This is a genomic window from Mesorhizobium sp. CNPSo 4684, assembly GCF_057784315.1.
In genome coordinates, this window is sequence record NZ_JBWLUX010000016.1 from 1 (window position 1) to 113,795 (window position 113,795).

Below are 113,795 nucleotides of genomic sequence, written 5' to 3' on the forward strand. Positions count from 1 at the left end.
ATGGGCGTTTCACAAGAGCGCATGCCGGCCTTGTTCTGCCAGCGCCTTGGCGAAGGGATACGCAGCGGGCGGATCAGCTACTCCGACTTGAACCGGCTGCAGCTCGACCAATCGACCGAGATATGGCTGGTCATCAAGGGCAAGTCCAAAGCTGCGGCTACGGCCACGCCGGCGCCACGGAACCCCAACTTCCGTACCTGCAAAGGTACTGCAGGCATCTTCCAGGTTCCCGCTTCCCGGAAATGCCCGTTGAGCGGCTACGCGCAGTTCGACCAACCGACCAAAATCGATATGAAGGGCAGGCCAAAGGCGGCTCCTCCAACGCCGCGGAACTCCAAGTTCCGTACCTGCTCGAATCTTTACGGCGGCTTCTTCGAGGTTCCCGCTTCCGAGAAATGCCCCTTGGGCGGCGGCTAATTGAGAACCCAGGCGCTCGCCGCTCTTGGCATGCCATACGCACCGACAAAAAGCCCGGCACATGGCCGGGCTTTCCGTTGAATGGGATTGTCGCTCAACCGCCGTCGATTGCATCCGCGATCTGGGCGATGGCCTGCTGGTAGACGCTCGCCGAATTCCAGCCGGCAATGGCGCCCATATTTGCACTTGCACTGGCTCCCGCCCGCCAGCCATGGGCCTTGAGGAAGTTGGCGGTGGACGCCAGCGCGGTCGCCTTGTCGCGCAGGTTTGCGCTGCCGACGCCGTACTTCAGGACATTTCCGGGCAGGAACTGGGTATGGCCGATCTCGCCATGCGCGGCGCCGACCGACGAGGCGCTCAGCGCACCGCGATCGACCAGCTTCAGCGCCGCAATGGCGTGCGGGTAGAAGAACCCCGGACGGCGGCAATCATAGGCCAGCGTCAGGATGGCGGAGACCGTGTTCTGGTTGCCCAGGGAGGCACCGAAGCCCGTCTCCATGCCCCAGATGGCGAGCAGCACGCCCGGCGAGACGCCGTAATTGCTCTCGATCCTCTCGAACATTGCCGCGTTCGACTTCTTCAGCGCACGGCCCTTGGAAATGATCGCAGCCCCGCCACGGCGCTTCATGAAAGCGTCCACCGAGCCGCTGAATGCCTTGTGGATGGCGCGGTCGACGGAGATCGTCTTGGTCGCGTAGTTGGCACCGGCCAGAGCAGCCAGACCCTTCCCGCCGACACCCTCGGACCTGGCCTGTGCGGCGAAGTCCGACTTCCACGCGTCAAAGCCCGCGCCGGTCTTGCCGCAGCTGGCGGCCGCCTGCGCGCCCGTCGCCAGCGCAAATACCGCCACTGCCGCGGCCACAAAAACTCTTCCCTTGGCAAACAATGCCATGCTTCTCTCCTGATTGCCTGAATCACGTCCCGGTTGTGAACTTGCCAGTGAAACGCGCCATTGTCACCGTAGCCCCGGCGCCACGCTGGCCAATGCAGCGGAATTTGCCTACGATCAAGTGCTTATTGTGGCGGGGAAACCATGGAAGACGTTGATGTCGTCATCATCGGCGCCGGCTCAGCTGGCTTAGCTGCCGCCAGGACCATTCGTGCCGCAGGCCTTTCCTTCAAGCTGCTCGAAGCCATGGGCCGCATCGGCGGCCGCGCCTGGACCAGCGACCAGCATTTCGGCATCCCGTTCGACATCGGCTGCGCCTGGCTGCACGCCGCCGACCGCAATCCCTATTTTCCCGAAGCGCAGGCTGCCGGCTGGACGCTGCATCACCACGACATGAATGTCGACCATCTCTATTACCGCCAGCGCAAGGCGAGCGAGCAGGAGGAGGCAGAGATGAAGGCCGCCGATGCGCGGCTGTTCGAGCTGCTGGCCACGCATCAGGTCGAAGAGGGCGACGACGACCGGCTGTCGACGCTTCTGGCCAAGGGCCAGGCGCCGCGCGCCGCCGCCACTTTCGCCGGACCGATGGATTTCGGCGCCGACGAGGACGAGATCTCGATCCGCGACTTCCAGGCCGCCGCCGATCTCGACCCGAACTATTTCAGCAAAGAAGGCTTCGGCGCGCTGGTCGCCCGCTTCGGCGCCGACCTGCCGGTCGAACTGTCAACGCCGGTGCGCAAGATCCTGTGGGATGTGCCGGGCGTCGCCTGCGTCACCGATCGCGGCACCGTGCGCGCCAAGGCGGTGATCGTCACCGCCTCGCCGGCCGTCCTCGCCTTCGAGGAGATCGAATTCTCGCCTGCACTTCCCGACGCGCATTTTGGCGCCTTCTTCGACCTGCCGATGGGCATGCTGACCAAGCTGCCGGTGGAGATCCGCGGCACCAGGCTCGGTCTGGAGCCCTTCGACGACCTGTTGATCGAACGCATGGCCCGGCACGACATCTATTTCCTGTGCTTCCCCTTCGACCTCGACCTGATGGTCGGTTTTGTCGGCGGCGACTTCGCCTGGGAAATGTCGGCGGCGGGCGAGGCGGCCGGCATCGACTTCGTCGTCGACCGGCTGTGCGGCATTTTCGGCAGCGACACCAGAAAGCATGTGGCACGCGCCATGATGACCAATTGGGGTGGCGAGCGCTTTGTGCGCGGCGCCTATGCCGCGGCCCGTCCCGGACGCTCGGAGGCCCGCGCAACGCTAATGCAGCCGGTGGCGGACAAGATCTTCTTCGCCGGCGAGCATCTGGCCGGACCGCTGATCCAGACCTGCGGCGGCGCGCGCCTGTCGGGCGAGAACGTGGCGCGGCAGGTCGCCGCACGGCTGGCCGTGAAATAGCGTCGGAAAAGCGGAACGCCCGCCGGTCACTGGCGTTTTGGGCCGCGCGCCGCGCGTACCATATAACTGCCGTGACGATTTGAGGCCGAGATGAAACTGTTCGACTGTCCGCATTGCGGCCACCGGCTCTATTTCGAAAACGCGCAGTGCCTGAGCTGCTCGAACCTCGTGCTCTACGACCCAGAGCATGCGCGCTTCGCCCTGTCTGATATCGACGGCATCTTCCACTGCACCAATGCCGATGAATGCGCCTGCAACTGGATGGCCGAGCCGGGCCACCCCTTCTGCCGCGCCTGCATGCTGAATCAGCTGATCCCCGACCTCTCCGTCGACGGCAACCGCCGCCGCTGGATCCGCGTCGAGGCGGCCAAGAAGCGCGCCATCTATTCGCTGCTGGCCTTCGGCCTGCCGGTGGCGCCCAAGCAGAACCCCGGCGACGAGATCGGGTTGGCCTTCGACTTCCTGGCCGACCCGATCGGCGGTGGCCCCGGCGGCGAACGCATCCTGACCGGTCACGACAACGGCCTGATCACGCTCAATGTCGCCGAGGCGGACTCGGCCGAGCGCGAGCGACGGCGCGTCGAGATGGGCGAGAACTACCGCACGCTGCTCGGCCATTTCCGCCATGAGCTCGGCCACTATTATTGGGACCGGCTGATCCGCGATGACCCGCAACGGCTTGACGCGTTCCGGGCGCTGTTCGGCGACGAGCGCGCCGACTATGAGCAGGCGCTGAAGACCTACTACGCCAGTGGCGCGGCGCCCGACTGGCAGCAGAACCACATCTCGGCCTATGCGACATCGCATCCGTGGGAGGACTGGGCGGAGACCTGGGCGCACCATCTGCACATCACCGACACGCTGGAGATGGTGCACGCGTTGAACTTTCCGCTCGGCCAGCTGGAGACGATGGAGGCCAATGTGCTGCCGCAGGGCGACACAGGCGGCCGCCTGCAGCCCGCCCCAGCCGAGCCTGACGCCCGGCCCGAGCCGTTCGAAAAGATCCTCGCCCGCTGGCTGGTGCTGTCGGAAGCCTCCAACTCGATCAACCGCTGCATGGGCCTGCCCGACCTCTATCCCTTCGTCATTTCGGACGTGACGGCGCAGAAACTCGCCTTCGTACATGAGCTTCTGACGGGTTTGCCGAAAGAAACCGGAATAAATCGTGAGCCGGCACAGGCATTTTAGCCGGAACGCATAAGGCCCGGTTTCGTTTCGGCTCGCGAGGGACCAACGAAAACGGAGCGAAATCATGAGACGCATATTGTTTCCGGCCGTCGCCGGGGCGCTTGTCGCCATGTCGGGTGCGGCACTCGCCGATACCGCCGTCTCGGCCGTCACCGATCTTAACGTGCGCGCCGGCCCCGGCCCGCAATATCCGGTGATCGGCGTGCTTGCCGCCGGCCAGTCGGCGACGCTCAATGGCTGCATCGAAAACAGCAAATGGTGCACCATCGCCGAAGCCGGCGGCCAGGGCTGGGTCTATTCCGACTACGTGACGGCCGATTTCGGCGGCAACCGGGTCGTGCTGACGCGCCGCCCTGCCGACGCCGCCATCACCGTCGTTGCACCGCCGCAGGATGACTATCCCGACACCTATACCGGTGCGATCCTTTCCGACGACGGCCCCATCGACGCCATCGACAGGCCGCCGGCGGAAGTCGGCACCTATGTCAGCACGCACCGGCTCGACCCGGTCTATCTCGACGGCGAGGTGGTGACAGGCGCGACCTTGCCTGACACCGTCGAACTGCGCGAAATCCCCGATTACCGCTACCGCTATGTCTATGTGAACGGCCAGCCTGCGCTGGTCGACCCGCAGACACGGCGCATCATGTATGTTGTGCGCTGATCGAGTCCCCCGAAGGCGGTCCCCATCCGGCGGCCGCCTTCTCCCCGGTGTCGGCCTGGTCAGGCCGCTTGGAGCTGCTCTGTCGATCTCGGCCTTCCTGGCCTTGCTCCCGACGGCGAGGTCATTAGCTCGCCTGCATGTTCATCCAGAACCGCCGTCGCGGATCGATTATTCCGCACTGCAGCGAACGTTGCGCCGGCTTCGGGCCGGCCCCTAATCGATTGAAGCAATCGCCAGCCTTTTTGTCAGACTAAATGACGTTTCCAAAACGATTTTCTGGCTTTGACGCGGTGCAAAAAGAGCATTAGAAACCGGCTGTCTGAAGTCACACATGAAGGCGGCAAACGCCGCATTCCATTGCGGCTCCGGACTTCGAACTGGGGCAGCCATGAGCAAATCACCAGCCACCCGAACCGCCAGACGTGAACGGCCGCTCTCGCCGCATCTGACGATCTACCGCCCGCCGATCACCATGACGATGTCGATCATTCATCGCATCACCGGCGGCGCGCTGTATTTCGGCACGCTCCTGGTCGCGGCCTGGCTGATGGCGGCGGCGAGTTCGCAAGCGACTTTCGATTGGGTCAATTGGGCCTTCGGCACCTGGCTCGGCCGCCTCATCCTGTTCGGCTACACCTGGGCGCTGATGCACCATATGCTGGGCGGCGTGCGCCACCTCGTCTGGGACACCGGCGCCGGGCTCGAGAAACATACGGCATCGAAGATCGCCTGGACGACGCTCGCCGGCTCGGTTGCGCTCACGCTGCTGATCTGGGCCGCCGGCTATATGGCGCGGGGAGCCCTGTGATGAGTGGCAGCAACAACGACATGCGCACGCCGCTGGCAAAAGTCCGTGGTCTCGGCTCGTCCCACGAGGGGACACAGCATTTCTGGCGCCAGCGGCTGACGGCGCTCGCCAACATTCCACTGACACTGTTCTTCGTCGGCTTCCTCATCGCGCTCAACGGCGCCGGCTATACCGAGGTGCGGGCAGCGCTCGCCAATCCGTTCGTGGCGCTGGTGATGATCCTTTTCCTGATTTCCGGGCTTTACCATATGCGGCTCGGCATGCAGGTGATCATCGAGGACTATGTGATCAGCGAAGGCCTGAAGCTGCTGACGATCGCGCTCAGCACATTTTTCACCATAGCGGTCGGCGTCGCCTCGATCTTCGCCCTGCTCAAGCTCGCATTTGGAGGCTGAGTTGGCCAAGAACGCAATATCAGCCAACCCGGCTTACACCTTTGTCGACCACAAATTCGATGTGGTGGTCGTCGGCGCCGGCGGCGCCGGCTTGCGCGCCACGCTCGGCATGGCCGAACAGGGCCTGCGCACCGCCTGCATCACCAAAGTGTTCCCGACCCGCTCGCACACGGTGGCGGCCCAAGGCGGCATTGCCGCCTCGCTGTCCAATATGGGTCCGGATTCCTGGCAGTGGCACATGTACGACACCGTCAAGGGCTCGGACTGGCTGGGCGATGTCGACGCCATGGAATATCTGGTGCGCGAAGCGCCGGCCGCGGTCTACGAACTCGAACATTACGGCGTGCCGTTCTCGCGCACCGAAGAGGGCAAGATTTATCAGCGGCCGTTCGGCGGCCACATGATGAACTATGGCGACGGCCCGCCGGTGCAGCGCACCTGTGCTGCGGCCGACCGCACCGGCCACGCCATCCTGCACACGCTCTACGGCCAGTCGCTGAAGAACAACGCGCAGTTCTTCATCGAGTATTTCGCGCTCGACCTGATCATGGAGCCGGACGGCACCTGCACCGGCGTCGTCGCCTGGAACCTCGACGACGGCACCATCCACCGCTTCTCGGCCAAGATGGTGGTGCTGGCGACCGGCGGCTACGGCCGCGCCTATTTCTCGGCGACCTCGGCGCACACCTGCACCGGCGACGGCGGCGGCATGGCCGCACGCGCCGGCTTCCCGCTGCAGGACATGGAATTCGTGCAGTTCCATCCGACCGGCATCTACGGCGCCGGCTGCCTGATCACCGAGGGAGCGCGCGGCGAGGGCGGCTATCTCGTCAACTCCGAAGGCGAGCGCTTCATGGAACGCTACGCGCCGTCGGCCAAGGACCTTGCCTCGCGCGACGTCGTCTCGCGCTGCATGACGCTGGAAATCCGCGAGGGCCGCGGCGTCGGCAAGAAGAAGGACCACATCTTCCTGCATCTCGATCATCTCGATCCGGCGGTGCTGCATGAGCGGCTGCCGGGCATTTCGGAATCGGCAAAAATCTTTGCCGGCGTCGACCTGACCAAGGAGCCGATCCCGGTGCTGCCGACGGTCCACTACAATATGGGCGGGGTGCCGACCAATTACTGGGGCGAGGTGCTGAACCCGACGGCAGAGAGCCCTGATCAGGTGTCGCCCGGGTTGATGGCGGTGGGCGAGGCCGGCTGCGCCTCGGTGCACGGCGCCAACCGGCTGGGTTCGAACTCGCTGATCGATCTGGTGGTGTTCGGCCGCGCCGCGGCGATCCGCGCCGGCCAGGTCATCGACCGCAATTCGGCGATCCCCGCGCCCAATGAAGCCTCGGTCGAAAGGATCATGGACCGCTTCGACCGGCTGCGTCATGCCAACGGCTCGACGCCGACCGCCGTGCTGCGTGAAAAGATGCAGAAGGCGATGCAGGAAGATGCCGCCGTGTTCCGCACCCAGGAATCGCTGGAGAACGGCTGCAAGCGCATTTCGGAGATCTGGACCGAGCTCAAGGACGTCAAGGTCTTCGACCGTTCAATGATCTGGAACTCGGACCTGGTCGAGACGCTGGAGCTGGAAAACCTGATGGCCAATGCCATCACCACGGTCTACGGCGCCGAAGCCCGCAAGGAGAGCCGTGGCGCGCACGCGCGAGAGGATTTCTCGGCCCGCGACGACAAGGTCTGGCGCAAGCACACGCTGGCGCGGCTCAGCGAAGACGGCAAGGTGACACTCAGCTACCGTCCGGTGCACACCGAGCCGCTGCAGGCGGAAAAGGACGGCGGCATCAGTCTCGCCAAGATCGCGCCCAAGGCCAGGGTGTACTGACCATGGCGCTGGCGGCCTCGGGATATTCGAGTACGCCGCTTCAGGCCAAGCTTGGCCTGAAGGATGGGATGGTCGCGGCGTTCATCGCGCTGCCCGACGATCTCAGCGATCTCACGGAGGCCGCCGATTTCGCCCTGGTCGACCGGCTGGGCGACTGGTCTGACATTTCGGGAACGACCCTGAAATACGATGCCGTCCACGCCTTCACCCGGCAGCGCACCGAGATCGAGGATCGTCTCGGCGATGTCGAAGCGGCGATCAAGCGCGATGGCATGGTCTGGGTGTCCTGGCCGAAAAAGGCATCGAAAGTGCCGACCGATGTCACCGAAAGCGTCGTTCGCGCTGAAGCGCTGAAGCGCGACCTGGTCGACGTCAAGGTCGCTGCCGTCAACGAAATCTGGTCCGGGCTGAAGCTCGTCATCCGAAAGGACCTGCGGTAATGGTCGAACTCACGCTTCCCAAGAACTCGAAGGTGCAGCCGGGCAAGACCTGGCCCAAGCCGGAGGGCGCCACCAACCTGCGGGAATATCGGATCTACCGCTGGTCGCCTGACGATGACGAGAACCCGCGCATCGACACCTATTTCGTCGACATGGACGATTGCGGACCGATGGTGCTCGACGCGCTGCTCTACATCAAGAACAAGATCGACCCGACGCTGGCCTTGCGCCGCTCCTGCCGCGAAGGCATTTGCGGCTCCTGCGCCATGAACATAGACGGCTCCAACACGCTGGCCTGCACCAAGGGCTGCGACGATATTTCCGGCGCCGTCAAAGTCTATCCGCTGCCGCATATGCAGGTGGTCAAGGATCTGGTGCCCGACCTCACCAATTTCTACGCCCAGCATGCTTCTATCCAACCCTGGCTGCAGACGGTTTCGCCGATGCCGGCCAAGGAATGGCTGCAAAGCCATGAGGACCGCGAAAAACTCGACGGGCTCTACGAATGCATCCTGTGCGCCTGCTGTTCGACCTCGTGCCCGAGCTACTGGTGGAATGGCGACCGCTATCTCGGCCCGGCAACGCTGCTGCAGGCCTATCGCTGGCTGATCGACAGCCGCGACGAAGCCAAGGGCGAGCGGCTCGACAATCTCGAAGACCCGTTCCGGCTCTATCGCTGCCACACCATCATGAACTGCGCCCAGACCTGTCCGAAGGGGTTGAACCCGGCCAAGGCGATTGCCGAAATCAAGAAGATGATGGTGGAGAGAAGGGTTTAGGCCTGGCGGGCCGCTCGCGGCGATCTCGGACGCAGCGATCCTTCGCGCCCCTCTGTCCTGCCGGACATCTCCCCCACAGGTGGGGAGATTGGCTGTCATCCCGTCGTTCGCCAATCTCCCAGGTTGAAGGATGGCGCGCTGTCGGCGAAGCTGGCGATCTCCCCCATGTGGGGGAGATGTCCGGCAGGACAGAGGGGGCTGTGCCGACAGCCTCAGAAAGGATTGCAACCCAATTAGCGCAGACCTTCCCATCCTTAATCCCGTCGAAGCCCGCGTTCTCGGCTGCCTGATCGAAAAGAAGGAGCTGACGCCTGACGTCTATCCGCTGACGCTGAATGCGGCACTTGCCGCAGCCAATCAGAAGACGGCGCGCGAGCCTGTCATGGCGCTGGAGCAGACGGAGGTGCACCGCGGGCTGAAGCTGCTCGAGCAGAAGGGTTTGGTGCGGCTGATGTTCGGCTCGCGCGTCGAGCGCTATGAGCATCAGATGGCGCAGCGCTTCTCGCTGACCACACCGCAGACCGCCTTGCTCGGGCTGCTCCTGTTGCGTGGACCGCAGACGGCGCATGAGCTCCTGGCGCGAGCTGAGCGCATGGCGCGTTTTTCTTCAATCGAGAATCTGCGCGCCGAACTCGACATGCTGATCGGCCGCCGGCCGCCGCTGATCCAGGAAATCCCACGGGGGCCAGGCCAGCGCGAGGACCGCTACGTGCATCTGCTCGCTGGAGCGGTGGACGTCGCAGCACTATCGGTACAGCGCAGCGCGCAAGCCATGCCTGCTTCCGACCTGGAAGAGCGCGTGAGGGTGCTGGAAGAAGATGTTGCCGCGCTGCGCGCCCGGCTCGAAGCGCTGGGCGGGTAAGATTTCCGAAGTTAGCGCTGCCCCTCATCGCCCTGCCGGGCACTTCTCCCCGTATAGTGACGGGGAGAAGGAGGCCGGCCGCAACCGTGACGCATTTCTTGCAACGTTAGCGGTTGGCGAAACCGTCGATAACAGCATCCCTCGCCCCGTTTACGGGGAGAGGATGGCGGCAGCCAGGTGAGGGGCGGCGCTGACGGCGAAAGTACGGTGCAGGCCCTGCCGGCCCTTCACCCCAATTTCGCGTCGAGTGACACCTTGATGGCCCCGAGCGCCTTCGAGACCGGGCATTCGGCCTTGGCCTTTTCGGCCAATTCCTTGAACTTTGCGGCATCGATGCCGGGCACCTTGCCGACCAAAGTGATGGCGCTGCCGGTGATGCCGGTGCCGGGCACCAGGGTCACCACCGCCTTGGCGTCGAGTTCGGTGGCCGGCGTGCCGTTCTCGGCCAGGAAATGCGATAGCTGCATGGCGTAGCAGCCAGCGTGCGCGGCGGCGATCAACTCTTCGGGATTGGTGCCGGATTTGCCGCTCTCGTCCTCGAAACGTGCCTTGAACGAATAGGGCGTGCCCTTCAAGGCGCCGCTCTGCGTGTCGAGCGTGCCGTTGCCCTCCTTCAGATTGCCTTTCCAGACGGCGTTTGCGGTACGGTCCATAAAATCCTCCTTGATTGCAGCGATAGCGCCGGCCTGGCGGCGTTCCCTTCAACTATAGCGCGGCGGCAGGGGAAGACCACCGCGCTGTTTTGGCGTGACTGCGGCGCCGCCGAGCCCTGCCGAATCTTTTTGAAAAAATCTGCGTGCAAAAATGTCGACTTGCATCTGCGCCGACCGTCCTGCGGGCGGCCACGGATTCTCGTGGCGGATGGAGGTACCCATGAACAATCTGTTTTCTGCCCATTGGAGCGGCCCCGACGGAAGGCCGCAGGACATCGATTGCTCGCGACCTTCCGGCTTCGGCCGGCTGCTTTTGGCGATCGCCATCGTCGGCCTTGCGGTCTGCGTGCTCGACCACGTCTCCGCCGGCAAGGCTGCAACCGGCACGCCGATCGCCTATGGTCCGTCCGAGCAAGGGAGCTGGAAATGAGATATGTCTGTCTGGTCTATGGCGAGGAAAAAGACCTCCATGCCATGACGCTACAGCGTCTGGCGAAGCTCGACGCCGATTCGATGGCCTATGACCGGTCGCTGGATCAGCAAGGCAAGCTGATCATCGCGCAGGCGCTGCAATCGGTGAAGACGTCGAAGACGGTCCGGCGGCGCCAGGGCAAGCGGTTGATCACCGACGGCCCCTTCGCCGAAACCAAGGAGCAATTGCTTGGTTTCGTCATGATCGAGGCCGATACTCTCGATGCGGCGCTGGAGATCGCCGGCGAGATTCCTCTGGCCGAAATCGGTACCATCGAGGTGCGGGCGATCTACGACGTGCCAGGGTCATAAGAAGAACGGCGCGCTTCGTCGGCCGCGCGTGGGCAGACTCACGCTGGTCGGCGGATCATGCCGGCTGCCTTTTCGGCGATCATCACCACCGGCGAGGCGGTATTGCCGGAAACGATGCGCGGCATGATCGAGGCGTCGATGACGCGCATGCCCTCGATACCGGTCACGCGCAGGTCCGGGCTGACCACGGCGCGGTCGTCGACGCCCATCCGGCAGGTCCCGACCGGATGGAAGATGGTCGTCGCGATCGAGCCGATCTGGTGCAGCAAATCATCGTCGGACTGGTGCGCGAGACCGGGCAGGATTTCTTCCGGATGGAAGGCTTCAAGCACCTTGGCGGTCATGATCGAGCGCGCCTGGCGTACCGAGCGCAGCGCGATCTCGCGGTCGCGGACGGTGGACAGATAGTTCAACCGGATTTCCGGCTGCACGGCCAGTTCGCGCGTCGTGGCGTGCACGGAGCCGACGCTGTCGGGCCGCAGATTGCAGACCGACATGGTGATCGCCGGGAACGGGTGCAGCGGGTCGCCCAGCCGGTCCGTCGACAGCGGCTGGACGTGGTATTCCAGGTCCGGCGTCGCCATCGACGGATCGGATTTCGAGAACATGCCGAACTGGCTCGGCGCCATCGACATCGGCCCCGAGCGGGCAAAGGCATATTGTAGCGCGATGCGCGCCTTGCCGGTCAGGCTGTTTGCAAGGGTGTTGAGGGTCAGCGCCGACGACACTTTGTAGACGGTGCGGATCTGCAGGTGGTCCTGCAGGTTTTCGCCGACATCGGGGCTGGCGTTCACCACGTCGACGCCGAGTGCGGCGAGACGATCCGGCTGGCCGACGCCGGAAAGCTCGAGCAGTTTCGGCGTGTTGATCGAGCCTGCCGTCAGCAGCACCTCACTTCCGGCCTTTGCCTCGATGGCTTCGCCGCCGGCGAGATAGCGGACGCCGATCGCGCGCTTGCCGTCAAACAGCACCTTCTCGACATGTGCGTTGACAACCAGCCGAAGGTTGGGCCGCCGCAGCACCGGGCGCAGGAACGCCTTGGCCGTGTTCCAGCGCACGCCCTTGCTCTGGTTCACTTCGAAGAAGCCGGAGCCCTCATTGTCGCCGTCGTTGAAGTCCTCGCGCGGCATGATGCCGAATTCCTTCGCGGCTTCCTGCACCGTGTTGAGGATCGGCCAGGACAGGCGTTGCCGCGCCACTTTCCATTCGCCGCCGGCGCCATGCAGCATGGTCTTGCCGCCATGATGGTCCTCGGATTTGAGGAAGTAGGGCAGCACGTCGTCCCAGCCCCAGCCGACATTGCCCATCTGCCGCCAGCCATCGTAATCCGCCGCCTGGCCGCGCATGTAGATCATGCCGTTGACCGAGGTGCAGCCACCCAGCACCTTGCCCCGGGGATAGACCAGCGAGCGGCCGTTCAGGCCTGCTTCCGGGGCGGTCTTCATCATCCAGTCGGTGCGCGGATTGCCGATGCAATAGAGATAGCCGACGGGGATATGCACCCAGTGGTAGTTGTCGCTGCCGCCGGCCTCGAGCAAAAGCACGCGTATCGCCGGGTTTTCGCTCAGGCGGTTGGCCAGCACGCAGCCGGCGGTGCCCGCGCCGACGATGATGTAGTCGAAGTCGCCATCGAGCCGTTGGGTCATTGCGGTGTTCTACTCGGTCCTGCGGCCTGTTCGGCCCAGAACGATCGCAGCGTATCGGCAAGGCCGCAATAGGCGCGATAACGCCTGTCGTAGTGATCCCGCATCGCTGGGTCCGGACGATAGGCGGCGCTTTGCCGGGTCATGGCGTCGACGCCGGCCTCATAGTCGGTGAACAGGCCGGCCGCGACGCCGGCGCCTATCGCCGCGCCGAGCGCGCCGGTCTCGCGCGCCTCGGGTACGGTGATCGGCACGCCAAGCCCGTCGGCGAAGATTTGCGGCCAGTGTTCGCTGCGCGAGCCGCCGCCCGACAGCACAGCCTTGTCGAAGCCGACGCCGGCGTTCTTCAACACGTCGATGTGGCGCCTGTGCTCGAACATCACGCCTTCGAACAGCGCACGCAGCAAATGGCCTTCTTTGTGCCAGCCGGCGAGGCCGTAGAAGCCGGCGCGGAATTCCGCGCCTTGCCCCGAGCCGTAGAGAAACGGATGGAAAATCGGATCGTCCCAGGCCGGCGTCACCGCACCGACCGCCGCGTTGCAGTGAGCGAAGGGGTCGTCATGGTGGGCACCGCGCTCGACGAATTCGCGCACATACCATTCGAGATTGGCGGCCGATGTCGCGCTGGATTCGATGTTGGCGAAGCGGCCGGGGCCGAAGCGCGCCACCATGAAAACATTGGGGTCGACCACCGGTTCGGTGGCGAAAACCTGATTGACCGACCATGTGCCGGCGATAACAGAGGCTTCGCCGGGGCGCACGACGCCGGCGCCCATGGCGCTGGCGACAACGTCGAAGTAACCAGCGATCACCGGCGTGCCTTCCGCCAAGCCGGTCTCGGCTGCCGCCGTTGCGGTGATCATGCCGGCAATGTCGGCGCTGTCGAGCAGCCGCGGCAGTTTTGCCTGCGCATCCTCGATGCCGTAGAGCGCGAGCAGCTCGGCGTCATAGACGCCTTCGGGCATGCGGACGAGCCCGCAACCCGACATGTCGGAGACATCGCTCACCCGCTCACCCGTCAGGCGAAATGTGATGAAATCCTTGCACAGCATCGCCGTGCCAGCAGCGGCATAGAGGTCCGGCGCGTGCTGCTTGACCCAGGCCAGCAAGGTCGGGGTCTGCGCCGGCCACGGCTTTTGCAGGCAGATGGCGTGCAGTGCCTCGGCGTTGCGCGACGCCAGCGTCGTCGCCGTGCCGGCGGCGCGTGTATCGAGCGACTGGATGCCGATCAACGGGGCGCCGGCGCGGTCGATCAGATAGAGGCCATTGCCATGGCCGGCGCAGCCGATGGCGGCGATCTCACGCGCATCGATGCCGGCCTGCGCAATGCAGGCGCGGATGGCGTCGCGCGCATCGGCCCACATGCCGCCGAGGTCGCGCTCGACATAACCGGGTTGCGGCGTGTGCGAGCGGCCGGCGACGGCATGCATGGCGAGCTGCCGACCGGTTTGGTCGAACAGCACCGCCTTGATGATGGTGTTGCCGGCGTCGAGGCCGAGCAGATATGCGGCTTGATCAGCCATTGTTGTAGATGTCCCAGGCCTCTTCGCCGCCGGCGTCGTTGTGGATCATCGCCATCAGCGCATTCACCACCGCCTTCGGGTTGGCATGCTGATAGATGTTGCGGCCATAGACCAGCCCTTTGGCGCCTTGTCTGAGCAGAGCCGACGATTTTGCCAGCACCGTCTTGAGGTCATCCTTGCCGCCGCCACGAACCAGGACCGGCACGCGCGCTGCCTCGACGACGCGGTGGAAATCCTCCGGCCGGTCAGTCGGGTCGGCCTTGATGATGTCGGCGCCCATTTCGGCGGCGAGCCGCACCAGGGTCACGATCTTCTCGGCGTCGCCATCGACCTGGTAGCCACCCCTGATATCGTTGGGCAGCATCACCAGCGGCTCGATCATCAGGGGCATGCCGTAGCGGTGGCAGGCAGCGCGGACCTTGCTGATGTTTTCGACGCATTGGCGAAACAGCTCCGGCTCGTGCGGCAGCATGAACAGGTTGACGACAACGCAGGCCGCGTCCATCTCCAGCGCGCCGATGATCGGCTCGTCATGGTTCTGCAGCATCGACCACATCACGCGGTGGCGCTGGGCATTGTAGGGATTGCCCATGTCGATGCGCATGACCAGCGCCGGCTTGTCCTTGTCCGGCCGTGATTGCAGCAGATCGGCCTGGCCGTAAGCGAGCTGTAGCGCGTCGGGCCCCGCCGCGATCAGCGTGTCGATGACCCTAGGCATGTCCTCCAGGCCAACGAGGAAACCGGGTTCATTGCACACGCCGTGATCGAGCGCCACGTCGAGGCAATTGCCGTTGGTGAACATCCGGTTCATCCGGGCTTTGGCGCTGACTTTCATGTTCTGCTCCTGAGATCGTGCGTTGGTCGAGCATCTCTTGCGAGACGCCGTGATAGGTGTCGAGTTCGGCGATCAGGTTTTCTATCTCGTCGTCGCGATGCTGGTGGTTCCAGCCGCGCTCGGCGGCCAGAGCATCGGCGATGCGTTCGATTGAGACCATCGAGATGTCGCCGGCAATGGCAAGCGAGGTGCGGCGCAGGACAAGGTCCGACAGGCAGGTCACGAATTCATGCCGGACGAGGTAGACGATCTCGGCTGCAGTGGTTTCGGTCCTGCCGTCCAGCCTGATATCGTCGGGACGTCCGAGACAGAACAGGATGATGTCGCGCGCGCCGCTGCCGTAACGATCGACGAGATAGGCGGCGCGTTCGCTGCTGATCGCAAACTCACCCGCCAGATCGGCCGCCAGCGACGCCGGGTCGGCGGGGAATCCGAGGCCGCCACCGATCGGCAGGGTCAGCGTGCCGCAAAGGCGTTCGCGGCCAAGCTCGGCCAGCACTTCGTCGGCCGCCTGTTCGGCGAAGGCGCGGAAGGTCGTCCATTTGCCGCCGATCATGCAGAATTGCGGGATGTCGCCGGCAATGCGACGCACGGAATGGCCGCGCGAGATCCTGCCGGTAAAGGCATGGTCGCTCTTCGGCAATGGCCGGATGCCGCTATAGGTGAAGACGACATCGGCGGCATGGACAGGAATGGACGGGAAGACCAGGCGCGCCGCCGCCAATATGTAGTCGGTCTCAGCCGGTTCGCAGCGCACGCGCCCGGCCTCGCTGACGCGGATATCCGTCGAGCCGACCAGCACCTTGCCGAGATAGGGAAACATGATGCAGACCCGGCCATCGGCGTTCTCGAAGAAGATCATATGGCCGCCGAGGGCCTGGTAGAGCGGCTCGTTGTCGAGGATCAGATGCGAGCCCTTGGTGCCTTCGACCAAGGGCGCTGCAGGCGTTTCGGAGGCGTCGAGCCGGGCGATCGCCGAATCCAGCCATGCGCCCGCCGCGTTGACGATTGCCTTGGCAGCCACGGTCAGGCGTTCTCCACCCGCAGTGTCGGTGAGTTCGAAAGCCGACCCACCCCGCGCGATCTCGGCGCGGTTGAGCGCGAGGCTGTCGGGCGCCAGCCGTGCGGTGTCGCGCAGCAGTTCGATGCCGAGCCGTTCCGGATAGCTGATCCAGGCGTCGTAATAGGTGGCGGAAAAGCGCAGTTTCGGGTCGAGCGCCGGCCATTGCGCGAGTGTCGCTTTGGCGCCGCGGAAATTGTGACGCGGCAGAACGCGGCGCTTGCGCGTCGTCCAGTCGTAGAGCGCCAGTCCGGCCTTGATCGCCAGCGCGCCGCGGCTGGAAGGCGTTTCCGAAAGCCCGAGAAAGCCGGCTGCGCCATTCATCAGCCCGGAGAAGACGGTGCGGATCGGAATTGTCGTCGGCAGCGGCCGCACCATATGCGGCGCATTGGCCAGCAGCGCGTCGCGTTCGCGCAGCGATTCCTGCACCAGGCCGAACTCGCCATTTTCGAGATAGCGCAGGCCGCCATGGATCATGCGCGAAGGGGCGGCGCTGCAGCCGGAGCAGAAATCGTTGCGCTCGACCAGCAGCACCTTGAGCCCCTGCAGCGCCAGTTCGCGGAAAACGCCGATGCCGTTGATGCCGCCGCCCACGACGACGACATCGAACGCGCCGTTGCGGCGGATCTTGTCGAGGATGACGGTTCTCTGATCAGGCATGGCTTTGCCGGGCAAGGTTGGGCCGTTCTGCCGTCCGGTGGACGGCAGCTCAACTGAGTTTCGGTTATGGATGGCGTCAGGCGGCGAGATTGGTCAGATGGCGGCTGGCGGCCTCGCTGATCTGGTTGATCTCCTGTCCTGACAATCTAATGCGGCCGGCTTGCGCGTTTTCCCTGGCCTGCTGCGGGCTGCGCGCGCCGCAGAGCGAGAAGGTGATGCCCGGCTGCTGCAGCGTCCAGGCGATGACCACCTGTGCCTCGCTGGCGCCGTGCGCCTCGGCGATCGGCCGGATCGCCTCCATCAGCGCTGCCACCTTGCGGCGGTTGGCCAGCGAGAAGCGCGGATTGTCCTTGCGCTGATCGTCGCCGGTAAAGACGCGGTCCGGACCGATCTTGCCCGAGAGAAGGCCGAGCGCCAGCGAGGAATAGCTGAGCACCGACACGTTATTTGCTACGCAGAAGGGCAACAGGTCGCGCTCCATGTCGCGCACCACCATGCTGTATTCCTGTTGGACGGCGTCGAGCTGGCCAGCCGCGAGATAGGCCTTCACGTCGGCTACGGTGACATTGCTGGCGCCGATGGAGCGGATCTTGCCCTGGGTCTTGAGCCGGTCGAGCGCTTCCATCGTCTCGGCGACCGGCGTCGTCGGATCCTGCCAGTGGGTGATGTAGTGGTCGATATGGTCGGTGCCGAGGCGGCGCAGGCTCTGCTCCACCTCATAGACCACCGAGTCGGCGCCGAGATAACGATGCACCGGCGCGCCGTCATAATCGAAGAAATGGTTGCCCTTCTTCGTGTGCCAGACCAGCCCAAGTTTGGTGGCGAGCACGACCTTGTCGCGGCGGCCCTTGATCGCCTTGCCGACGATTTCCTCTGACAGGCCTTGCCCATAGGCCGGCGCCGTGTCGATCAGCGAAACGCCTTCGTCGATCGAGGCGCGGATGGTGTCGATGGACTGCGCTTCGTCGGTGCCGCCCCACATCCAGCCGCCAATGGCCCAGGTGCCGAGGCCAATCGCGGAGGCGGATAGTCCCGACGCGCCAATGGTGCGCGTCAACATTTCAGGCGACATTGCGTATGCTCCCCGCATTGCTCAGGACTGCGTTGGCCGTCTCTTCGTCGACGACCAGTGATTTCAGATAGGCGCCGCGCAGAGCGGCGCGGATCGGCCAGACTTTTTCGGCTCCGCTGGCGACGCCCATCACCGACCGGCAGCGGCCAAGCTCCGAAGGCGCCAGCGCCACAAGGCGGTCATTGGGTGGGTAGTCGGCCAGCGTGCCGTCGTCGCGGATGAGATGCGCAAGGAACTCACCGACCGCACCGCTGGCAGCGAGTTTTTCGCGGTCGGGGTCGAGACCCGGGTGAAGGTCGTAATAGCTCGAGCCAGGCGTCTGGATCGAGCCGACGCCGACCAGCGCGATCGCGGCCTTGCGCGCCAGGTCGAAGATTTCGCGCACCGAGGCCATCTCCAGCAAAAGGTCACGCTGCTCCCGGCTCTCGGCGAACAGCGGCGCATGCAAGAGCATGCTGGTGCCGCCGAGCCGTTCGGCCAGCCGCGTCGCCAGATGGTTGACGTCGGTATAGTGCTTGCCCTGGACGCCGCCGGTCAGCGGCACGACGGTGACGTCGAAGGCGCGCTCCGGCTGCAGGTTCTCGACCAGGGCGCTGATTGCCTTGCCGCCGGTAATGGCGATGACGTCGCCGTCGCGCAAGGTCTCGAGCAACTGGTTGGCCGCCGCGCGTCCCACCTGCTGCAGCGTGCTGTCGGGACTGCCGGCCACGGTTGGCGTCACGATCGCGCCCGCCAATTGGGCGACTTCGATCAATTGCTTTTCGATATCGACCAAACGCTGGAACGGGCTCTCGACCGCGATCCTCAGCATGCCGAGCTTGCGCCCCTGGGCAATCAGGCGATTGACCTTGGACGGCGACAGATTGAGCGCCGCCGCAATATCGTTCTGCTTCATGCCGTCGACGAAGTGCAGCACCAGCACCGTGTGGATCTGCCGGATCGCCTCGAAATCTTCCCTGCCGTCCGCCATCTCAGCCCCGCCGCTTGTTGAAGTAGTAATCGGCGGTGACCGCCGTCAGCAGAATGGACCCGCGGATGATGTCCTGCCAATAGACGGACACGTCGAGCAGGGCTAGCGAGCTTGAAACGACGGAGAGCAGGATGGTGCCGAGGATGGCGCCGAGAATGGTGCCGGAGCCGCCGGTCAGGCTGGCGCCGCCGATCACCGCCGCGGCAATGACGTTCAACTCCATGCCGGCGCCGAATGTCGGCTGGGCCGAACCGAAGCGGGCCATGTAGATGACCCCGGCAAAGCCGCACAGCGTCGAGCAGAGCGTCGTCGTCAGGAACACGACCTTCTTGGTGCGGATGCCGGAATAGGCGGCCGCCTTCTCATTGCTGCCGGTATAGAAGACTTTGCGGAACATCGTCGTGCGGCGCAACATGAAGTCGGACAGGACGGTGAAGACGATGAAGATGATGATGACGACCGGAATGCCGCCAATGGCGCCCTGGCCGATGAATTTGAACTCGGGCGGCAGCGTATAGAGCCCGAGCGGCCGGCCGCCGGTGCCGAGCAGGCAGAGCCCGCGCGCAATCACCATCACCGCCAGCGAGACGATGAAGTGGTGCAGCCCCACTCTGGTGACGAAGAACCCCATGAAGGCACCGATGCTGGCGCAGGCTGCAATCGCTGCCAGTGAGGCCAGCCAGGGGTCGACACCGCCGAGGAACAGCAGGCCGGCGATCACCATGGCGAGTGCGGTGACCGAGCCGACCGAAAGGTCGATGCCGCCGGAAATCAGCAGGATGGTCATGCCGACGACGACAATGCCTTCGACCGCGAAGGCCATGGCCATCGCCCGCATGTTGTCCCAGGTCAGGAAATAGGGTGAAGCGAACGACATGACGGCAAACAGCACGGCGATGATCAGGATCAGGCCGATCTCGCGCATTCGGATCAGGCCGCCAAGCCTTTCGCCGAGACCCATCCGGGCGGCTGGCGTCGCGCTGTCCATGCTTTCCCCCACGATGCTCATGCGGCGCTCCGTTCCCGGTCTTCATCGGCAAGCGATGCCAGGACCATGATGTTTTCTTCCGTCATCGCGTCGCCGGTGACCTCGCCGGTGATACGGCCCTCGCGCACGATCAGCACCCGGTCGCAGACGCCGATCAGTTCCGGCAACTCGGACGAGATGACCACGATGCCGACGCCGTCGCGCGCCAGCTTGCGCAGGATGCGGTGTATTTCGGCCTTGGCGCCGACATCGACGCCGCGCGTCGGCTCGTCGAGGAAGATCACCTTGGGATCGACCGACAGCATCTTGGCGATCGCCACCTTCTGCTGGTTGCCGCCCGACAGCGTCGAAACCGGCTGGCCGACATGGCCGCATTTCAGCGACAGCTGCCTGCCGATCGTCTCGGCCCGATGCTTCTCGCGCCGCTCGTTGATGAGGCCGAAGCGGGTGGCGATGCGCTCGACCGCGAGTGCTGAGATGTTGGCGGCGATCGACATGTCGAGGAACAGCCCATCGCCCTTGCGGTCCTCCGAGAGGTAGACGATCCCTGCGGCGATGCTGTCGCCATAGTGGGTCAGGGACAGCGGCTTGCCGTGCAGGCTGACATCGCCGGTGACCTGACCCTCCAGCCGGCAGATGCCCTTGACGATCTCGCTGCGGCCGGCGCCGATCAGGCCGCCAATGCCGAGGATCTCGCCCTTGCGCAGCTGGAAGCTGATGTCGCGAAAAGTGCGAGCCTCGCAGAGGTTGCTGACCTCGAGCAAGATGTCTTCGGACCTTTGGTCGTCGCGCAGCTTCTCGGGATAGAGGCTGTCGATGACGCGGCCGACCATGGACGCCACCACCTGTTCGGGCGTCGTCGCTGGGATGTCGAGCGTGGTGATGTACTGGCCGTCGCGCAGCACCGTGACGCGGTCGCAATTGTCGAAGATCTCGGCCATGCGATGCGAGATGTAAATGATGCCGATGCCTTCGCCGGCAAGCTGGTGGATGATCTCGAACAGTTTTTGGGCCTCGCGCTCGGTCAGCGCTGCGGTCGGTTCGTCGAAGATGAGGATGCGGCAGTCGAGCGTCAGCGCCTTGGCGATCTCGACCAGCTGCTGCTGGGAAATCGACAGGCTGCGCACCATCGCGGTCGGATCGATGTTGCCGAGCCGCGCCAGGATTGCCGCTGCGCGTTTCTCGAGGTCGCGGTAGTTCATCAGCAGCGCCTCGCTGGCGTTGGTGATCGACATGAAGATGTTTTCGGCCACCGAGACATCGGGGCAGAGCGCAATCTCCTGATGCACGAAGCCGATGCCGAGCTTCTGCGCCGCCAGCGGCGAGGGGATCGACACGGAGCGGCCGTCGACCTGGATGTCGCCGCTGTCGGGCGGCAGGATGCCGTCGATGACCTTCATCAGCGTCGACTTGCCGGCGCCGTTCTCGCCGGCGAGAGCGTGGATTTCGCCGGCGCGCAGCTCGAAGGAGACATCACGCAACGCCCGGACAGGGCCGAACGATTTGCTGAGGCCGGATATTGTGAGAAGGGCCGGAGTTTCCACTTGTGCGCTCGCCGGGGTGTGGCAACCGCGCCGGGCGGCGCGGCTGCTCAATTGGGACGGATCAGCTGGGATCGCGGCCTTGCATGTATTTGTTCAGGTCGAATGAGTCGGCATTCTCCTTGGTGATGACGGCAAAGCCGTTATCGGCGAAGGGGATGCTCATCGGGTTGTAGCCTGACGTCTTGTAGTCGTTGAACGGGTCGATCAGCTCGGGGTGCGCCGCCATGAAGGTGGCGACGAAGCCGAGATAGCCCTGCATGCCCTGGTTTGGGCTCAACGCCATGTGGATGTTGCCGGCCTTGATCTGTTCCAGCGTCGCCGGGGTGATGTCGGCGTGCATGATCAGCACCTTGGCCTTGGCTTCGAGAACGGCAGCGACCGCGCCTTCTGCCGAACCGGCTTCCGGAATCCACAGCGCCTTCAGATTCGGGTTGGCCTGCAGCATCGAGGCCACCGCCTTGTTGGCGACATTGGCGTCCTGGTTGGAGGCCTGGCGTCCCACCAGCTTCATCTTCGGATAGTTCTTGGCGAGGTAATCGATGAAGGCGGTGACGCGCAGATCGTGGTTGCTCTGGCCGGGGTTCTCCAGCACGCCATATTCGGCATCGTCGCCGACCTGCTTGACGATCTCCTCGGCGGCAAACTTGGCTTCCGCCAGATTGTCCGAGGTGATGTAGGACACGCGCTTGGACTTCGGCGAGTCGGCGGCGAAGGTGACGACGGTGGTGCCGTTTTCGATGGCGCGGTTGATCGGCTCGATGAACGGATCGGCCTGCATCGGGTGCAGCAGCACGCCGGCCGGCTTCTTGATCAGATCCTGTTCGAAGGAAGCGATCTGCTTGGCGATGTCATAGTCCGGCGTGCCCGAAAACACGGTCTTGCAGCCCATCGCCGCTGCTGCCTGCTTGAAGCCCTGATAGACCGGCACCCAATAAGGATGCGCGGAGACCATGACGTTCATTACATAGGTCTCATCCGGCTTGCACTGAAACTTGCTCTCTGCCGACGCTGCGCCTGGCATCGCCAGGGTCAGCGTCATCACGGCGGCGCTCAATACGCCCGCCAGCCCAATCCTGTTCATTCTCTCCTCCGGGTTCCCCGACGATGAAAGCCTCGTCGCGTCAGCTTTGCAAGAAATTTCATCATGTGAAATCTCTGGCACGTTTGAATAGGCCGGGATTTTTTGCGTGTCAATGAGCATGCATTAAAAATCATGCGGTGAAATTTCTTGCAGAGGGGTGATGCTGAGCCGGATAATGGCGTTATCGCAAAAGGGGCATCGTCTGATTGGCTTTGCGGCCGGCGACGTGAAAACAAGATGTTCGGTCCCGGTGTCGGTGCTCCAAGGGGAAGCCGTCTGTTTTCTTAACCAGCCGCAATTCTTGCGTGTTGAAGCAACGTCGGAGTTCTCTTATCGTCGCCAGGGTTTTTGGGGGAATTTCGACATGCCTTTTCTGATTGCTCTTCTCGGCGTGCTGGGAGCGGCGGCGTTCTGGTGGTACCGCATGAAGGCCATGAACGACGCCGCGCGCGAGGTCGCCGATGTCGTCGGGCGCGTCCAGGGCAACATCCGCCGCAAGAAGCTGCGCAAGCAAGCGGCGCTGTCGCCGCTGACGGCGATCGACGACCCGGTCGTGGCGGCGGCAACGCTGATCACTGCCATGGCTGCGGAGCACGGCCCGATCCTGCCGAAGCGCGAAACCATCATCCGCGAAGTGATTTCGCAGATTGCCGAGAACCAGAAGAAAACCGACGAGGCCGTCGTCTACGCCAAGTGGGCCTCGGCGCAGATCGACGACACGACCATCGTCATCGACAAGCTGGCGCCTTTCCTGCGCGAGCGCCTCGATCCGCACGAGCGGGAAGATCTGCTGCAGATGCTGAACCGCGTCGCGCAAGGTGGCGAGCAGAGCTTCAAGGTCGCCGACCAGCGCATGCTGCGGCTGCGGCAGAAGCTGGGTTTCGAGGTCAATTGAGGGTGTGCCTGATATTCAGGTCGGTTGCTGGGGTTCAATCCACCTGCAATCGTTGGCGCTGCCCCTCACCTGCCTGCCGGCATCCTCTCCCCGTATAGTGACGGGGAGAGGGGTCGCTCTCATCGATGATTTCGCCAATCACCAGCGTTGTAGGAATGGCGCCGAGGCTGCGGACAGCCCTTTCTCCCCGTCACTATACGGGGAGAAATGCCCGGCAGGGCAATGAGGGGCGGCGCTGACTTTCGACAACTTGTCACTCAAACGCTGCCGACTAAATCGCCTCACCCTTAAGCAGCTTTGGCGTGTCGCCCGACAGCCCCGACGCCTGGCGGATGAAGAACTCCTTCAGCCGGGGCATGCGTTCGACGAGGCCGAGGCCGATGTCGCGGAGCTGGCGCAGCGGGCCGATGTCATTGGAAAACAGCCGGTTCAGCACATCGGTGGTGACGCCCATCTGCACGGTGTCGAAGCGGCGCCATTGCTGGTAGCGCTCGAGCACGTCGAGCGCGCCGATGTCCTGCCCAAGGCGATCGGCCTCGACAATCACTTCGGCCAGCGCCGCCACATCCTTGAAGCCGAGATTGAGGCCCTGGCCGGCAATCGGGTGGATGCCGTGGGCGGCGTCGCCGGCAAGCGCGATGCGCGGGGCGACGAAGGCGCGCGCGATGGTCAGGCCGAGCGGCCAGGCGCGTGGCTTGTCAGTGACGCGGATCTCGCCGAGCTTGAGGCCGAAGCGCAATTCCAGCTCATGCTCGAAGACAAGGTCGTCGCCGGCCACGAGTTTCTCGGCGTCCTCGGAGCGTTCGACCCAGACCAGCGATGAACGGTTGGTGCCGTCCTCGGTCGGCTTCAGCGGCAAAGTCGCAAACGGGCCGGCGGGCAGGAAATGCTCCTCGGCGCGGCCATTGTGCGGGCGCTCATGCGCCACCGTGCAGACGATGCCGGACTGGCCATATTCCCATTTCACCGTCTTGATGCCAGCCATGTCGCGCAATTTCGAATTGACGCCGTCGGCGGCGACAAGCAGCCGCACTTTGAGCGTCGCGCCGTCGGCCAGATGCACGGTGACGCCGGCGCCGTTCGTGTCGAAGGCGCTGACCGCGACACCTTCGATGATATCGATGCCAAGCTTTTGCGCGCGGCGGCGCAAGGCGCCGTTCAAATCCCGGTTGGCGACCATGTGGGCGAACGGTTCGCCCGGCGCGACCTCGCCGTCGAAGGTGAGGAACACCGGGCGCACCGGATCGGCCGTACGCGAATCGGTGACGATCATTTCGGTGATGGCTTGCGAGTGGCCGACGATTTCCTGCCAGACGCCGAGCTGGTCGAGCATGCGGCAAGCGGCGGCGGCGATCGCCGAGGCGCGGCCGTCCTTCTGCCAGACGCCGGCTGGCGCTGCATCGACGACGGCAACGGCCAGGTTCGGCCGCGCCTGTTTCAGCGACACGGCGGCGGCGAGGCCAACATAGCCGGCGCCGGCGATCAGCACATCGAGCGAGTTTTTTGCGTCCGTCTTGCGGTCTGCCATGTCAATTCCTTTCGAAGCCATGACCGTCCTGCCTCCACGGGGACATTGCGGCCTTGACTGCCCGCCATTCCTGTCCGAAACCGCCATAGCATCTTTAAGGCGAGGTCACGAAGCATGACAGCGGCCATGGACGAGCTTCTCAGCATTCTCGACCTCGAGCAGCTGGAACACAATCTGTACCGTGGTCGCAGCCCAAAGCTCGACTGGCAGCGCGTCTTCGGCGGCCAGACCATCGCCCAGGCGCTGGTCGCCGCGCAGCGCACGGTCGAGCCCGAGCGCCATGTGCATTCGCTGCACGGCTATTTCATGCGGCCGGGCGACACCAAGGTGCCGATCGTCTACGAGGTCGACCGCATCCGCGACGGCGGCTCCTTCACCACGCGCCGCGTGGTGGCGATCCAGCATGGCCAGGCGATCTTTTCGCTGGAGGCCTCGTTCCAGCAGGACGAGGTGGGACTGGAGCATCAGCTGCCGATGCCGCGCGACGTGCCGGCGCCCGACAGCCTGTTGTCGCAGCGCGAATTGCTGGGCAAATTCGGCGAGGCGGTGCCGGAAGGCATCAGGCGCTACTGGGAGCGCGACCGGCCGATCGAGATGAAGCCGGTGATGCTGAAGCACTATACCAGCCGCGAAAAGCTGGAGCCGCAGCAGAACATCTGGATCCGCACCACCGCCCCGGTGCCGGCCGACCGCGGCATACAGGCTGCGGTGCTTGCCTACCTCTCGGACATGACGCTGCTCGACACCTCGACCTTTGCGCACGGCCGCGCCATTTTCGACCGCGACATCCAGGCGGCGAGCCTCGACCACGCCATGTGGTTCCACCGCAGCCATCCGCTCGACGACTGGATCCTGTACACGCAGGACAGCCCGACGACGCAAGGGTCGCGCGGCTTCACCCGCGGCTCGCTATTTGCCCGCGACGGCACGCTGATCGCCTCGGTTGCCCAGGAAGGCCTGATCCGCCTGAAGCGTCCGCCTGCCGAATAGGCATTTTCAAAAAATTGCCTATTTTTTAATCAGTGACTATCCGGTGACAATGTGCACCGCTCTGCTGCGGCCCGAGCTATCCGTTTGTTTACAATGAGTTAACACACTGCTTCGGCAACTGGCACGGAGCTTGAATCCTGTCGGGCACTCTCCGGGCTCTTTGGGATCGGTGAAGGTGTGCAAACGCGGGGGACCGCAACAGCAAAGGGTGAAACCTTATGAAAATCGTGATGGCAATCATCAAGCCGTTCAAGCTCGACGAGGTGCGCGAAGCGCTCACCGCCGTCGGCATCCAGGGCCTGACCGTCACCGAAGTCAAAGGCTACGGGCGTCAGAAGGGACACACGGAAATCTATCGCGGTGCGGAATACGCGGTCAGTTTCCTGCCGAAAATCAAGATCGAAGTCGCGGTCAGCACCGACCTGGTCGACAAGGCCGTCGAAGCCATCACGGCGGCGGCCAAGACCGGTCAGATCGGCGACGGCAAGATCTTCGTCTTCGGCATCGATCAGGCGGTGCGCATCCGTACCGGCGAAACAGACACCGACGCGCTCTAAGCGGCGAACACGTATTCCAATGGAGAGTTCAATGAATATTCCTTCCACCTTGAAGACAGTGGCGCGCTCCGCGCTGCTGGGCTCGTTCGCGCTCGGAGCATTGGGCACGGTTGCTGCCTTGGCGCAGGAAGCGGCACCCGCCGTCGCCGCGGCAGCGCCAGCGGCGCCGGCCTTTACCGTCGACAAGGGCGACACCACGTGGATGATGATCTCCACCGTGCTGGTGCTGTTGATGACCATTCCCGGCCTTGCGCTTTTCTACGGCGGCCTGGTTCGCACCAAGAACATGCTGTCGGTGCTGATGCAGGTCTTCACCATCACCAGTGTGGTCATGATCATCTGGGTTTTCTACGGCTACAGCCTCGCTTTCACCCCGGGCAACGCCTTCGTCGGCGGCCTCTCCAAGATGTTTCTCTCCGGCGTCAATGTGTCGACGCTGTCGGAAACCTTCAGCAAGGGCGTCGCCATTCCTGAACTGGTGTTCGTCGTCTTCCAGATGACTTTCGCCTGCATCACGCCGGCCCTGATCGTTGGCGCCTTCGCCGAACGCGTCAAATTCTCCGCCTTGATCCTTTTCGTTATCCTCTGGGTGACGGTCATCTACTTCCCGATCGCGCACATGGTCTGGTTCTGGGGGGGCCCGAGCGCCTATGCCGACCCGTCCGGCCTGATCTTCAGCTTTGGCGCCATCGATTTCGCCGGCGGCACGGTCGTTCACATCAATGCGGGCATTGCCGGCCTCGTCGGCGCACTGATGATCGGCAAGCGCATCGGCTACAAGAAGGACATCATGGCGCCGCACTCGATGACGCTGACCATGGTCGGCGCCTCGCTGCTGTGGGTCGGCTGGTTCGGCTTCAACGCCGGTTCGAACCTCGAAGCGAACGCCTATGCGGTGCTGGCCATGATCAACACCTTCGTCGCCACGGCGGCGGCGGCAGTGACCTGGATCGTGCTTGAATCGCTGCTGCGCGGCAAAGCCTCCATGCTCGGCGCTGTTTCGGGCGCGGTCACCGGCCTCGTCGCGGTCACGCCGGCGGCCGGTTTTGCCGGCCCGATGGGTGCCATCGTGCTTGGCATCGTCGCCACCTTCGTCTGCTACTTCTTCGTCTCGGTGGTGAAGAATACGTTCGACTATGACGACAGCCTCGATGTGTTCGGTGTCCATTGCATCGGTGGCATCATCGGTGCGCTCGGCACAGGCATACTGGTCAATCCCGCCCTCGGCGGCGCCGGCATCGTCGATTATTCGACCGCCGACTTCGCCGCCGGCTATGCCGGCACGGCCACACAGCTTCTGGCGCAAGGCAAGGGCGTCCTGGTAACCCTGCTGTGGTCGGGCATCGGCAGCGCCATCCTCTACAAGATCGTCGACCTGATCATCGGTCTGCGGCCGACGGCCGACGCCGAGCGCGAAGGCCTCGACCTGACTGCGCATGGCGAAGCGGCCTATCACTCGTAAGCTTTCCGGGGGCGGCCTCGGCCGCCCCCGCATTCTCCCATCCCGTCGTGACGCTCCCGAAAAGGGCTCACGCTTTGAGGCCCGGGTCATTCCGGGCCTCTTTTTTTGCAATACCGTCATCCGGGCGCTCGGCGGCGCCAACTGATGATTGACGCAAGTGATGGCCCCAGCGTCCCCCGCGCGGGGGATGCAAGCGCCGGACCGGTGTGGCACCTCGTGGAAGATCGCGAGATTCGCGACCTCACTCGAACAGGACGTCTCACCATGAAAAAAGCCTATGAGAAGCCGACGCTGTCAAAGCGTGAAAAACTGTCCCGTGTTACCGCTGGCCTCCCTTTATCGCAGCAGGCATGAGTCTAAACGGCCGTGGCGCTCCGTCCAAGATCGTTGCCCACGGCCGTATAGTTAATGCGGCCTTAACCTTCCCCCCGATAGTCTGACGTTCGAATCTGCCGGAGTGCGTCATGCGCCCGGCCAGGCAAAAACAGACGGGGAAGAGCATGCGTTCAGGGGCTTCAGCACCGCTCGCGCTGACCGATACGGGGCACGGCATCCAGGCATTCGCGCGGCGCCAGGTCGGGCGGCTGGTCGGCGCCGGCCTGTTTGTGCTGGTCGCCTTTGGGGTCGCGGCGCTGGCCACCTGGAACGTCGCCGATCCAAGCTTCTCGCACGCCACCGACAACATCGTCACGAACGCCATGGGCTATGCGGGCGCGGTGTTCTCCGACCTCGCCATGCAGTTCTTCGGCCTCGCCGCCGTTGCCGCGCTGGTGCCGGCGGTGATCTGGGGCTTCCTCCTGTTTTCGGCGCGTGGCGTCGACAGGTTGCCGAAGCGCGGCCTCGCCTGGTTCGGCTTCGCGCTGCTTGCAGCGGCGATGGCCGGTTGCGTGGTGCCGCCCAAGACCTGGCCGCTGCCGACCGGCCTCGGCGGCGTGTTCGGCGACATGGTGCTCAACATCCCGGGCCTGCTCATTGGCGGCTACCCGACCGGCCTCGTTGCCAGCATCATTGCGATACTGCTCATCGCGCCGGCGCTGTGGCTGTTTGCCTATGGCTCGGCGCTGATTGCGCGCAAGAACGGCTTTGCCGTCATGGAGCGCACTGCCGAGCCCGATCCCCGAGACGACGACCTGCTCTTCGACGAAGACGAGGACGAGGGCGACGAAGGCATATTGGCGCTCGGCGCAATTACGCACTGGTGGCTGTCGTTCCGCGCGTGGATGCACCGCCGCGCCGTACGTCGCCAGCAGGAGCGCGACGAGTACGAACCGGAGATGGAGCAGCGCTCCACCGCATGGCGCCGCGCCGCCGAACGGGTCGAATCGGCGGAATTCGCCGAAGCCCGGATGAGCCCGGGTGGGCGCGCCCGCGTCGAGCCGGAATTCTTCGCCGCCATGGTCAATGACCGCAGCGTTTCGGTCGATCCGGACGATGACGACGTCCTCGATGCCGGGTTCGACAATGGTGACGAAGAGGTCGATCTAGACGACGAGCCGGTCCAACGCCGTGCCGCGCCGAATGCCAAGGTGCAGAACTTCCGCTCCGATGCGGCGACCCGTGTTGCAGCACCTGCGCCGCGTCCCGCTCCCGGCGCCCGCGTCCAGCGCGAGGCGCAGACCTCGCTGATCGGCTCGGAAACGTTCGAAATGCCGTCGCTGCATTTCCTGTCCGAACCGAAGAATGTGGTGCGCGACGCCAGCCTGTCCAAGGACGCGCTGGAGCAGAATGCGCGCCTGCTCGAAGGTGTGCTGGAAGATTTCGGCGTCAAGGGCGAGATCATCGCCGTCCGGCCCGGCCCGGTGGTCACGCTCTATGAACTGGAACCGGCGCCCGGCATCAAATCGTCGCGTGTCATCGGCCTGTCCGACGACATCGCGCGTTCGATGAGCGCCATCGCCTGCCGTGTCGCCGTGGTGCCCGGCCGCAACGCCATCGGCATCGAACTGCCGAATGCCAAGCGCGAGACCGTCTATCTCAGGGAGATCATGGCCAGCCGCGATTTCGAAACGACCAAGGCCAAGCTGGCGCTGGCGCTGGGCAAGACCATCAATGGCGAGGCGGTCATCGTCGACATAGCCAAGATGCCGCACGTGCTGGTCGCCGGCACCACCGGCTCCGGCAAATCGGTCGCCATCAACACCATGATCCTGTCGCTGCTCTACCGGCTGACGCCGCAGGACTGCCGGCTGATCATGATCGATCCGAAGATGCTCGAACTCTCGGTCTATGACGGCATCCCGCATCTGCTGACGCCGGTGGTCACCGATCCGAAGAAGGCGGTGGTGGCGCTGAAATGGACCGTGCGCGAGATGGAAGACCGCTACCGCAAGATGTCCAAGGTCGGCGTGCGCAACATCGACGGCTTCAACGCGCGCGTGCAACTGGCCGAGAAGAAGGGCGAAAAAATCTCGCGCACCGTGCAGACCGGCTTCGACCGGCAGACCGGCGAGGCGATCTACGAAACCGAGAATCTCGACCTCGAGCCGATGCCCTATATCGTCGTTATCATCGACGAGATGGCCGATTTGATGATGGTCGCCGGCAAGGACATCGAAGGCGCGGTGCAGCGCCTGGCGCAGATGGCGCGCGCCGCCGGCATCCATGTCATCATGGCCACCCAGCGCCCGTCCGTCGACGTCATCACCGGCACCATCAAGGCCAATTTCCCCACCCGCATCTCCTTCCAGGTGACGTCGAAGATCGACAGCCGCACCATTTTGGGCGAGCAGGGCGCCGAGCAGCTGCTCGGCATGGGCGACATGCTCTACATGGCCGGCGGCGGCCGCATCCAGCGCGTGCACGGCCCGTTCGTTTCCGACGACGAGGTCGAGAGGATCGTCGCGCATCTGAAGCTGCAGGGTGTGCCCGAATATCTCGACGCCATCACCGAAGATGACGGCGAAGACGATGACGACGAGCCGTCAGGCAAGGGCGGTGGCGGTGGTGGCGGCAATTTCGAGGATTCCGACGATCCCTACGACCAGGCGGTGGCCGTGGTGCTGCGCGACGGCAAGGCCTCGACCAGCTACATCCAGCGCCGGCTCGGCATCGGCTACAACCGCGCGGCGTCGATCATCGAGAAGATGGAGAAGGAAGGCATTGTCGGCCCGGCCAACCATGCCGGCAAACGCGAGATCCTGGTGCCGACGGAGGACGACAAGTTCTGATTGGCCAATAGCGCCGGGGCAAAGACCGCCCGGCGGCAACCTTGAACTTTTTGGCGCGTTCAAGCGACAGAGTGCCGTTCGCCGCCAAACTTAAGTCTAACTGGGGGTCCACGGACTGCAACGAGACACACACCACACGAGAGTGACCGGCATGAAAAACGATCCTTCCGCGCTCAGCGATTTCGCTCCAAACCGCCGCCAGCTGCTCGGCCTTGGCCTGATTCTTGCCGGCGCCGCGGCCGTCAATGTCATGCCGGGGTTCCAGCTCCTGGCCGCCGCGCAGGCGGCGGTGCCGCCGACGGCGCAAAAAATCGCCGACCACTTCTCCTCGGTCAAATCGATGAGCGGCGAGTTCGTCCAGTTCGGGCCCAACAACCAGCAGACCGGCGGCAAGTTCTTCCTCGAGCGGCCGGGCAAAATCCGCTTCAACTATGACGGCAAGTCGAATTTCCGGGTGATTTCCGACGGCAAGTCGGTGGTCATCCTCAACAAGCGGCTGAACACGTCCGATCTCTATCCGCTGTCGAAGACGCCGCTGAAGCTTTTGCTCGACACCAAAATCGACCTCTCGGGCGGGCGCGTCAAATCGATCAAGGAAGAGAGCGACCTCACCACCATCCAGCTCGCCGACAAGTCGGTGTTCGGCAATTCGAAGATCACCATGATGTTCGATCCGAAATCCTACGATCTGCGCCAGTGGACCATCACCGATGCGCAGGGCAAGGACACCACGGTGATGATCTACAACACCAAGGAAGGCGTCAGTTTCCCTGCGGATACCTTTGCCATCGATTATACGGCGAACCGCGAGCTAAACACCAAGACCAGATAGTGTTCTGCCGCCGCGGGCATTCCTCCTGTGCCGTTGGCGGTTAACGCCTGCTTGTTTTTAGATCGTGTGGCTGGCAGTAGTTCCAGGACCAATTTCATAGGCACAATGTCCTGTCGGGCTGTCCCGGCAGGATTTTCGCTGCCTCGGACCGGACTCCTGCATGCCCTTTTCCATCGCCACCTGGAACATCAACTCCGTGCGCCTGCGCATGCCGATCGTCGAGCGGCTGCTGGCAGAGCAGGCGCCTGATGTGCTCTGCCTGCAGGAGACGAAGGTTCCCGACGAGCTGTTTCCGGAAAAAGCCTTCCGCAAGGCGGGCTACGAGCACATCGCCTTCCATGGCCAGAAGGGCTATCACGGCGTGGCGACGGTGGCGCGGCGGCCGATCGAGGTGGTCGAAAAGCGGCGCTTCTGCGAGATCGACGACAGTCGGCATCTGTCGGTGAAAGTGCAGGCCGGCGGCAAGGCGATCCTCATCCACAATTTCTATGTGCCGGCCGGTGGCGACGAGCCCGATCCCGAGATCAACCGCAAGTTCCGGCACAAGTTGGATTTCGTCGCCGAGATGAACGCCATCCGCGCCGCGCATGATGAGGTGTCAGCCTCGATCCTGGTCGGCGACCTCAACATCGCGCCGCTGGAGCACGATGTCTGGTCGCACAAGCAATTGCTCAACGTCGTCAGCCACACGCCGGTCGAGACGGAAAATTTCGAGGCGATGCGGATGGCCGGCGACTGGGTCGACCTGATGCGGCTCAACGTGCCGCTTGAAGAAAAGCTCTACACCTGGTGGAGCTACCGGGCGCAGGACTGGGAGGCGTCGAATCGCGGCCGGCGGCTCGACCATGTCTGGTCGTCGCCGAACCTGGTGCCCAATTTTGCCGGCTACGAGATCCTTCGCGCCGCGCGCGGCTGGGAGCGACCGTCGGACCATGTGCCGGTGATTGCGCGGTTTGATTTGGAATAGGCTACAAAGGAATTCATCTGTAGCGATCCTTCACACCCCCCTCTGTCCTGCCGGACATCTCCCCCGCAAGGGGGGAGATTGGCAGTTCAAATGTCGCGTCAGGGTTTAAGCGTTGGAGATTGGCGAAAGCCGTGATGACATCCGATCTCCCTCCTTGCGGGGGAGATGGCCGGCAGGCCAGAGGGGGGTGCTGTCCCTCCTGCGTTTCTAACGATACGGCGCGCCGCGCCCTACTCGCCAAACCGCGGCGCCAGCTTCTCGATGCGGGCGATCATGGCCTGGAAATCGTCCAGGATGCGCTGGTGCAGTTTCACCGCCACGTCGGGATATTCCTCGAGAATGCGACGGAACATCTTGCGGCTGAGGCGGATCACTTCCGAATCGATCTCGGCCGATGCGCTGGTCAGCCGGTTGGTGTCGGCGATCAATGCCAGTTCGCTCAGGATCGTGCCGGGGCCGGCGGTGCCGATCGGGACGCGTTCGCCATTCTGCTCGCGATAGAGCACGATGCGGCCGCTGACCACGATATAGGCCGAATCGGCCTCGTCGTCTTCGCGGTAAAGCTTGTGGTCGGCCTGCAGATGCGTGGCTTCGGCGCCGAAGGCGAGCAGGCGCAGTTGTTCCTGCGTGAAACCCTCAAAGAGCTTCACGGCAGACAGGATGCGGATGTCGTCATCCAACGCCATCTCTAGCTGCGTCCCCGAACGGTCAGTCCAATCCCTCCCTTAGAGCGCCGCGCGTCCTCCTGGTTGCGCAAAGACGCTCCAACATTTTCAATCTGCGCAGCGTTCTTCCCCAAAATCGAATCGATTTTGGGCCGATGCGCGGGTCGATCCAGGCCCCTCCAGCCGGATCGTACCCGAAACAGTCCCGCCCGACCGCCTATTGAATAATGAAATGTTTAAGGAACCAGCTTGTAGCCGCCGCTTTCTGTCACAAGAATTTCAGCATTGGAAGGATCGCGCTCGATCTTCTGGCGCAGCCGGTAGACGTGGGTTTCCAGCGTGTGCGTGGTGACGCCGGAATTGTAGCCCCACACTTCCTCGAGCAAGACGTCGCGCGTTACCACCTTCTGGTCGGCGCGATAGAGATATTTGATGATCGAGGCCTCTTTCTCCGTCAGCCGCACCTTGGCGCCGCGTTGGTCGATCAGAAGCTTCTGGCTGGGCTTGAACGTATAGGGACCGACCGAGAAGGTGGCGTCCTCGCTCTGCTCGTGCTGGCGCAGTTGCGCGCGGATACGGGCAAGCAGCACGGCGAAGCGGAACGGCTTGGTGACATAGTCGTTGGCGCCGGCCTCGAGGCCCAGAATCGTGTCGGAATCGGTGTCGTGGCCGGTCAGCATGATGATCGGCGCCTTGTAGCCGCCCTTGCGCAGGATCTTCACTGCCTCGCGGCCATCCATGTCGGGCAGGCCGACATCCATGATGAGCAGGTCGATGAGCCCACCGCGCGCAGCAGCAACACCTTTGGCGGCGGTCGCTTCCTGCAGGACGTCGAATTCTTCGTAAAGGGCGAGTTGCTCGACGAGGGTTCCGCGCAGGTCGTCATCGTCGTCAACGATAAGAATGGTACGTGATGTCATGGATCAATCCGTTGTTTTGAAAAGAATTTTCAGTTGACCGACCCCCCTTTATGCGGAAGCTGACCGGCGCAACAGTCCGATCACAGTGATTTGTTCCGTGACACGATCATACAAGAAAAAACGCGTTCGCAATGCAGCCGGCGCAATTTTGCCTAAAGGGCTGCGGGTGCTGGTGGTACGGGCGAGGCCCGGCAACCCAAGCCAAGGGATTTTGCAGGCCGGCAGCAAGGTGTTCGCGTGCGCGCTCGGACGCGGCGGCATCTCCGCCAACAAGCGCGAGGGCGATGGCGCGACGCCGCTTGGCGAGATGCGGATTCTATCGGGATATTTTCGGGGCGATCATTTTCCGGCGGCCCGCAAAACCCGGCTGGCAATGGCGCCGATCGGCCCAGATCTCGGCTGGTGCGAGGTGCCGGACGACCGCAATTACAACCGGCCGGTGAAAATCCCCTACGGCGCCAGCCATGAGCGGATGCGGCGCGACGACCGCCTCTACGATGCCTGCCTGGTGCTCGACTGGAACATGGCGCCGCGCCGGCGCGGGCGCGGCAGCGCCATTTTCTTCCACCTGGCGCGTCCCGGCTTCACGCCGACGCAAGGCTGCGTGGCGGTAACCGCGCGGACGATGGCGCGGCTGTTGTCGCTGGTGTCGGACAGGACGGTGGTGAGGGTGGTTAGGTAGGCAGTAGGCAGTAGGCAGTAGGCAGTAGGCAGTAGGGCCGGGTGTCGGTGCCGTCTCATTTTTTCCCTACTGCCTATTCACCACTGCCTATTCCTCTGCCAGCCTATATCCAGCAGTCCCAGCCTGCCCAACTCCCGGTCCATGGCGCGGGCGACATCCTTGCGTTCGCCGCCAATGTCGCGCAGCTCGCGGTCGGAGAGATCCTCGACGTCCTGGTGGACGACATTTTGCTGGGTGAGGTGGATCGCGACCCTGGCGTGACGAAGCCAGTCGAGTACGGCGCGCAACCAGGTCGGACGGGCGATCGGTGAATGAAAAGCGACGGTGGACATGGTGTGATCCGTTCCTCCGGATATCAAATCCGGTTTGATGGTGTTTCGATTGCGCCCATCATGTCGGATTGAAAGACAAAGGAGAAACGAGTAGTTTTCTCCATATCATCAAGTTTTATTTGGAGATCGATTGGCCCGCCTGCTGCCCGGAACCCGCGCACTGAGGACGCTGGAAGCGGCGGCCCGGCACCTCAATTTCACCCGGGCCGCGGATGAGCTCGGGCTGACGCCGGCCGCGGTCAGCCACCAGATCAAGGAAATCGAGGATCAGCTTGGCATCGTTCTGTTTACCCGCACCAGCCGGACCATCCGGTTGACCGAGGCAGGCACGGTGCTGTTCGAAGCCTCGCTCGATGCGCTCGACTTGCTCAACCGGGCGGTGTCGCGGGCGCAAAAGATGACGCGCGGCTTGGCGCTCCTGAAGATAACGCTCGACCCGCAGTTTGCGACCAAATGGCTGATGCGGCGCGTCGACGATTTCCGCAAGCATCAGCCCGGGATCGAACTTCGCTTCGACATCACCTATGAAGTCCGCAATTTCGATCGCGACGACGTCGATATCGGCATTCGCTTCGGCACCGGGAAATATCCGGGCATTGTCAGCCACCGTCTGTTCGACAACATCATCATTCCGGTGTGCAGCCCGGCTTTGTTGACCTCCGGTCCGCCGCTTCGAGAGCCGCGCGATCTGTTCCGGCACACGCTTGCCCATATTGTATGGGCGCGCCAGGGCGTGACCTGGCCGAACTGGCGCATGTGGATGGCGGCGGCCGGCATAGACGATTTTGATGACAGCCGGACCATCGTTTTCGGCTCTTCGTCAGATGCGGTGCAGGCGGCGCTCGACGGCAATGCGGTGGCGCTCGCCGATTTCGCCATGGTGGCGAACGACCTGTCGGAGGGACGGCTGGTGCGGCCATTCGAACTCGGCCTCAAGGTCGCGGCCGAGTTCGCCTATTTCCTGGTTTATCCAGCCGCATCGGCAAACGACGCCAGGATCATCGCGTTCAAGGAGTGGATCCTGGGCGAAGTCCACAACCCGCAGCCGGACCCGACGCGCCGGACCTGGGACGAGTTATAGGTCATCCTCGACTCTGGAAGGACTTCAGCCGGCGACCACCGGCGCGCCGAACCAGCCGATCACCGCGCCGATGATCAAAAGCACACCGAGCCAGTGGCCGCCGTCGATCAGGGTCAGGTCCCAGCCGAAATTCTCATAGCGGTGGTTGGACGTCAGCGTCGTGGCGACGAAGCCCAGCCAGAGGACGAAGCCGAAGACCAGGCCGGCGGCAAGGGCCGGCTCGCCGCCGGTCATGGCGCCGACAACCAGAGCAACGACCAGCGCCATGATGAGTTCGGCAATGAAGGAGATGACGAAGGGCAGCTTCGACTTGCTCATCGTCGCCGGATCGAGCTTGGCCGCCTTCAGCCACGGCTTGCTCAAAGCCATGTACCAGACGGCGCCGAACAGCCACGCCACCACGGCCGCGACCACGACCGCCAGCCAGTTCACTGCTGAAAAATCCATAAAGTCCTCCCCTCAAGCATGTCGCCCAAAAGTGTTGAGCGGTCTTGGGATAACGACATGCGTATTCTCAAATCAATCCCGCGATGGAATGCCTGTTCGGCAGCGCCGTCAAGCGAAGCGCCAGACGGTGGTGCGCTTGACCAGGGAATCCTCCAGCGCCCGCGTCACCGCCACTTCGTAGACGGCCAGCGGCTCCAGGCCTGCCTTCGGCATGTAGGAGCGGCCGGGATCGCCGACGAGGATGTCGGCGCCGCGCGCCTTCAGTGTCGAAAACCACGGCATCAGTGTGTCGGCGAAGGATCTGTCGTAGAAGACGTCGCCGGCCAGCACCACATCCCAGCCGGCATCGGTGCCGATGCAGTCGGTGCCGCAAAACTCGATGGCAACGCCGTTGGCTTCGGCATTGAGCCGGATCGCCGTTTCGCAGAACGGGTCGATGTCGGTGGCGATCACTTGTGAAGCACCGGCCTTGGCGGCGGCGATGGCGACAAGCCCCGAGCCGGAAGCGAAGTCGAGCACACGTTTGCCGCGCACTTCAGACGGGTTGTCGAGGATATAGCGGGCAAGGCCCTGGCCACCGGCCCAGGCAAAGGCCCAGAAGGGTGGCGGCAAGCCGATTTCGGTCAACTCGTCCTCGGTTCGCTGCCAGAGGTCATGCGCCTCGTCGGCAAGGCGCAGAAAAATTTCCGGCACGTGCGGCGGCGTCATCAGCGCTGTGTTGTCGAGAATGAACTTTTTCGCGCTGTTCGGCGTGAGGACCGTCACGGAGCGGGCGTCAGGCCGCCCATGCGGCAGACTTCCTTCCATTCGGCCGGAGTCACCGGCTGTACGGAAAGCCGCCCGAGCCTGACCAGCGCCATCTCGGCGAGCTTCGGGTTGGCCTTGACCTGTTCCAGCGTCGGCGGGTTCGGCACGTCCTTGAAGGCGCGGATATCGACACATTCCCAGCGCGGATCGTCGGTCGTGCTATCCGGATGGGCAAGCGCGCAGACCTCGGCAATGCCGACGACGTTCAGCCCCTCATTGGAATGGTAGAAAAAGCCGAGATCGCCGATCTGCATCGCCTTCATGTTGTTGCGCGCCGCATAGTTGCGCACGCCGTCCCATTGCGTGCCGGCCTTGCCCTTGGCCTTCAACGCTTCGAAGGAAAAGACCGAAGGTTCGGATTTGAACAGCCAGTAGTTCATGTCTTTGCTCCTCCGTGGGCCGTAGCCCGAACTAACTAGCCGCCGGCTTGTTGAAGGTCCAGTTCCACTGGCGGATTTCGACTGTTTCAAACAGCCCGGCCTTGGCATAGGGGTCGGCGGCCGACAGCGCCTGCGCACCGGCCAGATCCGGCGCCTCGACCACGGCGAGGGTGCCGTTCGGCTTGCCGTCGGCATCGAGGAACGGACCGGCAAAGGCCAGTGTCTTGTCGGCGTTCAGGCCCTCGAGAAAGGCGACGTGGGCGGGCCGGGTGTCGACGCGCACCTGCAGGCTGCCGGGCTTGTCCTTGCAAATCAACGCAAACAGCATGCTTTCGAAACTCCGGGTTGGGATTGCGACTACAGTTCGCCTTGAACTGCCGAAACCGCGTTTTTGCTTTTATGGTGCCTTCGGGTCAATGCCAAATGACGATCTATCGCGATGGATCTCCGCCACGCTCAAGGCCAAGGCATTGAAATGATTGATCCACTTGAGTTTGATGAAAGTCACAGACGATACCGCTTCGCCCGAAAGAGTAAACTCAGGCAACAGCGCTGCATTGCGAAAAAATAGCACGTGGCGTTTACCAGTGCCGCTTATGAAAGAGGAGACTGATATTTCGTAAATTCAAAAATAATCAATTTTCGATACGCAACACTCCAGCGGGTCAATTGTGAGGATGGGCTGGTTCTTCCAGAACGCCTGAATAGAGGACGCAATGGAGAGCATCGCGCACAGCACGACAATTCGGATCGACGACGCCACGCCTGCTTCCGCGGCCAGCATGGAGACCGAGCGTGTCCTCGTCTCGGCAATCATTCCTTGCCTGAATGAAGAATTGACGATCGGCATCTGTATCCGCAAGGCCCTCGATGCCTTCTCCAGACGCGGTATCAAGGGGGAAGTCGTCGTCGGCGACAATGGCTCCACTGACAAGTCGGTGGAGATTGCGCAAAAGCTGGGAGCGCGGGTCGTCCATCAGCCGGTAAAGGGCTATGGCGCGGCAATCAGCGCTGCAGTTGAAGCGGCCGAAGGCAAATATCTCATCATGGCCGATGCCGATGATTCCTACGATTGGAGCCAGCTTGGCGATTTCGTCGACGCGTTGGAATTGGGTGCGGACTTTGTCATGGGCAATCGGTTCGCCGGCGGTATCGAGCCGGGCGCCATGCCGCTACTGCATCGCTACGTGGGCAATCCCGTCCTGTCCACCATCGCTCGCTGGCTGCACAAATCTCCGATCCGCGACTTCCATTGCGGTATGCGCGGCTTCACTCGACAGGCATTTCAGAAAATCGGCGCACGCTCGACGGGAATGGAATTCGCCTCGGAAATGATCATCAATGCGCATCGCGCCGGACTCGCCATTCGAGAAGTGCCGATCAAGCTCCATCCCGACAAGCGCGACCGCGCGCCGCATCTGCGTTCCTTCCGCGACGGCTGGCGCCATTTGCGGCTCATCATCGCTCATGCACCGGACACGCTTTACCTGATACCTGGCCTTACCCTGCTGGTGACGGGTACTGTAGGCTTGGCTGTGCTTTCGGCCGGCCCGATTCAGTTTAACGGGCATTATTTCGGCATCCATTTTGTCGCGCTTGCGTCCATGTCAACGCTCATCGGACTGTCCGCGACACTGCTGGGCATGTTGGCCAAAGTGGCCATCGCCATCTATCACCCGGTTCAGAAAGGACGCGTCGTCGCCTGGCTCAAACGAGGGCGCCCGCTGGAATGGCTGGTTGGCGGAGGTGTCTTGATCTTTGCCGGAGGGTTCGCGGTAAATCTGCTCCTCGCTCTCCAGTGGTTGCTTGTCGATGAACCGATGGAGCAGTCCGTGCACCTCATATTCACCAGCAGCACTGCGTGCGTGGCCGGCGTGCTGATGACCCTGTCCGGTTTCGTGCTGAAGCTGCTGCTTGATAGTCTTGGCGATCCGCTTCTTTCCGAGTTTCGCCGGCTTGTGCGTAGGTAAGCTCGCAACATGAAAGCAAGCAGGGCTTCTCCGCGTATATGGGATACCGACTGGCTGATTCTGCGCGGGCTCGCCAGGCTGCTCAAGGAGCAGGCACGCGCCCATGTCAGGCCGGAAACACTGATGGTCGATCTGGGTTGCGGAGACATGCCCTATGCCCGGATGATGCGGGAGATGCGGATCGACTATCGTGGCGCGGATATCGACGATGGCGGATCGCTGCGAATCGACGAGCGTGGCCGGGTGCCGCTTGCCGATGGCGCCGCGGGCGCGGTCCTCTCAGTCCAGGTCCTGGAACATGTACGCGACCTCGACGCTTATTGCGCCGAAATCAATCGGCTGCTGCGCGATGACGGTGTTCTGTTGTTATCCACGCATGGCACCTGGCTGTATCATCCTCACCCGGAAGATCATCGACGCTGGACACGAACAGGCCTGATTGCCGATCTCGGGGATCGCGGCCTGGTTGTCGAGGATGTCAAGGCCATCGCCGGTCCGCTGGCCACGACCACGCTGATCCGTCTGACAGGCTTTGCCTTCTTCCTGCGCCGCATCCCTGTTTTGGGGGGCGCTTTCGCGTCGCTGCTGGCCGTGCTCATGAACCTGCGCGCGCTGCTGGAAGACGCCATCACGCCAGCGTCGATACGCGACGACAATGGATGCGTATTCCTCGTTCGGGCACATAAGGCGATCGCATGAACATGCGTGCGCCTTCCACTTACGTCGTTGTGGCGGCGCTGTGTCTCGCGCTTCACAACGCGGTGATGATTCTTTCGGACCGTGCTGGATCGCCTTTATGGCTGGCGGTCCTGTTGTCCTTTGGGATTGTAGCGGCAAGCGGCTACGCCCTGCATGGCGTTTTCACGTTCCGCCAGCCCTTGGCTCTGCCCGGCTTTGCAAGATATCTGCTGGCGATGTCGGCCAATGTTCCGCTGGCGTTCATCTTCACCTGGTTCTGGCGCGACTGGACAGGTCTGGCGATGCCTGTCGCGGCGCCGCTTGCGTCGATCTGCATGCTGGCGATCAACTTTGCGCTCAGCCGCTGGGCGATCGGCGCGCCAAAATCCACATCCGTCAGAAACCCATGAATTTCCAGATGACGATGCCCTCCATCGATCCGTACCTCCTGCAGGGTATCATGTCGCGCCATCTCGCCATGTACCGGAGCAAAGTGCCGTTCTATCAAGCCACGATGCTCGACAGCCTTCGTCAGGTGTGGGCCGGCGATCATCGCAGGCTGCTGGATGTCGGTGGCGGTACAGGCGTAATTGCGCAAGCCATGTCTGAGCTGTTTCCGCTGGAAGGAGTACAAACGGTGGATCTTGTCGACCGTTTCTGCCCTTCGCTAAGCGTGTCCACGCGCCTGTATGACGGCAAGACGTTGCCCTTCAGGGACGATGCGTTCGACGCGGCAACGCTCAACAACGTCATGCATCACGTGCCGCTTGCGGCGCGCGCAGCGCTTCTCAAAGAGATCCGGCGGGTGGTGGATGGACCGCTCTATATCAAGGACCATGAAAGCCTGCATGCGGTGGATCGTCTACGCCTCATGGCAATGGACGCCATTGGAAACATCCCGTTCGGCGGAATGGTATGGGCGCGTTACCTTGATCGTGCCGAGTGGGAGAGGCTCGCCGCCGAGAGCGGCTATCGCATAGCCGCACGCGCGGCGCCGTTGCGATATCGCAAAGGCCTCTACGGATGGCTGTTTCCGAACCGCCTTGAGATTACGCTTCGTCTGGAGCGGGTTTGACGGGCAAGCCCTTGCGGATTTTGACGGTAAGCCACTTCTTCGAGGCGCATGGCGGCGGCATAGAGCGCGTCGCCGGGCATCTTTGCCGCCGGTTCGCGGATAACGGCATCGAAGCGTCCTGGGCTGCAAGCGATGCCGACCTGCCGCCCGAGGGAAAAGTGGATGCGGTGCCGATTGCCTGCCTTCAGCCGATGGAAAAACGCAACGGCCTGCCGATGCCCATACCTCGTATGCGAGGAATAGCGGAATTGGCGCGCGCAGTGCGCGGCAGCGATTCGGTGGTGATGCATGATGCGCTCTACGCTACGTCGATCCTGGCAATGGTGGCGGCCAAAATTTACCGCAAGCGAACAGTGCTTGTTCAACACATTGCCGGCGTTCCGTTCTCTTCGCGTATCCTGCGCTTCGCGATGGCGCTCGCAAACCGTCTCGTGACGCGGCCTATGCTAAGGGCGGCGGATGCTCGCGTCTTTATCAGTGACACGGTGCGCCATGAGTTGCTGGGAACGCCCGCGCGGCACTCTTACAGGCTGCTTTTCAACGGGGTTGACCGCAGCATTTTCCATCCGTCGCGGGACTCGACCGGCGATGGGGGCTCTCCGGCGCGAGGACGTCGCGTTCTTTTCGTTGGCCGTTACGTCGAGAAAAAGGGACTGTCGGTGATCCGCGCGCTGGCGACCTTGCGGCCCGACCTCGAATTCTCGTTGGCGGGCGCCGGCTCGATCAGACCCAGCGCCTGGGGACTTGGCAATGTTCGTGACCTGGGCACTCGGACGCCCATGGAGTTGGCGGACCTCTATCGCACGGCAGATTTCTTGCTGCTGCCAAGCGTCGGTGAAGGGTATCCGCTTGTCATACAAGAGGCGATGGCCTGCGGCCTCCCGGTGATCTGCGGCGCTCCGGTCCACCTTGCCGACCCCGATGCAGCGGTCTGGCTGCGTGGTGTGAACATCGACCTTAGAGATCCCCAAGGGTCAGCGCGTCGCTGTGCTGACGCGATCGATGGTCTTACCCTGACTGCAGCCGACCGTGATGCGATGGCTGCCCATGCCCTGGCGCACTACGATTGGGAAAAGATGGCCCGCGGTGTGATCGCCTTGGCATGCAATAGCCAAGCGGTGGCACCGACAGAGAACCGGCAAGGGAACGTTGCCGATGAATGACCGGTCCGCCGTGAAAACCGACATCAGCAACAGGGACTTTTTCGGTATTGCCGAACGCCCGGCCACAATCGGCCTGAGCGTTCTGATCGCACTTAAGATCATCCTTCTCTTCGCGCTGGCCTATCGCAGCCGGTTCGTCATGGATGAGTTCGGCCAGCTCGGTTACGCGAAATATCTCGGGAACGGCCTGTTTGACACTGTCCAACCGGCCAAGGCGGTAGGTTTCACGATTTTTTGTAAGCTGGCCAATCTCATTGGCTGGGATGCGGCCTCCATTATGATCGTGGGACGCTTCCAGATGGCGCTGCTCGCCTGCGCGACCATCGCTATGATTTATGCATGCGCGCGAGCGCTCGGCCAGGACAGGCCGCGTGCCTTGGCGATTGTCCTTATCCTGCTGTGCTTTTCCAACGTTATGGAACGAATTTTCCGCACGATCTCGGAACCGCTGGCGCTGTTCTTCGCGGTCGCGGCGCTGTTGGTGGTCATCAGCAGGAATTCGGCAAGCGCGAGACGGATTGTCTTCGCTGGCATCCTTAGCGGCCTCGCCTTCCTGACGACCCAGAAATCCATCTATTTCAATGTCGCGCTGGGCATGGGATTGCTCGTCAACGCTTTCATTGCACGACAATACGGAGCCGGGATCAAGCGTGGCGCAGCCTTGGTGCTGGGCTGGATTGTGCCCATCGCCGCGTATTGCGTCGTATTTGGCGGCGCCGACCCGCTCCCGATCGTCCGAGGCCTGATATTCGGCCCAGTTGAAGTCGCGAGCCGCGGCGGTGTCGAATATGGCGGCTTGCGACGTTTTGTGCTCCAGACGCTCGTTCACAACGCAATTCTCTATGCATTCTGCTTCGGCGGAATCGTTCTTGGGTTGCTACGCATCGGAGCGTTGGAAGAGAGACAGCGGATTGCGCTGACGTTCACCGCCGTCATCACGGGCCTGGTTTTTGTTCATGATCAGCCCTGGCCTTATGTCTTCATCATGGCCTTGCCATTCATGGCGCTGTGGTCGCTTGGAGTGCTCGATCGCCATGCGGCTGATGCACTGCCCATGCGTTTTGCGCGGGCGTTGCTCGTGATTGCCGGAGCGATCAGCTACATCAGCAACGTACTCTATCTGCGTATCGACAATCCGGCGCAGCTTGCGCTGATCGCCCGCGCCGAGGCGATGGTCGAACCGGCCGAGTTCTATTTCGACGGCATCGGGATGCTGCCCAATCGACGGGAGCCCTCCACCCTCTGGCTCGACCAGTACTATATCTTGAAAACATTGCAGGAAGGCAGCGAATCGGAAGCGTACAAAATCCTCTCGAACACTCCGCCAAAGGTGATTATCTGGTCATATCGCATGGATATGATCGATCCTGTGATCGCCCCTCTTATCCGCGACAGCTACGTCCAGATCGCTCCCAACATCAGAATGGCCGGCCGTCGCCTTCGCCCCGGCCGTCCGGACGTTTTCAAGGTGCCGGTCCCTGGACGGTACAACCTGTATACGACGAACGGGCAGCCAGCAGATGGCAAGGTCGAGATTAATGGCACCCCGCGTTCCTTGCCTTTGTCGTTGGAGGCCGGTGTCAGCGACGTTGTTCTGCGCAGCGGCCCGGCCGAGGCACTGCTGCTTCCGGAAGGTGACTACGAAAACCTCATCGTCGCCGGTGAGGACAATGCCGAGTTGTTCCGAGGTGTATACAATTAGATATCGGCTTCGGTCTTCAGCGGCCGCGTCATCAGGGCGGACACGGCCTGCCGTATGGTGATCGTGCCATCCAGTATCGCCGACACCGCAGTAATGATCGGCGCGTCGATGCCGCGCTCGGTGGCGATGCGGGCGGCGATGGCAGCCGTCGGGACGCCTTCGGCGAGTGGCAGGCCGGCAAGCGGTTTGCCTTGTCCCAAGGCCAAGCCGTAGGCGAAATTACGCGACTGGGCGGACGAGCAGGTCAGCAGCAAATCGCCGAGGCCGGAAAGCCCCATCAGCGTCTCCGGTTTTGCACCGAAGGACGCGCCGATGCGGCGCAATTCGACGAAACCGCGCGTCACCATGGCGGCCTGCGCGCTGGCGCCGAGCCCTGCGCCGGTGACGGCACCGGCGGCGATGGCAAAGACATTCTTCAGCGCGCCGCCGATCTCGACGCCGATCAAATCGTCGCTGGAATAGCAGCGCAGGTTTTCCGCCGAAAAGCGGGCGGCAAGCGCGGCCGCCAAGGCGTCATAGCGAGCCGCGACCACGACGGCGGTCGGCAGGCCCCTGGCGACATCGGCGGCGAAGCTTGGGCCGGACAAGGCTGCGACCGGGGTTTCCGGCAAAATGTCCGCGACGATTGCCGACAACAGCGCGCCGGTGTCGCGCTCAATGCCCTTGGCGCAAAGAACCAGCGGAATGCCTTTCGGCATAAGGGGCTTTGTCGTCGTCAGCATGGCGCGTAGCGCTTGCGCCGGCGCCACGGCCAGCACGCAATCGACGTCAGTCAACGCAGCGCCGATATCGCTCGTCGCCGCGATGCCGGGCTCGATGGCGATGCCGGGGAGATAGCGCGGGTTCTCACCGCGGTGGATGGCGGCGACCGTTTCTTCATCACGGGCGTAGAGCCGGACATCGTGGCCGGCGCGCAGCATGGCCAGCGCCAGCGCAGTGCCCCAGGCGCCGCCGCCGAGCACGGCGACGCGCCAGCCTGTCTTGTCCCTGTCGCTTGCCTTGCTGCCGGTCATGCTTTCGCTCCACGCCGGCCGGAGCCGACCATCGGCGCCGAAATGCTGTCCAGCGGCCAGCGCGAACGCGGCACGAAATCGAAACCGTTCTCTTGCGACAACCCAGCCCGCAGCCGCTCAATGCCGGCCCAGGCGATCATCGCCGCATTGTCGGTGCACAGTTTCAGCGGCGGTGCGACGAAGGCAAAGCCGGCCTCGGCGCACAGCCTGTGCAACGTCGCCTTGATCGTGCGATTGGCGGCGACGCCGCCGGCAACGACCAGCGAGGGCATGGCCTTGTCCGGAAATTCCTGCCGAAAGCGGGCCAGCGTACGGGCAACGCGGTCGCCCAGCGCATCGGCCACCGCCGCCTGGAACGAGGCGCAGATGTCGGCGACATCTTGCTCGCTCAGCGGCTGGATGGCGGTTGCCGCCTGGCGCACGGCGGTCTTCAAACCGGAGAAGGAGAAATCGGGCTGCGCCGAGCCTTTCATCGGCCGTGGAAAGGCAAAGCGGGTCGCATCGCCCGTTGCTGCCGCCTTCTCGACATTCGGGCCGCCGGGATAGGGCAGGCCGAGCATTTTCGCCGTCTTGTCGAAGGCTTCGCCCAGCGCATCGTCGATGGTGGTCGCCCAGCGCTGGTAGTCGCCGACGCCGCGCACGGCGACGATTTGCGTGTGGCCGCCGGAAACCAGCAGCAGCAGATAGGGAAAGTTGAGCCCGTCGGTCAGCCTTGCGGTCAATGCATGACCTTCGAGGTGGTTAATGGCGATCAGCGGCTTGCCGGCCGCAGCCGCAATTGCCTTGGCCGTCATCAGGCCGACGATCAGCCCGCCGACCAGACCAGGCCCGGCGGTGGCGGCAATGGCGTCGATGTCGGCAAGTGCTGTGCGCGAATCGGCAAGGGCGGCCTCGACGATGCCGTCCAGCGCCTCGACATGGGCGCGCGCGGCGATCTCCGGCACGACGCCGCCAAAGGCGGCATGCTCCTCGATCTGGCTGAGCACGATGTTGGACGCAATGACCGGCGCGGTGGCGCCATCCAGCGTCACCACGCTGGCGGCGGTCTCGTCGCAACTCGTCTCAATGCCCAGAACGCGGATCAATTCGTCGCTGTCTCCAGAGATTGTGTCGCCGGACTTTCCTAGTTAGTAGAGGCAGGCCTCGTTAGGGAGAGTGCCGGAAACGCAAAGCCAGCCGGGGGTTATCACGGACCGCGCGCCATGCAAACTTTGAAAATCGGAACACGCGGCAGCCCGCTCGCGCTCGCCCAGGCGCATGAGACGCAGGCGCGGCTGATGGAAGCGCATGGCATGCCGGCGGAAGCGTTCGAGGTGGTCGTCATCTCGACCAGCGGCGACCGCATCCAGGACCGGCCGCTGTCGGAAGCCGGCGGCAAGGGCCTGTTCACCAAGGAGATCGAAGAGGCTCTGCTGGCCGGCACGATCGACATCGCCGTGCATTCCTCCAAGGATATGCCGACGGTGCTGCCGGGCGGGCTCGGACTCTCGGCTTTCCTGCCGCGCGAGGACGCGCGCGATGCCTTTATCGGCAAGGCGGTGAAAAGGATCATCGACCTGCCGCAAGGCGCCAAGGTCGGCTCGTCCTCGCTGCGGCGCCAGGCGCTGATCCGGCGCATGCGCCCCGACCTCGACGTCGTCATGTTTCGCGGCAATGTGCAGACGCGGCTGCGCAAGCTGGAGGAAGGCGTCGCCGAAGGCACCATCCTCGCCCATGCCGGGCTGAAACGGCTCGGGCTCGGCCATGTCGTGACGGATCTGATGCCGCTCGATGCTTTTCCGCCGGCGCCGGGGCAAGGCGCAATCGGCATCGAGACCCGCATCGGCGACAGCGCTGTGGAACAGATGCTGACCGCCATCCATGATGAGCCGACGGGCCAGGCGCTGGCCTGCGAGCGCGCCTTCCTGGCGGCACTCGACGGCTCCTGCCGCACGCCGATCGCAGGCTATGCGACGATAGCAGGCGGCACGCTGACCTTCGCCGGGCTGATCATTTCGCCTGATGGTACACAATCGCATGAGGTGAAGGCCGAGGGTCTGGCGCAGGATGCCGTTCGTATCGGCACGGACGCCGCCAGGACGGTGCGGGCCAAGGCCGGCGAAACCTTCTTCGACGGCTGGGTCTGAGATGCGTGTCCTGGTGACGCGGCCGCAACCCGGGGCGTCGCGCACCATGCGGCGGCTGCAGGGGCTGGGATTTGAGCCGATCCTTCTGCCACTGACCGAAACGGTAGCGCTGCCTGTTGGCGTCGATGTGGTTGCCGGCGATGCCGTCGCGGTTACGAGCCCCAATGCCGTGCGCCATGCGCCAAAAGGGCTCATCGCGGCGCTTGCCGCCTTGCCTTGCCACGCCGTCGGCGCAAGGACGGCTGAAGCGGCGCGCGCGGCAGGGTTTTTGTCGGTCAGCGAAGGGCCGGGCGATGCCGAGAAACTGGCCGATACGATTGCCGCCGGCCTTTCCGGCAAGGCGATCATCTATCTCACGGGACGCGTGCGGTTTCCGGCTTTCGAGACGCGGCTGCGGCAGGCCGGTGTCGAGGTCCACGCCATCGAAGCCTACGACACTGTCTTACTGAACTATTCCAATGATGAAATCCGTGCGCGCCTGTCCGGTCAGGCGGTTGATGCGGTGCTGCTCTATTCGGCCAAGGGGGCGGCAGCGTTGCAGGCCTTGGCCAAGCGGGCGGAATTAGGCCATCTCCTTGGAAAGGCGCGGATTTTTGCCCTGTCCGAGCGCATAGCAGCTGCGTTCGGCAATGCCGCCGGCAAAAAAATAGACGTTGCCCGGGAACCGCAGGAGGAGGCGTTGCTTGAGCTGTTGCGTGCAGACCCCTGACCCCCCGTGTCATCACGCCGCCCCTTTTCACCGCTTGGTGATGTGCTAGACCATTTTTAAACCATCACGCGCCGTCAGGCGTTGAGACGAAGCAGGATTTGCGGAGCCCAGGCATGGTCAAGACGCCGAAGATGCGACATTCGAAAGGCCGCCGCGAGCCGGTGACCATCGAGCTCGAACCCGGCGCCGTCTCGCGCATCGTCCATGCGGATGCCGCCAAGGCGGATGGCGATGTGGCGGCATCCTCTGGCCCCGATGCGACCGAGACCTCGGCCGAATCGGTCATGCACGAGGAGGCGGCTGCCACGGCCGATGCACAGCCGGAGACGCCTGACGAGCCGGTTCATGCTGACCAAGCTGATCTCGAGCCGTGGGAGCATTCCGACGCCGCGGCGCAGGCCGCGCCGGAGAGCACCGGTGCCAAGGTGTCCGGCGAGCCGGAAAGGCCTTATCCCGCCGCCTCGGACGCACCGTCGCACGCCAGGACCTCCGATTACAGTTTCGAGGATGCCTCGCCCAAGCCGCGTGCATCCAAGGAAACGCCTGATACAGCCGAGGTGAGGAGCCAGCCCATGGCAGCGCAGCCGAAGCGTTCCAACGGCATTGCCGCCGGCATCATTGGCGGTGTCATCGCGCTGGCCGCCGCCGGCGGGCTGCAGTTTGCCGGCGTGCTCGGCGCCCCGGGTTCGGGCGGTGGCACCGTCTCGCTCGACGGCGTCAATGGCGAGATCGCCTCGCTGAAGAGCGAAATCGCCGACCTCAGGGAAGCCAGCGGCGGTGGCGCCGCAACGGCCAAGGTGGACGGGCTGTCATCTTCTCTGGATCAGGTGAAGGCCGATGTCGCATCGCTGAAATCGGCGGTCGAGCAAGGCGGCGCCGGCGACAATGCCGGGCTTGCCGCGCTCGGCGACAAGGTCAAGCAGATCGAGACAGCGGTCGCCGCGCTCGGCCAGGCCGGCAGCACGGCGCCCGTCGACCTCGCGCCGCTCACCGAAAAGCTGGCTGGTCTGGATACGTTGGTGAAATCGGCCGGCGAGGAAGCCAAAGCGCAGGAGGCCAAGATCGCCGCGCTCGAACAGTCGGTGACGCAGCTCGCTGGCAAGGTCGATGCGCAGGCCTCGCAGCCGAAGATCGCGATGGCCATCGCCGCTTCGGCGCTGAAGTCGGCGCTCGACCGCGGCGCGCCGTTTGCCGCCGAGCTGGAAACCTTCGCGGCGATCTCGCCCGATGCGCCGCAGATTGCGGCGCTGCGCCCCTATGCCGAAAAAGGCGTCCCCACCCGCATCGAAATCGCCGGCGAGGTTGATGCCGCAGCCACTGCGATGGTCGCTGCCGCGACGCCGGTCGACGAAAATGCCGGCTTCTTCCAAAACCTTTTGTCGAGTGCCGAATCGCTGGTCAAGGTGCGTCCGATCGGCGCCGTCGAAGGCGCCGGCGCGCCCGAAACCGTGGCGCGCATGGAGATGGCGGTCAACCAGGGCGACTACGCCAAGGCGCTCAGCGAGTATGCGACGCTGCCGGATGCGGTGAAAGCCGCGGGCGCCGATTTTGCCGGCAAACTGAAAGCGCGCATCGAGGTCGAGACGCAGGTCGACGCGCTGATTGCGGGCGCGATGAAGGCATGAGGACGACACGATGATCCGCATTCTCATCTTTCTCGCCGCCGCCTTCGCGCTCGCCCTGGGCTTTGCCTGGCTGGCAGATCGTCCCGGCGAGATGGTCGTCACCTTCAATGGCTACCAGTACCAGGTCAGCCTGATGGTGGCGGCAGTGGCGATCGTTGCCGTCGTCGCCGCGGTGATGATCGTCTGGTGGCTGATCAAGGCGCTGTGGAACAGCCCGTATACGATCTCGCGCTACTTTCGCGTGCGGCGCCGCGACCGCGGCTACCAGGCGCTGTCGACCGGCATGATCGCCGCCGGCGCCGGCGATGGCGCCCTGGCGCGCAAGAAGACAAAGGAAGCGGCCAAGCTGATCCGCTCCGATCAGGAGCCGCTGATCCATCTGCTCGAAGCGCAGGCCTCACTGCTCGAAGGCGACCACGAGGGCGCGCGCGAGAAATTCGAGGCGATGCTCGACGATCCCGAAATGCGGCTGCTCGGCTTGCGCGGGCTCTATCTCGAAGCCGAGCGGCTGGGCGACCGCAACGCAGCGCGCCACTATGCCGGACGCGCCGCTGCCGTGGCGCCGCAACTGGCCTGGGCCGCGGAATCGACACTCGAAGACCTGACCGGGCGCGGCGACTGGGACGGCGCGCTGAAGCTGGTCGAGGCGCAGAAGTCGACGCGGCAGATCGAACGCGACGCCGCCAACCGCCGCCGCGCCGTGCTTTTGACCGCCAAGGCGCAGGCGCTGACCGACAGCGACCCCAACGCGGCGAAGGCTGCGGCGCTCGAGGCCAACAAGCTCGCGCCCGATTTCGCGCCCGCTGCGGTTGCGGCGGCCAATCTCCTGTTCAAGCAGAATGATGTCCGCAAAGGCTCCAAGATACTCGAGGCAGCCTGGAAAGCTGAGCCGCATCCGGAGATTGCCGAGCTCTACACGCATGCAAGGCCGGGCGATGCGGTGGTCGACCGCCTGAACCGGGCGAAAAAGCTGCAGGAGCTGAAGCGCAACAACGCCGAATCGTCGATGACGGTGGCGCGCGCCGCGCTCGACGCGCAGGATTTTTCCACCGCCCGCCGCGAGGCGGAAGCGGCGATCCGCATGGATCGGCGGGAAGGCGCCTACCTGCTCCTGGCCGATATCGAGGAGGCCGAGACAGGCGACCAGGGCAGGATCAGGCAATTGCTGTCCAAGGCTGTCAGGGCGCCGCGCGATCCGGCCTGGGTTGCCGACGGCGTCGTCTCCGAACGCTGGGCGCCGGTGTCGCCGGTCAGCGGCAAGCTCGACGCCTTCACCTGGCGCGCGCCGATGGAGCGGCTCGGCCAGCTCATCGACAGCCATGAGGAAACACCTGGGGCCGAGGTACCGGTGCTTGCTGCACCAGCCAAGCCGGCAAAGGAGGCCGAGGTGATCGACCATCCGGCCCTGGCCAAGACGATCGGCGAAGCGCCGACCGAGCCGAAGCCGGTTGTGGGCGACGACCATGTCACGCCGGTCACCGCCGCCGCCTTTACTGCCGTGCCTTCGGATGCAGAAGCCGTCGAACCGGCCGAGGAGGTTATCCGGCTGCCCGACGACCCCGGCGTCGACCCTGACGACGAAGCGGAAAAATCACCACGCCGGTTCCGCCTGTTTTGACCTCTGACCTGATGTGAGCACCATGTTCGAACGCGTCCTGTCCTTTCTGAAAGACCTTCCTTCCGGGGCCGGTGCTCGCGCCAATGCGGACGATCCGCGCGTTGCCGCGTCTGCGCTGCTCTATCATGTGATGAATGCCGACGGCGTGCGCCAGGATGTCGAGTGGGAGCGGTTCAAGCAGGTGTTGGGTGAGAGCTATTCGATCGGCGGCGATGAGCTCGATGCGCTGGCTGCCGCCGGCGAGCGCGCCGACAATGAGGCGATCGACCTCTATGCCTTTACCAGCGTCTTGAAACGCCATCTCGATGCCGAGGCCCGCAAGGCCTTCATCGGCCTGATGTGGGAGATCGTCTATGCCGACGGCGAACTGCATGAGCTGGAAGACAACACCGTCTGGCGCGTCGCCGAACTGATCGGCGTCGAACGCCAAGACCGGATCGAGGCACGTCGCAAGGCGGCCGCCGCCGCGCCCGGCGCCAGTGGAACGTCGAGCGACGAGTAGGATCCCAGCTCTCCATGCCGCCTAGACCGAGCTCGAAACCGAAAATCCTGATCGTGCTGCATCAGGAGACTTCGAGCCCCGGCCGGGTCGGCCACATGCTGCTCGAGGAAGGTTTCGATCTCGACATCCGCCGGCCGCCGCTCGGCGACAGCCTGCCGGAAACGCTGGATTTGCATGCCGGCGCTGTCGTGTTCGGCGGGCCGATGAGCGCCAATGACGAGGACGAGTTCGTCCGCCGCGAGACCAACTGGCTGAACGTGCCGCTACGCGAGAACCGGCCCTTCCTCGGCATCTGTCTTGGCGCGCAGATGCTGGCCAACCATCTCGGCGGCAAGGTCGAAGGGCATGGCGAGGGGCTGGTCGAGATCGGCTGGTATCCGCTGATGCCGACCGAAGCCGGCAAAAAGCTGATGCACTGGCCCGACATGGTCTACCAGTTCCACCGCGAAGGCTTTTCACTGCCGAAAGACGCGACGCTTCTGGCGACGGCGGAAACCTACCCCAACCAGGCCTTCCGCTATGGTGACAATGCCTGGGGCATCCAGTTCCATGGCGAGCTGACCAGGATGATGATGCAGCGCTGGGTGGTGCGCGGCGCGCACCGCTTCGAATTGCCCGGCGCGCAGCCCGGCCGCGACCATCTCGGCGGCCGGCTGATCTGGGACATGCACCTCAAGCGCTGGCTGAGCGAGTTTTTGCAGCTGATCTTCGGCAAGCCTACTGCGGGATAGAGTAAATTCAACTACTCTGAGCGGCCGAGCTTGCCCAAAGACGACTTACTTTCGGGAGGCGTGGACGACTGCTTTGCGACGCATGCCGGTCGTAGCGATAAATTGAAAGATGCCTATCACCAGACTTTAATAACGGAAGAATCGACCTCATCGATTGCAGCGAGAGTGACTGCCAAATTTTGAAGATCACATCTGCGCAAGATGATAACACTAGCGACATTATGTGTATGACGGGGCGGTTCAGCGCGATCTTCTTCGCGGCTCAGCGACACGAGAGCGTGGATTTACTTATCCAGACATTCAAGATCAGCGCTCAACTATAACTTGGATTCTCGATTTCTCATGGGCGTAGCGCCAAGAACCTGCTACTGAAGGTTCAAACTAGGCAATATCCACAGGTAACCTTGTGCGCCGACTCGCAGCCATCCTTGCCGCCGACGTCGTTGGGTATAGCCGCCTCATGGGAGTGAACGAGGTCGGCACGCTTGCCGCGCTCAAGCTTCATCGTAAGGAACTGGTAGACGGCAAGATCGTCGAGCACGAAGGACGAATCGTAAAGCTGACCGGCGACGGAATGCTGGTCGAGTTCCCGAGTGTGGTGAACGCGGTCGCCTGCGCCGCCGACATTCAGCGAAAGATGCGCGAGCGGAACATCGACATACCCGAGGACAGGCGGATTGAATTCCGCATTGGCGTCCACCTCGGTGACATCATCGTCGATGACGATGACATCTATGGCGAGGGTGTGAACGTCGCGGCACGAATCGAAACCATCGCCAAGTCCGGTGGAATCGCGGTTTCCGGCCCAGTGCGCGACAATGTGGGCAACCGGCTCGACCTCCTCTTCGAGGATACCGGCGAGCAGAAGCTAAAGAACATCGAACAACCTGTAAGGGTTTACAACGTGTCGCTCGATCCACGTGCTGCGAGCGTAGAGCAGACGCCTCAAGGCAATCTGCTGCTGAGGGAGAAGCCTTCAATAGCGGTGCTCCCCTTCCTCAATATGAGCGGAGATCCGGAGCAGGAGTACTTTTCTGACGGGATTACCGAGGACATCATCACGGACCTTTCCAAGATCTCAGGCCTGTCGGTCATCGCCCGTAATTCTGTATTCACTTATAAGGGCAAGCCGGTCGACATACAGGATGTGAGCCGGCGCTTCAACGTAACGAGCGTCTTGGAAGGAAGTGTGCGCAAGGTTGGACAGCGCGTGCGAATAACAGCTCAGCTCATCAACGGAAAGGATGGAGTCCATCTGTGGGCCGACCGCTACGACCGGGAACTGACTGATATCTTCGCTATCCAGGACGAGATAACGAGAACGATCGTCGACCAACTGAAGGTAAAGCTTCTGCCGGAGGAGAAAAAGATCGTTGGCCAAGCGCCAACCGAGAACATCGATGCCTACACCTACTATCTTCGCGGGCGGCAGTTCTTGCATAGGCACTCGAGAGCATATTACACGCTTGCGAGGCGAATGTTTTCGAAAGCGGTCGAGCTCGATCCGCTTTATGCCCGAGCGTATTCCGGGATCGCCGACTGCGACTCCTTTTTGTTTCTACATTATTATGAGAACATAGCAGTCGAGAGTATTCTGGCCACCAGCGCCAAGGCACTCGATCTTGAGGGTGGCCTGTCCGAGGCTCATGCTTCGCGCGCATTGGCCTTATCGCTCGGGGAGCGTTATCCCGAGGCTGAGACGGAATTTGAACGCGCGATTGCCCTGAATCCTAACCTGTACGAAGCCCACTACTTTTTCGCTCGCGCCTCCTTCGCGCAGGGTAAACTCGATCAAGCCGCGCGGCTATATGAACGGGCGGTTGAGATCAAGCCAGATGACTACCAGAGCCAGATCCTGCTGATCCCGATCTACCGTTCCCTAGGCCGGGACAAGGATATTATCGATGCAGCGCGCGCAGGAATTAAGCTGGCCGAAGGCGAGTTGGCTCTGCATCCCGATAACCCGCGCCCAGCCTATCTAGGCGCCGGCGCGCTTGCCGAAATTGGAGAGATCGCCCGTGCGAGGGAATGGACGTCGCGTGCGTTGGCCATTGATCCCGACGATATTCTAACCCAATACAATGCTGCTTGCGTCTACTCGCTTTTGGAGGATGCCGAGCCGGCGCTAGATTTGTTGGCGCGTCTGCTTCCGCACGCAAATCACGAGACCAAGGCATGGGTCAAACACGACTCTGACTTCGCCAAGCTTCACAATCATCCTCGCTGGCAGAAAATACTTGAGCTGGTAACCTGATTGCAACGAGTGGACCTCATCTTGGCGACGGCTTGCCGCCCGAGCAACGACCGCTTCGGGCCAGCTCACGATGTTGCTCGCATCGACCCGAGGGCCCTATTGAAAATCTGAGGCCCGAAGCTGTCCGTCCACTTCTCGGCCCCATCTCAGCCGCGCAAGCCGATTGTCCCGAGCGTCGATCCAGCGACTTAGATCCGCGCTCGATCAGTTGCGGCTGTTGAGATGCCGCACCCGGCGCAGCTGCGGAAACAGCACCGCCCATAGCCCAGCGACGGCAATCGCGCCGACGCCGCCGATCACCACTGCCGGCACGGTGCCGATCAGCGCCGCCATGGTGCCGGCGCGGAATTCGCCGACTTCGTTGGAGGCGCCGACGAAGACCTGATTGACGGCGTTGACGCGGCCGCGCACCTCGTCCGGGGTCCACAGCTGGATCAGCGTTTCCCTGATATAGACGCTGAACATGTCGGTGGCGCCGAGGCCGGCAAGGGCCAGGATCGACAGCCAGGTGATGGTGGAGACGCCGAACAGCACGGTGAACGCGCCAAAGCCTGCGACGAAGCCGAGCATGATCTTGCCGGCATTGTCGCGCAGCGGGTGTCCGGCAAGCCAGACCGCGACACAGATGGCGCCGATGCCCGGCGCCGAGCGCAGCAGGCCGAGGCCCCAGGGGCCGAGTTCGAGAATGTCGCGGGCATAGACCGGCAGCAGCGCCGAGGCGCCGGACAGAAGCACGGCGAAGAGGTCGAGCGAGATGGCGCCGAGCACGATCTTCTCGCTCCAGATGTAGCGGAAGCCGGCAAACAAAGTTTCCATCGTCGGCTTGTCGGTGGCGCTTTGCTGGGCCGGCTTGGGAATGGTGAAGATCAGCAGGCCAGCCACCAGCATCAGCACGGAGGCGGTGGCGTATGCGGCTTCGGCGGAGACGCCATAGAGCAGGCCGCCGGCGACCGGGCCGACAATGGTTGCCGTCTGCCAGGCCGACGAGTTCCAGGCGATCGCATTGCCGAAATCCTCCGGCGGCACCAGATTGGCAAACAGCGACGATGAGGCCGGGCCGTAAAAGGCGCGCGCCATGCCGAACAGCGCCAGTACGATGAAGATCGGCAGCGGACTGACGAGGCCGCGCAGCGTGAAGTACAGGAGAACAAGCGCACAGCTTGCCTCGGTGACGGTGGCCAGCGCCATGATCAGGCGGCGCCCAAAACGGTCGGCGACGACGCCGGTGACCAGCACCAGCAGCAGCGACGGCAGGAACTGGACGATGCCGACAATGCCGAGATCGAAGGGATTGCGCGTCAAATCATAGATCTGCCAGCCGACGGCCACGGACACGATCATGGTGGCGAAGGTGGTGAGGAAGCGCGCCGCCCAATAGCTCAGGAAGGAGCGGTGGCGGAAAGCGGCGTAGCGCTGGTCCGGCGACGTTTGTTCTGCTGTCATGGAGAGAGGCCCCGTTGTAAAGACTTGGCCGGCGGGGCACTTCCACGATGGGCGCTGTTCCGGCCAGGGAACTAAGTTCGCCGGGGCATGTGCGCCTGAATCAATCTGGGATCAAGGGATTTCCGGTCCGTTTGACGGAACGGTATGGAAAATCATTCCCTCAGTGCGGCGGAGATAGCCTGCAAACCGCCCTGCAATTCCGCCTCTTTCGGCCAGCCGAATCCGATGCGGAAAAATCGCTTCGGCATGTCGAACCAGTGGCCTGGGCCGACATAGGTGCCGTGGCTTTCCAGCAGATTGACGTAGAAACGGTCGAGGTCGAAGTCGGAGCCGACATTCAGCCTGGGAAAGCCGACGACGCCCCCTTGCGGCCGCACCCAGTCGACCAGGGGTTCGCGGTCGATCCAGGCCTGGACGATGTCGCGGCGCTTGGCCATTTCGGGCAGCAGTGCGGCCAGGAAGGCGTCGCGGCGCTCCAGCATGCCGCGCGCAATGCCTTCGTCGATGACGCTGCCGCAAATGCCGATCTGCTCCTTGGCGGCGAGGAAGCGCTCCTGCAGCTCGGCATCCCTGGTGATCAGCCAGCCGATGCGAATGCCGGGAATGCCGAAGGCTTTCGACAGTGACGAGACGCTGATGGCCTTGGGGCTGAGAGAGGCCGCCCCCGGCAGGCGCTGTCCGTACGAGAGGTCGCGATAGGTCTCGTCGACCAGCAGATGGCAGTTGCTCGCTTCGGCGAGCGCAATCAGCGCATCGAGATCGGCCCGGGCCATCATCGTCCCGGTCGGGTTGTGCGGGCAGGTGACGCTGATCAGCCTGGTGTTGGGTTGCAGCTGGGCCGCGACGCGGCCGACATCGATGGCAAAACCTCTGTCGAAGTCGAGGTCGACATAGGAGATGGCGCAGCCGATCGCCTTGGGTGTCTCGATGTTGGTGGCATAGTTCGGACGGACGACGACGAGATGGTCGCGCTCGGACAAAATCGAGGTCGAGATGATGAACAGCGCGCCGGCCGCACCGGCCGTGACCAGTACATCGTCAGCGGAGATGCCTTTGTCCTGCGCCGCGATCAGCGCCCGCAGCTCCTTGTCACCACGATGCTCGCCATAGAACAAAGTGAGGTCCGGCAGCGACAGGCCGATGTCGGAGAGTTTCTGATCGGCGATCGAGCTTTCGGAAAGGTTATAGCGGATGCGATCGTAGCCGTATTCCTCCGGCGCCTCTTTCTCGATCACCATTCTGGCATAGTTCATGGCTGCTCCCCCAAAGTCCTGACATTTCAGAGGTACAAGCCATAAAAGCACGAAGCCTGCCAAGAGTCGGATGATTTCAGGTCTTTTCGCCCTGAAATCTGAATCCGTCTCTAAATCAAAGAGAGAGCATGATGTCGTCCGAAAACCGCTTCACACTTTTCGGCATCATGCTCTAGCTCATTCGCCGGCAGGCTTCTGTTCCAGCCGTCCAAACTGTTGGCTCAGCGCCGAGCGCAGTTGATCAGGCCGGGACTTTGGCCTTGCGACCCTTGGCTTTGGCCGGCGCGGCCGCGGCGGCCTTGCGGCCGAGGCCAATCGACTTGGCCAGCTCGGAGCGCGACGCCGCGTAGTTGGGGGCAACCATCGGATAATCGGCCGGCAGGCCCCATTTGGTGCGGTAGGCTTCCGGCGTCAGGTTGAAATGGACGCCGAGATGGCGCTTCAGCGATTTGAATTTCTTGCCGTCTTCGAGGCAGATGATGTAGTCCGCCGTCACCGACCGCTTGGGATTGACGGCTGGGATTTGCGGCGGCGCCACCGGAGCCGGCGGTTGGCTGAGCCCGCCGATCGATGCCGCAACGCTGGCGATGAGATCGCTCAGGCCGGCAACGGGCAAGCGGTTCTTCTCGACGTAAGCGGACACGATATGGGCGGTTAGTTCGAGCAGGTCGATGTCCTTGTCAGAGTCGTTGCTGTCGTCGGCCAATTTATCTCTCCGTCGCTAGGGGGTGGCGGAAACGTCCAGAGCTGTCCTGCGGAGCGGGAAATCCGCTCTAGTCATTTGTCTTGCCGCATTTGTACGGTTGCGCCAGATGATTCCATCCGGTGCAACCGCTCTAATCGCCAAACCTGCGTAACGCAATGACTTCGTGTCGCGTCACACGTTATTTTGAACAACTATACTGAATCTCAATACTATCGGACGATCAGCGCCCGGTCGCGCCATAGTCGAAAGCCGCCCTCGAAGGCGCGCGTATTGTCGCCGCGCCTGGATTTGGCGGGCAATTCATCCAGTCTGTCGACATTGCCGCCGCCGATGACGACGTAGTCCGGCTGCAGGGCCGCACGCAGCCGCTCGACGACGTCGAAGACGTATTTGCGCCATTTCTTCTTGCCGTATTTCTCCAGGCCGCGCTCGCCGATATAGTCCTCGAAACTGCGGCCCTTGCGGTAGGGCAGATGCGCCAGTTCCATTGGCTGGCCGACATTGTCGAGGATCATCGCCGCACCGAGGCCGGTGCCGAGGCCGAGAAACAGCATGCGTCCGCGATCGTAGCTGCCAATCGCCTGCAGCAGCGCATCGTTGACGACCTTGACCGGCTTGCCGAAGGCGGCTGCGAAGTCATAGCCGTCCCAGCCCTTGCCGAGATTGGCGGGATCGAGCGACGGTTTGTTGTTCCTGACAGGGCCGGGATAACCCATCGAGATCACATCATAGGCCAGCCCTTCGGCCAGCGTCTTCACCGTGGCGACCATCTGCTGCGGCGTCAGGTCCGGTCCGGAATCGGCGCGGCGCGGTTCGCCGCCGGCGCTGGTGAGGATTTTTACATGCGAGCCGCCGACATCGATCGTCAGCACGATCGGTTCGGCCCCGGCCGTCGCGGGCTTGGCTGCCTTGGCCATGTCGTTTCCTCCGCTCACTTGGAGCATCCCCCGTTTCAGGGAAACGGGGGATGCTCCAACTCTTTGTTTTTACGCAATTCCGGACGGAAAAACCGCTCACACTTTTCCTGGAATTGCTCAAGTCGGATTGATCCAGCCGTTGGGCGGGCCGAAGCTGGCCATGGCGTCGGCCGGGCCCCAGGTCCTCGGCTCATAGATATGCGGCGGTGTGGTGTCGCCCAGCACCGGGCCGACGATGCGCCAGGCAAGCTCGCTTGCGTCCTGGCGGGTGAACAGCTGGCCATTGCCGTTCATGGCGTCGCCGATCAGCCGCTCATAGGGCGGCATGTCGCCCTTCGAGTCGTCGAGCGCGGTGAGCTCGACCTGCTCGCCGACCATGTCGTCGCCGGCCGCCTTGCGCTGCGCCCCGATCGAGATCGCCACCTGCGGGTCGATGCGGAAGCGGACGTAATTGGCATCGCCCGGCTTGATCGGATCGAAGACGTCGAGCGGCGGCCGCTTCAGCCGCACGATCACTTCGGTGACGTGCACCGGCATGTTCTTGCCAGTGCGGATGAAGAACGGCACGTCCTGCCAGCGCCATGTGTCGACCATGAAGCGCACCGCGGCAAAGGTCTCGACCGGCGAGTTCGGCTTCACGCCTGGCTCCGCGAGGTAGCCGGTGAACTGGCCGCGCACGACGTCATCCTTGGTCAGCGTGCGGATGGCGCGCAGCACCTGCACCTTCTCGTCGATCAGATCGTCGGCCGAGCGGCCGACGGGCGGCTCCATGGCGAGCAGAAGCAGGATGTTGAGCAGATGGTTTTCGATCACGTCCCGGATAGCGCCGACATCGTCATAGAACTTGCCACGGCCCTCGATGCCGAAATCCTCGGCCATGGTGATCTGCACGCTTTCGACGAAGTTGCGGTTCCAGATCGGCTCGAGAAAGGAATTGGCGAAGCGGAAATAGAGCAGGTTCTGGATCGCTTCCTTGCCGAGATAATGGTCGATGCGGAAGATCGACTGCTCGTCGAACACCAGATGCAGCACCCGGTTCAGCCAGCGCGCCGACTGCAGATCGTGGCCGAACGGCTTTTCCACCATCAGCCGCGCGCCATGGGCGGTACCGGACTGTTCCAGCCCCTGAACCACCGTCTCGAACATGGTTGGCGGCACCGCCATGTAGTGCAGCGGCCGCTGCGCCGAGCCGAGCGCGGTCTTCAGCTTTGCGAAGGTCGCGCCGTCCCGGTAGTCGCCGCTGACATAGCGCAGCAGGTTGGCAAATTTGGCGAAGACTTTTTCGTCGATCTTGCCGACGGCATTGACGATACCGTCGCGGGCTCTCGCCTGCAGCTGCTTGATGTCCCAGGCATCGAAGGCAACGCCGATCACCGGCTCGGCCAGCGTCCCCTTGGCGACCATCTGGTAAAGCGCCGGAAATATCTTCTTGTGAGCGAGGTCGCCGGTTGCTCCGAAGAGCACCAGCGTGTCGGACCGGTCCTGGCTCATGCGTTCGTCTCCCCTGTCGGCTTCACTTGCCGGCCTTCGGCTTCTCGACATGCCCGCCGAAGGCATAGCGCATGGCCGACAAAAGCTTGTCGGAGAATTCGGATTCGCCTTGCGAGGAGAAGCGGTCGAACAGCGCCGAGGACAGCACCGGCGCCGGCACGCCGGTGTCGATCGCCGCCTTCAGTGTCCAGCGTCCCTCGCCGGAGTCCGAGACGCGGCCGCCGAACTGAGCCAGCCCGGGGTCGCTCTTCAGCGCGCCGGCGGTGAGGTCGAGCAGCCAGGAGCCGATTACGCTGCCATGGCGCCAGACTTCGGCAACCTGCGGCAGGTCTATGTCGAACTGGTAGTATTGCGGGTTTTCCAGCGGGCTGGTCTCGGCATCCGCGGTGCGCTGCCTTTTGCCGGCATTGGCCGATTTCAGAATGTTCATGCCTTCGGCGTAGGCTGCCATGACGCCGTATTCGATGCCGTTGTGGATCATCTTGACGAAATGACCGGCGCCGCTCGGTCCGCAATGCAGATAGCCGAAGGGTGCGGTCCCCGCAGCTTTGTCCGGCGTGGCGCCGGCATCGGCGCCGGGCGCCAGCGTGGCGAAGATCGGATCGAGATGTTTGACCGCAACGTCGGGGCCGCCGATCATCAGGCAGTAGCCGCGCTCCAGGCCCCAGACGCCGCCGCTGGTGCCGACATCGACATAGTGCAGGCCCTTGGCCGCAAGCTCGGCGGCCTGGTCGACCGCGTCGTGGTAGTAGGAGTTGCCGCCGTCGATGATGATGTCACCGGGCTCCATCAGTGCTGCCACCTGGTCGGCGATCTTGCCGGTGATTGCCGCCGGCAGCATCAGCCAGGCGCTGCGCGGCTTGGACAGCTTGCCGACAAACTCCTCCATCGAGGCGGCGCCGATGGCGCCGTCGGCGACCAGGGTGGCAACGCTTGCCGGGTCGATGTCGTAGACGACGCATTCATGGCCGTCGCGCATGAGGCGGCGCACCATGTTGGCGCCCATCCTGCCCAGTCCCATCATTCCGATCTGCATGGTGTTGTCCCAGTCGCTGGAGGAAAGAAAATTACTGGCGAGTTAGTTCTTCAATGCCGACGGTGAAGTCGACATTCTCCCAACGGTTGCCGTCGGGCCAGAAAAAAGTGAAGATGATCGTGTTACCCGGCGGAATATCGGCCACGGGCAAGTCAGCCAGATGAACGCCCAGCGCGTTTTCGGCTGTGTCGATTTCGTGGATGGTCTGCCAATGGTCGCCGCTCCAGCGGATCAGCGCCGGCTGCAGCAATTCGATGCGCAGGCTCTTGCCGGCCTGCATCGTGCGCAGCTTGTTGTTGAAGCGCCATATCCTGAGCGGCGAACCGGTCTTGCCCTCGATGTAGCGCTTGACGCCTTGCGGCGGCATGTCGAAGACGGCGCCGTCGCGCAGCGAACGCAACAGCTTGATGTGCTCCGAATGTGCCCAGACCAGCGGCATGGCGCTGCCCGACGGCTTGCCCAGCCGCAATTCGCGTTCCGGCAAATCGGCGCCGTCCCAGACCTGTTCCGGCAGCAGGCCGCCTGGCCCGGCGGACGCCTCGAATGTCTTGAGCAGGCTTGCCGCCTTGTCCTTGTTTCCGGCGGCCAATTCGTAGTGGGCGCGTTCGCCGGCGAGCAGCGGCCAGGGGCGTCCCTCGCCGGTGCCATCGAAGGGCGCGCCGTCGGCCTGTTCGCCATAGCCGTCGCTGGTGTAGCGATACCAGAGAGGTCCTTGCGGCAGGTCGCAGCGCAATTGCGCGTCGATGATCGTGACCGTGTCGACAATGCGCGGGTCATCCGCGGCTCTGAGGCCAAAGCGGACCAGCGCCAGCGCGTCCGGGCTGACGATCGCCTCGGCCGACTTGTCGGTATCGCCCGGCGGCCGGTTCTTGATCGGCACGAAGCCGTCCTTCGGCGATGCGGCGCCTGAAGCGTCGGCCGGCGCGATGCGGACGTAGTAGCCGTCGACGCCGGCCTTCTGGCACTCCGGCGTGCCGCCGACGTAGGTCCAGCGCTCGATCTGGTCGTTCCAGCAGTCGGCGACCTCGCGCAAATAGTTAGCCGGCTCCGCCATACCCGAGGCTTCGAACAGATCGGCGGCGCCAAGCAGCGCCGATATCTCGACGGCAAGCGTGAACGGACTGTAGCCGGCATCCTCTTCCCAGCGGTCCTGCCCTGTAACGGGGCCGTTGCGCACGACATAGGACGCCGCCTTCTCGATCATCGGCATGAAAGCGGCGAGTTTGGCGCGCGGCAGATGTCCGGCGCGGTGCAGCGCATCGGCCAGCAGCAGCGGGAAGGCACATTCGTCCATCTGGATGCCCGGCCAATAGGGCGATCCGTCAAGCCACACATTCTGCGGCCAGTGGCCGTCCGGCTGCTGGATCGAGCGGAGATAGGTGAGGATCTGCAACGCCTGCGCGGGGTCGCCGGCGGCGAGGAAGCCGCCCGCGGTTTCAACGAGGTCACGCGGCCAGACCAGGTGATAGCCGCCGAGGTCGTCATCGCCCTTGCTGAACCCCCACGGGATCGACAGGCTGGCGACGGCAGCACCGGGCTTGGCCAGCGACAGGTGCGTCGCCAGCACCGCTGTGCTGACACGGTAGGTGTTGAGGCCGGATGCATCATGGCGGTCGAGCGGCAGCAGCCCAGCCTGCCATTTCCGCCATTTCGCGACATAGGCCGTTGCCGCCGGCTCAAACCCGCGCTTCAGGCTGGCGGTGGCGTTTTCGGCGGCTTCGTCGGGGGTCGAACCGAAGCCGAGCGCCAGCAGGGCCGTGTTGGTGCCTGAGGAGAAACCGATCTCGCCGGTCAGCGCGACATTGCCGTCCTCGGCTCTTTGGCCGGATAGGCCGAGCTGGCCCTCACGGCTGAGCTGCTGCCAGCCGTCGGAAAAGCCGACGTAACCGGCCGAGCAGTCGCCCCAAGGCAGCGACGAGGCGAGCGCCAGGCAGGTGCCGCGCCCGGAGGCGAACAGCATCGGCTTGCCCTTGTGCTCGCCGACCCACGCGGTGTTGCCCATGCCGGCATTGACCAGATGCGGCGCCAGCAGGGCGTAGACGCGGTAGTCGGCAGCATTGCCCTCTAGCGGCGTGAAGCAGGTCTCCTGCAACAGCGCGGGGCGCGCCGGATCGGCCAGGATGCGCTTCTCGATCCGGTAACGGAGGGTGGTGTTGACCAGCCGGTATGCCGGCACGCCGTCCTCGAATGGCGCGATGACGTGGGTGGCGTCGCGCTTCTCCTCGGAGAACCAGCCGCCGGGGCCGGTGACCAGCAGCCCCATGTCGCGCGTGCAGGCGCTGTCGAGGCCGGGATAATAGACCTCGTTGACGATGCCGTGGCTGAGCGTGAACCAGATGCGGCTCGCCGGCGACAGCGCTGCGCCAACGCCGCTCTTGGCGCTCGACGTCCAGCGCGCCGGAATTCCGGGCGCGCCCATTTTTTCGGATGCACTGGGGGCTAGGGTCGGCGGCGGCGCTGCCATGCATGGTCTCCTGACCCTTCCCTAGACCAGCACATGAAGGCTTTTCAATCATCGCACCTGAAGTTGATCGCCAAAGCGTGACCGATCGCAGTTGACAAGCGGCCGCATCTGCATTTGTCTGACAATAGATAAAAAACAGGCAGCCAACGCCAAAACCATCAGCAACAGTCGGCGGGGCCGACGATCCATGGGAGGATAATGACATGAAGAAACTGCTCGTCCTGAGCGCGCTTGCGGCAATGCTCGCCTCGGGCACGGCGCTGGCCGACACCAGCGGCAAGAAGATCGCCTTCTCCAACAATTACGCCGGCAATTCGTGGCGCCAGGCGATGCTCGACAGCTACGGCATCGTCACCAAGAAGGCGGTCGAGGACAAGATCGTTGGCGCCGCCGACATCTTCACCACCGCCGACAAGGAAGTGCCGACCCAGGCAGCCCAGGTGCAGAACCTGATCCTGCAGGGCTACGACGCCATCGTCATCAACGCAGCCTCACCGGATGCGCTCAACGGCGCCATCAAGCAGGCCTGCGATGCCGGCATCGTCGTCGTCTCTTTCGATGGCATCGTCACCGAACCTTGCGCCTACCGCGTCGTCGTCGATTTCAAGGACATGGGCAAGCAGGAAGTCGAGCAGATGGCCAAGTTCCAGCCCAAGGGCGGCAATCTGCTTGAAATCCGCGGCCTTGCCGGCACTTCGATCGACGACGCCATCCATGCCGGCATCCTCGAAGGCGTCGCCGCCCATCCCGAATTCAAGATCGTCGGATCGGTGACCGGCGACTGGGACCAGACGACGGCGCAGAAGGCGGTCGCGACGATCCTGCCGTCGCTGCCGGATGTCGTCGGCATCGTCGACCAGGGCGGTGACGGCTATGGCGCCGCGCAAGCCTTCGCCGCCGCCGGCAAACCGCGCCCGACCATCATCATGGGCAATCGGCAGGACGAGCTGAAATGGTGGAAGGAGCAGAAGGAGAAGGACGGCTACAAGACCTGGTCGGCTTCGATCGCACCAGGTGTGTCGACGCTCGCCTTCTGGGTGGCGCAGCAGGTGCTCGACGGCCGCAAGGATATTCCGCACGATCTCCTGGTGCCGTATCTGGCCTTCACCCAGGACGATTTCGAGGCCGCACTGCCGAAGATCAAGGAGGGTGGCGTCGCCACCCACGAATACACGCAGGAAGAAGCCATCGCGGCGATCAAAGCCAACATCAAGTGATGCAAGTCCGGTTGCCGTCCGCATTGCCAACCGGATATCGTTGAGCATGCTCAAGGCGAATACCGACATCATCAGGCTGAACGGCGCCGAAAAACATTTCGGCGCCGTTCGTGCCCTTAACGGCGTCGACTTTCATGTCGTATCAGGCGAATGCGTCGGGCTGGTCGGCCATAACGGCGCCGGCAAGTCGACGCTGATGCATATGGTGGCCGGCACGCTGCGGCCGGATGGCGGCCAGATCGCGGTGCGCGGCAATGCGGAAATCGACTACTCGGTGGCGCGCGCGCTAAAACTCGGCATACGCTGTGTGTTCCAGGAACTGTCGCTGTGCCCGAACCTCAGCATCGCCGAGAACACGCGCATCAACCATCCAGCGCTGACCGGCCTCGGCTGGCGGCGCAAAGCCGCTAATCTTATCGCCGCCAAGCTCGAAGAAATTTTCCCGGATCACGGCATTTCCGCCGACGACATTGCCGGCGACCTGTCGATCGGCCGGCGGCAGATGGTCGAGGTGGCGCGTGCCTTCACGGTGACGCGCGATCCGCTCGACCTGGTGATCCTCGACGAGCCGACCTCTTCGCTCGACGCACACACGGCCGGCCAACTGCTAGCCTTCGTGCGCCGTTTCGTCGCCGGCGGTGGCAGCTGCATCCTGATCTCGCATGTGCTGGGCGAAGTGTTGCAAAATGCCGACCGCATCGTGGTGATGCGCGACGGCAAGGTCGTTGCCACGGACGCGGCAAAGGCTTTCGACCGCGACCGGCTGGTGGCGACTATGGGCGGCGCGGAAGCACGCGAGAAGATTGCGGCGGAGATTGCAGCCGCCAGGCCGGCGGACAGCCCGATCAGGGTGCGGGCGCGGCCCGAACGGCAGCAGGACGGCAGGGAGCTTGTTGCCCGCGCCGGCGAGATCATCGGGCTTGCCGGGCTTGCCGGCCATGGCCAGACGGATCTGTTGCTGGCGATCTTCGCCGCCGCTACGCGCAGAAAGACCGGCATCGAGGTGACCGCGCCGGTAGCGCTGGTGGCCGGCGACCGCCAGTCGGACGGTATCTTTCCGCAGTGGTCGATCGCGGAGAATATCGGCATCCGCTCGCTGGCGCGGCTGCGCAAAGGGTTGCTGATCTCGCCGCAGCGCGAGGCCGAGCTTGCCGAATTCTGGAAGCAGAAAATCGGCATCCGCACGCCCGACATGGCCAACAACATTTTTTCGTTGTCGGGCGGCAACCAGCAGAAGGCGCTGTTTGCCCGCGCACTGGGCTCGGATGCTGAGATCGTGCTGATGGACGATCCGATGCGCGGCGTCGACATCGGCACCAAGCTCGAAGTCTACGATCTCGTGCGCGAGGAAGCGGCCAAGGGCCGCACCTTCCTCTGGTACACCACCGAGACCGAAGAGCTCGACAATTGCGATCACGTCCATGTCTTCAAGAATGGCCGCATCGTCGCCAATCTGACGCGCGACGAACTGACGGAGGAAAAGATCATCCAGTCCTCATTCGGCGATGCGGCCTGAGATGACGGCTATCGCTCCCGGCCCTACTTCCTCGCCGCGCAGCAGTGCCGCACGGGCCCGACTGCTGCGCAGCCTGTTGCCGGCGCTGTCGCTGGCGCTGGTGCTCATCGCCATTGCCTGGCTCAACCCGCGCGCCATCAGCTACTTCGGCTTCAGCCTGATGCTCAATCTGGCGATCCCGATCGCGCTGGCGACGATCGCGCAGATGTTCGTTATATCAGGCAATGAGCTTGACCTGTCGATCGGCACCTTTGTCGGTTTCGTCGGCTGCGTCACCGCGACATGGCTGAAGGATGCGCCGCTGCTTGGTGTGATTGTGCTCATCGGCGCCATAGGCGTCTATGCGCTGCTCGGTGCGCTGATCCATCTGCGCAACCTGCCGTCGATTGTGGTGACGCTGGGCATGAGCTTCGTCTGGCAAGGGCTGGCCATCCTGGTGCTGCCCAAGCCCGGCGGCAAGGCGCCGGACTGGCTTCTGTCGCTGATGTCGTTCAAGCCGCCCTTCATTCCATTTCCGATCATCGCCGCGCTGGTGATCGCGGCGGTCGTGCATTTCGGCCTGATGCGCACCTCCTATGGCGTCATCCTGCGCGGCTCGGGCGGCAATCCGGCGGCGCTCAGGCGCGCCGGCTGGTCGCTGCTGCGCACCAAGATCGTGCTGTTTGCGCTGACCGGCCTGTTCGGCGTGCTGTCCGGCATGGCGCTGATCGGCATCACCACTTCGGCCGACGCCAATATCGGCAATGGCTACACGCTGCTGGCAATCGCCGGCGTCATTCTCGGCGGCGGTGAATTCGTCGGCGGCCGGGTGTCGCCGATCGGCGCCGTGCTCGGCGCCCTGACGCTGGCGCTGGCCGCATCGCCGCTGCTCACCTTCATGCACATCCCGCCGGATTGGCAGGTCGCCGCCAACGGCGCCATCCTGATCATCGTGCTGGCGGCCCGCGTCCTGATCAGCCGCAGGGAGAGGTAGCGATGACATTTGTGAAATCGCTTGCCGCCAAACCCTGGATCTGGTCCTTCCTCGGCGCGTTGCTGGTCTGGCTGGCGACCATCTCCTTCACCGGCGGCTACGGCGGCGGTGGCATGGTCACGGCAGCACTGTCGCTGGCCGTCTTCACCGTCATCGTCGGCGTCGGCCAGATGTTTGTCATCACGCTCGGGCCAGGCAATGTCGACCTGTCGCTGCCGGCCAATATCGGGCTCGCCAGCGCCGTCGCCATGAAGGTGATGGATGGCAGCGATTCCACGATCGTGGTCGGGCTGCTGGCGGCGCTCGCCTGCGGTGCAGCGATCGGCGCCGTCAATTATCTGCTGATCTGGGCGCTGCGCATTCCGCCGATCATCGCGACGCTGTCGGCGAGCTTCATCATCCAGTCGATCGACATCAGCTATGGGCGCGGCCTGCAGATCAAGCCGCCGCCGGGCTTTGCCGATTTTGCCAACTGGCAGATCCTGGGCATTCCGGTTCTGGCGATCCTTACCGTGTTGTTCACCATCGGTGCGGCTATCGCCTTGCAGCGCATGATCTATGGCCGCTCGGTGCTGGCGATCGGCCAGAACATCCGCGCCGCGTGGCTGGCCGGCGTCAATGTCGGCCGCACCCGGTTTCTCACCTACACGCTGTCGGGCGCGCTCGGCGGCATCGATGGCGCGCTGCTTGCCGGTTATTTCCGCGGCGCCAATGTCGATATCGGCAATGAGTACCTGCTGGCCTCGATTGCCGTCGTCGTCATCGGCGGCACTTCTGTCGCCGGTGGCAAGGCCAATGTTCCAGGCGTCTGGGGCGCGGCGCTGTTCCTGGTGCTGCTGTTGACCATGCTCAACACATTCGGCGTCAGCGCCGGCGTTCGGCTGTTGCTGACCGGGCTGATCATCGTCGGTGTCATCACTGTGGCCGGTGGCGAGAAAGCCTCGCGATAAATCGCGCCAAATTTGACCATGTGGACAAAAGTCCGCACCCGTTCCATAGTTCCGCGTCTGATTTCAGAACAGCCGGCTCGACACGACTGTCAAACAGAGGGGCACTAGATGGAAAACCGGAAAAACAAATTGCAATCGACCGGCCTGTCGCGGCGCGACGTGCTGGAACTCGGCGCACTCGGGCTGGCTGCGGCCATGCTGCCCAGTGTGGCATTCGCCAAGGACAAGAAGCTGAAGGTGGCGGCGATCTTCGCCACGCCGATCGAGGAGCCGTGGGACAACCAGATCCACGTCGCCTTGCAGAAGGCTGAGAAGGAACTCGGCATCGAATACAAATGGTCGGAGAAAGTGCAGACCGCCGATTTCAGCCGCGTCATGCGCGAATATGCGCAAGGCGGCTACCAGTTGGTGCTGGGCGACGCCTTCGCCGCCGAGCGTGAATCGCGCCGTACGGCAAAACAGTTCCCGAAGACCGCCTGGCTGTTCGGCTCCGGCGCCGGCCCGGCCGAACCCAATTTCGGCGTCTTCGACAACTGGATCCATGAGCCGGCCTATCTCTCCGGCATCATCGCCGGCAAGATGTCCAAGTCGGGCACGATCGGCGCCGTCGCGGCGATGGGCATTCCGGAGGTGAACCGGCTGGTCAACGCCTTCTTTGCCGGCGCCAAGGAGGTCAACCCGAACATCAAGAAGAAGGTCGCCTTCATCGGTTCCTTCTTCGACCCGCCCAAGGCCAAGGAAGCGGCGGTCGCCCAGATCGACGCCGGCGTCGATGTCATCTATGCCGAGCGCTTCGGCGTCATCGAGGCGGCGGTGGAGAAGAATATCTACGCCATTTCCAACATGTCAGACCAGTCGAGCCTCGGCCCCGATACGGTCATCACCGGCCCGGTCTGGGACATGTACCCGACGGTCGAACAGGCGATCAAACTGGTCAAGGCCGGTGTCTTCACCGCGCAGGACTATGGCGACTTCTCGCGCATGGCCAAGGGTGGTTCGTTCCTGGCGCCCTATCACAAGTTCGACAAGACGCTGCCGGCGGATGTGAAGGATTTGGTCGAGAAGAAGAAGGCCGAGATCCTGGAAGGCAATTTCCGGGTGGATGTGGATGAGAATACGCCGGTCTCGGATTAGAGCCGGCGTACCCTCCCCCTTGAGGGGGTGAGCAGCCGGTTCGCCGCAGGCGAATTCATCGTGCCGGTGGCACGATGAAAGGCCAGCGAACGCCGGGACGCTGCAAAAGCAGCGGGGACCCGACAAGGCTCGCTAATTATCAGCCCGGCCCTTCGCCGGCTCAGGGCGTTCGAAGCTCGAAAAGCCAAGCAATTGGCTTTTCGTGGCCTTCAGCCACCGCTCCTCACCCCCTCGAGGGGGGAGGGGTATCAGCGCAGGAGCATCCTTGTCCGCCCCTCTCATCGAAATGCGCGGCATCACCAAGAGCTTCGGCGCCGTCAAGGCGAACGAGGCGGTCGACCTCAGCGTCGCGCCCGGCGAAATCCTCGGGCTGCTGGGCGAAAACGGCGCCGGCAAGACGACGCTGATGAACGTGCTGTTCGGCGCCTATGCGCCGGATGCCGGCGAAATACTCATCCAGGGCGAGCCGGTGCGGATTACCAGTTCGGCCGATGCACTGGCCGCCGGTATCGGCATGGTGCATCAGCATTTTCATCTGGCGCCGCGGCTGACGGTTCTGGAAAACCTGCTCATCGGCATACCAGGCAAATCCGGCCGCATCGATCGCACCGGCGGGCTTGCCCGGTTGTCCGACATCAGCAAACAGCATGGGCTGACGCTGGACCCCAATCTGCCGGTCTCTGCGCTGTCGGTCGGCGAGCAGCAGCGGCTTGAAATCGTCAAGGCGCTGTTTCGCGGTGCGAGGCTTTTGATCCTCGACGAACCGACGGCGGTGCTGGCTCCGAGCGAGGTCGACGGGTTGTTTTCGGCATTGCGTTCGATGGCGGCGCAAGGCTTCGGCATCATCTTCATCTCGCACAAGCTGAACGAGGTGCGGGCGCTTACCCATCGCTGCACCGTGCTGCGGCATGGCCGCGTCGCCGGCCGCGTTGACGATCCCGCCAACACGACGTCGTCTGAGATGGCGCAGCTGATGTGCGGCCACGAAATCGTGCCGCCGGCAAGGGGGCCGTCGACGCCGGGCGCGGAAGTGCTGACGCTTGACGGCATTTCCACCTCACGGCACGCGGGCACGCCGCTGCGCGATATATCGCTGTCGGTGCGAGCCGGCGAGATCCTCGGCATTGCCGGCGTCTCCGGCAACGGCCAGCGGGCGCTGGCCGAAGTGATTTCCGGGGTGCGCGCGCCTGATGCCGGCGCGATGACGATAGCCGGCAAAGCAGTGACGCGGTTCTCGCCGCGTGAGGTGCAGGCACTGGGTCTTGGCCGCATTCCGGAAGACCGCATGACGACCGGGCTGGTGACCAATCTGCCGCTCGCCGATTCCATGGTGCTGCCGCGCATCGGCACGGCGGCATTCAGCAGCAAGGGCCTGCTCAAGCCGGATGCGATCCGCGCCTTCGCGGAGGAACAGATCAAGGCCTATGATATCAGGTGCCCGGGGCCGATGACCCGCGCCGGCGCGCTGTCGGGGGGTAATCTGCAGAAAGCGCTGCTAGCGCGAGAGCTCGCTTTCGATCCGAAGGTTCTGATCGTCTCGCAGCCGACGCGCGGCCTCGATATCGGTGCCGCCCGCTTCATCCACGAAAAGTTCCTCGACATGCGCGCCAAGGGCTGCGGCATCGTCGTCATCGGCGAGGATCTCGAGGAGCTGCTGGTGCTCTGCGACCGCATCGCGGTGATGTATGAGGGCCGCATCGCGGGGACGCTCGACAGCGCTGACGCCACGATCGCACGGCTCGGACTGCTGATGACCGGGGCGGAGGGAAGGGCTTGAACAATGCTGTTGGCTGACTTCCTCGGATATTGCCCACAACATAGTGCTTTGGCCGTCCGCGCTGCCCCTCACCTGCCTGCCGGCATCCCCTCCCCGTATAGAGACGGGGAGAGGGGCGCTCTCATCACGGCTTTCGCCAATCGCCGGCGTTGCAGGAAAAGTGCCGAGGCCGCAAACAGCCCCCTTCTCCCCGTCCCTATACGGGGAGAAGGTGCCGGCAGGAGGATGAGGGGCGGCGCCAACACCGGATACATCGGTGGGACAGCTGCGCTGAGGGTGGAGGGCCGTAGCTGATGTTCCGCCTGGAGGCCCGCACCTCGACCCCTGCCTGGTTCAACCTGGCGCTGCCGATCATCGCCATCGCTGCCACGCTTGTGCTCTGCAGCGGGCTCATCGCGCTGGCCGGCGCTGGGGTGCTCGAGGCCTATGGCGTGATGCTGTCGGCCTCGTTCGGCGACAGCTACGCCATCACCGAAACGCTGGTGCGCGCAGCACCCATGATATTCACCGGGCTGGCGGTAGCGGTGGCCTTCCGGGCCAAATTCTGGAACATCGGCGCGGAAGGCCAATTGCTGGCCGGCGCCGTCGCCAGCTGCTTCGTCGGCGCCATCCCGATGCCGGGGGCGGTCGCAATCCTGTTGATGGCGCTGGCGGGCGCTGCTGCCGGTGCCGCTGTCGCGCTGGTGCCGGCGACGTTGCGCGTAAAATTCAAGGTCGATGACGTCGTCAGCTCGCTGCTGCTCAACTCGGTCATCTACTACGCGCTGATGGCGCTGATCGAGGGACCGTGGAAGGATAGTTTCAGCGGCTATCCGATCTCGCCGCCGATCGAGGATTCGGCGAATTTCCCGGTGCTGCTCGAAGGCACAAGGCTGCATCTCGGCGCCATCGCGGCGCTGATCGCGGCACCCTTGGTCTGGTTCCTGATCGTGCGCACCACGCTCGGCTTCCGCATCCGGGTCACCGGCGAAAGCCCGGAGGCCGCCCGCTATGGCGGCATCCATGTCGAGCGGGTGCTGATCTCGACGGCGCTGCTGTCGGGCGCGCTGGCCGGGCTCGCCGGCGTCGGCGAAGTCGGCGGCGTGCATTTCCAGGTGATGAGCGACATCTCGCCGGGCTACGGTTATTCCGGCATCGTCGTTGCCATGCTGGCCAGGCTCAATCCGCTCGGTGTCGTGCCGGCGGCGATCTTCCTGGCCGCCGTGATGACCGGCGCCGAGGCGATGTCGCGCGCCACCGGCGTGCCGGCCTTCCTCAGCGACGTCATCCAGGGAACCGCGCTGCTTGCCATGTTGGTGGCGCTGCTCTTCACGGCCTACCGCATCCGCCGCGTGGGGGCACCCGCATGAGCGCGGTGTTCGAACAGATTTTTCAGGTGGGTTTTCTCGCCGCCATCATCCGTATCGCCACGCCGCTGGCTTTCGCGACGCTCGGCGAAATGTTTTCCGAGCGCGCCGGCGTGCTCAATCTTGGCATCGAAGGCATCATGCTCTTGTCGGCGATGACCGGCTTCACCGCCGCCAGTCTCAGCGGCAGCCTGTGGCTCGGCGTGCTGGCGGCCGTATTGACCGGCATGCTGATGGGGGCGCTGCATGCGCTGTTCACAGTCGTGCTCGGCCTTAGCCAGCATGTCTGCGGCATCGGCGTGACCTTGTTCTCGTCGGGTCTTGCCTATTTCCTCTACCGGCTGATCTTCGGCCAGCAATCGGTGCCGCCGAGCATCAAGGGTTTTCAGACCCTGCCTATCCCGATCCTCTCCGACATTCCCGTTCTGGGCCCGGCGGTGTTCAACCAGTTTGTGCTGGTCTACATGGCGATCATCGCCATCCCGCTCGCCGCCTTCATACTCTACCGCACGCCTTGGGGCCTGTCTGTGCGCATGGTCGGGGAAAACCCGCGCGCTGCCGATTCCGCCGGCGTCAGCGTCATTGCCACGCGCTTCCAGGCGGTCATCCTCGGCGGCGCGCTGATGGGGCTCGCCGGTGCCTTCCTCACCATGGCCCAGTTCAACGCCTTCACCTTCGGCGTCGTCTCCGGGCGTGGCTGGGTGGCGATCGCGCTGGTCGTGTTCGGCCGCTGGGACCCGTGGCGCTCGGCTGGCGCCGCACTGCTGTTCGCCTTCGTCGATGCCTTGCAACTGCGCATGCAGGCGAGCGGGCTCGGGCATATCCCTTACGAAGCGTTCCTGATGCTGCCGTTCATCTTCACCATCGTGGCGATGGCCGTGATGTCGCGCAACGCGGTGGCGCCGTCAGCGCTGCTGAAGCCGTTTCGACGGGAAGAGCGGTAGACGGGCTTGGCATCTTTTCTTCTCCCCGATCGACGGGGGAGAGGAAGGGCACTAAGCCTGGGATACTCACATCGCGGTAAAGCCGTTGTCGACGAACAGATGCGTACCGTTGACGAAGCTGGATTCGTCGCTGGCCAGATACAGCGCGGCCTTTGCGACCTCTTCCGGCTCACCGATGCGACCCTGCTGCGCGGCAAGCGCTGCGTCTGAAACATCGACGCCGAGCTTGCCGAGATCGGCAACCTCGCGCAGGCCGTGCGGGGTTCGGATGAAGCCGGGACAGACGGCGTTGCAACGGATGTTGCGGTCGCGGAACTCGACCGCAATCGCCCGCGCGAACATGTGGCAAGCGCCTTTTGTGGTGTCGTAGAGCACCTCCATCGGTGTGGCCGCCACCGCCGAGATCGACGAGGTGCAGACGATCGAGCCACCACCGGCCGCGATCATGCCGGGCAGCACGGCGCGGGTCATCAGGAACATGGAGCGGACATTGACGGCATGCAGCCAGTCCCACTCCTGCACCGTCGTTTCCAGGAACGGTTTTATCACGATGGTGCCGGCATGGTTGAACAGCACGGTGGCCGGGCCGAGCTTCGCCGTCGCCGCTTTCACCGCTGCCTCGACTTGCGCTTCATCAGAGACATCGGCGACGAAATGCTCGGCGATATGCCCCCGCGCCCGGATCGCCGCCGCGGTTGCGGCCGCCGCCTCGCCGTTGCGGTCGATGATCGCCACTTTGGCGCCTTCGGCCGCGAACAATTCCGACGCCGCTCCGCCCATTCCCGTTGCGCCTCCCGAGATGATGGCGACCTTGCCAGCCAGTCTTGCACCCATGTTTTGTTCCCTATCCCCTGATTGAAATCGTCCGCTTTTACGCGGGAAGGGCGATGCTATCCTCGAAGTGAAGGCCGGCCAAGCTGGCTGGTCGCTTGCCGCGAATCGCGGCCTCCCAGCAATCTCAGACCAATTCACACGGAAATTTGAGAAAATTGTTCTGCGGGTAGTCAAAAAATAGCAATCGACAAAGTCTACTGATTTTATAGATTAATGGCCAAGACGGAGGTCGATATGTCCTATATCCAGAACGCCGAGACGGACCGCAACAGTCAGAGGCTGGCCAATGCCCAGGCTTTCCGCCCCGCCTATGCAGGCGCCTTCGCCTATCTCGTCTTTGCCCTTGCGTTCGCGTTCACCGGGGCCGTCGTGCTCGGCCTGATCCCCTGATCCGTTCAGGCCGAAAGGGTGGCGACCCAAAGCAATTCCAGGAAAAGTGTGAAGCGGTTTTCCCGGGAAAAGCGCGTAGCGCTTTCCCTTGGGAATTGCGAGAAACAAAGAGATAGAGCGGTTCGCCGTGGCGAAACGCTCTAGCGCCTTCAGGTAACCGGAGTTGATGAACCGAACGCGGATGCGCTTTGGCGCGGACCGCTTTGTTTTTTGCATGTCGCTGCCCCAAACCCGGGGAGCCACGTTTGAGCGGCATGCATCCAACGTGATGGAGGAGATGGCAATGCCGATCGAGTTCACGCATGTTCCCGGTAAAACACAGGCCGCCGACGCCGGTTCGGCCGTGCCTTTCTTCTATGATTTCGTCGAGACGGCGACAAAGCTGTCGCTGATCGAGGATTCCGGCTTTCAGAGGATCGTCGTCGACGATCAGGCCGGGCTTCTGACCAATATGGACATTGCCGCCCAGGCGCTCGACCGCACCTCGTCGCTGGAAGTGGTGCTGACGCATTGGGCCGGCGTGGTCGCGCCCGCGGTTGCGGCCAGGCAACTGGCGGCGCTCGACGCCAGGAGCGGCGGCAGGCTGTCGGTGAGGATGCTGAGCGAGCCGCTGGATGACGACGATGCCGAAACGCGCCCGGTCGGCCACACCGTGGTCTGGCAGCGCATCGATGAATATCTGGTGCTGTTGAAGCGGCTGTGGTCGAACGACAAGCCCTTCGACCATGAAGGCGCCTTCTACAGCATCAAGGGCGGCTATGTGCCGCGCAAAGGGCCGCATGGCGCCGACATCACCATCCGCATGGGTGGCCAATCGGGCACCGCGCTCCGGGTAGCCGGACGGCATGCCGATGTGTTCGAACTGGCGGCTGGTTCGCTCGATGAGATCCGCCAGCTGATGGTGCGGGCGCGCAGCGCCGCCGCCGAACATGGCCGTGCCGGCAAGCTGCGTTTTGCGCTTCCAGTTCGGATCCGCCCGGAAGGCGATGCGTCCGCGGCCGGCCACAGGGCGATCGAGCTTTCCGGACCGCCGGCACAGATCGCCTTGTCGCTGTTGCCTTATGCGGCGCTGGGCATCGGTGAGTTCATGATCGTCGGCATCGACAGGCCGTGCGAGATCGCCAGCCTCGGCCGCGAGACGATCGCGCTCCTGCGTAATTCGCTGGCGCGCCGCGAGGCCGAGGCGCCGCAGCCTGGGGCGTTTGTAGCGCGGGCTGGGGCGGAGGTTCGCGCCGCAGGGTAAGTTCCGCCGGCGCTTGTTGAAAGCACGGAAGTAGCGATCCTTCACACCCCCCCTCTGTCCTGCCGGACATCTCCCCCGCAAGGGGGGAGATTGGCTGTTTTGAGGCGTCGCGCGTCTTTCAATGTCGAAGATTTGCGAAAGCGGCTGAGCGCCTGATCTCCCTCCTTGCGGGGGAGATGGCCGGCAGGCCAGAGGGGGGTGCTGTCCCTCCAGCCTTGGTAATCTAACTCGCCTCCCCACCCAACCGCGCCAGCGCCGCCAGCACAGCGCCCGATTCCGCCAGTGTGCCGAAAACCCCATCCTCCACCGTCACCATATGTAGCGCCGCCTCATGCGCGTACTGGTCACCGCTGGCGCAGGCGTCGGCGATCGTCAGGCACTGGAAATTACGGTCGCAGGCCTCGCGCAGCGTGGTGTGGACGCAGACATCGGTCGTGCAGCCGGAAAACATCAGATGCGTGATGCCCCGCGCGCGCAGCACAAGCTCAAGGTCGGTATAGGTGAAGGCGCTGTTGCAGGTCTTGTCGACGATGATGTCGTGCGGCGCGACCTCGATGTCGGCGACGATCTGGAAGCCGGGGCCGGAGCGCAGCAGCACGTCGGTGGCTTCGAGGCCCGCCCGCTTGCGGCGCCATTTCTCGTAAGGCGTCATGTCGGCCATGTCGCCGCGATAGCCTTGCCTGGTGTGGATGATGGTGAGGCCGACCGACCGTGCGGCCGCGATCAATCGGTTGACCGTCGGCAGGATGGCGCGCAGCGGCGCAGGGTCATACCCTTTCCTGGCGAAATAGCCCGATGGCGAGAGAAAATCCTCCTGCAGGTCGATGACCAGCAGTGCGGTATTTTGCGGCACCAGCTGGCCGTCATAGGGGAAATCGAACGGTGTCGCCTTGATCATCGGCTGCTTGCCTCAATTGCTGCCCGGCATCGTGGCCCAGCAACGCCGCCGCCGTCCATCCCTCAGTGCGACGCGGCAAGGTGGACCGACACAAAGACGATGCGCCGGTATCGCGCCAAAGACCGTTGGCCAAAAAAGCCATCTTGTTTGTTGACTAGTAAACTCATGTTTTATAGTCAAGCGGGAGCACGGCCGCCTGAATTGGTTTCCAGCGGCCGTGCCGCGTTTGAGAGAAAGCCAGAATCCGTGGCTGGTATATTCGGCGTCGAGATGGGGGTGTTTGCGCATCCCGTCACCGGCCAACCCATCGGTTACGTGCAATGACGAAGCGAGGACGAAGCATGTCCAGAAATGGTTTGTTGGCGGCGCTGGCTGCGGTCATGCTGTCGGCCGGCAGCGCTGCTGCGCAAGAGCAGCCGAGCACGCAACCGGCCACGCAGCCCAGGGTTACGACGGAACCAGCAGCAACCGCCCAGCCGGCGCCAGTCTCGCCGCCAGCGGCAGTGGAAAAGGCGGCACCGACTGCGCCTGCCGCGCAGACGTTACCAGCCGCCGGACAAGTCGCGCCGGCCGCGCCAGTGCCGGCCAGCCAGCCCGGCGCAACCGCGCAGCCTGATCCTTCGGCGATTTCACTGATCCTGCCGCACGACCTGTCGCCCTGGGGCATGTTCATGGCCGCCGACATCATCGTCAAGGCGGTGATGGTCGGGCTTGCTTTCGCCTCCCTCGTCACCTGGACGGTCTGGCTGGCCAAGTCGCTGGAAATTCTGTTCGGCAAGCTCAGCGCCCGGCGCGCGGCGCGCGCAATCGGCAATGCCGCCACCTTGCTGCAGGCCAGTCGTGCGCTAGGCAACAGCGGCGGCCCCGGCGCGCTCCTGGTGCAGGCAGCCGAGCAAGAGGCAGCGCTTTCGGCCAGCGCGCTCGACCACGTGACCGGCGACGGGCTGAAGGAACGCGTCACATCGCGCCTGTCGCGCATCGAGGCGGCGGCGGCGCGGCGCATGTCGCGCGGCACCGGCGTGCTGGCGACGATCGGCTCGACGGCGCCCTTTGTCGGCCTGTTCGGCACCGTCTGGGGCATCATGAATGCCTTTATCGGCATCTCGCAGGCGCAGACCACCAATCTCGCCGTCGTCGCACCCGGCATCGCCGAGGCGCTGCTGGCCACCGCGATGGGGCTGGTCGCGGCCATTCCCGCTGTTGTCATCTACAACGTCTTTGCGCGCTCCATATCCGGCTATCGGCAGATTCTCGCCGATGCGTCGGCCGGCGTCGAACGGCTGGTCAGCCGCGATCTGGATTTCCGCACGGTGCCGCAGGCGCCCGCGCTGGCGGCGGAGTGATGGGCCATGGCGGCTAGAATTCGCGAGACTGTCGACGGCGATCTTGAGGAAAACCACGAGATCAACGTCACGCCGTTCATCGATGTCATCCTGGTGTTGCTGATCATCTTCATGGTCGCGGCGCCTTTGGCGACGGTCGACGTCAATGTCGATCTGCCGGGCTCGACCGCGACGCCGGCACCGCGGCCGGAAACGCCGCTGTTCCTGACGCTGAAGGACGATCTGACGCTGGCGATCGGCAATGACAGTGTGCCGCGCGCGGCCTTTGCCGCCGTGCTCGACGGCAAGACAAAGGGCGACAAGCAGACCCGCATCTTCCTGCGCGCCGACAAGACGGTCGGCTATGGCGATCTGATGGAGGTGATGAATCTCCTGCGCGGCGCCGGCTATCTGAAGATCGCGCTGGTCGGGCTGGAGGTGCCGGCGGATCCGGCGGCGCCGCAACCAGGCGCCGTCCCATGACGCATCTGGCCGCCGCCGTTCCCATGGCCGATCCGCCGCGCACAGGCGCGCGCGAGATCGGTTTGTGGGTGGCTGCGGCCATTCTCATTGTCCGCGCACATGTCGCGATCGCCTATGCCGTGCAGAATTTCAGCCTGGCGAACGAGATGGATGGCGGCCCGCCGCCGGCGGTGGCAATCGAACTGTCGCCGATGATGGTCGCACCGGCAGTGCCTGAGGACACGATGGCCGATGTGGTGACGCCGGAGCCGACGAACCAGGTCGAGGAGACCGTCGCCGACGCAAGACCCGTCGTGGAACCGGACGTCGACAAGCCGGAGCCGGTTACCGATGAGGCGGAAGCGATTCAACCCGACGAGACCGCACCGGTCGAGACAGCAGCGGCCGAACAGCCCGATCAGGCGCCGCCGCTGGACGAGGTCGTACCTGACATCGTCCCGACCGTGGCGCCGGACGTGGTCATTCCGCTGCCGCTAGCCAAGCCGGTGGAGGACAAGCCGGTCGAGAAGGCAAAGAAGACGGTCGAAAAGCCCAAGCCGCGCCCGAAGAAAGAGAAAAAGGAAAAGGCCGCGCCGGCGAAAGCGGTCGTGACCGCCAGCGTCGATGCGAAGGTGGCCGAACAAGCGTCGGCGCCGAAGGCTTCGCAATCGAGTGGATCATCGGTCAGTGCAAGCAAATGGAACTCACAGCTGATCGGATGGATCAATCGGCACAAGCGCTACCCGAGCGCGGCAAGGTCGCGGCGCGCCGTAGGTACCGCAAATGTGACCTTCGTCGTCAGCGCTTCGGGCAAGGTGACCTCCGTCCGGCTGACACGATCATCGGGTGACGCGGACCTCGATCGAGCCGCGCTGAGCATTCTGCAGGGTGCGACGGTGCCCGCACCACCGCCAGAGAAGGTCGGTACGGCTGTCGTGGCGCCTTTGATGTTCACGCTGCGGTAAAGTGGAGTCCAGCGAACGGTACCGACCTTGTTGCCTGACGCTTGCATGTGCCGACGACCTGCCAACGGCTTTCAACAACCATCCGCGTGGGCCTGAAAGCCGGCTATGACGTAGCGGTGGAGCCGATGCGGGATGCGGGCTTTGTGCCCTGCATCCCCTTTTCGATCAACGCCCCTAGTGCAAGCGCGCTTCCCGCTTCTTGCGCCACGGCGCGTTGGCCTCCCAGTCACCGGCCTTGATGCAGCCATAGGGCAGCACCTCGTCGACGATCTCCGCCAGGCCGAAATGCTCGATCTGGCGGCGCATCGAGGCCGCATTCTTGTAGGCGCTCGGCAGCTCCGAAATATCCGTCACGCCAGAGAAGAAGCGGGGTCGATGTCCTTGGGATCCTGCGCAAAGTATCGGCGTCGCTGCGCCCCGCCTGCATGCGCGCGTGCTTGGTGCGCGAAAAATTGCGCCCGGCGCCATGCGGCGAGAAGCCAAGCCCGTTCTCGGCATTCTTGCAGCGCACGATCAGCACCATGGCAAGCGGAGGATGGCGACTCCGACACCTCGCCTCGCTCGGCCACCTTTTCGTGAAGCTGAACGGGTTGAACCGCTCGCCTGTTTGCCTAGGTAAAGAGCGTGGCCGGGCGCATTGCAAATCTGACAATCGGTATGACATTTTCCTGTATTAGAAAGCTTGCCCTTCCTGTGCTTGTCGTCGGCGTCCAGTCTTCCTGCGTCATTCCCGACGATACATCACGCATCGCCAAGGTTGAGCCCACGGCGGCGGCGGCCCGCAAGGAGATGGTCGGCCTCAGCGAAGCCGACGTTCGAATGTGCGCGGGCTTTCCGACCGCCACCGCAGACGTTGGCGGGTCTGGCCAGATCTGGACCTACAAGCGGGTCGTTCAGCGCGGCAATCTCAGCATTGCCGTCCCAACCATGGCGGTAGGCGCGATCCCGGCGGTCGGCGGCTCCGTCAATGTCGCTCCCGGCGGTTATTGCGACACGCAAATTCGCATGGCCAACGGCCGCGTCGCCGAAGTCGCCTACGCGGGCGACAACAATTTGCCGAACAGACGGGACGCGCTTTGTGTCAGTACGGTGGACGCCTGTGTGGCCTATGCCCGCCAACACAGTCAAAGAGCGACAGCCAGATAGCTGGTCACGGCTGATTGGCGAGCCGTGGCGTTGCATGTCGACGTCGGTAAGGGCTTGACTGACCCGCCGGAGCGAATACGCTAAGGCGAAATACCGGCCCTGATCGCCGGGCGGCAAATATGCCTCGTATGCCTCGCCCCTGCGGTGCTGGCTGCGGGGCATTGTCATTTCTGGGGTCCAGTTTGAAACGGCGTATCGAGATCGGCATCCTCTATTCGCGCTCGGGCAGCTATCAGCTGGTCTCCGATGCGTGCCGGATGGGCGCCATGCGCGCCATTGCCGACATCAATGCCGACCGCAGCTCGGGCATCGAACTGGTGCCGGTCGAGCGCGATCCGCAAAGCAATGCCGATCGCTACGCGACGCTGTGCGAAGACATTTTCAGGACCAGCAGCGCCCGCCATGTCGTGGGCTGCGTCACCTCGTGGAGCCGCAAGGAGACCATCCCCGTGCTGGAGAAGGCTGGCGGCATGCTCTGGTATGCCTGCCCCTATGAGGGCTTCGAGGCCAACGAGCACGTCGTTTACATGCACGCTTGCCCCAACCAGCACCTGGTGCCGCTGATGGCGCATGTCGTGCCCCGCTTCGGCGCCAACAGCTTCCTGCTCGGTTCGAACTACATCTGGGGCTGGGAGATGAATCGCGTGGCGCGCGACCTGATCGCGGATGCCGGCGGCAAGGTGCTGGGCGAACGCTATCTGCGCATCGGCGAGACCGATGTGTCGCGCCTGATCGCCGAAATCCGGGCAACGCGGCCGAATTTCATCCTCAACAATCTGATCGGCACCTCGTCCTATGCCCTCCTCGCCGCCTATCGCGATCTGGGCGACGAGGATGCGGCGTTCAGGCCGGAAAACTGCCCGGTCATTTCCTGCAACCTCACCGAGGGCGAACTGCCGGCGATCGGCGAAACCGGCAAGGGACATTTGTCGGTCGGGCCGTATTTCGCGCCGCGGTCGGCTGCCTTCGCCTCGTCCTTCGAGGCTTCCGCCTATGCCTCGGTGCAAGTGATGGCAGAGGTGCTGTCGCGCGACGCCGACGCCGGTCCGGCGGAGTTCTCCAAAGCCTTCGCCGAGCGGCGCTTCCCGACGCGGCTCGGGCCGATCGCCATTGACGCCCATTCCCAGCACGCGACACTGCCGGTGATCATCGGCCGGATCGCCGACGGCTTCTTTGAGGTCGTCAGTCGCGAGGATGAGGTGGCGCCGGATCCGTATCTGTCCCGCTACGACCCCGCCAAGACATTCGGCCGTCCGCGCCTGAGGGTGGTGTCGTGACCAGGGCGCGCATCCCCAATCTTGGCGGCGCCAGGGCTTTCATCCTGCATCGACCGCACCCGACGGTGCAGGCGATCACCCGGCAATTGTCGGCCATCGGCCTGATTACTGTCGACTGCTGGCCGGAATTGCCGCCTGGGGCGCTGGCGGCCGATTTCGTCTTCTTCGACGCCGATCTCGGCTTTGACGAGCAATTCCCGTGGCAGCCGGGCGAGGCGCCGATGCCGCTGGTGGCGCTGATTGGTTCCGAGGCGCCCGGCCGCATCGAATGGGCGCTGTCGCACAAGGCCGATGCGCAACTCTTGAAGCCGGTCGGCAATGCCGGTGTGTACAGCGCGCTTCTGATCGCGAGGCAGAGTTTCGAGGCGCGAAAACATTTAGCCGGCGAAATTGCGTCGCTGCGCCAGCGCGTCGCCGAGCGCCAGACCATCGTGCGGGCGGTGGCGGCGCTGTCGAAGGGCAGCGACGACGAGCGCGCCTATGCGCAGCTGCGCTCGCTGGCGATGAGCTGGCAGATCAGCGTCGAGGATGCAGCGCGCCGGATCGTGGCGATGACAAGTGAGGAAGGAACGGGCGAGGAAGCAACGGGTGAGGAAGGCGGCGATGACCAGTCCCATCGCGCCTGATTTCCCGACGCCTGTGCGCATGCCAGTCAAGCCGCGCGCCGGCGTCTGGCGCCGGCTGATCAAACGCCGGCTGGCGCTGGTCGGGCTGGTCATCGTTGCCATCGTCGTCGCCGGCGCCATCCTGGCGCCGTGGCTGACCGGCTACGATCCCAATGAGCAGATGTTCGACGGCCTGACCATCGAGGGTTCGCCGCTGCCGCCGAGCGCCCAGTACTGGCTCGGCACCGACCTGCTCGGCCGCGACCTGCTGACCCGCATCCTCTACGGCGCCCGCACCTCGCTGATCATCGGCATTGTCGCCAATGGCGTGGCGCTTCTGATCGGCACGCTGGTCGGCGTCACCGCCGGCTATTTCCGCGGCTGGGTCGGTAGCGCGCTGATGCGCTTCACCGATCTGATGATGGCGTTCCCAGCCCTGCTGCTCGCCATCTGCCTGGCGGCGGTGTTCCAGCCGAGTCTGTGGATCGTCGCCATGGTCATCGCGCTGGTCAACTGGGTGCAGACCGCGCGCGTCATCTACACCGAAACATCCTCACTCGCCGAGCGTGAATTCATCGACGCTGAACGCACCATCGGCGCCGGTGCGCCGCGCATCCTGTTTCGCCACATCCTGCCGCATCTCCTGCCGACCATCATCGTCTGGGGCACGCTCGGCATCTCGACCACGGTGCTGCTGGAAGCGACTCTCTCCTTCCTCGGCATTGGCGTGCAGCCACCAACGGCGTCGTGGGGCAACATCATTTTCGAAAACCAGACCTATTTCCAGGCCGCACCCTGGCTGGTGTTCATTCCCGGTGCGGCGATCCTGGCGCTGGCGCTGGCCTTCAACCTGATCGGCGATGCGCTGCGCGACATCCTCGATCCGACGCAAAGAGGCCGGGCATGATCGCCTATCTCGGCCGCCGCCTGATCCAGTCGCTGCTGATCCTGCTCGGCGTCTCGCTGATCACCTTTGCGCTGCTCTACCTCTTGCCGGCCGACCCTGTGCGCCAGATCGCCGGCCGCAGCGCCACGCCGCAGACGGTCGAAAACATCCGCCAGCAGCTCGGCCTCGACCAACCCTTCGTCGTCCAGTACTGGCACTATCTGACAAAGCTCGTCAGCGGCGATCTCGGCCGCTCCTACATCCAGCGCTCAGAAGTCACCGAACTGATTGTCTCTCGGCTACCGGCAAGCCTGCTTTTGATGGTCGGCGCCATCCTGTGCGAATTGCTGATCGGCCTGAGCATGGGCCTGATCGCCGCCGTCAAGCGCGGCACCGCCACCGACCAGACCTTGATGGTCGCTTCCTTCGTCGGCGTCTCGGCGCCACAATTCGTCGTCGGGCTGTTGCTGCTCTACGTCTTTGCGGTGCGGCTGAGCTGGTTTCCGATCGGTGGCTACGGCACCTGGCGGCATCTCGTGCTGCCGTCGCTGACCATGGGCATACTCGGCGCCGGCTGGTATGCGCGCATGATGCGCTCGTCGATGATCGACGTGCTGCGCCAGGACTATGTCCGCACCGCCCGCGCCAAGGGTTTGGCGCGCAGCGCCATCATTTTCCGCCACGCGCTGCCCAACGCCATCCTGCCTGTCATCGCCATGATCGGCATCGACATCGGCATCTTCATGGGCGGCATCGTCGTCGTCGAAAGCGTGTTCGGCTGGCCCGGTATCGGCCAGCTGGCGTGGCAGGCGATCCAGCGCGTCGACATTCCGATCATCATGGGCGTCACGCTGGTGTCGGCCTTCGCCATCGTGCTCGGCAATCTCTTGGCCGACATCATCGCGCCCTTCATCGATCCCCGTATCAAACTCAGATGAAAATGAAAAACAAACAGAGAAAGGGAACACAACAATGAAAAAGTTTCTTGCATCCACCGTCGCGGCATCGGCGCTGGCGCTGATGCTCGGCATGGCAAGCGTCCGTGCCGAAGACGCCGTCGACCCGAACGCCAAGCAGGGCGGCGCCATCATCGTCACCTACAAGGACGATGTCGCCACGCTCGATCCGGCGATCGGCTATGACTGGCAGAACTGGTCGATGATCAAGAGCCTGTTCGACGGGCTGATGGATTACGAGCCGGGCACCACCAATCTGAAGCCCGACCTCGCTGAGAGCTACGAGATTGCGCCGGACGGCAAGACCTTCACCTTCAAGCTGCGCCACGGCGTGAAATTCCACAATGGCCGCGAGATGACCGCCGACGACGTGAAATATTCGCTCGACCGCGTCACCAATCCGAAGACGCAGAGCCCCGGCGCCGGCTTCTTCGGCTCGATCAAGGGCTATGACGATGTCGCCGCCGGCAAGGCCGAGGGCCTGTCCGGCGTCACCGTCGTCGATCCGTATACGGTCAAGTTCGAGCTGACCCGCCCCGACGCCACCTTCCTGCATGTCATGGCCATCAACTTCGCCCATGTCGTGCCGAAGGAAGAGGTCGAGAAATACGGCGCGGATTTCGGCAGGCATCCGGTCGGTACCGGCGCCTTCAAGCTCACCGAGTGGACACTTGGACAGCGCCTCGTCTTCGAGCGCAACCCGGATTATTGGCACAAGGGCCTGCCGCATCTCGACAAGATCACCTTCGAGATCGGCCAGGAGCCGATCGTGGCGCTGCTGCGCCTGCAGAAAGGCGAGGTCGACGTGCTCGGCGACGTCATTCCGCCGGCCAAGTTCCAGGAGGTGATGGCCGATCCCGAACAGAAGGCGCGCGTCGTCGAAGGCGGCCAACTGCAAACCGGCTATGTCACCATGAACACCACCATGGCGCCGTTCGACAATGTGAAGGTGCGCCAGGCCGTCAACATGGCGATCAACAAGGCGCGCGTCGTCCAGATCATCAACAACCGCGCCGTGCCCGCCAACCAGCCGCTGCCGCCGTCGATGCCCGGCTACAACAAGGACTACAAGGGCTATCCCTATGACGTCGCCAAGGCCAAGGCGCTGCTGGCCGAGGCCGGCCATCCCGATGGCTTCGAAACGCAATTGTTCGCCATGAACACCGACCCTAACCCGCGCATCGCCCAGGCGATCCAGCAGGACCTGGCGGCGATCGGCATCAAGGCCAGCATCCAGTCGCTGGCACAGGCCAATGTCATTGCGGCCGGCGGCGACAAGGCCGGCGCGCCGATGATCTGGTCCGGCGGTATGGCCTGGATCGCCGACTTCCCGGATCCGTCGAACTTCTACGGCCCGATCCTCGGCTGCGCCGGTGCGGTGCCCGGCGGCTGGAACTGGTCGTGGTATTGCAACAAGGATCTCGACGCCAAGGCGGCCGAGGCCGACTCGGTGGTCGACCCGGCAAAGGCCGGCGAACGCTACAAGATGTGGAGCGCCATCTACGACAAGGTGATGGAGGACGCGCCTTGGGCGCCGATCTTCAACGAGCAGCGTTTCACGCTCAAATCGGCCCGCATGGGCGGCGCCGACAACCTCTATGTCGACCCGGTTCATATCCCGATCAACTATGACAATGTGTACGCAAAAGATGTGCAGTAACTGCGACTACACCATCCACGGGCGCCATCACCATTTCGGCTGGGACAATTCGTTTGTCCCGGCCGAGCGGGTGGCGCCCGGCGCGACCATCGAGTTCCAGTGCCTAGATGCAGGGGGCGGCCAGCTTCAGGCCGACAGCACGGTCGCCGACGTCGCCAAGCTCGACTTCGAAAGGGTCAACCCGGTGACCGGACCGATCTTCGTCGAGGGTGCGGAGCCGGGCGATGCGCTGAAGGTGACGATCGAACTGTTCAAACCGTCCGGCTTCGGCTGGACGGCGAACATTCCGGGTTTCGGCCTGCTTGCCGACGATTTTGCAGAGCCGGCGCTGAACATCTGGAAATACGACGCCGCCTCGCTCGAGCCGGCGCTGTTCGGTAAAAATGCGCGCGTGCCGCTGAAGCCTTTCGCCGGCACCATCGGCAACGCCCCGGCTGAGATGGGGCTTCACTCGGTGGTGCCGCCGCGGCGCGTCGGCGGCAATCTCGACATCCGCGACCTCGCCGCCGGCACCACACTCTATCTGCCGGTGGAAGTGGCGGGTGCGCTGTTCTCGGTTGGTGATACACATGCCGCGCAAGGCGACGGCGAGGTCTGCGGCACGGCGATCGAAAGCCCGATGGACGTCGTGCTCAAGCTCGATCTGGTCAAGGACGCCAGGCTGAAGACGCCGCGCTTCACCACGTCGGGCCCGGTGACGCGCCATCTCGACGCCAAGGGTTATGAGGTAACGACCGGCATCGGCCCGGACCTGATGATGGGTGCGAAGGAGGCGGTCGCGCAGATGGTCGACCTGCTGGCTGGGCGGTACCAAATCGATCCGGTCGAGGCTTATATGCTGGCTTCGGTGTGCGGCGACCTTCGCATCAGCGAGATCGTCGACGTGCCGAACTGGGTGGTATCGTTCTATTTTCCGCGCTGCGTGTTTGAATGACGTCAGGTCGGCGCCGCCCCCCCACCCCGCTGCTTCGCAGCGACCCTTCCCACAAGGGGGAGGGTGAAGCGCCGGCGCCCTACCTCCCCCTTGTGGGGAGGTCGGACCGAAGGTCCGGGTGGGGGGCGTGCCGGAATAAACGTCTCAGAACCCCGCTCTTGCGATGACCTCGATCCCCGAAACAATCCTTGACATCGCCAACCTCTCCGTCAGCGTGCGTGGCGAGGACGGTGAGCGGGAGGTTGTCTCCAACCTGTCGCTGACGCTGGCGCGTGGCGAGACACTCTGCATTGCCGGCGAGTCTGGCTCCGGGAAGTCGATGACCGCACTGGCGATCATGCAACTCCTGCCGCAGCCGGCTGCGCGTATTTCGTCCGGCAAGATCCATCTCGGCAACACCGATCTGGCAACCCTCGACGAGCGCCAGATGCGGCGCATCCGCGGTGACCGCATCGCCATGATTTTCCAAGAGCCGATGACCTCGCTCAACCCGGTGCTGTCGATCGGTCGGCAGCTGACCGAATCCATCGAGGCGCATACCAGCCTGTCGCAGGCCGAGGCCCGCCAGCGCGCCATCGAGGCGCTCAAGGCGGTGCGCATCTCTGAAGCCGAAAGCCGGCTAAAACAGTTTCCGCATGAGCTGTCCGGCGGCATGCGCCAGCGGGTGATGATCGCCATGGCGCTGGCGCTCGAGCCCGATGTGCTGATCGCCGACGAACCGACGACGGCGCTCGACGTCACCGTGCAGGGCGAGGTGCTGGAACTGTTGCGCGACCTGCAGCGTCAGCACGGCACCAGTGTCATCTTGATCACCCACGATATGGGCGTGGTCGCCGAAATGGCCGACCGCGTCATCATCATGCGGCATGGGCGCATGGTCGAGGAGGGAAAGACCGCCGATATCTTTGCCCGGCCGCAAGCCGACTATACGCGCGAGCTGCTGGCCGCGGTGCCGCGCATCGGCAGCGGGGTCGGGCGTCAGAAATCCAGGGATGTGCTTGAAGCCTCAAAACCGGCCAATGTCGCCGAGGTCAACGGCTTGCATGTCCGTTTCGATCTGCGCGGCGGCATCTTTGGCCAGGTCACCCGCCGCGTCCACGCCGTCGAAGGCGTCAGCTTCTCGATCGCGCCCAACGAGACGCTGGCGCTGGTCGGCGAATCGGGTTGCGGCAAGTCGACCACCGCCAAAGCGCTGGCAGGGCTGGTGCCGTATAGCGGTGACATCGTTATTGGCGGGCGCAATCTTTCCGGTCTCGGCCGCGTCGAGCGCAAAGCGGTGCGCCGCGACGTGCAGATGATTTTCCAGGACCCGTTCGCCTCGCTCGATCCGCGCATGCGTGTCGGCGATCTCGTCGCCGAGCCGTTGGTGATCCACGGCATCGCCTCGAAGGATGAGCGCCGCGATCGCGTGGCAGCGCTATTCGAGCGCGTCGGCCTGTCGCCCGACCAGATGGAGCTCTATCCGCATGAATTCTCCGGCGGCCAGCGCCAGCGCGTCTGCATTGCACGGGCGCTGGCGCTGCGGCCAAAGCTGATCATCGCCGATGAAAGCGTTTCGGCGCTCGACGTCTCGGTGCAAGCGCGCGTGCTCGATCTGTTGAAGGAATTGCAGCGCGAATTCGGCGTCGCATATCTCTTCATCTCGCATGATATGGCGGTGGTCGAGAACATCTCCGACCGCGTCGCCGTCATGTATCTCGGCCAGATCGTCGAAATGGGCACACGCGACCAGGTGTTTTCCAACCCGCGCCATCCCTACACCAGGCGGCTGATCGAAGCCGTGCCGGTGCCAGACCCGGCGCAGCGCAGAACCCGATTTGCCCGTCTCGACCAGGAGATACCGAGTGCGACCCGCAAGATCGGCGAAGCGCCGCTGAAGTTGGCGCTGAACGATGTCGGCAACGGCCATCTCGTCGCTGCGGAGAGCTGAGTCCGCACTGGTCGGCGATGCAGCTGTTCTTTTACCTTGTTGAGCACAACCAAGACTTGTCATCTCGGGTTTACCTCGCCTTAGGTGGATGACGACCACTATACGGTCGGCGTTCTTGCCCCAGGGGGGAAACAGTGCTCAAGGCGGTTCTGCAGCTGCTGCCGGGTCGGTTCATGGATGTTCGCATGCGCGCGTCCGACGGCTACGAGACGCGCGTCGTGGAGCGGCCCGGACGCTGGATGACGGCGGCAGATCTGGAGCAGCTGAGCAGCGATCTGCGGCTGGTGGCGTCGAAGACGCTGAAGGCCGGCAGCCTGACCTATGGCGTGTTTTCCGGCGATCGCAGCCGGCTGGAACATTCCATCATCACCATCGTCTACCGGCGCAGCGACGGGCGGCCGATCGCCTTCAACGCGCTGGCGCTGATGGAGATTTCACTGGCCGGCAAGCCGTATGAGGTCCTGCACCTCGGCCTCGTCATGGTCGACCCTGACGATCGCAGCCGGGGGCTGAGCTGGATCCTCTACGGCGTGACCTGCTTCCTGATGTTCCTGCGCAACCAGCTGCGGCCGATCTGGATCTCCAACGTCACCCAGGTGCCCGCCGTCGTCGGCATGGTCGCCGAAGCCTTCACCAATGTATTTCCCGGACCGCATGCCGGCGCGCGGCGCTCGCTGACCCATGTGCTTTTGGCGCGGCAGATCATGGCGCGCCACCGCCATGTCTTCGGCGTCGGACCCGACGCGGGTTTCGACGAAGAGCGCTTCGTCATCACCAATGCCTATACAGGCGGCTCGGACGATCTGAAAAAAACCTTCGACGAGGCGGCCAAGCACCGCGCCGAGACCTATAACGAGTTCTGCCAGAAAGAGCTCGACTATGGGCGCGGCGATGACGTGCTGCAGATCGGCCAGATGAGTTTCCAGGCGGCGCGCACCTATCTCGCCGACGCGGTGCCGCGCGGCTCGCTTGCCGCCCTTGCCGTGGCGGGTGCCGCCGCCACGCTGCAGCGGCTGGTGCTGCCGGTGGTTCACTGGGCGGATTCGAGCCGGCAATGGAATGTGCTGAGACCATGGACACGCTAGCGGCCTCAGATGCGGTACGCCGTTTCACGCTCAAGCTGATGGCAGCGGAGCCATGAGTTTCGACGACACACTCGTCGCCGACACCATCACCTCGCTGGCGGCGCTGTTCGGCCTGCTGATCGTGATATCGGTCGTCGGCGGGCGCGACGATGGGTTGTCGCGCCGCTTCCTGTTTGGGTTGCGTGTGCTGGCGGTGCTGCTCGCCTGCCGCATTCTGGACTGGACGACCGGCCTCGTCCTCTTCCGCTTCGTCACCATCGCGGCAGCGGGCCTGCTGCCGCTGGCAGCTCTTTTGCTGACTGAGGGCTTGCTGCGCCGGCATGCGCCGTTTGCGCTTAAATTCTTCGCCGCAAGTGGCGCCCTGCTGTTCCTCCTGCTGGCTCTGATCCCGGAAAGCCTTGCAGAGCCATGGCGGATGGCGATGCTTCTGGCCTTCCAGTTCGGTGGTTTTGTCGCCATCGGCTGGCTGGTGATGACGCGCGATCGCGACAGCCTGTCGGCGGCCGAGAACCGCACCGTGGAGCGCATGGCGCTGTCGCTGCTGCTGATCCTTCCGTTCATGGTCACCGACTATCGGCCCGGCCTGTTCGAAGTGCCGGTGCGGCTCGGCGGGATCGCCATCCTGTTCCTGTGCTGGCTGACCATTGGTCTCGGGCGGGCGAGCCTCGGCCACCGCGACACGATCGGCGCCTTTGCCGTCATCGCGCTGAGCTCGGTGTTTGCCGGGCTGGCGCTGGGCGGCATCGATGATCTCGGCTGGCGCGGCAGCGTGCAGGGCGTGGTGATCGTGCTGTCGGCGACGCTGCTGGCCGTCATCTACAATGACAGCGTCAGCCTCACCGCCGAAAAGCGCCGCGACTCGCTGCTGAAGCACATGGCCGAGGGCGACCTGACGGATTCCGCGCGCTTCCTGCGCGGCCTACAGCACCATATCCTCGTCGACGGCGCGCTGATCCTGCCGGCCGCCGACCTCGGCGATTTCGACCTGAAGGTGCTGGCGCGGGCGCTGGAACAGGCGCCGGTGCGCTCGCTCGCCGACGTGCAGCCGGATGCGCCCGTGGACGAGGACATACGCGAGCAACTGGCATGGCTGTTCGAGAAATACGAGGCGACGCATGTGCTGCTGGCGACACTCGAGCCGTTGGCCGTGGTCGCGCTCAACATGCCGGCGCTGGCATCGTCGCCCGGCGTGGAAATGGAATTGCGCGCCGTGCAGCGCATGGCGATGCTGATCGCGCAGCGGGAGGCCGTGACGTGACGACAAGAAGGGCCGGCGTTTTGTGCCGACCCGTCTTGTGAGTGGATCAGGCGGCCTTGGTCTTCAAGGCCTCTTCGTCGCGCACCATCTTGGTCACGGCGGCGAAGTCGAGCTTGCCGGAGCCGAGCACCGGCACTTTTGGGACGACGCGCACTTCGGCCGGCACCATCAGGTCCATGGCGCCGTTGGCCTTGGCGTAGGCAAGGAACTCAGCGCGGGTCGCACCGGGTGCCTCGGTGATAAGGATCAGCTTTTCGCCCTTGCGCGCATCCGGCACGGTGGCGACCGCCGACAGCGTACCTTTCCATAATTCACCCGCCAGCGCTTCCACCGCCGCCAGCGAGATCATCTCACCGCCGATCTTGGCAAAACGCTTGGCGCGGCCGCGAATGGTGATGAAGCCACCCTCGTCGATGGCGACGACGTCGCCCGTGTCATGCCAGCCGTCTTCGAGCGGCTCGAGCACGCCGGGTTTCTCGGCCCGGAGATAGCCGGCCATGACATTGGGACCGCGCACGAACAGCCGGCCGCCATCGTCGACGCCAGGCACCGGGTCGAGGCGATATTCCATGCCGGGCATGATCTTGCCGACGGTTCCGGAGCGGTTGTACATCGGCGTGTTGATCGAGATCACCGGCGCTGTTTCGGTGACGCCATAGCCCTCGAGGATGCGCACGCCGAACTTCTCCATATAGGTCATGCGCGTCGCTGCCTTGACCGGTTCTGCGCCGGCAAAACAATAGCGTATCGAGCGGAAGTCGTAGGGGTGCGCGGTGCGTGCATAGCCCGAGAGGAACGTATCGGTGCCGAAGATGATCGTCGCGTTCGAGCCGTAGATCAGTTCGGGCACGAGGCGGTAGTGCAGCGGCGAGGGGTAGAAATAGACCGGCACGCCCGCGATCAGCGGCAGTACCGTGCCCGCCGTCATGCCGAAGGAATGGAAGATCGGCAGCACGTTGAAGACCTTGTCGCCCGAGTGGAAGTCGATGCGCGACGCCGCCTGGGCGGCATTGGCCAGGATGTTGCGGTGGGTCAGCACCACGCCCTTGGGCGTGCCTTCCGAACCCGAGGTGAACAGGATCACCGCAGGATCGTCGGGCTTGCGGGCAACGCGCGGCGTGCTTTTGCGCAGCAGGCCCAGGAGCTTGTCCTTGAGGCCAATGGTGGCGCGCAAATCATCGAGCCAGACGATGTTCACCGAGCGGCCGAGCTCCTCGACCACGGCGCCGAGTTTTGCCTGTTCGATAAAGGCGCGCGAGGTGAGCACGGTCTTCACCTCGGCGGCCTTGCAGGCGGAGAGGATGTTGGCGGCGCCGGCGGTGAAGTTCATCATCGCCGGAACCTTGCCGGAAGACATGACGCCGAGCAGCGTCGCGCAGGAGCCGTTGGCGTTGGGCAGCATGATGCCGAGCGTCTGCTGGCCGGCGTAGAGGTTCTTGAATTTCTCGCCAAGCACGGCAGCAGCCGTCAGGAGCTTGCCGTAGCTCAGCGAACCGGTGACCGGGTCCTGCACGGCGAGCTCTCTCATGCCGCGTTCGGTGGCGGTCTGGATGATCTTTTCCAGCACTGTCTTGTCGATGTCCTGGGTGCGGAAGACGAGGTCCGACATCACCTGATAGAGGGCAGACCCGGCCGCGGCGCGGCGCTTGCGGCCCTTCAGCTCCGGCGGCACTTCGAGCTTGACAGGCTCCAGAATGGTCACCTTGACCTTTGGGAACAGCCGGCGGCGCACATGCTGCGAGCTCAGCCGCGAGAAGTAGGTCTTCTCCAACCCGTCGATACGCACCGGCACAACCATCGAGCCGGTCTTGTCGGCGACCATGGCAGCGCCGTCATAGACCTTCATCAGGCCACCGGTGACAGTAATGCGGCCCTCCGGGAAGATGACCAGCGGATCGCCGCCCTGCACGACCTTGATCAGCGTGCGGGTGGACATCGGCTTGGCCGGATTGAGCGGCAAAGCGCGTGCAAGTTTCATGAACGGCTTCATCCACCAGGCCTGGGCGATGAAGTAGTCGATAGCGAAGACCGGCTCCTCGTCGGTCAACGTCAGCGCCAGCGGACCGTCGAGGAAGCTGACATGGTTGAGCGCCAGGATCGGCGCCTTGCCGGCTGCCTTGAGGTTGTCCATGCCCTCGACCTCCAGGCGCAGGAAGGCGCGGAACAGGATGGAGACGAAATCGCGGAAGGGGTTGGTCGGCAGGAATTTCAACATCAGCCAGGCAGCAATCGCATTGGCCGCGGCGAGGCCGAACAGAATGCCACCGGTGGAGACTTTGGTCTGGATCACGGCGACAATGACACCGCCGACGGTCATGAAGCCGGCATTGACGATGCTGACGGCGGCGACGACGCGGGCGCGGCGCGCCTCGGGCGACCAGGCCTGCACGGCGGCAAAGGTCGGCACCACCAGGAAGGCGGCTGCAATGGCCATGCCGGCGAGGTCGATGGCGACCCGGATCGTGTTCGGGCCGGCGAAGAATGCGCCAAGGGTTTCTGCCTGGGGCGAAGGCGTCATGCTCCATATGGTCCAGGCCAGATGCAGGCCGAACAGCGCCAGCAGCGCCGTGCCGACCGGTGCCGGCAGAAGCACGATGCGGCCCTGCGACATCCAGGCGGCGATGGCCGAGCCGATGGCGATCGAGACCGCGAAGACCGCGAGATAGACGGTGACCGCCATCTCGTTGCCGCCGAGCGAATCCTTGACCAGGGTCGGCAGGATCGACAGCACGATGGCGCCGATCAACCAGAACCACGAGGTCATCAGGCCGGCGCGCCAGATGCGCATGTCGGTGCGCAACTCGGCAACCTGACGCCAGGTCGAGCGGAAGATGTTCCTGTCGATGACGAGGTCGGGCGCCGCCGAACCGGTGGATGGGATGTAGCGGCTGACGAGCCAGCAGCCGACGGCGAGCGCCATCATGATCGGTCCGAACACTGTGACGCCGATGCCATCGGCGGAAACAACGCCGCCGGCAATGGTGCCGCCGAGGATGGCGGCAAAGGTGGCGGACTCGATCCAGGCGTTGGCCTTGGGCAGTTCCTTGCGCTCGAGGTGATCGGGCAGGATGCCATATTTGATCGGCCCGAACAGCGCCGAGATGATGCCGAACATCAAGAGCGCCACCATCAGCACGGGAATGGACGACAGCGCGATGCCGACGACGGAGACACCCGCCGCGGCGATCTCGGCGAATTTCAGTCGCTTGGCGATAAGCGCCTTGTCGAAGCGGTCGGCAATCTCGCCGCCAAGCGCGGACAGGAACAGGAAGGGGGCCATGAAGACGGCACCCGCCAGAGTGACCAGAGACGCCGCCTGATCCGCCGCCAGCGTGAACAGAATAAGGAACACCAGCGTGTTCTTCAGGAAATTGTCATTGAAGGCGGACAGGAACTGCGTCCAGAACAAAGGCGCAAAGCGCCGGGATGTCATCAGATGAGCTGTGGGACGGTTGATCGGGGCGATTTCCATAGCGGCGACTTCCATTGGGCAAGACCGGTGAAATCCTGTTGGGATTGATCAGCGGTCTTGCGCGGTTTGAGCCTTGTTTTAGCGGGAACCCGGTTACACTTCGTTACTGCGGCTGACTTCCATCAGCAGCTTCTCGGTCTTGGCGTCTTCCAGCCGGTTGATGAAGCGGCTTGCCTCTTCCGAGTCACGCAACGTCTTGGTGATGGTGATCGAGGTGTGCACGAGCATGATGGCAGCCATGGCGTAAAAGCCCTTGGCGGCGAAGCTCGCCTCCATGAAGTAGATGCCGCCGGCCATCATCGCGGCGGCAACGACGAAACTGGCCATGGTGAAGGTCTTCCAGGCGCTTGAATCCTTGGGAGAATAAGTGTTCGGGGTCATCGGTATAATCCTTTCGTTTCAGGGTTAGGTTGGTTGGGCACGGGTCTGTTTCAGGCCGGATACAATCAGGCCGGCTTGGCCATCGTCTTCGTCAGCCGTTCGAGCACGGCGTCGGCGCTGCTTCTGAGCGGTGCCCCGCAGCCGGCGGCCGCCAGCTTTTCGCTGACCGCGGCCGGATCGCCCGATTGCTCCATCTCGGCCATGGCAGCCGCGGTGGCGTCGATCTGCTTTTGTCGTGTGCGCAGGCGCAGCAGCGTCTCCTCGGCGTCCTTGAGCGCCGACAGGCTTGAGCCCGGCGCGCTTTCGCGCAGGCGCTGGGTCGAGTCGACCGCGGCAACGATGCGCTGGCCGCGTTGCAATTCACGCAGGCGCATTTCAGAGACGCGAATAATCCGCTTCAGCCGTTCGATCTCGGTGCTGAAGCTCTTCTGCGCCTCGCTGGAAGCGTCGCGTTCGGCTTCCAGCATGGCGATCGTTTCGGCGGCCTCGCGGGCCAGTTCATTCTGTCCCTGCTCGATCGCGGCGATGGTGCGCTTCTCCAAATCGTCGATGCGGACGACCAGTTTCTTGAACTGCGCGACTTCCTGTTCGTTCTGGGCGATGGCAATTGCGACCGCCCGGCGGGCAGCGGCGATGGCGTCGGCGCAATCGCGGATCTGCTGGCGCAGGATCACCAGCGCGTTGCGGTCGACGACCGCCTCGGCGGCCTCGTAGCTGCGGCCGCGAACGAGAGCAAAAAACTGTTTCAACATTCCCGTTTCTCCTCTATGAACGTTGTTCACGAACGCAACGTAGCACATCGTGAACGACGTTCAAGAGAAAAATGAACGGTGTTCATGAATGTCGGAGCAAGACGGTTAATGACGGCAAAACGGGACGCCAAACGCGAGGATCTCAAAGGCAGGCTGATCGAGGCCGCGCAAGCGCGCATCCGAGCCTCGGGGCTCGCCGGCCTGCGCGCACGCGACATCACGGCCGATGCCGGCTGCGCGCTGGGTGCGCTCTACACCGCCTTTGCCGACCTCGACGAGCTCATCCTGCACGTCAATTCGATTACGCTGGCGCGGCTGGGAGAGGCCTTGCAGCAGGAGGCGACGGGCGCCGCAGAGCCAAGGGCGAGGCTGAAGGCGCTGGCCAAGGCCTATCTCGGCTTCGCCCGCGACAACCGCATGACATGGAAGGCGCTGTTCGAACACCGCATGGCGCCAGGCGTGGCAGTGCCCGAATGGCACCTAGCCGAACATGCGGTGCTGATCCAGCATCTGGTCGAGCCGCTTGCCCAGTTGCTGCCCGCGTTGGACACGCCGGACCTGCTGGCGCGCGCCCGCACCCTGTTTTCAGCTGTCCACGGCATCGTCGCCATCTCGCTCGAAGACCGGTTCATCGGGCTGGCGCCCACCGACCTCGAAAGCGAGCTGCTGGGTTTCGTCGACACGCTGGTGAGCGGGCTGGAGGGGGAAAGGCAATGAGCTGCCGCGATCGGCCCTTGCCTCACCGCTCTCTGCCCTTATGAAGACCGTCGTGCGGACTGGCCTGTTGATTAAGGCCGGCTGAAACTGTTGGGGACATCAGGTGACAATTAATCAGGAACGTCGGTTTCGGCCCGAAATACAAGGGTTGCGCGGACTGGCCGTCACTCTGGTCGTCATCTTTCACCTGTGGACCTATGTTCTTCCCGGTGGATATATCGGCGTCGACGTCTTTTTCGTCATCTCGGGCTATCTGATCACCGGCTTGCTGGCGCAGATGGCGCTGCGCGACGGTCGCGTCTCGGTGATAGAATTCTATTCGCGACGGATTCACAGGCTTCTGCCGGCAGCGATCCTCGTGCTTCTGGTGACGCTGCTCGGCACGCTGCTGTTCATTTCCAAGGCGCGCTGGGAGGAAACCGCCAAGCAGATCCTGGCCAGCGCGCTCTATGTCGAGAACTGGCGTCTGGCCCACGAGGCTGTCAGCTATCTCGACGCCGACAATCTGCCGACGCCGGTGCAGCATTACTGGTCGCTTTCCATAGAAGAGCAGTTCTACATCGTCTGGCCGGTGCTCATTATCGGCGTGATCTGGCTGGCGCGGCGATGGCCCATCTCCTTGAAACGATGCCTGGCGACGACATTGTCGCTCGTTTTCGTGGCATCGCTGGTCGCCTCGGTTGTCCTGACGAAAACAGACCCCGCCCAGGCCTATTTCGTCAGCCATACACGCCTGTGGGAATTGGCGCTGGGCGGTCTGCTGGTGCTTGGCGAGCACCGGTTTCGATTGGGCGCGGGTACAAGGCGGCTGATGGCGCTTGCTGGCATCGCCGGCATCCTCGCATCCGCTTTTCTGTTTTCCGCGGCAACACCGTTCCCCGGCGTCAGTGCGTTGCTGCCAACCTTGGCCACCGTGCTCGTCATCCTGGCCGGCGGAGCCCAAGCCGGCCGGTTTCGTGGGCTCGATTTGTGGCCGCTTCGTTTCATCGGCGATCGGTCATACTCGATCTATCTCTGGCATTGGCCACTGATCACATTCTTCCTGGGACAGGGCCATTCGCCGACATTTGCCAGTGGGGTCGGCCTGATTGCGGTGACCCTGGTCCTGTCGGACCTGTCTTATCGCTATGTCGAACAACCTTATCGACAACCCCGGGGCGGCGCGTGGTGGAAGCCGCTGGGATACGGCACCATCGCGGTCCTGGCATGCGTGGCGGCATCCCAGGCGCTGCTGCATTTTGTGACGACGCAACGCACCGACATTACGCTGATTGGCACGCCTGCCTATCCTGGGCCCGCCGCTCTGGTGACCGCCGCCGCGGTTCCGGACGGTGTGGACCTGCTGCCGCCGTTGGCCCGGCTAAGGCGGGACGTGTCGAGTTTGTTCGCAGCGGGCTGTCAGCAGAACCTGAAAGGCGCCAAACCGGTGGGATGTGTGCTGGGCGATCCGGCCGGCGCGAAAACCATCGTCCTCGTGGGAGATTCTCACGCTGCCCAGTGGGGTCCAGCCCTGAACAAGATCGCCAAGGACCGCAAATTCAAGCTGGTTTCTTTCTCGAAATCCGCCTGCGCATTCGCGCGTGCGCCCACCATGTCGGACGGCAAACCGTATCCATCTTGCTACGAGTGGCGAGAGAAAGTGCTGGCCGAAATCCTCAAGATCAGACCGTTCGCTGTTATCACCAGCCAGTCCAACGCAGGGTCGGTTCCGGATGACCTGATGATCGAAGGGCTGCGCGACGTCTGGAGCAGACTGACGGAGGCGGGCTCCCGGATCATCGTCATCCGCAACACGCCCTTGATGGCATTTGACCCCGGCGATTGCCTGCGCGCCACGCCTGTAAAATGCTTCACCAAAAGAAGCGACGCCGAGCTCAACGACGTGTTGGCGCTTGCTGCAGAGGGTCAGAAAAATGTGCGCGTCGTCGATATGACCGACGCCATGTGCGGGCCGGAACTATGCCCGGCGGTTGTCGGCAATATGATCGTTTGGCGCGACAATGGTCATTTGACGGCCACCTATTCGCTTGCGCTCGCGCCCTATCTCGCTCCCAGGCTCGGGCTCTGACGCAATTCCCGAGAGGAAAGCGCTAGGCGCTTTTCCGAATAAACTGACCGAATGGCTAAGGCAGGGGTGTCAGACCGGGCGCAGGGCGTCCTAAAGGGAGCTTAAGCCAGCGTCACGTCGAGCTATTGGCCGGCGCCGTGTCCGAAGGCGTTACCCCTCGAATACATGCTGTCCATCATGCGAAACGATGAAGAAGAAGAGAAGGGTCGTGCTTGGGCCGCAGAGAAGCAGCCCCATACATCCATCCCAGGCCAGCACCGATCGCACGACCCATCGAGATTGAATTACCCGACACGAGCACGATGGATGGGATCAATAAGGCGCTGGCATGTCTTGTCACCGCCACAGCGCAGGGCAGGATTGCTCCCTCGGAAGCGCAAAGCATTTCTGCTCTCATTGAGGCCCAGCGGAAGGCGATTGAAACAGGCGATTTGCTGGAGCGCCTGGAAGCGCTTGAAGCTTCAATGGCACGGAAGGAATAGCGATGCTCTGATATCACCAGCGGCTACTGGAACTCGAGCGCCTACGTAGGCAGACGGGAGTGCGTCTGACAAAGGGGAATCGCGATGCCATCGCTGATTGGATGGACGCTCAACATCGGGCTGCTGTGGAAGCCGCGTTCCGCGCTGATCTGTAGCTGGTGGCGGAGCAGTCGATGGCGCTTGCGCGGTCGGCAGCGCCTTGAGGCTGTCGCCAGCAACAGGAACACGGCTCAGAAACACGTCTGGTGGGCAGTTATCGTGCTGCTGAGCGCCGATGGCGTCTGCACCACCGAGATCATGCGCCGGAACCGGCACCTCTGAGACCTGCGCCTGCCGCTGGCAGAAGCGCTTCACTAGCGCCAGTCGTCGAGCACGAAGACGCCGGCGCGACTGTAACCCGGCTCATTGGGCCTGTGCATCGTGACCCCTTGGATTTCGGTTCGAAAGCCACGCCCGACCAAGTGCTGGTACGCCTCGTGGCGGGCCATGTTCACCCCGGCCAGCAGCTTGGGCATCCCCTCCGCTACGGCAAGTGCCTCGCAGGCATGCAGCAAGCTGTCGAAGGTCTCCCCAGCCGCCGATCCTGGACGCGCGGTCCCGAACTTGATGAAGCAAGCACCGTCGCCTGCTTCGCTGCGCGGCCCATGGTGGCACACGGCAAAACCCTCCAAGCCCGCACCCGCCGTATCGCCGAGCAGGACCGTCTCCCCAAGCTCCTGCGCCTCTACGGCCTGGATTTCCGCCCCCAGGTCGAGCCCGTCGTAAAGGGCGCCGGTCAGGTCACGGCAGGACTTCAGGCATTCCACTCTCTGCTCCTCTGTCAGATCGGAATACCGCGACCAGCGCACCGGCTCGGTCTGGTCGTGACGGACCGGCGCCGACATGATGGCCGTGAGGAAACGAGCCCAGTAGCCGTACTTCTGGTACAGGCCCACGTGCTTGGCGCTCTGGGCGAAGGTGAACAGGCCTGCATGCCGCGTGCCCCATTCATCGAAGCTCGCCGTGACGGCCTCGACGAGCCGCGCGCCGATGCCCTGGTCCCAAAGGTCGGGGCGGATCGTCAACGGTCCGAAGAAGCCGACGCTGCCCCAGCGGGTTGCGAAGTTGGAGCCCACCAGTTCACCGCCCACTTCCGCAGCGAAGGCGGCGACGTAGGGCGCCTGCCAGCGGCCGCGTACGTAGTCGCGGTCGGACCAGAACGTCTCTGGTTCGGGTGCTCCCAAGAAGTTGCCAAAGGCCAGCCGGAAAATTCTTTCGGCTTCCGGCAGATCGGTCTCGGCTAGCGCGCGGATGGCTACGCTCGGTGCAGCCGTTCCCATATCGCCCTCCCTGGTTCGCTAAGGTATGCAGCGCCCGATGCGCTGCCCAAGGGCGCTGCGGTCGGGCCGAATTCTACTCTTCTCCAGAGGGATAGTCACGTCGCATGGGAGATGTCGGCCACCGGATCGGTGCTCTGGCGTTTGGTACCATCCGTCAGGCTTCTGCCACTAGCTTGTCAGCAATTTCAGTGTGGTCGATCTGAGCCGCGTTGAAATTTCCGGTAGAGCTGATCAAATATCAGTCCGACGACCTGATCAAACGCTTCGAAATTCCGGTCCACGCCAGCCCCCGGGCTTCAAAAAATGTCGTGCAGTTCACGGTGTTGCCGAAGCGATTGCACGTCGTTGTTTTTGGCTGACTATTTTGCATGGTGGAAATGGCCGCGTTCGCTCTGGCAGATGCCCTGCCGCGCGACGAATTGGACTCGTTCTGGATGCATTGGGCCATGGCTGGGGTTCTTGGCTCGAAGCCGTAGGAGGCGCATTGAGGGCGCCACGAAACGAAGGCCGCCATTGACCTTCGAGGGACGGAACGCCGTTGATGAGATTTCGGGAACGTTCTGGAAAATTTCTAGCGCTATCGAAGCCCTGAAGGCCGTTACTTCCTCGGCGTCTGAGGTGGCTCTAGTGGGACATAAGGTGTCCTCGGCTCCTTACCGGGCGGCCGAGAACGCGGCGCCGCATCACCGGGCGCGCCGAGCGATTTGATATAAAGATGCAGCGAACGCATGTCGCTCTCGGCCATAGCTTGGACTTGGTACCAAGGCATTGGCGGCATTGTGAACCTGTTCTTGAGGTAGTCTACCCATTTGTCCTCCGTATACACTCTCGCCGATTCCCTTAGATTTGATGCATAGGTCGTGCCCCAGGGACCCCGCCAGCCCACGGAAGAGCCCTTCAACGCCTTCTCCGTATCGATTTTCCCCTCGGCTTCACGGTATCCTTCCGTATGGCAGAAATGGCAGCCGCCGATGATCGAAATATACAAACCGCGTTCGACGGAAACCTCATCGGCCGCCAGTAGTTGGCTGGATGGCACGATGCACAGAGCGACGGCCGCGCAAAGATCGATTGTTCGCATATTCGCTGCCTCCCCTTGACTGATTGCCGCCCATCATACCGGCGATTAGCGGCCCGACAGTCGCTCGGGGGTGACCTCCTGGCTATCGGGCCTACCGGCATTCTGTCACTGCCGGATGACCGCAATATTAGCAGTTTCTTATAGGTCCGCTCGCGTTAATATTAGCGGCGAGCAGGGAGCGACACCCCATCGACAAGCCGGTGACGACCTACATCGTCAGCGTGTTCGAGAAGCCGCATTGGCGCAGGTTGCTGACCACCAAAGGCCAAAAGTGGATGAAATAACCGAAGGGGAGGACTGACCGAATGAGCAGACATATCTTTGCCGTCCTGACCAATCCTGTCGAGGGACGTGAGGCCGAGTTCAATGGCTGGTACGATGATCGTCACGTGCATGACATATTAAAACTACCCGGACTGGTTTCGGCCCAGCGCTTCAGGCTGAGTCCCGAGCAAAGCGCGGCGACTCCCTATCGATATCTGGTGGTCTACGAGATCGAGACGGACGATCTGGCGGAGACCATTCGCGATTTAAAGGCCAAGGACGGCACAGACGAGATTCCGGCCACTGCGGCGCTGGCCAGTGGAGTGCTGGCGAGCTTCTTCGAACCTATCGGACCGTTGGTGGTGCGCCGCTGAAGCAAGTGGCCGGACATATCCCGCCCGGTGTTATCGCCCTGATCCCCGCATAGGGATCATAAAGGGCCTTGCTCCCTCTTGGCCCTAGTTTGAGTCCGCTGTCTCCCCGGCAGCGGACCCGACGCATTCAGTGATCGCCGGCATCCTCTAAACGCAAATTGCCCAAACGACTTAACTGCCTCCTGCTTTGCTGAATACAACCGTGCCGTCGTCTTTGCGAACTTCAACCGCCACGATACCGGACTTTCGATCCGGAAAGGTCGACAGCGCGTGGTCCTTCGCAGCCTTCTCGGTATCGAAGGGCGTCTTCTCCACGATGCCCTTTTTACCGTACCAAATCACCGTGTAGGCCACCGCTGCGGCGCTCCCTCCACAGGCGCTTTGATCGTGCTAGCCAGGAATTCAACGGGTGCATCCAGCCCTTTGATGGCAGCGTGAAGGGCACCAATAGCCGCCGCCAGATGGTCTTGCCCTTTGCCATTGTCGTTTGCAAGATCGGTGCGTTGAGGCAGCGACATAATGAGCGAACTATGCGCCTTGTCGTGGCATCGGTCTATCGGGGATATTTGTTGCCGGCGCGATACGATTTCATAGCGCGGGACAGGCCTGTCAGGTTACGGCGACCGGCAATTGAAGCGTCCCGTAGTGGGCCAATAGGCTTGGCACCGCAAGTGCACTGACGGTGATGTGGGCTGGGGTAAGTCCCCGTCGTTTCGCAAATGAAGCGGCGGGCTTTCCGCTTCTCGCTTCTGTCTTGCTCAACCCAGGTGTGATCACGGCGGCAGCTGCGCAAGCCGCCGGACTGCAATACTTGCGTGTTTGCTAAAATGCTAAAATAATGTGCGGCGGCACACCGAGCAGGAGGCGGAGGAGACCATTCCGGACGCCGCAAAACAGCCGCTCGGGAGCAACGGTAAGCCGGCATCGTGAAATACCATTTGGCCCTGACCGTACGATCTGCCTGTACGTGCCGCCTAAGTCATTCTGAAGATGATGGTGAACGGCTTAATACCGGGCATGGCGTGGCAGATCGTCATTGATCTCGTAATAGTCGCCTTTGTCGTCCACGAAAGTATGATGCTCGCCCCTCAGTCCGGACGGCTGGTCGAATGCGCCGGCCATCACTGATGTTTTCTCCGACTTGTTCCGCTTCCAGAACAGCGCGGAGCCGCAGACCCTGCAAAACCCGCGACGGGCGAAATCAGATGACTCGTACCACGTGACGTTTTCCGCGCCGGTGACGTCGAGCTCGGTGTCAGCCGAGCTTGTGGCGGCATAATAGTGGCCCGACTGCTTACGGCATTGCGAACAGTGGCAATAGTGGACGCCGCGCAACGCGCCACTCGTCTTGAAACGCACCGCGCCGCACAGGCACGAGCCGGTATGAATGTCGGTCATTGTTCCTCCTGACATCTCGCTAGACGCTTGGATCGTACCGCGCGAGCGGACAAGCCAAGGGCAACTTAGACCCACTGAAAAACGAGTAGGCGGCGAGGCAAAGCCATTCCCAGATACGGAAAAGGGCGCCAAACTGTTTCATGAGCTAACCAGCAGTTTCGCCGGGTGCGCAGCGGCGGGAAGTGGGGAAAAAAATGGGGACGGAAAGCGCCTTTCAGAAAATAGGGCGTCTTCTCAGGTAGTTAGGATATCCCACTGGTGGAGCTGAGGAGGATCGAACTCCTGACCTCGTCATTGCGAACGACGCGCTCTCCCAGCTGAGCTACAGCCCCGTCCAGCGGATGGCGCATTTATCGAAGGCTGCGGTTTCCTGTCAAGGCGGGGGTTTGCCGAAATCCCTTGTCGTCGTGCGCCGCGCCGGGCGCTGTGCAAAGGCTGCCCTTGCCGGTTTCGTGCGCAATGGCTACATGTCGGCAACAATTGGAGACCGGCATGCTCGCCCTCATTCAAACAATCGTCATGGCGCTCGACCTCTACTGGTGGGTCATCATCGCCTCAGCGATCTTTTCCTGGCTTTATGCCTTCAACGTCGTCAACTCGCGCAATCAGTTCGTCGGCAGCATCGGCAACATGCTGTACCGGCTGACCGAGCCGGCGCTGCGGCCGATCCGTCGGTTCATGCCCGACCTTGGCGGTGTCGACATCTCGCCGATCATCCTGCTTTTGCTCCTGTTCTTCCTCAGGCAGCTCATTCTCACCACGATAGCGCCGCTGGTCCTGTGAGGCCGAAGATCGCTTGAGCGCGCCTTTTCGTACCCGCGAGAATGGCATCGACCTATTCGTCCGGCTGGCGCCGAAGTCTTCCGCGGACAGGCTTGAAGGCGTCGAAATATCGGCGGACGGGCGAAGCTATTTGAAGGCGCGCGTGCGCGCCGTGCCGGAGAATGGTGCGGCCAACGCCGCGCTGGAGCGGCTAATTGGTAAGGCGCTCGGTGTGCCTGCATCGACCGTGTCGGTTGTCGGTGGAGGTACTTCGCGGCTGAAGACACTGCGTGTCGCGGGTGATCCGGCTGTGCTGGCGCTGCGCGTTGAAACGCTCAGTGGCTGATCGAAGATCCAGCGTTGCGGCATGTACACCCTTGATCTGTCGGAGGGACAGCGCCCCCTCTGCCCTGCCGGCTTTCGTCGCTCGCAAAGCCAAGCAATTGGCTTTGCGTCCGCTATGCGGACCGCTCCTCAACTCCCCCGAGGGGGGAGATTGGCAGCTTCCGCGTCGCGCTCAATCCCCCAGCGGCAGCTTGGGATCGTCGACCTTCAGCGTGTTCACGCTCTGCTTGATGCGGCGCAGGTTTTCGAGAACCCTGGGTCCGCGCGTCTCGGCGACCGAAGTGACAATCATGTCGACGATCGACAGCAACGCATAGCGCGACGAGGTCGGCTTGTAGATGTTGCCGTCTTCCAGCGATTGGAACTGGATGACCGTGTCGGCGGCCTTGGCGAGTGCTGAGTCCGGCGGGGTGATGGCGATTGTGGTGGCGCCATATTGCTGGGCGACCTGGACCGCGTCGATGACCGAGCGTGCATAGCCGGAGACGGAGAAGGCAATCAGCGTCGTCTCCGATGTGGCGACCGCGGCATACATGCGCTGCAATTGCCCGTCGATCTGCGCCAGCACCGGCACGCCCAGCCGAAATAACCGGTTCTGCATCTCGGTCGCCATCATCGAGGAAATGCCGCCGGAGCCGATGCACAGCACATTGCCTGAATTGACGATGCGCGCGGCGACGCCCACCAGTGTCTTCATGTCGAGGTTTTCGCTGGCACGCTGGATGGCGGCAATTGCCGCTTCGGTGATGGCTGAGGCGATGCGCTGCTCGCGCGCATCGCGGCTGAGCGGCTCGGGCGACAGATACTGGCCGCCAATGGCGATGGCCTGCGCCAGATAGAATTTAAAGTCGCGCAAGCCCTCGCAGCCGAGATTGCGGCAGAAGCGGGTGACCGTCGGCTCGCTGACGCCGACACGCGCGGCGATCTCGGAGATCGCAGCCTTGGAGGCGAAATCGAGATCGGTCAGCACGAGGCCGGCCAGCCGGCGGTCCGATTTGGTACCATCCTGCAACATCAGCTGCAGGCGGGTGATGATGTCGGCCGGCGTTTTCATTTCTGGGTTGTCGTCTTCATCCCTGGATTTTCGTTTTCATACCGGCGCTTTCATAGCGGCAGGCCTGTCGCCTTGTCGAACAGATGGATGTTGCCCGGCGCGACGGAGACCGGCAGCATTTCACCCGGCTTGACCTGTATCCGGTCGCGGAACACGGCACGGACCGTATCGGCACCGATGGCGCCATAGACATGGGTTTCCGAGCCGGTCGGCTCGACGACATTAACCTTGATCGCCATCGCGTCGGCGGCCTCGCCGATGACGAAGTGCTCGGGCCTTATGCCGGCCTCGACCGTGCTGCCCGCCGGCACCGTCTTGCCGCCGAGCGCCAGCCGCCCGCCGCCGGCCGACTCGAACCAGCTTTTCTCGGGCGTGGTCTTCAGCGCGCCGGACACGAAGCTCATCGACGGCGAGCCGATGAAGGAGGCGACGAATTTGTTGGCGGGACGGTCATAGAGCTCCAGCGGCGCGCCGACCTGCTGGATCTTGCCGCGGTCCATCACCACGATGCGATCGGCCATGGTCATAGCCTCGATCTGGTCGTGGGTGACATAGACAATGGTCGATTTCAGCCGCTGATGCAGCGCCTTGATCTCGGTGCGCATCTGCACGCGCAGCTGAGCGTCGAGGTTGCTGAGCGGCTCGTCGAACAGGAACACCGAGGGTTCGCGCACGATGGCGCGACCCATGGCGACGCGCTGGCGCTGGCCGCCCGACAGCTCCCGGGGGTAGCGGTCGAGATAGGAGAACAGGTTGAGGATGCCCGACGCCTTCTTGACCTTCTCATCGATGGCAGGGCGCGCCTCGCCGCGAATCTTTGGACCGAAGCCGATATTGTCTGCCGCCTTCAGGTGCGGGAACAGCGCATAGGACTGGAACACCATCGCAATATTGCGCTGCTGCGGCGGCAAATCGTTGGCGCGCACGCCGCCGATCAGAAGGTCGCCCGAGGTGATCGGCTCCAGTCCCGCTAGCATGCGCAGCAAGGTGGACTTGCCGCAGCCGGACGGGCCGACCAGCACGACGAACTCGCCACTTTTGATGTCGAGGCTGATGTTCTCGAGGATCTTGTGTCGCCCGAAGGATTTCGACAGGTCGCGGAACTCGACATCGGTCATGGTCAGGCTCCCAATATGTCGTCGATGAAGGGCAAGAAGCCGGCGGTCAGTCCAGCGTCCACCGGCACCACTGCCCCCGCTATGCCCGATGCGCGCTCCGAGGCAAGGAAGGCCACCGCTTCGGCCACTTCCGTGGCATCGACGATGCGGCCGAGCGGATAGAGCCGCTGCAGCTTGCCGAGAATATCCGGGTTCTTGGCCAGGCGATGGTCCCATGCGGCGGTGCGGATCGAACCGGGGCAGACGACATTGGCGCGCAGGCCGCTGCGTCCGAGTTCCACCGCGACCGCTTTGGCATAGGCGTTGATGCCGGCCTTGGCCGCGGCATAGGCGGGGTTGCCGAAATGGGAAATCGCATTGACCGAGGAGATGAAAACCACGTTGCCCGAACCACGCGCTGCCATCGCCTTGATCAGCGGATCGGCGAACAGCATCACCCCGGTCAGATTGAGGTCGAGCTCGTGCTCGATCTTGTCGGGGGTCAGCGCGGCAAGCGTCTCGGCACGCGTCCAGCCGGCATTGTTGATCAGGATGTCGGGAACGCCGTCTTTCTCGAGGATCGCTGGTATCGCCGCTTCGATGGAAGCCCGGTCGAGCAGGTCGAAGACGTGGCGCGACACCAGATGCGGGCTGCCGAGTTGACCTTCCGATTGGTCGCAGCCCACGACCCGTGCGCCGCGCTCCGCCAGAAGCGCCACGATGGCCGAGCCGAGGCCCCCGCCGGCGCCGGTGACCAGCACAGTCTTACCTGCAAATTCGGCCTTTGAAACCACCCCTACGCGCCTCCCTGGGTCTACGATAGTCGCAAAACGCTATTTTAAGAAATGTAATTAAGCAACAGGATAATTTGCTTGCGAAGCGCGAAATGATGGATAATGTAGGAAAGTCACATAAAGCCGAGGCCGCCTGAAAGCCGCAAGTGCGCAGGCGCCAATTAATGGGAGAGATCATATGACGCTTGCGAAATGGACCATAGGCCTGATGGCCGGACTGAGCATGCTGGCGATGACGGCGCAGGCGGACGCCGGCGAAGTGCGCGTCACCGTCGCCGAATACAGCGCCAAGACCGGGCCGTATTTCGAAGCGGTGAAGAAGGAATTCGAAGCCGCCAATCCCGGCATCACCGTCAAGTTCGAAGTGGTGCCATGGGAAGTGCTGCTGCAGAAGCTGACCACCGACATCACCGCCGGCACCAATGCGGATCTGTCGATCATCGGCACGCGATGGCTGATCGACTTCGTCCAGCAGGATGTCGCCGAGCCGCTGGACGGCTATATCAAGCCTGACTTCAAGGACCGCTTCATCGACACCTTCCTGTCGCCCTCGATCATGGACGGCAAGACCTACGGCCTGCCGATCGCGGCTTCGGCGCGCGCCATGTACTACAACAAGGAATTGTTCGAGAAGGCCGGCATCGCCAACCCGCCGGAAACCTGGGCCGAACTGCAGGAAGACGCGCGCAAGATCAAGGCGCTGGGTTCCGGCACGTTCGGTTTCGGCCTGCAGGGTAAGGAGATCGAGACCGACGTCTATTACTACTATGCGATGTGGTCGCAGGGCACCGAGATCCTCAACAAGGACGGCACGTCTGGCCTCGGCACGCCGGGCGCGCTCGAAGCCGCCAAGCTTTACAAGTCGATGATCGACGAGGGGCTGACGGAACCGGGCGTCACCTCCAACAACCGCGAGGACGTCCAGAACCTGTTCAAGCAGGGCAAGGTCGGCATGATGATCACCGCACCCTTCCTGTCCAACCAGATCAAGGACGAGGCGCCGAACCTGAAATATGGCGTGGCTGCCATTCCGGCCGGTCCGACCGGCGCGCGCGGCACGTACGGCGTCACCGATTCCATCATCATGTTCAAGAATTCCAAGAACAAGGACGAGGCCTGGAAGCTGCTGGATTTCCTGTTCACCACCGAGCAGCGCGCCAAGTTCACGCAAGGCGAAGGCTTCCTGCCGGTGAACAAGGAAGAGGCCAAGATGGATTATTACGTCAACAATGCCGATCTGGCCGCGTTCACAGCACTTTTGCCCGACGCCCGCTTCGCGCCGGTCATCCCGGGCTGGGAAGAAGTCGCCCAGATTACCTCGGATGCCATGCAGAAAATCTATCTTGGCGGCGACCCCGAGCCAGGCCTGAAGGAAGCGGCTGATAAGGCCAACGCGGTGCTGAAGAAATAGGGCGTATCTCCCTGCGCCCGGCGCGCCCCCCGAGATCGGGGCGCGCCACCACTTTTCTAGTCTTCAGCAGAAAGACAGTTCGTCGATGTCAGTGCCGCCCCTCATTGCCCTGCCGGGCATTTCTCCCCGTATAGTGACGGGGAGAAAGGGGCCGGCCGCAGCCTTGGCGCTATTCCTGAAACGCCGAAGATTGGCGAAACCGTCGATGACTGCGCACCTCTCCCCGTCCCTATACGGGGAGAGGATGCCGGCAGGCAGGTGAGGGGCAGCGCAAACATCTGCGGGAGATTCAACTCCTGAAGCGCTGCTCTTGAACGATATGCAAGATTGACCCGAACTGGCACGCCAGCGCCACTGATGTCCAAACACGGTACGAAACCGGCCGATGCAAAATCGCTTCCTGCCCTATATGCTGACCTTGCCCAGCCTGCTGCTGGCGGCTGTGGTCATCTTCTGGCCGGTCTGGGACCTGATCCAGATCTCGACGCATGATGTCGGCCGCTTCGGCCAGCTGCGCGACTTCAACAATTTCGCCAACTATTCAGCCTTCCTCGCCGATCCCGACTTCCTGGCAGCACTCTGGCGCACCGGCCTGTGGACTGTGCTGGTGGTCGGCGGCGCGCTGCTTTTGTCGGTGCCGGTGGCGATGATCCTCAACACCGATTTCTATGGGCGCGGCATTGCCCGCGTCATCATCATGCTGCCCTGGGCGGTGTCGCTGACGATGACGGCGGTGGTCTGGCGCTGGGCGCTCAACGGCGAAAGCGGCATGCTGAATTCGGCACTGATCGGGCTCGGCCTGATCCAGGAGAACATCCAGTGGCTGGCGCGTGCCGAGACCGCCTTTCCGATGCAGGTGCTGATCGGCATATTGGTGACGGTGCCGTTCACGACGACGATCTTCCTCGGCGGCCTGTCGTCAATCCCCGACGATCTCTACGAGGCGGCGGCACTGGAGGGGGCGACGCCGCTGCAGCAGTTCCGCGAGATCACCTTTCCGCTCTTAAAACCGTTCATCAACATCGCCATCGTGCTCAACACCATCTACGTCTTCAACTCGTTCCCGATCATCTGGGTGATGACGCAGGGTGGGCCGGCCAATTCCACCGACATATTGGTCACCCATCTTTACAAACTGGCTTTCCGCATCGGCAAGCTGGGAGAAGCGTCGGCGGTGTCGCTGCTGATGTTCGCCATCCTTTTGATCTTCACCATGATCTATGTGCGCCTCGCCATGCGGGAGCAACGCGCATGACGCCCAAGCTGAAGCGCACGATCGTCGCCTGGCTGCTGCTTTCGCCGCTGCTCGTGGTGACGATCTTTCCGTTTGCCGTGATGTTCCTGACCGCGGTCAAACCGAGGCAGGAAGTGCTGTCGCCGACCTGGTGGCCGAGCGAATTCCGCTGGTCGAATTTCGCCGACATGTGGGTGGCGACGGGCTTTGGCCAGGCACTGGCCAATTCGCTTTATGTCTCTGTCATCGCCACTGTCGGCGCCATCCTGATCTCGGTGCCGGCCGCCTATGCCATGTCGCGTTTCCGCTTTGCCGGCTACGGCGCCTTCCGCCAGTTCCTGCTGATCTCGCAGATGATCTCGCCGATCGTGCTGGTGCTCGGCCTGTTCCGGCTGATGGCAGCCTGGGGGTTGATCGAATCAACGACCGCGCTCGGCGTCATCTATATGGCCTTCAACGTCGCCTTCACCGTGTGGATGCTGCAGAGCTATTTCGACACTATTCCGCGCGATCTCGAGGAAGCCGCCTGGATGGAAGGCGCCGGCCGCTGGCTGACACTGCGTAAGGTGTTCCTGCCGCTCTGCCTGCCGGCGATCGCGGTCACCGCCATCTTCACCTTCATCAATGCCTGGAACGAGTTCGTCGTCGCACTCACCATGCTGCGCAGCCAGGAAAGCTACACGCTGCCGATCCAGGTGTTCTCGCTGGTCGCCGGCCGCTACACGATCGAATGGCACCATGTGATGGCGGCGACGCTGCTGGCGACGCTGCCGGTGGCGATCCTGTTCATCTGGCTGCAGCGCTATCTCGTCAGAGGGCTGGCGCTCGGGGCCGTAAAATAGCTGCCGCACGGAGTTTTCATGCGAATCTTCACCGCCTCGCTGGCGACGGAAACCAACACTTTCTCGCCGGTGCCGACCGACCGGGCCTCATTCGAGATGGCGTTCTATGCCGGTCCGGGCAAGCATCCGGACACGCCGACTTTGTGTTCCTCGCCGATGGTGGCCTTGCGCCGGCGCGCCGCCGCTGAAGGGCTGACCGTCATCGAAGGCACCGCCACCTGGGCAGAGCCGGGCGGCCTGGTGCAACGCCAGACCTATGAGGCGTTGCGCGACGAGATCCTGGGCCAGCTCAAGGCGGCGCTGCCGGTCGACGCCGTCATCCTCGGCCTGCATGGCGCCATGGTGGCGCAAGGCTATGACGATTGCGAAGGCGACCTGCTGGAACGAGTCCGCGCAATGGTCGGGCCGGATATGGTGATCGCGGTGGAGCTCGATCCGCACAGCCATCTGACGCCGAAGCGCGTCGCGGCGTCAAACATCATGGCCTACTTCCTCGAATTCCCGCACACCGATTTCTACGAGCGCGGCGAGCATGTCGTCGAGCTTGGGTTGGCTGCCGCGCGCGGCGAGATCAGGCCTGTGATCTCGACCTTCGACTGCCGCATGATCCAGGTGCTGCCGACCAGCCGCGAGCCGATGCGCTCCTTTGTCGACCGCATCAAGGCGCTGCATGGCAAGGACGGCGTGCTGTCGGTCTCGGTCATCCATGGCTTCATGGCGGCGGATGTGCCGGAGATGGGCACGCGCATCCTCGTCGTCACCAACAATGACAGGGCCAAGGGCGATGCGCTGGCGGAGCGATTGGGGCGTGAACTCTATGCCATGCGCGAGAAGACCGCGATGACGATGCTGAACACCGAGGACGGCATTGCGCGGGCGCTGGCTGTGCGCAAGGAAAACCCGGACAGACCGGTGGTCATCGCGGACATATGGGACAATCCCGGCGGCGGCGTCGCCGGCGACGGCACCGTCGTGCTGCGCGCCATGCTGGCACGCGGCATCGACAATGTCGGCGTGGCGACGATCTGGGACCCGATCGCGGTCACCTTCTGTCAGGCAGCCGGCGAAGGCGCCGTCATCAATCTGCGCTTCGGCGGCAAGGCCGGCCCGTTGGCCGGCGAGCCGATCGACGCGCGCGTCAAGGTACTGAAAGCCGTTCCGGAGGGCTGGCAGAGTTTCGGGCCGAGCCGGGTGACGCTCGGGCCGACGGCGCTGGTGCGCATCGAAGGCACCGAGGTCGACATCATCCTCAACACCAACCGCACGCAGACCTTCGAGCCGGATATTTTCTCCAACATCGGCGTCGATCCGATGTCGAAGGACATTCTGTTGATCAAGTCGACCAACCATTTCTACGCCGGCTTCGAACCGATCGCGGCGGAGATCATCTATGTCTCGGCGCCGAGTTCCTATCCGAGCAATCCGGCGGTGACCGATTACAAGAAGCTGACGCGGCCGGTTTGGCCAAGGGTGGCCGACCCGTGGAAGGATGATGCCGGTAATCTCCCCCCTTGAGGGGGAGATGTCGCCGCAGGCGACAGAGGGGGTCGTCTCAACTGCCGCGACATCCTG

The 113,795-nt window shown here is 63.4% G+C and carries 108 protein-coding genes, 1 tRNA gene and 1 pseudogene; 68 read left to right on the forward strand and 42 right to left on the reverse strand.

Annotated features, from left to right (window positions below; genetic code table 11):
* Positions 1–417 (forward strand): annotated as a pseudogene (locus AC04SG_RS16760) (hypothetical protein); the annotation flags it as partial.
* Positions 418–511: 94 nt separating this feature from the next.
* On the opposite strand, the gene AC04SG_RS16765 reads toward AC04SG_RS16760, so the two are convergent.
* The gene (locus tag AC04SG_RS16765) at positions 512–1,309 is read right to left on the reverse strand and encodes a lytic murein transglycosylase (RefSeq protein WP_488551939.1); all 798 of its coding nucleotides are present in this window, start codon (positions 1,307–1,309) and stop codon (positions 512–514) included.
* Positions 1,310–1,450: 141 nt separating this feature from the next.
* Here AC04SG_RS16765 and AC04SG_RS16770 point away from each other — a divergent pair, with 141 nt between their 5' ends.
* The 9 genes from AC04SG_RS16770 (at position 1,451) to AC04SG_RS16810 (ending at position 9,668) form a co-directional block, all read left to right on the forward strand.
* Positions 1,451–2,698, forward strand: a complete 1,248-nt coding sequence (locus AC04SG_RS16770) for a flavin monoamine oxidase family protein (RefSeq protein WP_192254706.1) — start codon at positions 1,451–1,453, stop codon at positions 2,696–2,698.
* Between the two features lie 90 nt (positions 2,699–2,788).
* Positions 2,789–3,886, forward strand: coding sequence for a zinc-binding metallopeptidase family protein (locus AC04SG_RS16775; protein ID WP_488551940.1), 1,098 nt, complete (start codon positions 2,789–2,791; stop codon positions 3,884–3,886).
* A 64-nt stretch (positions 3,887–3,950) separates the two neighbouring features.
* A complete protein-coding gene (locus tag AC04SG_RS16780) occupies positions 3,951–4,550 on the forward strand; it encodes a DUF1236 domain-containing protein (RefSeq protein ID WP_488551941.1) in 600 nt (199 codons plus the stop codon).
* A gap of 388 nt (positions 4,551–4,938) precedes the next feature.
* Positions 4,939–5,358, forward strand: coding sequence for a succinate dehydrogenase, cytochrome b556 subunit (sdhC, locus tag AC04SG_RS16785; RefSeq protein WP_488551942.1), 420 nt, complete (start codon positions 4,939–4,941; stop codon positions 5,356–5,358).
* Positions 5,358–5,753 (forward strand): succinate dehydrogenase, hydrophobic membrane anchor protein, encoded by a 396-nt coding sequence (sdhD, locus tag AC04SG_RS16790; protein WP_192254711.1) that lies wholly within the window; start codon positions 5,358–5,360, stop codon positions 5,751–5,753. Before sdhC ends, sdhD begins: the two co-directional genes overlap by 1 nt.
* Before the next feature lies 1 nt (position 5,754).
* The gene (gene sdhA / locus AC04SG_RS16795) at positions 5,755–7,587 is read left to right on the forward strand and encodes a succinate dehydrogenase flavoprotein subunit (RefSeq protein ID WP_488551943.1); all 1,833 of its coding nucleotides are present in this window, start codon (positions 5,755–5,757) and stop codon (positions 7,585–7,587) included.
* Between the two features lie 2 nt (positions 7,588–7,589).
* Complete coding sequence (locus AC04SG_RS16800; protein ID WP_488551944.1) at positions 7,590–8,027, forward strand: DUF3052 family protein; 438 nt, start codon at positions 7,590–7,592, stop codon at positions 8,025–8,027.
* Positions 8,027–8,806 carry a succinate dehydrogenase iron-sulfur subunit gene (locus AC04SG_RS16805; RefSeq protein WP_112560055.1) on the forward strand — a complete coding sequence of 260 codons (780 nt, stop codon included), beginning with the start codon at positions 8,027–8,029 and terminating at the stop codon, positions 8,804–8,806. The genes AC04SG_RS16800 and AC04SG_RS16805 overlap by 1 nt, the downstream gene beginning before the upstream one ends.
* A gap of 232 nt (positions 8,807–9,038) precedes the next feature.
* Entirely contained in the window at positions 9,039–9,668 is a 630-nt protein-coding gene (locus tag AC04SG_RS16810; protein WP_488552040.1) for a YceH family protein, read from the forward strand.
* A gap of 227 nt (positions 9,669–9,895) precedes the next feature.
* Here AC04SG_RS16810 and AC04SG_RS16815 read toward each other — a convergent pair whose 3' ends face one another.
* On the reverse strand, positions 9,896–10,321 hold the full coding sequence (locus tag AC04SG_RS16815) for an OsmC family protein (RefSeq protein WP_112560053.1): 426 nt from the start codon (positions 10,319–10,321) through the stop codon (positions 9,896–9,898).
* Between the two features lie 220 nt (positions 10,322–10,541).
* On the opposite strand from AC04SG_RS16815, the gene AC04SG_RS16820 reads away from it, so the two are divergent.
* Entirely contained in the window at positions 10,542–10,751 is a 210-nt protein-coding gene (locus tag AC04SG_RS16820; RefSeq protein ID WP_488551945.1) for a hypothetical protein, read from the forward strand.
* On the forward strand, positions 10,748–11,104 hold the full coding sequence (locus tag AC04SG_RS16825; protein WP_488551946.1) for a YciI family protein: 357 nt from the start codon (positions 10,748–10,750) through the stop codon (positions 11,102–11,104). The genes AC04SG_RS16820 and AC04SG_RS16825 overlap by 4 nt, the downstream gene beginning before the upstream one ends.
* A 38-nt stretch (positions 11,105–11,142) precedes the next feature.
* Here the strand turns inward: AC04SG_RS16825 and AC04SG_RS16830 are convergent, their stop codons facing one another.
* The 9 genes from AC04SG_RS16830 to AC04SG_RS16870 all read right to left on the reverse strand — a co-directional run bounded on the left by AC04SG_RS16830 (position 11,143) and on the right by AC04SG_RS16870 (position 22,480).
* The gene (locus AC04SG_RS16830; RefSeq protein WP_488551947.1) at positions 11,143–12,750 is read right to left on the reverse strand and encodes a GMC family oxidoreductase; all 1,608 of its coding nucleotides are present in this window, start codon (positions 12,748–12,750) and stop codon (positions 11,143–11,145) included.
* Positions 12,747–14,270, reverse strand: a complete 1,524-nt coding sequence (locus AC04SG_RS16835) for an FGGY-family carbohydrate kinase (RefSeq protein WP_488551948.1) — start codon at positions 14,268–14,270, stop codon at positions 12,747–12,749. Before AC04SG_RS16835 ends, AC04SG_RS16830 begins: the two co-directional genes overlap by 4 nt.
* Positions 14,263–15,105 (reverse strand): class I fructose-bisphosphate aldolase, encoded by an 843-nt coding sequence (locus tag AC04SG_RS16840; protein ID WP_488551949.1) that lies wholly within the window; start codon positions 15,103–15,105, stop codon positions 14,263–14,265. The genes AC04SG_RS16835 and AC04SG_RS16840 overlap by 8 nt, the downstream gene beginning before the upstream one ends.
* The gene (locus AC04SG_RS16845) at positions 15,017–16,825 is read right to left on the reverse strand and encodes a glycerol-3-phosphate dehydrogenase/oxidase (protein ID WP_488551950.1); all 1,809 of its coding nucleotides are present in this window, start codon (positions 16,823–16,825) and stop codon (positions 15,017–15,019) included. Before AC04SG_RS16845 ends, AC04SG_RS16840 begins: the two co-directional genes overlap by 89 nt.
* Positions 16,826–16,901: 76 nt before the next feature.
* Positions 16,902–17,897 carry an aldo/keto reductase gene (locus tag AC04SG_RS16850; RefSeq protein ID WP_488551951.1) on the reverse strand — a complete coding sequence of 332 codons (996 nt, stop codon included), beginning with the start codon at positions 17,895–17,897 and terminating at the stop codon, positions 16,902–16,904.
* Positions 17,887–18,867 carry a sugar-binding transcriptional regulator gene (locus tag AC04SG_RS16855; protein ID WP_488551952.1) on the reverse strand — a complete coding sequence of 327 codons (981 nt, stop codon included), beginning with the start codon at positions 18,865–18,867 and terminating at the stop codon, positions 17,887–17,889. The genes AC04SG_RS16850 and AC04SG_RS16855 overlap by 11 nt, the downstream gene beginning before the upstream one ends.
* Position 18,868: 1 nt before the next feature.
* Positions 18,869–19,828 carry an ABC transporter permease gene (locus tag AC04SG_RS16860; RefSeq protein ID WP_488552041.1) on the reverse strand — a complete coding sequence of 320 codons (960 nt, stop codon included), beginning with the start codon at positions 19,826–19,828 and terminating at the stop codon, positions 18,869–18,871.
* Between the two features lie 44 nt (positions 19,829–19,872).
* Positions 19,873–21,399 (reverse strand): sugar ABC transporter ATP-binding protein, encoded by a 1,527-nt coding sequence (locus AC04SG_RS16865; protein ID WP_488551953.1) that lies wholly within the window; start codon positions 21,397–21,399, stop codon positions 19,873–19,875.
* Between the two features lie 61 nt (positions 21,400–21,460).
* Positions 21,461–22,480 (reverse strand): substrate-binding domain-containing protein, encoded by a 1,020-nt coding sequence (locus tag AC04SG_RS16870; RefSeq protein WP_352556994.1) that lies wholly within the window; start codon positions 22,478–22,480, stop codon positions 21,461–21,463.
* 364 nt (positions 22,481–22,844) lie between these two features.
* Here AC04SG_RS16870 and AC04SG_RS16875 point away from each other — a divergent pair, with 364 nt between their 5' ends.
* On the forward strand, positions 22,845–23,375 hold the full coding sequence (locus AC04SG_RS16875) for a hypothetical protein (RefSeq protein WP_352586492.1): 531 nt from the start codon (positions 22,845–22,847) through the stop codon (positions 23,373–23,375).
* Positions 23,376–23,646: 271 nt separating this feature from the next.
* Here the strand turns inward: AC04SG_RS16875 and AC04SG_RS16880 are convergent, their stop codons facing one another.
* A complete protein-coding gene (locus AC04SG_RS16880) occupies positions 23,647–24,903 on the reverse strand; it encodes a ubiquinone biosynthesis hydroxylase (protein ID WP_488551954.1) in 1,257 nt (418 codons plus the stop codon).
* A gap of 114 nt (positions 24,904–25,017) precedes the next feature.
* On the opposite strand from AC04SG_RS16880, the gene tesB reads away from it, so the two are divergent.
* The 6 genes from tesB to AC04SG_RS16910 all read left to right on the forward strand — a co-directional run bounded on the left by tesB (position 25,018) and on the right by AC04SG_RS16910 (position 32,878).
* A complete protein-coding gene (tesB, locus tag AC04SG_RS16885; protein ID WP_488551955.1) occupies positions 25,018–25,893 on the forward strand; it encodes an acyl-CoA thioesterase II in 876 nt (291 codons plus the stop codon).
* A gap of 218 nt (positions 25,894–26,111) precedes the next feature.
* Positions 26,112–26,450: a P-II family nitrogen regulator gene (locus tag AC04SG_RS16890; RefSeq protein ID WP_023670499.1), complete on the forward strand. Its 339-nt coding sequence runs from the start codon at positions 26,112–26,114 to the stop codon at positions 26,448–26,450.
* Between the two features lie 31 nt (positions 26,451–26,481).
* A complete protein-coding gene (locus AC04SG_RS16895) occupies positions 26,482–27,912 on the forward strand; it encodes an ammonium transporter (RefSeq protein ID WP_192254747.1) in 1,431 nt (476 codons plus the stop codon).
* A 500-nt stretch (positions 27,913–28,412) separates the two neighbouring features.
* A complete protein-coding gene (locus AC04SG_RS16900; RefSeq protein WP_488551956.1) occupies positions 28,413–31,079 on the forward strand; it encodes a DNA translocase FtsK in 2,667 nt (888 codons plus the stop codon).
* A gap of 151 nt (positions 31,080–31,230) precedes the next feature.
* Complete coding sequence (locus AC04SG_RS16905) at positions 31,231–31,911, forward strand: outer-membrane lipoprotein carrier protein LolA (protein WP_488551957.1); 681 nt, start codon at positions 31,231–31,233, stop codon at positions 31,909–31,911.
* A 160-nt stretch (positions 31,912–32,071) separates the two neighbouring features.
* Positions 32,072–32,878 (forward strand): exodeoxyribonuclease III, encoded by an 807-nt coding sequence (locus AC04SG_RS16910; RefSeq protein ID WP_488551958.1) that lies wholly within the window; start codon positions 32,072–32,074, stop codon positions 32,876–32,878.
* A gap of 230 nt (positions 32,879–33,108) precedes the next feature.
* Here the strand turns inward: AC04SG_RS16910 and AC04SG_RS16915 are convergent, their stop codons facing one another.
* Positions 33,109–33,564: a cyclic nucleotide-binding domain-containing protein gene (locus AC04SG_RS16915; protein WP_352557000.1), complete on the reverse strand. Its 456-nt coding sequence runs from the start codon at positions 33,562–33,564 to the stop codon at positions 33,109–33,111.
* Positions 33,565–33,779: 215 nt separating this feature from the next.
* Positions 33,780–34,463, reverse strand: coding sequence for a response regulator transcription factor (locus tag AC04SG_RS16920; RefSeq protein ID WP_112561232.1), 684 nt, complete (start codon positions 34,461–34,463; stop codon positions 33,780–33,782).
* A gap of 145 nt (positions 34,464–34,608) precedes the next feature.
* Here AC04SG_RS16920 and AC04SG_RS16925 point away from each other — a divergent pair, with 145 nt between their 5' ends.
* Positions 34,609–35,145: a L,D-transpeptidase family protein gene (locus tag AC04SG_RS16925; RefSeq protein ID WP_488552042.1), complete on the forward strand. Its 537-nt coding sequence runs from the start codon at positions 34,609–34,611 to the stop codon at positions 35,143–35,145.
* A gap of 77 nt (positions 35,146–35,222) precedes the next feature.
* Here the strand turns inward: AC04SG_RS16925 and AC04SG_RS16930 are convergent, their stop codons facing one another.
* Positions 35,223–35,477 (reverse strand): hypothetical protein, encoded by a 255-nt coding sequence (locus tag AC04SG_RS16930; protein WP_352586498.1) that lies wholly within the window; start codon positions 35,475–35,477, stop codon positions 35,223–35,225.
* A gap of 130 nt (positions 35,478–35,607) precedes the next feature.
* Here AC04SG_RS16930 and gcvA point away from each other — a divergent pair, with 130 nt between their 5' ends.
* The gene (gene gcvA, locus AC04SG_RS16935) at positions 35,608–36,558 is read left to right on the forward strand and encodes a transcriptional regulator GcvA (protein WP_488551959.1); all 951 of its coding nucleotides are present in this window, start codon (positions 35,608–35,610) and stop codon (positions 36,556–36,558) included.
* 24 nt (positions 36,559–36,582) lie between these two features.
* Here gcvA and AC04SG_RS16940 read toward each other — a convergent pair whose 3' ends face one another.
* The 4 genes from AC04SG_RS16940 to AC04SG_RS16955 all read right to left on the reverse strand — a co-directional run bounded on the left by AC04SG_RS16940 (position 36,583) and on the right by AC04SG_RS16955 (position 38,520).
* Positions 36,583–37,005: a DUF1761 domain-containing protein gene (locus AC04SG_RS16940; protein WP_488551960.1), complete on the reverse strand. Its 423-nt coding sequence runs from the start codon at positions 37,003–37,005 to the stop codon at positions 36,583–36,585.
* Positions 37,006–37,113: 108 nt separating this feature from the next.
* Positions 37,114–37,812 (reverse strand): class I SAM-dependent methyltransferase, encoded by a 699-nt coding sequence (locus AC04SG_RS16945; protein ID WP_192254765.1) that lies wholly within the window; start codon positions 37,810–37,812, stop codon positions 37,114–37,116.
* Positions 37,767–38,192: an EVE domain-containing protein gene (locus tag AC04SG_RS16950; protein WP_112621800.1), complete on the reverse strand. Its 426-nt coding sequence runs from the start codon at positions 38,190–38,192 to the stop codon at positions 37,767–37,769. Before AC04SG_RS16950 ends, AC04SG_RS16945 begins: the two co-directional genes overlap by 46 nt.
* A gap of 31 nt (positions 38,193–38,223) precedes the next feature.
* Positions 38,224–38,520, reverse strand: a complete 297-nt coding sequence (locus AC04SG_RS16955; protein WP_192254767.1) for a YciI-like protein — start codon at positions 38,518–38,520, stop codon at positions 38,224–38,226.
* Between the two features lie 388 nt (positions 38,521–38,908).
* Here AC04SG_RS16955 and AC04SG_RS16960 point away from each other — a divergent pair, with 388 nt between their 5' ends.
* The 6 genes from AC04SG_RS16960 to AC04SG_RS16985 are packed head-to-tail and all read left to right on the forward strand — an operon-like array spanning position 38,909 to position 44,780.
* Positions 38,909–40,162, forward strand: coding sequence for a glycosyltransferase family 2 protein (locus tag AC04SG_RS16960; protein WP_488551961.1), 1,254 nt, complete (start codon positions 38,909–38,911; stop codon positions 40,160–40,162).
* 9 nt (positions 40,163–40,171) lie between these two features.
* Complete coding sequence (locus tag AC04SG_RS16965) at positions 40,172–40,861, forward strand: class I SAM-dependent methyltransferase (RefSeq protein WP_352557005.1); 690 nt, start codon at positions 40,172–40,174, stop codon at positions 40,859–40,861.
* A complete protein-coding gene (locus AC04SG_RS16970) occupies positions 40,858–41,250 on the forward strand; it encodes a GtrA family protein (RefSeq protein ID WP_488551962.1) in 393 nt (130 codons plus the stop codon). Before AC04SG_RS16965 ends, AC04SG_RS16970 begins: the two co-directional genes overlap by 4 nt.
* Complete coding sequence (locus AC04SG_RS16975; RefSeq protein WP_488551963.1) at positions 41,247–41,915, forward strand: methyltransferase domain-containing protein; 669 nt, start codon at positions 41,247–41,249, stop codon at positions 41,913–41,915. The genes AC04SG_RS16970 and AC04SG_RS16975 overlap by 4 nt, the downstream gene beginning before the upstream one ends.
* Positions 41,912–43,078 carry a glycosyltransferase family 4 protein gene (locus AC04SG_RS16980; protein ID WP_488551964.1) on the forward strand — a complete coding sequence of 389 codons (1,167 nt, stop codon included), beginning with the start codon at positions 41,912–41,914 and terminating at the stop codon, positions 43,076–43,078. The genes AC04SG_RS16975 and AC04SG_RS16980 overlap by 4 nt, the downstream gene beginning before the upstream one ends.
* Positions 43,071–44,780 carry a DUF7056 domain-containing protein gene (locus AC04SG_RS16985; protein ID WP_488551965.1) on the forward strand — a complete coding sequence of 570 codons (1,710 nt, stop codon included), beginning with the start codon at positions 43,071–43,073 and terminating at the stop codon, positions 44,778–44,780. The genes AC04SG_RS16980 and AC04SG_RS16985 overlap by 8 nt, the downstream gene beginning before the upstream one ends.
* On the opposite strand, the gene AC04SG_RS16990 is transcribed toward AC04SG_RS16985, so the two are convergent.
* Entirely contained in the window at positions 44,777–45,793 is a 1,017-nt protein-coding gene (locus tag AC04SG_RS16990) for an NAD(P)H-dependent glycerol-3-phosphate dehydrogenase (RefSeq protein WP_488551966.1), read from the reverse strand. The two genes, AC04SG_RS16985 and AC04SG_RS16990, sit on opposite strands and share 4 nt — an antisense overlap.
* Positions 45,790–46,875, reverse strand: coding sequence for a tRNA (adenosine(37)-N6)-threonylcarbamoyltransferase complex transferase subunit TsaD (tsaD, locus tag AC04SG_RS16995; protein WP_488552043.1), 1,086 nt, complete (start codon positions 46,873–46,875; stop codon positions 45,790–45,792). Before tsaD ends, AC04SG_RS16990 begins: the two co-directional genes overlap by 4 nt.
* Before the next feature lie 120 nt (positions 46,876–46,995).
* Between tsaD and hemC the strand changes: the two genes are divergently transcribed.
* The 7 genes from hemC to AC04SG_RS17030 all read left to right on the forward strand — a co-directional run bounded on the left by hemC (position 46,996) and on the right by AC04SG_RS17030 (position 55,358).
* Positions 46,996–47,919: a hydroxymethylbilane synthase gene (hemC, locus tag AC04SG_RS17000; protein ID WP_488551967.1), complete on the forward strand. Its 924-nt coding sequence runs from the start codon at positions 46,996–46,998 to the stop codon at positions 47,917–47,919.
* 1 nt (position 47,920) lies between these two features.
* Positions 47,921–48,628: a uroporphyrinogen-III synthase gene (locus tag AC04SG_RS17005; protein ID WP_488551968.1), complete on the forward strand. Its 708-nt coding sequence runs from the start codon at positions 47,921–47,923 to the stop codon at positions 48,626–48,628.
* A 113-nt stretch (positions 48,629–48,741) separates the two neighbouring features.
* Positions 48,742–50,253, forward strand: a complete 1,512-nt coding sequence (locus AC04SG_RS17010; RefSeq protein ID WP_488551969.1) for a COG4223 family protein — start codon at positions 48,742–48,744, stop codon at positions 50,251–50,253.
* Positions 50,254–50,263: 10 nt separating this feature from the next.
* The gene (locus tag AC04SG_RS17015; protein ID WP_488551970.1) at positions 50,264–51,871 is read left to right on the forward strand and encodes a heme biosynthesis HemY N-terminal domain-containing protein; all 1,608 of its coding nucleotides are present in this window, start codon (positions 50,264–50,266) and stop codon (positions 51,869–51,871) included.
* A gap of 22 nt (positions 51,872–51,893) precedes the next feature.
* Positions 51,894–52,373 carry a tellurite resistance TerB family protein gene (locus tag AC04SG_RS17020; RefSeq protein ID WP_488551971.1) on the forward strand — a complete coding sequence of 160 codons (480 nt, stop codon included), beginning with the start codon at positions 51,894–51,896 and terminating at the stop codon, positions 52,371–52,373.
* Between the two features lie 14 nt (positions 52,374–52,387).
* Complete coding sequence (locus AC04SG_RS17025; protein ID WP_488551972.1) at positions 52,388–53,104, forward strand: glutamine amidotransferase; 717 nt, start codon at positions 52,388–52,390, stop codon at positions 53,102–53,104.
* A 406-nt stretch (positions 53,105–53,510) separates the two neighbouring features.
* Positions 53,511–55,358: a TPR end-of-group domain-containing protein gene (locus AC04SG_RS17030; protein ID WP_488551973.1), complete on the forward strand. Its 1,848-nt coding sequence runs from the start codon at positions 53,511–53,513 to the stop codon at positions 55,356–55,358.
* A 204-nt stretch (positions 55,359–55,562) separates the two neighbouring features.
* On the opposite strand, the gene AC04SG_RS17035 is transcribed toward AC04SG_RS17030, so the two are convergent.
* The 7 genes from AC04SG_RS17035 to AC04SG_RS17065 form a co-directional block, all read right to left on the reverse strand.
* Positions 55,563–56,801: an MFS transporter gene (locus tag AC04SG_RS17035; RefSeq protein ID WP_488551974.1), complete on the reverse strand. Its 1,239-nt coding sequence runs from the start codon at positions 56,799–56,801 to the stop codon at positions 55,563–55,565.
* 152 nt (positions 56,802–56,953) lie between these two features.
* Positions 56,954–58,054, reverse strand: a complete 1,101-nt coding sequence (locus AC04SG_RS17040) for an aminotransferase class I/II-fold pyridoxal phosphate-dependent enzyme (protein WP_488551975.1) — start codon at positions 58,052–58,054, stop codon at positions 56,954–56,956.
* Positions 58,055–58,295: 241 nt separating this feature from the next.
* Positions 58,296–58,760: a Ros/MucR family transcriptional regulator gene (locus AC04SG_RS17045; protein WP_142867293.1), complete on the reverse strand. Its 465-nt coding sequence runs from the start codon at positions 58,758–58,760 to the stop codon at positions 58,296–58,298.
* A gap of 209 nt (positions 58,761–58,969) precedes the next feature.
* Complete coding sequence (locus AC04SG_RS17050) at positions 58,970–59,677, reverse strand: ROK family protein (RefSeq protein ID WP_488551976.1); 708 nt, start codon at positions 59,675–59,677, stop codon at positions 58,970–58,972.
* Between the two features lie 117 nt (positions 59,678–59,794).
* Positions 59,795–61,168, reverse strand: coding sequence for a glucose-6-phosphate dehydrogenase (gene zwf / locus AC04SG_RS17055; RefSeq protein WP_488551977.1), 1,374 nt, complete (start codon positions 61,166–61,168; stop codon positions 59,795–59,797).
* A gap of 22 nt (positions 61,169–61,190) precedes the next feature.
* Entirely contained in the window at positions 61,191–62,204 is a 1,014-nt protein-coding gene (gnd, locus tag AC04SG_RS17060) for a phosphogluconate dehydrogenase (NAD(+)-dependent, decarboxylating) (RefSeq protein ID WP_488551978.1), read from the reverse strand.
* A gap of 31 nt (positions 62,205–62,235) precedes the next feature.
* Positions 62,236–64,668: a glucan 1,4-alpha-glucosidase gene (locus AC04SG_RS17065; RefSeq protein ID WP_488551979.1), complete on the reverse strand. Its 2,433-nt coding sequence runs from the start codon at positions 64,666–64,668 to the stop codon at positions 62,236–62,238.
* Between the two features lie 203 nt (positions 64,669–64,871).
* On the opposite strand from AC04SG_RS17065, the gene AC04SG_RS17070 reads away from it, so the two are divergent.
* From AC04SG_RS17070 to AC04SG_RS17105, 8 genes are all read left to right on the forward strand, one after another.
* Entirely contained in the window at positions 64,872–65,885 is a 1,014-nt protein-coding gene (locus AC04SG_RS17070) for an ABC transporter substrate-binding protein (protein WP_352586523.1), read from the forward strand.
* A gap of 46 nt (positions 65,886–65,931) precedes the next feature.
* Positions 65,932–67,401 (forward strand): sugar ABC transporter ATP-binding protein, encoded by a 1,470-nt coding sequence (locus AC04SG_RS17075; protein WP_488551980.1) that lies wholly within the window; start codon positions 65,932–65,934, stop codon positions 67,399–67,401.
* A 1-nt stretch (position 67,402) separates the two neighbouring features.
* A complete protein-coding gene (locus tag AC04SG_RS17080; RefSeq protein ID WP_488551981.1) occupies positions 67,403–68,374 on the forward strand; it encodes an ABC transporter permease in 972 nt (323 codons plus the stop codon).
* Between the two features lie 2 nt (positions 68,375–68,376).
* Positions 68,377–69,324, forward strand: coding sequence for an ABC transporter permease (locus AC04SG_RS17085; RefSeq protein ID WP_488551982.1), 948 nt, complete (start codon positions 68,377–68,379; stop codon positions 69,322–69,324).
* A 108-nt stretch (positions 69,325–69,432) separates the two neighbouring features.
* Entirely contained in the window at positions 69,433–70,458 is a 1,026-nt protein-coding gene (locus AC04SG_RS17090; RefSeq protein ID WP_488551983.1) for a BMP family protein, read from the forward strand.
* A gap of 265 nt (positions 70,459–70,723) precedes the next feature.
* Positions 70,724–72,235, forward strand: a complete 1,512-nt coding sequence (locus AC04SG_RS17095) for an ABC transporter ATP-binding protein (protein ID WP_488551984.1) — start codon at positions 70,724–70,726, stop codon at positions 72,233–72,235.
* Between the two features lie 293 nt (positions 72,236–72,528).
* Positions 72,529–73,584, forward strand: a complete 1,056-nt coding sequence (locus AC04SG_RS17100; protein WP_488551985.1) for an ABC transporter permease — start codon at positions 72,529–72,531, stop codon at positions 73,582–73,584.
* Positions 73,581–74,525: an ABC transporter permease gene (locus tag AC04SG_RS17105; protein ID WP_488551986.1), complete on the forward strand. Its 945-nt coding sequence runs from the start codon at positions 73,581–73,583 to the stop codon at positions 74,523–74,525. The genes AC04SG_RS17100 and AC04SG_RS17105 overlap by 4 nt, the downstream gene beginning before the upstream one ends.
* Before the next feature lie 66 nt (positions 74,526–74,591).
* Here AC04SG_RS17105 and AC04SG_RS17110 read toward each other — a convergent pair whose 3' ends face one another.
* On the reverse strand, positions 74,592–75,359 hold the full coding sequence (locus AC04SG_RS17110) for an SDR family NAD(P)-dependent oxidoreductase (RefSeq protein WP_488551987.1): 768 nt from the start codon (positions 75,357–75,359) through the stop codon (positions 74,592–74,594).
* Between the two features lie 234 nt (positions 75,360–75,593).
* Between AC04SG_RS17110 and AC04SG_RS17115 the strand changes: the two genes are divergently transcribed.
* Together AC04SG_RS17115 and AC04SG_RS17120 are read left to right on the forward strand one after the other, a co-directional pair.
* Positions 75,594–75,749 (forward strand): hypothetical protein, encoded by a 156-nt coding sequence (locus AC04SG_RS17115; protein ID WP_488551988.1) that lies wholly within the window; start codon positions 75,594–75,596, stop codon positions 75,747–75,749.
* A gap of 283 nt (positions 75,750–76,032) precedes the next feature.
* Complete coding sequence (locus tag AC04SG_RS17120) at positions 76,033–76,992, forward strand: LLM class flavin-dependent oxidoreductase (protein WP_488551989.1); 960 nt, start codon at positions 76,033–76,035, stop codon at positions 76,990–76,992.
* A gap of 223 nt (positions 76,993–77,215) precedes the next feature.
* Here the strand turns inward: AC04SG_RS17120 and AC04SG_RS17125 are convergent, their stop codons facing one another.
* The gene (locus AC04SG_RS17125) at positions 77,216–77,890 is read right to left on the reverse strand and encodes a cysteine hydrolase family protein (protein ID WP_488551990.1); all 675 of its coding nucleotides are present in this window, start codon (positions 77,888–77,890) and stop codon (positions 77,216–77,218) included.
* A gap of 341 nt (positions 77,891–78,231) precedes the next feature.
* Between AC04SG_RS17125 and exbB the strand changes: the two genes are divergently transcribed.
* From exbB to AC04SG_RS17140, 3 genes are read left to right on the forward strand one after another with little or no spacing between them, the layout of a single operon-like run.
* The gene (gene exbB / locus AC04SG_RS17130; protein ID WP_488551991.1) at positions 78,232–79,233 is read left to right on the forward strand and encodes a tonB-system energizer ExbB; all 1,002 of its coding nucleotides are present in this window, start codon (positions 78,232–78,234) and stop codon (positions 79,231–79,233) included.
* A 6-nt stretch (positions 79,234–79,239) separates the two neighbouring features.
* Positions 79,240–79,695, forward strand: a complete 456-nt coding sequence (gene exbD / locus AC04SG_RS17135; RefSeq protein WP_488551992.1) for a TonB system transport protein ExbD — start codon at positions 79,240–79,242, stop codon at positions 79,693–79,695.
* Positions 79,692–80,639, forward strand: a complete 948-nt coding sequence (locus tag AC04SG_RS17140; RefSeq protein WP_488551993.1) for an energy transducer TonB family protein — start codon at positions 79,692–79,694, stop codon at positions 80,637–80,639. Before exbD ends, AC04SG_RS17140 begins: the two co-directional genes overlap by 4 nt.
* Positions 80,640–80,813: 174 nt before the next feature.
* Here the strand turns inward: AC04SG_RS17140 and AC04SG_RS17145 are convergent, their stop codons facing one another.
* Complete coding sequence (locus AC04SG_RS17145; protein ID WP_488551994.1) at positions 80,814–80,993, reverse strand: hypothetical protein; 180 nt, start codon at positions 80,991–80,993, stop codon at positions 80,814–80,816.
* Between the two features lie 303 nt (positions 80,994–81,296).
* On the opposite strand from AC04SG_RS17145, the gene AC04SG_RS17150 reads away from it, so the two are divergent.
* From AC04SG_RS17150 to AC04SG_RS17195, 10 genes are all read left to right on the forward strand, one after another.
* Positions 81,297–81,785, forward strand: coding sequence for a hypothetical protein (locus tag AC04SG_RS17150; protein ID WP_488551995.1), 489 nt, complete (start codon positions 81,297–81,299; stop codon positions 81,783–81,785).
* A 182-nt stretch (positions 81,786–81,967) separates the two neighbouring features.
* Complete coding sequence (locus AC04SG_RS17155; protein ID WP_488551996.1) at positions 81,968–83,062, forward strand: transporter substrate-binding protein; 1,095 nt, start codon at positions 81,968–81,970, stop codon at positions 83,060–83,062.
* Positions 83,059–83,688 carry an ANTAR domain-containing response regulator gene (locus AC04SG_RS17160; protein WP_488551997.1) on the forward strand — a complete coding sequence of 210 codons (630 nt, stop codon included), beginning with the start codon at positions 83,059–83,061 and terminating at the stop codon, positions 83,686–83,688. Before AC04SG_RS17155 ends, AC04SG_RS17160 begins: the two co-directional genes overlap by 4 nt.
* 19 nt (positions 83,689–83,707) lie before the next feature.
* Positions 83,708–84,574, forward strand: a complete 867-nt coding sequence (locus AC04SG_RS17165; protein ID WP_488552044.1) for an ABC transporter permease — start codon at positions 83,708–83,710, stop codon at positions 84,572–84,574.
* Positions 84,571–85,491, forward strand: coding sequence for an ABC transporter permease (locus AC04SG_RS17170; RefSeq protein ID WP_023815305.1), 921 nt, complete (start codon positions 84,571–84,573; stop codon positions 85,489–85,491). Before AC04SG_RS17165 ends, AC04SG_RS17170 begins: the two co-directional genes overlap by 4 nt.
* Positions 85,492–85,525: 34 nt before the next feature.
* Positions 85,526–87,169 carry an ABC transporter substrate-binding protein gene (locus AC04SG_RS17175; protein WP_488551998.1) on the forward strand — a complete coding sequence of 548 codons (1,644 nt, stop codon included), beginning with the start codon at positions 85,526–85,528 and terminating at the stop codon, positions 87,167–87,169.
* Positions 87,159–88,103, forward strand: coding sequence for an acetamidase/formamidase family protein (locus AC04SG_RS17180; RefSeq protein WP_488551999.1), 945 nt, complete (start codon positions 87,159–87,161; stop codon positions 88,101–88,103). The genes AC04SG_RS17175 and AC04SG_RS17180 overlap by 11 nt, the downstream gene beginning before the upstream one ends.
* Before the next feature lie 163 nt (positions 88,104–88,266).
* Positions 88,267–90,033 (forward strand): ABC transporter ATP-binding protein, encoded by a 1,767-nt coding sequence (locus AC04SG_RS17185; protein ID WP_488552000.1) that lies wholly within the window; start codon positions 88,267–88,269, stop codon positions 90,031–90,033.
* Between the two features lie 134 nt (positions 90,034–90,167).
* On the forward strand, positions 90,168–91,118 hold the full coding sequence (locus tag AC04SG_RS17190) for a hypothetical protein (protein WP_488552001.1): 951 nt from the start codon (positions 90,168–90,170) through the stop codon (positions 91,116–91,118).
* A gap of 52 nt (positions 91,119–91,170) precedes the next feature.
* Entirely contained in the window at positions 91,171–92,376 is a 1,206-nt protein-coding gene (locus tag AC04SG_RS17195; RefSeq protein ID WP_488552002.1) for a hypothetical protein, read from the forward strand.
* A 46-nt stretch (positions 92,377–92,422) separates the two neighbouring features.
* On the opposite strand, the gene AC04SG_RS17200 is transcribed toward AC04SG_RS17195, so the two are convergent.
* The 3 genes from AC04SG_RS17200 to AC04SG_RS17210 all read right to left on the reverse strand — a co-directional run bounded on the left by AC04SG_RS17200 (position 92,423) and on the right by AC04SG_RS17210 (position 96,981).
* Complete coding sequence (locus tag AC04SG_RS17200) at positions 92,423–95,848, reverse strand: acyl-[ACP]--phospholipid O-acyltransferase (RefSeq protein ID WP_488552003.1); 3,426 nt, start codon at positions 95,846–95,848, stop codon at positions 92,423–92,425.
* Between the two features lie 93 nt (positions 95,849–95,941).
* Positions 95,942–96,229: a YiaA/YiaB family inner membrane protein gene (locus AC04SG_RS17205; protein ID WP_488552004.1), complete on the reverse strand. Its 288-nt coding sequence runs from the start codon at positions 96,227–96,229 to the stop codon at positions 95,942–95,944.
* Between the two features lie 65 nt (positions 96,230–96,294).
* Positions 96,295–96,981 (reverse strand): PspA/IM30 family protein, encoded by a 687-nt coding sequence (locus tag AC04SG_RS17210; RefSeq protein ID WP_488552005.1) that lies wholly within the window; start codon positions 96,979–96,981, stop codon positions 96,295–96,297.
* A 108-nt stretch (positions 96,982–97,089) separates the two neighbouring features.
* Here AC04SG_RS17210 and AC04SG_RS17215 point away from each other — a divergent pair, with 108 nt between their 5' ends.
* The 4 genes from AC04SG_RS17215 to AC04SG_RS17230 all read left to right on the forward strand — a co-directional run bounded on the left by AC04SG_RS17215 (position 97,090) and on the right by AC04SG_RS17230 (position 100,569).
* Complete coding sequence (locus AC04SG_RS17215) at positions 97,090–97,698, forward strand: TetR/AcrR family transcriptional regulator (protein ID WP_488552006.1); 609 nt, start codon at positions 97,090–97,092, stop codon at positions 97,696–97,698.
* Positions 97,699–97,801: 103 nt separating this feature from the next.
* Positions 97,802–99,766 (forward strand): acyltransferase family protein, encoded by a 1,965-nt coding sequence (locus AC04SG_RS17220; protein WP_488552007.1) that lies wholly within the window; start codon positions 97,802–97,804, stop codon positions 99,764–99,766.
* 302 nt (positions 99,767–100,068) lie between these two features.
* Positions 100,069–100,248, forward strand: a complete 180-nt coding sequence (locus tag AC04SG_RS17225) for a hypothetical protein (protein ID WP_488552008.1) — start codon at positions 100,069–100,071, stop codon at positions 100,246–100,248.
* A gap of 84 nt (positions 100,249–100,332) precedes the next feature.
* Complete coding sequence (locus AC04SG_RS17230) at positions 100,333–100,569, forward strand: hypothetical protein (protein ID WP_488552009.1); 237 nt, start codon at positions 100,333–100,335, stop codon at positions 100,567–100,569.
* 32 nt (positions 100,570–100,601) lie between these two features.
* Here the strand turns inward: AC04SG_RS17230 and AC04SG_RS17235 are convergent, their stop codons facing one another.
* Complete coding sequence (locus tag AC04SG_RS17235) at positions 100,602–101,567, reverse strand: GNAT family N-acetyltransferase (protein WP_488552010.1); 966 nt, start codon at positions 101,565–101,567, stop codon at positions 100,602–100,604.
* A 598-nt stretch (positions 101,568–102,165) separates the two neighbouring features.
* On the reverse strand, positions 102,166–102,648 hold the full coding sequence (locus AC04SG_RS17240) for a hypothetical protein (RefSeq protein ID WP_488552011.1): 483 nt from the start codon (positions 102,646–102,648) through the stop codon (positions 102,166–102,168).
* A 305-nt stretch (positions 102,649–102,953) separates the two neighbouring features.
* Here AC04SG_RS17240 and AC04SG_RS17245 point away from each other — a divergent pair, with 305 nt between their 5' ends.
* Positions 102,954–103,286, forward strand: a complete 333-nt coding sequence (locus AC04SG_RS17245) for a DUF4286 family protein (RefSeq protein WP_192254873.1) — start codon at positions 102,954–102,956, stop codon at positions 103,284–103,286.
* A gap of 171 nt (positions 103,287–103,457) precedes the next feature.
* Here AC04SG_RS17245 and AC04SG_RS17250 read toward each other — a convergent pair whose 3' ends face one another.
* The 3 genes from AC04SG_RS17250 to AC04SG_RS17260 all read right to left on the reverse strand — a co-directional run bounded on the left by AC04SG_RS17250 (position 103,458) and on the right by AC04SG_RS17260 (position 105,016).
* Complete coding sequence (locus tag AC04SG_RS17250) at positions 103,458–103,640, reverse strand: hypothetical protein (RefSeq protein WP_192254874.1); 183 nt, start codon at positions 103,638–103,640, stop codon at positions 103,458–103,460.
* A gap of 651 nt (positions 103,641–104,291) precedes the next feature.
* A complete protein-coding gene (locus AC04SG_RS17255; RefSeq protein ID WP_192254878.1) occupies positions 104,292–104,684 on the reverse strand; it encodes a GFA family protein in 393 nt (130 codons plus the stop codon).
* Positions 104,685–104,940: 256 nt separating this feature from the next.
* Positions 104,941–105,016, reverse strand: a tRNA-Ala gene (locus AC04SG_RS17260).
* A gap of 160 nt (positions 105,017–105,176) precedes the next feature.
* On the opposite strand from AC04SG_RS17260, the gene AC04SG_RS17265 reads away from it, so the two are divergent.
* Both AC04SG_RS17265 and AC04SG_RS17270 read left to right on the forward strand, forming a co-directional pair.
* Positions 105,177–105,467, forward strand: a complete 291-nt coding sequence (locus AC04SG_RS17265; protein ID WP_023668602.1) for a YggT family protein — start codon at positions 105,177–105,179, stop codon at positions 105,465–105,467.
* Between the two features lie 13 nt (positions 105,468–105,480).
* On the forward strand, positions 105,481–105,792 hold the full coding sequence (locus AC04SG_RS17270) for a DUF167 family protein (protein WP_488552012.1): 312 nt from the start codon (positions 105,481–105,483) through the stop codon (positions 105,790–105,792).
* 171 nt (positions 105,793–105,963) lie between these two features.
* Here the strand turns inward: AC04SG_RS17270 and AC04SG_RS17275 are convergent, their stop codons facing one another.
* The 3 genes from AC04SG_RS17275 to AC04SG_RS17285 are packed head-to-tail and all read right to left on the reverse strand — an operon-like array spanning position 105,964 to position 108,736.
* Positions 105,964–106,845, reverse strand: a complete 882-nt coding sequence (locus tag AC04SG_RS17275) for a MurR/RpiR family transcriptional regulator (RefSeq protein ID WP_112561284.1) — start codon at positions 106,843–106,845, stop codon at positions 105,964–105,966.
* 50 nt (positions 106,846–106,895) lie between these two features.
* Positions 106,896–107,963 carry an ABC transporter ATP-binding protein gene (locus AC04SG_RS17280; RefSeq protein WP_488552013.1) on the reverse strand — a complete coding sequence of 356 codons (1,068 nt, stop codon included), beginning with the start codon at positions 107,961–107,963 and terminating at the stop codon, positions 106,896–106,898.
* Positions 107,964–107,965: 2 nt separating this feature from the next.
* Entirely contained in the window at positions 107,966–108,736 is a 771-nt protein-coding gene (locus AC04SG_RS17285; protein WP_488552014.1) for an SDR family oxidoreductase, read from the reverse strand.
* Between the two features lie 178 nt (positions 108,737–108,914).
* On the opposite strand from AC04SG_RS17285, the gene AC04SG_RS17290 reads away from it, so the two are divergent.
* From AC04SG_RS17290 to AC04SG_RS17305, 4 genes are all read left to right on the forward strand, one after another.
* Positions 108,915–110,147, forward strand: a complete 1,233-nt coding sequence (locus AC04SG_RS17290; RefSeq protein ID WP_488552015.1) for an ABC transporter substrate-binding protein — start codon at positions 108,915–108,917, stop codon at positions 110,145–110,147.
* A gap of 385 nt (positions 110,148–110,532) precedes the next feature.
* Positions 110,533–111,402, forward strand: coding sequence for a carbohydrate ABC transporter permease (locus AC04SG_RS17295; protein ID WP_488552016.1), 870 nt, complete (start codon positions 110,533–110,535; stop codon positions 111,400–111,402).
* On the forward strand, positions 111,399–112,223 hold the full coding sequence (locus tag AC04SG_RS17300) for a carbohydrate ABC transporter permease (protein WP_488552017.1): 825 nt from the start codon (positions 111,399–111,401) through the stop codon (positions 112,221–112,223). Before AC04SG_RS17295 ends, AC04SG_RS17300 begins: the two co-directional genes overlap by 4 nt.
* An 18-nt stretch (positions 112,224–112,241) precedes the next feature.
* Positions 112,242–113,738: a M81 family metallopeptidase gene (locus AC04SG_RS17305; RefSeq protein ID WP_488552018.1), complete on the forward strand. Its 1,497-nt coding sequence runs from the start codon at positions 112,242–112,244 to the stop codon at positions 113,736–113,738.
* Positions 113,739–113,795 lie beyond the last annotated feature (57 nt).

Coding starts and splice junctions, on each gene's coding strand:
- AC04SG_RS16765 (WP_488551939.1), bottom strand. CDS start 1,309: ATGGCATTGTTTGCCAAGGGAAGAGTTTTTGTGGCCGCGGCAGTGGCG.
- AC04SG_RS16770 (WP_192254706.1), top strand. CDS start 1,451: ATGGAAGACGTTGATGTCGTCATCATCGGCGCCGGCTCAGCTGGCTTA.
- AC04SG_RS16775 (WP_488551940.1), top strand. CDS start 2,789: ATGAAACTGTTCGACTGTCCGCATTGCGGCCACCGGCTCTATTTCGAA.
- AC04SG_RS16780 (WP_488551941.1), top strand. CDS start 3,951: ATGAGACGCATATTGTTTCCGGCCGTCGCCGGGGCGCTTGTCGCCATG.
- sdhC (WP_488551942.1), top strand. CDS start 4,939: ATGAGCAAATCACCAGCCACCCGAACCGCCAGACGTGAACGGCCGCTC.
- sdhD (WP_192254711.1), top strand. CDS start 5,358: ATGAGTGGCAGCAACAACGACATGCGCACGCCGCTGGCAAAAGTCCGT.
- AC04SG_RS16800 (WP_488551944.1), top strand. CDS start 7,590: ATGGCGCTGGCGGCCTCGGGATATTCGAGTACGCCGCTTCAGGCCAAG.
- AC04SG_RS16805 (WP_112560055.1), top strand. CDS start 8,027: ATGGTCGAACTCACGCTTCCCAAGAACTCGAAGGTGCAGCCGGGCAAG.
- AC04SG_RS16815 (WP_112560053.1), bottom strand. CDS start 10,321: ATGGACCGTACCGCAAACGCCGTCTGGAAAGGCAATCTGAAGGAGGGC.
- AC04SG_RS16820 (WP_488551945.1), top strand. CDS start 10,542: ATGAACAATCTGTTTTCTGCCCATTGGAGCGGCCCCGACGGAAGGCCG.
- AC04SG_RS16825 (WP_488551946.1), top strand. CDS start 10,748: ATGAGATATGTCTGTCTGGTCTATGGCGAGGAAAAAGACCTCCATGCC.
- AC04SG_RS16830 (WP_488551947.1), bottom strand. CDS start 12,750: ATGACCCAACGGCTCGATGGCGACTTCGACTACATCATCGTCGGCGCG.
- AC04SG_RS16835 (WP_488551948.1), bottom strand. CDS start 14,270: ATGGCTGATCAAGCCGCATATCTGCTCGGCCTCGACGCCGGCAACACC.
- AC04SG_RS16840 (WP_488551949.1), bottom strand. CDS start 15,105: ATGAAAGTCAGCGCCAAAGCCCGGATGAACCGGATGTTCACCAACGGC.
- AC04SG_RS16845 (WP_488551950.1), bottom strand. CDS start 16,825: ATGCCTGATCAGAGAACCGTCATCCTCGACAAGATCCGCCGCAACGGC.
- AC04SG_RS16850 (WP_488551951.1), bottom strand. CDS start 17,897: ATGTCGCCTGAAATGTTGACGCGCACCATTGGCGCGTCGGGACTATCC.
- AC04SG_RS16855 (WP_488551952.1), bottom strand. CDS start 18,867: ATGGCGGACGGCAGGGAAGATTTCGAGGCGATCCGGCAGATCCACACG.
- AC04SG_RS16860 (WP_488552041.1), bottom strand. CDS start 19,828: ATGGGTCTCGGCGAAAGGCTTGGCGGCCTGATCCGAATGCGCGAGATC.
- AC04SG_RS16870 (WP_352556994.1), bottom strand. CDS start 22,480: ATGAACAGGATTGGGCTGGCGGGCGTATTGAGCGCCGCCGTGATGACG.
- AC04SG_RS16875 (WP_352586492.1), top strand. CDS start 22,845: ATGCCTTTTCTGATTGCTCTTCTCGGCGTGCTGGGAGCGGCGGCGTTC.
- AC04SG_RS16880 (WP_488551954.1), bottom strand. CDS start 24,903: ATGGCAGACCGCAAGACGGACGCAAAAAACTCGCTCGATGTGCTGATC.
- tesB (WP_488551955.1), top strand. CDS start 25,018: ATGACAGCGGCCATGGACGAGCTTCTCAGCATTCTCGACCTCGAGCAG.
- AC04SG_RS16890 (WP_023670499.1), top strand. CDS start 26,112: ATGAAAATCGTGATGGCAATCATCAAGCCGTTCAAGCTCGACGAGGTG.
- AC04SG_RS16895 (WP_192254747.1), top strand. CDS start 26,482: ATGAATATTCCTTCCACCTTGAAGACAGTGGCGCGCTCCGCGCTGCTG.
- AC04SG_RS16900 (WP_488551956.1), top strand. CDS start 28,413: ATGCGTTCAGGGGCTTCAGCACCGCTCGCGCTGACCGATACGGGGCAC.
- AC04SG_RS16905 (WP_488551957.1), top strand. CDS start 31,231: ATGAAAAACGATCCTTCCGCGCTCAGCGATTTCGCTCCAAACCGCCGC.
- AC04SG_RS16910 (WP_488551958.1), top strand. CDS start 32,072: ATGCCCTTTTCCATCGCCACCTGGAACATCAACTCCGTGCGCCTGCGC.
- AC04SG_RS16915 (WP_352557000.1), bottom strand. CDS start 33,564: ATGGCGTTGGATGACGACATCCGCATCCTGTCTGCCGTGAAGCTCTTT.
- AC04SG_RS16920 (WP_112561232.1), bottom strand. CDS start 34,463: ATGACATCACGTACCATTCTTATCGTTGACGACGATGACGACCTGCGC.
- AC04SG_RS16930 (WP_352586498.1), bottom strand. CDS start 35,477: ATGTCCACCGTCGCTTTTCATTCACCGATCGCCCGTCCGACCTGGTTG.
- AC04SG_RS16940 (WP_488551960.1), bottom strand. CDS start 37,005: ATGGATTTTTCAGCAGTGAACTGGCTGGCGGTCGTGGTCGCGGCCGTG.
- AC04SG_RS16945 (WP_192254765.1), bottom strand. CDS start 37,812: ATGGAAGGAAGTCTGCCGCATGGGCGGCCTGACGCCCGCTCCGTGACG.
- AC04SG_RS16950 (WP_112621800.1), bottom strand. CDS start 38,192: ATGAACTACTGGCTGTTCAAATCCGAACCTTCGGTCTTTTCCTTCGAA.
- AC04SG_RS16955 (WP_192254767.1), bottom strand. CDS start 38,520: ATGCTGTTTGCGTTGATTTGCAAGGACAAGCCCGGCAGCCTGCAGGTG.
- AC04SG_RS16960 (WP_488551961.1), top strand. CDS start 38,909: ATGGAGAGCATCGCGCACAGCACGACAATTCGGATCGACGACGCCACG.
- AC04SG_RS16965 (WP_352557005.1), top strand. CDS start 40,172: ATGAAAGCAAGCAGGGCTTCTCCGCGTATATGGGATACCGACTGGCTG.
- AC04SG_RS16970 (WP_488551962.1), top strand. CDS start 40,858: ATGAACATGCGTGCGCCTTCCACTTACGTCGTTGTGGCGGCGCTGTGT.
- AC04SG_RS16975 (WP_488551963.1), top strand. CDS start 41,247: ATGAATTTCCAGATGACGATGCCCTCCATCGATCCGTACCTCCTGCAG.
- AC04SG_RS16985 (WP_488551965.1), top strand. CDS start 43,071: ATGAATGACCGGTCCGCCGTGAAAACCGACATCAGCAACAGGGACTTT.
- AC04SG_RS16990 (WP_488551966.1), bottom strand. CDS start 45,793: ATGACCGGCAGCAAGGCAAGCGACAGGGACAAGACAGGCTGGCGCGTC.
- hemC (WP_488551967.1), top strand. CDS start 46,996: ATGCAAACTTTGAAAATCGGAACACGCGGCAGCCCGCTCGCGCTCGCC.
- AC04SG_RS17005 (WP_488551968.1), top strand. CDS start 47,921: ATGCGTGTCCTGGTGACGCGGCCGCAACCCGGGGCGTCGCGCACCATG.
- AC04SG_RS17010 (WP_488551969.1), top strand. CDS start 48,742: ATGGTCAAGACGCCGAAGATGCGACATTCGAAAGGCCGCCGCGAGCCG.
- AC04SG_RS17015 (WP_488551970.1), top strand. CDS start 50,264: ATGATCCGCATTCTCATCTTTCTCGCCGCCGCCTTCGCGCTCGCCCTG.
- AC04SG_RS17020 (WP_488551971.1), top strand. CDS start 51,894: ATGTTCGAACGCGTCCTGTCCTTTCTGAAAGACCTTCCTTCCGGGGCC.
- AC04SG_RS17025 (WP_488551972.1), top strand. CDS start 52,388: ATGCCGCCTAGACCGAGCTCGAAACCGAAAATCCTGATCGTGCTGCAT.
- AC04SG_RS17035 (WP_488551974.1), bottom strand. CDS start 56,801: ATGACAGCAGAACAAACGTCGCCGGACCAGCGCTACGCCGCTTTCCGC.
- AC04SG_RS17040 (WP_488551975.1), bottom strand. CDS start 58,054: ATGAACTATGCCAGAATGGTGATCGAGAAAGAGGCGCCGGAGGAATAC.
- AC04SG_RS17050 (WP_488551976.1), bottom strand. CDS start 59,677: ATGGCCAAGGCAGCCAAGCCCGCGACGGCCGGGGCCGAACCGATCGTG.
- zwf (WP_488551977.1), bottom strand. CDS start 61,168: ATGAGCCAGGACCGGTCCGACACGCTGGTGCTCTTCGGAGCAACCGGC.
- gnd (WP_488551978.1), bottom strand. CDS start 62,204: ATGCAGATCGGAATGATGGGACTGGGCAGGATGGGCGCCAACATGGTG.
- AC04SG_RS17065 (WP_488551979.1), bottom strand. CDS start 64,668: ATGGCAGCGCCGCCGCCGACCCTAGCCCCCAGTGCATCCGAAAAAATG.
- AC04SG_RS17070 (WP_352586523.1), top strand. CDS start 64,872: ATGAAGAAACTGCTCGTCCTGAGCGCGCTTGCGGCAATGCTCGCCTCG.
- AC04SG_RS17075 (WP_488551980.1), top strand. CDS start 65,932: ATGCTCAAGGCGAATACCGACATCATCAGGCTGAACGGCGCCGAAAAA.
- AC04SG_RS17080 (WP_488551981.1), top strand. CDS start 67,403: ATGACGGCTATCGCTCCCGGCCCTACTTCCTCGCCGCGCAGCAGTGCC.
- AC04SG_RS17085 (WP_488551982.1), top strand. CDS start 68,377: ATGACATTTGTGAAATCGCTTGCCGCCAAACCCTGGATCTGGTCCTTC.
- AC04SG_RS17090 (WP_488551983.1), top strand. CDS start 69,433: ATGGAAAACCGGAAAAACAAATTGCAATCGACCGGCCTGTCGCGGCGC.
- AC04SG_RS17100 (WP_488551985.1), top strand. CDS start 72,529: ATGTTCCGCCTGGAGGCCCGCACCTCGACCCCTGCCTGGTTCAACCTG.
- AC04SG_RS17105 (WP_488551986.1), top strand. CDS start 73,581: ATGAGCGCGGTGTTCGAACAGATTTTTCAGGTGGGTTTTCTCGCCGCC.
- AC04SG_RS17110 (WP_488551987.1), bottom strand. CDS start 75,359: ATGGGTGCAAGACTGGCTGGCAAGGTCGCCATCATCTCGGGAGGCGCA.
- AC04SG_RS17115 (WP_488551988.1), top strand. CDS start 75,594: ATGTCCTATATCCAGAACGCCGAGACGGACCGCAACAGTCAGAGGCTG.
- AC04SG_RS17120 (WP_488551989.1), top strand. CDS start 76,033: ATGCCGATCGAGTTCACGCATGTTCCCGGTAAAACACAGGCCGCCGAC.
- AC04SG_RS17125 (WP_488551990.1), bottom strand. CDS start 77,890: ATGATCAAGGCGACACCGTTCGATTTCCCCTATGACGGCCAGCTGGTG.
- exbB (WP_488551991.1), top strand. CDS start 78,232: ATGTCCAGAAATGGTTTGTTGGCGGCGCTGGCTGCGGTCATGCTGTCG.
- exbD (WP_488551992.1), top strand. CDS start 79,240: ATGGCGGCTAGAATTCGCGAGACTGTCGACGGCGATCTTGAGGAAAAC.
- AC04SG_RS17140 (WP_488551993.1), top strand. CDS start 79,692: ATGACGCATCTGGCCGCCGCCGTTCCCATGGCCGATCCGCCGCGCACA.
- AC04SG_RS17150 (WP_488551995.1), top strand. CDS start 81,297: ATGACATTTTCCTGTATTAGAAAGCTTGCCCTTCCTGTGCTTGTCGTC.
- AC04SG_RS17165 (WP_488552044.1), top strand. CDS start 83,708: ATGCCAGTCAAGCCGCGCGCCGGCGTCTGGCGCCGGCTGATCAAACGC.
- AC04SG_RS17170 (WP_023815305.1), top strand. CDS start 84,571: ATGATCGCCTATCTCGGCCGCCGCCTGATCCAGTCGCTGCTGATCCTG.
- AC04SG_RS17175 (WP_488551998.1), top strand. CDS start 85,526: ATGAAAAAGTTTCTTGCATCCACCGTCGCGGCATCGGCGCTGGCGCTG.
- AC04SG_RS17180 (WP_488551999.1), top strand. CDS start 87,159: ATGTGCAGTAACTGCGACTACACCATCCACGGGCGCCATCACCATTTC.
- AC04SG_RS17185 (WP_488552000.1), top strand. CDS start 88,267: ATGACCTCGATCCCCGAAACAATCCTTGACATCGCCAACCTCTCCGTC.
- AC04SG_RS17195 (WP_488552002.1), top strand. CDS start 91,171: ATGAGTTTCGACGACACACTCGTCGCCGACACCATCACCTCGCTGGCG.
- AC04SG_RS17200 (WP_488552003.1), bottom strand. CDS start 95,848: ATGGAAATCGCCCCGATCAACCGTCCCACAGCTCATCTGATGACATCC.
- AC04SG_RS17205 (WP_488552004.1), bottom strand. CDS start 96,229: ATGACCCCGAACACTTATTCTCCCAAGGATTCAAGCGCCTGGAAGACC.
- AC04SG_RS17210 (WP_488552005.1), bottom strand. CDS start 96,981: ATGTTGAAACAGTTTTTTGCTCTCGTTCGCGGCCGCAGCTACGAGGCC.
- AC04SG_RS17215 (WP_488552006.1), top strand. CDS start 97,090: ATGACGGCAAAACGGGACGCCAAACGCGAGGATCTCAAAGGCAGGCTG.
- AC04SG_RS17225 (WP_488552008.1), top strand. CDS start 100,069: ATGGATGGGATCAATAAGGCGCTGGCATGTCTTGTCACCGCCACAGCG.
- AC04SG_RS17230 (WP_488552009.1), top strand. CDS start 100,333: ATGCCATCGCTGATTGGATGGACGCTCAACATCGGGCTGCTGTGGAAG.
- AC04SG_RS17235 (WP_488552010.1), bottom strand. CDS start 101,567: ATGGGAACGGCTGCACCGAGCGTAGCCATCCGCGCGCTAGCCGAGACC.
- AC04SG_RS17240 (WP_488552011.1), bottom strand. CDS start 102,648: ATGCGAACAATCGATCTTTGCGCGGCCGTCGCTCTGTGCATCGTGCCA.
- AC04SG_RS17245 (WP_192254873.1), top strand. CDS start 102,954: ATGAGCAGACATATCTTTGCCGTCCTGACCAATCCTGTCGAGGGACGT.
- AC04SG_RS17255 (WP_192254878.1), bottom strand. CDS start 104,684: ATGACCGACATTCATACCGGCTCGTGCCTGTGCGGCGCGGTGCGTTTC.
- AC04SG_RS17265 (WP_023668602.1), top strand. CDS start 105,177: ATGCTCGCCCTCATTCAAACAATCGTCATGGCGCTCGACCTCTACTGG.
- AC04SG_RS17275 (WP_112561284.1), bottom strand. CDS start 106,845: ATGAAAACGCCGGCCGACATCATCACCCGCCTGCAGCTGATGTTGCAG.
- AC04SG_RS17280 (WP_488552013.1), bottom strand. CDS start 107,963: ATGACCGATGTCGAGTTCCGCGACCTGTCGAAATCCTTCGGGCGACAC.
- AC04SG_RS17290 (WP_488552015.1), top strand. CDS start 108,915: ATGACGCTTGCGAAATGGACCATAGGCCTGATGGCCGGACTGAGCATG.
- AC04SG_RS17295 (WP_488552016.1), top strand. CDS start 110,533: ATGCAAAATCGCTTCCTGCCCTATATGCTGACCTTGCCCAGCCTGCTG.
- AC04SG_RS17300 (WP_488552017.1), top strand. CDS start 111,399: ATGACGCCCAAGCTGAAGCGCACGATCGTCGCCTGGCTGCTGCTTTCG.
- AC04SG_RS17305 (WP_488552018.1), top strand. CDS start 112,242: ATGCGAATCTTCACCGCCTCGCTGGCGACGGAAACCAACACTTTCTCG.